General features: G+C 76.3%; 16 protein-coding genes and 1 pseudogene (2 of these 17 running past the window's edge). 14 read left to right on the plus strand and 3 right to left on the minus strand.

Translation table 11 applies throughout. The features are described 5' to 3' along the window. From ACIA6B_RS01410 to ACIA6B_RS01465, 12 genes and pseudogenes are all read left to right on the plus strand, one after another. On the plus strand, nt 1–19,890 hold the 3' portion of the coding sequence (locus tag ACIA6B_RS01410) for a type I polyketide synthase (protein WP_396769806.1). Its footprint begins 9,780 nt before the window's first position; 19,890 of the gene's 29,670 nt are visible here — the last part of the coding sequence; its start codon lies off the left edge, out of view; its stop codon occupies nt 19,888–19,890. A 298-nt stretch (nt 19,891–20,188) separates the two neighbouring features. Beyond that, nucleotides 20,189–30,541 carry a type I polyketide synthase gene (locus ACIA6B_RS01415; protein WP_396769808.1) on the plus strand — a complete coding sequence of 3,451 codons (10,353 nt, stop codon included), beginning with the start codon at nt 20,189–20,191 and terminating at the stop codon, nt 30,539–30,541. Nucleotides 30,542–30,579: 38 nt separating this feature from the next. After that, the gene (locus ACIA6B_RS01420; protein WP_396769810.1) at nt 30,580–45,327 is read left to right on the plus strand and encodes a type I polyketide synthase; all 14,748 of its coding nucleotides are present in this window, start codon (nt 30,580–30,582) and stop codon (nt 45,325–45,327) included. A gap of 34 nt (nt 45,328–45,361) precedes the next feature. Beyond that, nucleotides 45,362–56,692 (plus strand): type I polyketide synthase, encoded by an 11,331-nt coding sequence (locus ACIA6B_RS01425; RefSeq protein ID WP_396769812.1) that lies wholly within the window; start codon nt 45,362–45,364, stop codon nt 56,690–56,692. A gap of 17 nt (nt 56,693–56,709) precedes the next feature. After that, nucleotides 56,710–70,857 carry a type I polyketide synthase gene (locus ACIA6B_RS01430; protein WP_396770205.1) on the plus strand — a complete coding sequence of 4,716 codons (14,148 nt, stop codon included), beginning with the start codon at nt 56,710–56,712 and terminating at the stop codon, nt 70,855–70,857. A gap of 44 nt (nt 70,858–70,901) precedes the next feature. Beyond that, complete coding sequence (locus ACIA6B_RS01435; RefSeq protein WP_396769814.1) at nt 70,902–81,845, plus strand: SDR family NAD(P)-dependent oxidoreductase; 10,944 nt, start codon at nt 70,902–70,904, stop codon at nt 81,843–81,845. Nucleotides 81,846–81,915: 70 nt separating this feature from the next. Beyond that, on the plus strand, nt 81,916–86,850 hold the full coding sequence (locus ACIA6B_RS01440) for a type I polyketide synthase (RefSeq protein ID WP_396770207.1): 4,935 nt from the start codon (nt 81,916–81,918) through the stop codon (nt 86,848–86,850). After that, nucleotides 86,847–96,293 (plus strand): type I polyketide synthase, encoded by a 9,447-nt coding sequence (locus tag ACIA6B_RS01445; protein WP_396770209.1) that lies wholly within the window; start codon nt 86,847–86,849, stop codon nt 96,291–96,293. Before ACIA6B_RS01440 ends, ACIA6B_RS01445 begins: the two co-directional genes overlap by 4 nt. Nucleotides 96,294–96,318: 25 nt before the next feature. Next, a pseudogene (locus tag ACIA6B_RS01450) lies at nt 96,319–102,003 on the plus strand (beta-ketoacyl synthase N-terminal-like domain-containing protein); the annotation flags it as partial. An 84-nt stretch (nt 102,004–102,087) separates the two neighbouring features. Next, nucleotides 102,088–103,113 (plus strand): ABC transporter ATP-binding protein, encoded by a 1,026-nt coding sequence (locus ACIA6B_RS01455; protein ID WP_107156729.1) that lies wholly within the window; start codon nt 102,088–102,090, stop codon nt 103,111–103,113. Beyond that, nucleotides 103,110–103,946, plus strand: a complete 837-nt coding sequence (locus ACIA6B_RS01460; RefSeq protein ID WP_281940986.1) for an ABC transporter permease — start codon at nt 103,110–103,112, stop codon at nt 103,944–103,946. The genes ACIA6B_RS01455 and ACIA6B_RS01460 overlap by 4 nt, the downstream gene beginning before the upstream one ends. 12 nt (nt 103,947–103,958) lie before the next feature. Then, nucleotides 103,959–105,314, plus strand: a complete 1,356-nt coding sequence (locus tag ACIA6B_RS01465) for a glycosyltransferase (protein ID WP_396769817.1) — start codon at nt 103,959–103,961, stop codon at nt 105,312–105,314. Nucleotides 105,315–105,408: 94 nt separating this feature from the next. On the opposite strand, the gene ACIA6B_RS01470 is transcribed toward ACIA6B_RS01465, so the two are convergent. Both ACIA6B_RS01470 and ACIA6B_RS01475 read right to left on the minus strand, forming a co-directional pair. Then, on the minus strand, nt 105,409–108,216 hold the full coding sequence (locus tag ACIA6B_RS01470; protein WP_396769819.1) for an AAA family ATPase: 2,808 nt from the start codon (nt 108,214–108,216) through the stop codon (nt 105,409–105,411). A 493-nt stretch (nt 108,217–108,709) separates the two neighbouring features. Continuing rightward, on the minus strand, nt 108,710–111,466 hold the full coding sequence (locus ACIA6B_RS01475; RefSeq protein WP_396769821.1) for an AAA family ATPase: 2,757 nt from the start codon (nt 111,464–111,466) through the stop codon (nt 108,710–108,712). A 1,288-nt stretch (nt 111,467–112,754) separates the two neighbouring features. On the opposite strand from ACIA6B_RS01475, the gene ACIA6B_RS01480 reads away from it, so the two are divergent. Both ACIA6B_RS01480 and ACIA6B_RS01485 read left to right on the plus strand, forming a co-directional pair. Further along, the gene (locus ACIA6B_RS01480; protein WP_396769823.1) at nt 112,755–114,146 is read left to right on the plus strand and encodes an AMP-binding protein; all 1,392 of its coding nucleotides are present in this window, start codon (nt 112,755–112,757) and stop codon (nt 114,144–114,146) included. Between the two features lie 50 nt (nt 114,147–114,196). Beyond that, nucleotides 114,197–114,862: a 4'-phosphopantetheinyl transferase gene (locus ACIA6B_RS01485; RefSeq protein WP_396769825.1), complete on the plus strand. Its 666-nt coding sequence runs from the start codon at nt 114,197–114,199 to the stop codon at nt 114,860–114,862. On the opposite strand, the gene ACIA6B_RS01490 is transcribed toward ACIA6B_RS01485, so the two are convergent. Then, nucleotides 114,859–115,343, minus strand: partial view of an acyl-CoA synthetase gene (locus ACIA6B_RS01490; protein ID WP_396769827.1) — the end only. The gene runs 919 nt beyond the window's last position; only the last 485 of its 1,404 coding nucleotides appear in the window; the start codon falls outside the window, past its right edge; it ends in the stop codon at nt 114,859–114,861. The genes ACIA6B_RS01485 and ACIA6B_RS01490 overlap by 4 nt on opposite strands.

Here is a 115,343-nt window from a genome sequence, read left to right on the forward strand (position 1 = left end):
TTCGACTACCCGACCCCGGCCGCGCTCGCCGCGCACGTGCACGAGCAACTCACCGGCGCCACCGCCGTGACCCGCGCCGACGCGGCGGCGGTCACCGGCGTGGACGAGCCGATCGCGATCGTCGGCATGGCCTGCCGCTATCCGGGCGGCATCGACAGCCCCGAGGCGCTGTGGGAGCTGCTGGCCGCCGACGGCGACGGCATCGGCGCGTTCCCCACCGACCGGGGCTGGGACCTGGACACGCTGTTCCACGACGACCCCGACCACCCGGGCACCTCGTACGCCCGGGAGGGCGGCTTCCTCGCCGGCGCCGCCGACTTCGACCCGGGCTTCTTCGGCATCAGCCCGCGGGAGGCGCTCGCCATGGACCCGCAGCAGCGGCTGCTGCTGGAGGCGTCCTGGGAGACGTTCGAGTCCGCCGGGGTCGACCCGGCCCGGCTGCGCGGCTCGCGTACCGGCGTGTTCGCCGGCCTGATGTACCACGACTACGCCGCCGGGTTGGGGGAGCTGCCGGAGGGCGTGGAGGGCTACCTCGGCACCGGCAACTCCGGCAGCGTGGTCTCCGGGCGGGTGGCGTACACGTTCGGTCTGGAGGGCCCGGCGGTCACCGTGGACACCGCCTGTTCGTCGTCGCTGGTCGCGCTGCACCTCGCGGTGCAGGCGCTGCGGTCCGGCGAGTGCGACCTGGCGCTGGCCGGCGGCGTGACCGTGATGGCCAACCCGGGCACGTTCATCGAGTTCTCCCGGCAGCGCGGTCTCGCCGCCGACGGCCGCTGCAAGTCGTTCGCCGCGTCGGCGGACGGCACCGGCTGGTCCGAGGGCGTCGGCGTGTTGCTGGTGCAGCGTCTGGCCGACGCCCGCCGCGACGGGCGGCGCATCCTCGCCGTGGTGGCCGGCACCGCGGTCAACCAGGACGGCGCGTCCAACGGCCTGACCGCGCCGAACGGCCCATCGCAGCAACGCGTCATCCGGCAGGCCCTGGCGAACGCGCGGCTGACCACCGCCGACGTGGACGCGGTCGAGGCGCACGGCACCGGCACCACGCTCGGTGACCCGATCGAGGCGCAGGCGCTGCTCGCCACGTACGGGCAGGACCGCGACGGCCGGGACCCGCTCTGGCTGGGCTCGGTCAAGTCGAACCTGGGCCACACCCAGGCCGCGGCCGGCGCGGCCGGCATCATCAAGATGATTATGGCGATGCGGCACGGCGTGCTGCCCCGCACGCTGCACGTGGACGCGCCCTCCCCGCACATCGACTGGGACGCCGGCAACGTCTCCCTGCTCACCGAGGCCCGGCCCTGGCCGCGGTCGCACCGGCCCCGCCGCGCCGCCGTCTCCTCGTTCGGGGTGAGCGGCACCAACGCGCACGTCATCATCGAGGCGCCGCCCGCCGAGCCGGCCCCCGTCCCCGCCGAGCCGCCCCGCCGACCCGCGCCGGTGCTGCTCTCCGCCCGCGACCCGGAGGCGCTCGCCGCGCAGGCCGACCGCTGGGCCCGCCGGTTGGCCGCCGACACCGCCGTCCGGCCGGTCGACGTCGGCTGGTCGTCGGTCACCGGCCGGGCCGCCCTGGACCACCGCGCCGTCGTCGTCGCCACCGACCACGACGAGCTGCTCGCCGGACTGCACGCGCTCGCCGCCGGCACGCCGGCCGGCACCGTGCACACCGGTACGGCGAGCACCCGGGGTCGGCTCGCGATCCTCTTCTCCGGGCAGGGCGCGCAGCGCGCCGGCATGGGCCGGGAGCTGTCCGACGCGTTCGGGGTGTTCGCCGCCGCGCTGGACGAGGTGTGCGCGCAGCTCGATCCGCTGCTGCCGCAGCCGCTGAAGCCGGTGCTGTTCGACGCCGGGGAGCTGCTGGACCAGACGCAGTTCACGCAGGCCGGGCTGTTCGCGGTCGAGGTGGCGTTGTTCCGGCTCGTCGAGTCGTTCGGCGTCACCCCGGACTTCGTCGGCGGGCACTCGATCGGCGAGGTCACCGCCGCGTACGTGGCCGGCGTGTTGTCGCTGCCGGACGCGTGCGCGCTCGTCGCCGCCCGGGGCCGGCTCATGCAGGCGCTGCCGGCCGGCGGTGGGATGCTGGCCGTCGCCGCGCCGGAACGGGACGTCCTGGCGTCCGTCGACGGCAGGCCCGAGCTGGGCGTCGCCGCCGTCAACGGGCCGTCGTCGGTGGTGGTGTCCGGGCCGCTCGACGCGCTGGACGAGATCGAGCGCGGCTGGCGGGAGCGGGGCGTCCGCACCCGCCGGCTGACGGTGTCGCACGCGTTCCACAGTCCGCTGATGGAACCGATGCTCGCCGAGTTCCGGGCCGTGCTCGACCGGTTGAGCTTCTCCGCGCCGCTGCTGCCGGTGGTGTCCAACCTGACCGGCGCGCTCGCCGACCCGGCCGACCTGACCCGCGCCGACTACTGGGTGCGGCACGTCCGCGAGGCGGTCCGCTACGCCGACGGGATCACCGCGCTGCGCGACGCCGGCGCGGACACATTCCTGGAGATCGGCCCGCAGAGCGTGCTCACGGCGCTGACCGGCGACATCCTGCCAGACGCGCTCGCGGTCGCCGGCCAGCGACGGGACCGCGACGAGACCGCCGCTTTGCTGGCCGCGCTTGCCGACCTGCACGTGCACGGCGTCCCGGTCTCCTTCCCGCAGTGGTTCGCCGGCACCGGCGCGACCCGGGTCGACCTGCCCACGTACGCGTTCCGGCACCAGCGTTACTGGCTGCCCACCGGCCGCCCCCGCGGCGGCGACGTCAGCGGCGCCGGGCTCGGCGACGCCGCCCACCCGCTGCTCGGCGCCGCCGTCACCGTGGCCGGCGCGGACCTGGTGGTGCTGACCGGCCGGCTGTCGCCGGCCACCCACCCGTGGCTCGCCGACCACGTGGTGGCCGGCGCCGTCCTGGTGCCCGGCACCGCGCTCACCGAACTGGCCGTCCGGGCCGGCGACGAGGCCGGCACCCCCCGGGTACGCGACCTCACGCTCACCGCGCCGCTGGTGCTGCCGGAGACCGGCGGCGTACGGGTGCAGGTGAGCGTCGGCGCCCCCGACGCCACCGGCGGCCGACCGGTCGCCATCCACTCCCAGCCCGACGGAGACGTCGAGTGGACCGCGCACGCCGACGGCGTGCTGGAACCCGCGTCCGCCGTCGAACCCACCGTCGACACCTGGCCACCCGCCGGGCTCACCGAGGTGGACCTGACCGGCTGGTACCCGGCGCTGGCCGGACACGGCCTCACCTACGGGCCGGTGTTCCAGGGCCTGCGCCGGCTCTGGACCGGCGACGGCGAGGCGTACGCCGAGGTCGCGCTCGGCGACGATGCGGCCGGCGAGGCGTCCCGGTTCGGCGTCCACCCGGCGCTGCTGGACGCCGCGCTGCACCCGGCCGGGCTGCTGCTCGCCGGCGACGGCCCGCGCGTGCCGTTCACCGTCGAGGGCCTCCAGGTGCACGCCACCGGGGCCCGTGCCCTGCGGGTGCGGCTCACCCGCACCGGCGCCGCCGTCCGCCTGGTCGCCGTGGACACCGCCGGTGGGCCCGTGGTGTCGATCGACACGCTGGCGCTGCGGGAGCTGACCGGCACGGTCGTGCCGAACGTCGCGGCCCGGTCCCTGTACGCGCTCCACTGGCAGCCCGAGGACGTCGCGCCGGTCGGCGCGCCGTCCGGCTGGGCCGTGCTCAGCACCGGCGCCGACCCGGCCGGGTCCGCCATCGGATTGCCGGCGTACCCGGGCGTCGCCGCGGCGGTCGGGGCGGACGCGCCGCCCTCGGCCCTGGTGCTGCCGCTGCCCACCACCGGCCTGCCGACTCCGGACGCGGTGCGCGCGGTCACCACCGACGTGCTCGGCACCGTGCGGTCCTGGCTGGCCGCCGACGCGCTCGCCGGCACCCCGCTCGTGGTCCTCACCCGGGGCGCGGTCTCCGTCGGCGACGACGACCCGGTGACCGATCTGGCCGGTGCCGCCGTGTGGGGTCTGCTGCGCTCCGCGCAGTCCGAACACCCCGGCCGGATCGTGCTGGCCGACCTCGACACCGAGCCGGACGACCGGACGCTCGCCGTCCTCGCGCACGTGGTCACCGACCCGACCGGCGGTCAACTCGCGGTACGAGACGGCCGGGTGTTCGTGCCCCGCCTGGTCCGTGCCGCCTCCGCGCCGGGAGTCCCGGCCCCGGCCGACTTGGCGTCGGACGGCGGCGAGCGGGTCGTGCGGGACGGCACGGTGCTGGTGACCGGTGGCACCGGCGCGTTGGGCGCGTTGGTGGCGGAGCGCCTCGTCACCGGGCACGGGGTGCGGTCGCTGGTGTTGGTGTCGCGGCAGGGTCCGGCCGCGCCGGGCGCGGACGCGCTGGTGGAGCGGTTGTCCGGGCTGGGTGCGTCGGTGTCGGTGGTGGCGTGTGACGTGACCGATCGGGATCAGGTGTTCCGGTTGGTCGCGGGGGTGCCGGGCCGGTTGGCCGGGGTGGTGCACACCGCCGGGGTGTTGGACGACGGTGTGGTGTCGTCGATCAGCGCGGAGCGGCTGGCGGCCGTGTTGGCGCCCAAGGCGACGGCGGCGTGGTGGTTGCACGAGGCGACCCGCGACCGGGAGTTGGACCTGTTCGTGTTGTTCTCGTCCGTCGCCGGGGTGCTCGGCTCGCCGGGGCAGGCGGCCTATGCGGCGGGCAACGCGTTCCTGGACGCGCTGGCGGCACGACGCCGGCAGGACGGACTGCCCGGGATCAGCCTCGCGTGGGGCATGTGGGACACCGCCGGGATGGCGGCGTCGTTGTCGGAGGGGGAACGGCAGCGGTCGGCGCGGGCCGGGTTGACGCCGATGAGCGTGGAGACCGGTCTGGACCTGTTCGACGCCGCGCTCGCCGAGGGCCGTCCGATGCTCGTGCCGGCCGTCGTCGACGTACCGGCGCTGCGGTCCGCGCTCGGCAACGGCCCGGTGCCGGCGGTGCTGCGTACCCTGGTCGGTCCGACCGCGACCCGACGGCAGGCCGGCGCGGGCGGCGACTGGGCCGACCGGCTCGCCGGCCTCGACCCGCAGGACGCCCGCGCCGAGGTGGACCTGCTGGTCCGGGGCCTGGTCGCGCAGGTGCTCGGCCACGCCGGGGCCGGCGCGGTGCCGGCCGACCGGGCGTTCCGGGAACTGGGCTTCGACTCGCTGACCGCGGTGGACCTGCGCAACCGGGTCAACGCGGCCACCGGGCTGCGACTGCCGTCCACGCTGGTCTTCGACCACCCCAGCCCGGCGGCGCTCGCCGAGCACCTCTACGAGCAGGTCTCCGGCCGGATCAGCGCCCGCCACGCGGCGGTGCGGGCGGTCGACACCGACGAGCCGATCGCCATCGTCGGCATGGCCTGCCGCTATCCCGGCGGCGTCGACAACCCGGAGCAGCTCTGGCAGCTCCTGTCCTCGGGACGGGACGGCATCGTCGAGTTCCCCGCCGACCGGGGCTGGGACCTCGACACGCTCTACGACCCGGACCCGGACCACGCCGGCACCTCGTACGCCCGGCACGGCGGCTTCCTCGCCGGCGCCGCCGACTTCGACCCCGACTTCTTCGGCATCTCGCCCCGCGAGGCGGTCGCCATGGACCCGCAGCAGCGGCTGCTGCTGGAGGCGTCCTGGGAGAGCTTCGAGTCCGCCGGGGTGGACCCGGTGGCGCTGCGCGGCTCGCGGACCGGCGTGTTCGCCGGGGTCATGTACCACGACTACGCCTCCCGGCTGGCCGACCTGCCGCCGGACGCCGAGGGCTACGTCGGCACCGGCACCTCCGGCAGCGTGCTGTCCGGCCGGGTCGCGTACACGTTCGGACTGGAGGGCCCGGCCGTCACCGTGGACACCGCGTGCTCGTCGTCGCTCGTCGCGCTGCACCTGGCCGGGCAGGCGCTGCGCTCCGGTGAGTGCGACCTGGCGCTCGCCGGTGGCGTGACGGTGATGGCGACGCCGGGCACGTTCATCGAGTTCTCCCGGCAGCGCGGTCTCGCCGCCGACGGCCGCTGCAAGTCGTTCGCCGCGTCGGCGGACGGCACCGGTTGGTCCGAGGGCGTCGGCGTGCTGCTGGTGCAGCGGCTCTCCGACGCGCGCCGTGAGGGTCGGCGGATTCTCGCGGTGGTGCGGGGCACGGCGGTGAACCAGGACGGCGCGTCGAACGGGTTGACCGCGCCGAATGGTCCGTCGCAGCAGCGGGTGATCCGCCAGGCCCTGGCGAACGCGCGACTGAGCACCGCCGACGTGGACGCGGTGGAGGCGCACGGCACCGGCACCACGTTGGGTGATCCGATCGAGGCGCAGGCGTTGCTGGCCACGTACGGGCAGGACCGGGAGACGCCGCTGCTGCTCGGTTCGGTGAAGTCGAACCTGGGTCACACGCAGGCGGCGGCCGGGGTCGCCGGGATCATCAAGATGGTCCTCGCCATGCGGCACGGGATCGTGCCGCCGACGTTGCACGTGGACGAGCCGTCGCCGCACGTCGACTGGACGGCCGGGGCGGTGAGCCTGGCGACGACGCCGACGCCGTGGCCGGCGGTGGACCGGCCGCGTCGGGCGGCGGTGTCGTCGTTCGGGATCTCCGGCACCAACGCGCACGTCATCCTGGAACAGCCCGCCGACGTCGTCGAGCCGGCGGGTGTCGGGGAGTCGACCGGTGGGCCGGTGCCGGTGCTGCTGTCGGCGCGTACCGACGCAGCGCTCGCCGCGCAGGCCGGCCGCTGGGCGGCGTGGTTGGCCGGCGACGAGACGGTTCGACCGGTGGACATGGCCTGGTCGTCGGTGGTCACCCGGGCGGCGCTGGAGCAGCGGGCCGTGGTCGCCGTCGCCGACCGGGACGGCCTGTTGGCGGGGTTGCGGGCGTTGGCGGCCGGTGAGTCGTCCGGTGCGGTGGTCGTCGGTGCTCGGGAGCGGCGGGATCGGCTGGCGGTGCTGTTCTCCGGGCAGGGTGCGCAGCGTGCCGGCATGGGCCGGGAGTTGTCCGGGGCGTTCGGTGTGTTCGCCGCCGCGTTGGACGAGGTGTGCGCGCACCTGGACCCGTTGCTGCCGCAGCCGCTGAAGCCGGTGCTGTTCGGCGACGGCGACCTGGTGGATCAGACGCAGTTCACGCAGGCCGGGTTGTTCGCGGTCGAGGTGGCGTTGTTCCGTCTGGTGGAGTCGTTCGGGGTGATCCCGGACTTCGTGGGTGGGCACTCGATCGGTGAGGTGACCGCCGCGTACGTGGCGGGTGTGTTGTCGCTGCCGGACGCGTGTGCGCTGGTCGCGGCGCGGGGTCGGTTGATGCAGGCGTTGCCGGCCGGTGGTGGGATGCTGGCGGTCGCCGCGCCGGAGGCCGAGGTGGCCGCATCGATCGAGGCGCACCCCGCGCTGGGGATCGCGGCCGTCAACGGCCTCTCGTCGACGGTGGTCTCCGGTGACCTGGACGCGCTCGACGAGGTCGACCGGGCCTGGCGGGACCGGGGGGTGCGGACGCGCCGGCTGACGGTGTCGCACGCGTTCCACAGCCCGCTGATGGAGCCGATGCTCGCCGAGTTCCGTACCGTCCTCGACGGGTTGACGTTCGCCGCGCCGCTGCTGCCGGTCGTGTCCAACGTGACCGGCGCGTTGGCGGCGGGCGACGACCTGCGCACGCCCGACTACTGGATGCGGCACGTGCGGGAGGCGGTGCGATTCGCCGACGGCGTGACCGCGCTGCGCGCCGCCGGAACGGACACGTTCCTGGAGATCGGCCCGCAGAGCGTGCTCACCGCGATGACCGCCGAGATCCTGGCCGACGACGAGACGGTGGTCGCGACCACGGTGCAGCGCCGGGACCGGGACGAGGCGGGCGCGCTGCTGGCCGGGCTGGCCGAGCTGCACGTGCACGGCGTGCGCGTCGACTGGACGCCGTGGTTCGCCGGCACCGGCGCCACCCGCGTCGACCTGCCCACCTACGCGTTCGCGCACCGGCGCTACTGGCCGACGACCGGCCGCCGCCGGGGCGACGTGTCCGGGGCCGGGCTGAGCGACGCCGGGCACCCGCTGCTCGGCGCCACCGTCGACCTGGCCGGCGACGGCGAGGTGGTCCTCACCGGCCAGCTCTCCCTCGCCACCCACCCCTGGCTGGCCGACCACGCGGTGGCCGGCACCACGCTGCTGCCCGGCGCGGCGCTCGTCGAACTCGCCGTCCGGGCCGGCGACGAGGCCGGCGTGTCGCGGCTCCGCGAACTCACCGTCGCCACGCCGCTGGTCCTGCCGGACACCGGCCGCCTGCGCATCCAGGTACGCGTCGACGGCGCCGGCACCCGTCGCGCCGTCACCGTCCACTCCCGCCCCGACGACGACCCCGAGGCGGGCTGGACCCGGCACGCCGACGGCATCCTCGAACCGCCCACCGCCGACGAACCGGCCGTCGGGGCCTGGCCGCCGGTCGACGCGACCGAGGTCGACCTGACCGGCTGGTACGACGCGCTCGCCGCGCACGGCCTGGCGTACGGGCCGGCGTTCCGGGGCCTGCGTCGCGCCTGGACCGGTGACGGCGAGGCGTACGCCGAGATCGCCCTGCCGGACGACATGACCGCCGACGCGGCCCGGTTCGGGCTCCACCCGGCGCTGCTGGACGCCGCCCTGCACCCGATCGGGCTGCTGCCGGAGGGCGGGGCCGGCGGCCCCCGGGTGCCGTTCGCGTTCGAGGGCGTCCAGGTGCACGCCACCGGCGCCACCCTGCTGCGGGTCCGTCTGTCCCGCACCGGAGACGCGGTCCGGCTGGTCGCCGCCGACGAGAGCGGCGCACCTGTCGTGTCGGTGGATTCCCTGGTCCTGCGCGAGATGACCGGCCTGCCCACGTCCGGTGCGGCGGCCCGGTCCCTGTACGAGGTGCGCTGGCAGCCTGCGGAGACGCCGGCCGGTCAGGCGACCGGCTGGGCGGTGCTCGGCGCGTCCGTCGACGGGCTGCCGTCGTTCCCGGATGTGTCGGCGGTGGTCGACGCGGGGGAGGGGGTGCCGCGCACGCTGGTGTTGCCGGTGGTCGGGTCGTTCGACGCGGAGGTGCCTGATTCGGTGCGGGTGACTGCGTCGGATGTGTTGGCGGTGGTGCAGGCGTGGTTGGCGGCCGAATCTTTGGCCGAGTCGCGGTTGGTGGTGGTGACCCGGGGCGCGGTGGTGGCGGCCGGCGACGATCGGGTGACGGATCTGGCGGGTGCGGCGGTGTGGGGGTTGGTGCGGTCGGCGCAGTCGGAGCATCCGGAGCGGATCGTGTTGGCCGATCTGGATCGGGGCGTTGACGGTGGGGTGTTGCCGGTGCTGGCCGGTGTGCTGGGTGACCTGTCGGCGACGGGTGGGCAGGTGGCGGTACGCGACGACGCGGTGCTGACGCCGCGCCTGGTCCGCGCCGCGCCCCCCAGGCATACGCCGGCGGTCGACGGCCTGGCCGCCACCGACGAAGCATCGGTGCCGGACCACGTCGGGCGTGCGATCGGCGCCGGGACGGTGCTGGTGACCGGTGGCACCGGCGCGTTGGGCGCGTTGGTGGCGGAGCGGCTCGTCACCGGGCACGGGGTGCGGTCGCTGGTGTTGGTGTCGCGGCAGGGTCCGGCCGCGCCGGGCGCGGACGCGCTGGTGGAGCGGTTGTCCGGGCTGGGTGCGTCGGTGTCGGTGGTGGCGTGTGACGTGACCGATCGGGATCAGGTCGCGGGTCTGGTGGCGGGGGTGGAGGGTCGGCTCGCCGGGGTGGTGCACACGGCCGGTGTGTTGGACGACGGCGTGGTGTCGTCGATCAGCGCGGAGCGGTTGGCGAACGTGCTCGCGCCGAAGGCGACGGCGGCGTGGTGGTTGCACGAGGCCACCCGGCATCTCGACCTGGACCTGTTCGTGTTGTTCTCGTCCGTCGCCGGGGTGCTCGGCTCACCCGGTCAGGCCGCCTACGCGGCGGGCAACGCGTTCCTGGACGGGTTGGCGGCGTGGCGTCGGCACGAGGGTCTGCCGGCGGTGTCGTTGGCGTGGGGAATGTGGGACACCGCCGGAATGGCGGCGTCGTTGTCGGAGGGGGAACGGCAGCGATCGGCGCGGGCCGGGTTGACGCCGATGAGCGTGGAGACCGGTCTGGACCTGTTCGACGCCGCGCTCGCCACCGGTCGACCGCAACTCGTACCCACCGTGATCGACGTGCCGGCGCTGCGCGCGGCGACCGCCGGCGCACCCGTACCCGCGATGCTGGCCACGCTCGTCGGCCGCCCCGCCGGCCGGCGCCTCGCCGGGGCCGGAGGCTGGGCCGACCGGCTCGCGCGTCTCACCGACGACGAGGCCCGCGCCGAGGTCGACCTGCTGGTCCGGGGCCTGGTCGCGCAGGTGCTCGGCCACGCCGGGGCCGGCGCGGTGCCGGCCGACCGGGCGTTCCAGGAACTGGGCTTCGACTCGCTGACCGCGGTGGACCTGCGCAACCGGGTCAACGCGGCCACCGGGCTGCGGCTGCCGTCCACGTTGGTGTTCGACTACCCGACGCCGGCCGCGCTCGCCGGACAGGTGTGGTCCGAGCTGGCCGGAAGCCGGCCGGCACCGGCAACCGCGCGGGCCGCCGCTCCGACCGGCCTGGACGAGCCGGTGGCGATCGTCGGCATGGCGTGCCGCTACCCCGGTGGGGTGGAGAACCCGGAGCAGCTCTGGGAACTGCTCGCCGCCGGTGGGGACGGCATCTCCGAGTTCCCGGCCGACCGCGGCTGGGACCTCGGGTCGCTGTTCGACAGCGACCCGGACCGCAGCGGCACGTCGTACGCCACGCAGGGCGGCTTCCTCTACGACGCCGCCGACTTCGACCCCGGCTTCTTCGGCATCTCGCCGCGTGAGGCGCTGGCCATGGACCCGCAGCAGCGGCTGCTGCTGGAGACGTCGTGGGAGGCGTTCGAGTCGGCCGGGGTGGACCCGGCCGGGCTGCGCGGCTCGCGGACCGGGGTGTTCGCCGGGGTCATGTACCACGACTACGCCACCCGGCTGGTGGAACTGCCGGCCGAGGTCGAGGGCTACGTGGGCGTCGGCACGTCGGGCAGCGTGTTGTCCGGTCGGGTCGCCTACTCGTTCGGGCTGGAGGGCCCGGCGGTGACCGTGGACACCGCGTGTTCGTCGTCGCTGGTGGCGTTGCACCTGGCGGTGCAGGCGCTGCGGTCCGGGGAGTGCGACCTGGCCCTGGCCGGTGGCGTGACGGTGATGGCGACGCCGGGCACGTTCATCGAGTTCTCCCGGCAGCGGGGTCTGTCCCCGGACGGTCGCTGCAAGTCGTTCGCCGCCGCTGCCGACGGCACCGGCTGGGGCGAAGGTTCCGGCGTGCTGTTGGTGCAGCGGCTCTCCGACGCGCGCCGTGAGGGTCGGCGGATTCTCGCGGTGGTGCGGGGCACGGCGGTGAACCAGGACGGTGCGTCGAACGGGTTGACCGCGCCGAACGGTCCGTCGCAGCAGCGGGTGATCCGGCAGGCCCTGGCGAACGCGCGACTGACGACCGCCGACGTGGACGCGGTGGAGGCGCACGGCACCGGCACCACGTTGGGTGATCCGATCGAGGCGCAGGCGCTGCTGGCCACGTACGGGCAGGACCGGGAGACGCCGCTGCTGCTCGGTTCGGTGAAGTCGAACCTGGGTCACACGCAGGCGGCGGCCGGGGTCGCCGGGATCATCAAGATGGTCCTCGCCATGCGGCACGGGATCGTGCCGCCGACGTTGCACGTGGACGAGCCGTCGCCGCACGTCGACTGGACGGCCGGGGCGGTGAGCCTGGCGACGACGCCGACGCCGTGGCCGGCGGTGGACCGGCCGCGTCGGGCGGCGGTGTCGTCGTTCGGGATCTCCGGCACCAACGCGCACGTCATCCTGGAACAGGCCACTGACGTCGTCGAGCCGGCGGGCGTCGGGGAGTCGACCGGTGGGCCGGTGCCGGTGCTGCTGTCGGCGCGTACCGACGCGGCACTCGCCGCGCAGGCCGGCCGCTGGGCGGCGTGGTTGGCCGGCGACGAGACGGTTCGACCGGTCGACATGGCCTGGTCGTCGGTGGTCACCCGGGCGGCGCTGGAGCAGCGGGCCGTGGTCGCCGCCGCCGACCGGGACGGTTTGCTGGCCGGGCTGCGGGCAATGGCGGCCGGTGAGTCGTCCGGTGCGGTGGTTGTCGGTGCTCGGGAGCGGCGGGATCGGCTGGCGGTGCTGTTCTCCGGGCAGGGTGCGCAGCGTGCCGGCATGGGCCGGGAGTTGTCCGAGGCGTTCGGTGTGTTCGCGTCCGCGCTGGACGAGGTGTGCGCGCACCTGGACCCGTTGCTGCCGCAGCCGCTGAAGCCGGTGCTGTTCGGCGACGGCGACCTGCTGGACCAGACGCAGTTCACGCAGGCCGGGTTGTTCGCGGTCGAGGTGGCGTTGTTCCGGCTGGTGGAGTCGTTCGGGGTGATCCCGGACTTCGTGGGTGGGCACTCGATCGGTGAGGTGACCGCCGCGTACGTGGCGGGTGTGTTGTCGCTGCCGGACGCGTGCGCGCTGGTCGCGGCGCGGGGTCGCCTGATGCAGGCGTTGCCGGCCGGTGGTGGGATGCTGGCGGTCGCCGCCCCCGAGGTCGAGGTGGCCGCGTCGATCGCGGACCACCCGGAGGTCGGGATCGCGGCCGTCAACGGACCGACGGCGGTCGTGGTGTCCGGACCGCTCGACGCGCTCGACGCGCTCACGCGCCACTGGCAGGAGCGCGGCGCACGCACCCGGCGGCTGACCGTCAGCCACGCGTTCCACAGCCCGCTGATGGAACCCATGCTGGCCGAATTCCACTCAGTGCTGGCGGGGCTGACGTTCGCCGCGCCGCTGCTGCCGGTCGTGTCCAACGTGACCGGCGCGTTGGCGGCGGGCGACGACCTGCGCACGCCCGACTACTGGATGCGGCACGTGCGGGAGGCGGTGCGATTCGCCGACGGTGTGACCGCGCTGCGCGCCGCCGGCACGGACACATTCCTGGAGATCGGCCCGCGCAGCGTGCTCACCGCGCTGATCCCCGACCAGACCGACGGCGTACGGGCGGTCGCCGCCCAGCGCCACGACCGCGACGAGCGCCAGGCGCTGCTGGCCGCGCTGGCCGACCTGCACGTGCACGGGGTGCGCGTCGACTGGACGCCGTGGTTCGCCGGCACCGGCGCCACCCGCGTCGACCTGCCCACGTACGCGTTCCAACGGCAGCGGTTCTGGCCCGACACGCCCGCCCGGACCGACGGGCCGGACGCCGAGTTCTGGGCCGCCGTCGAGCACGGCGACCCGGCCGCGCTCGCCGCGCACCTCGGCGACGACACCGCCGCCGACGCGCTCAGCGCCGCGCTGCCGGTGCTGGCCGACTGGCGTCGGGCGCGGACCCGGGGCGCCGGCTCGGCGTACCGGATCGGGTGGGAGCCGGTGCGCCCCGCCGTCGCGTCCGGACTGACCGGCCGGTGGCTGGTCACCACCGTGGGCGGCGGCGCCGACGCGGGCGTCGCGAAGACGCTCGCCACGGCCGGCGCCGAGGTGGACACGCTCACCGTCCCCGCCGGCATCGACCGGTCCGAGCTGGGGGAGCGGCTGCGGCGGCTCGGCGACCAGGGCTGGACCGGCGTGCTCTGCGTCCTGCCCCGCCAGGACCGGCCGCTCGCCGACGCGCCCGCCGTCCCGGCCGGCGCCGCCGCGCTGCTCACGCTCGTCCAGGCGCTCACCGACACCGGCCTGCCCGGCCGGGTGTGGGCGCTCAGCCGGGCCGCGCTGCCCGTGACCTCCGGCGACCGGGGCGGCGACGTCCGCGCCGCAGCCGCCTGGGGCCTCGGCCGGGTCGTGGCGCTGGAACGGCCCGACCGGTGGGGTGGCCTGATCGACCTGCCCGGCCGCGCCGACCGCACCACCCGCGCCGCGCTCGTCGCGGTGCTCGCCGACGGCGGCCACGACCAGGTGGCCGTACGCCGCACCGGCGTCCTCGCCCGACGCCTCCTCCCGGCGACGCCACCGGCCCGCGGCGGCTGGCAGCCGCGCGGCACCGTGCTGGTCACCGGCGGCACCGGCGCGCTCGGCCGGCACGTGGCCCGGTGGCTGCTGGCCAACGGCGCCGACGAGGTGGTGCTGGCCTCCCGGCGCGGCCCGGACGCCCCGGGCGCCGCCGACCTGACCGCCACGCTCGGCGCGGTACGGGTGGTCGCCTGCGACGTCAGCGACCCGGTCGCCGTCACCGACCTGGTCGACGACCTGCCGGCGTTGACCGCGGTCGTGCACACCGCCGGCGTCGCCGGCGACCCCGCCGCCGTGACCGACCTGACCACCGACGCCCTGGCCGGCACCCTGTCCGGCAAGGTGCTCGGCGCGATCCACCTGGACGCCGCCTGCCACGGCCGCGACCTGGACGCGTTCGTGGTGTTCTCCTCCGTCGCCGGCGTGTGGGGCGGCGGCGGGCAGGCCGGCTACGCCGCCGGCAACGCCCTGCTCGACGCGCTGGTCGCGGCCCGCCGCGCCGCCGGCCAACCGGCCACCGCCCTCGCCTACGGGCCGTGGGCCGCCGACGGCATGGCCGCCGGGGAGACCGCGGACGGGCTGCGCCGGCGCGGCCTCGACCCGCTGCCGCCCGCCGCCGCCGTCGCCGCGCTGGGCCGCTGGGTCAACGCCCCCGAGCCGGCCCCGGTGATCGCCGGCGTGGACTGGTCCCGGTTCGTCGCCGCGTACACCGCGGCGCGGCCCAGCCACCTCTTCGACCGGGTCGCCCCGGCCGTCGCCGTCGACCGGACGCCGCCGGAAACCGCCGACGGCGGACTCCGCGCCCGGCTGGCCACGCTGCCGGCCGCCGGGCAGGAGACGCTCCTGCTCGACCTGGTACGCGCCGAAGCCGCCGCGGTGCTCGGGCACACCTCCACCGACCAGGTGCCCGCCGGCCGGGCGTTTCGCGAACTCGGCTTCGACTCGCTGGCCGCCGTGCAACTGCGCGACCGGCTGGGCCGGGCCACCGGCGCCACGCTGCCCTCGACAGTGGTCTTCGACCACCCGTCGGCGGCCGAGCTGGCGCGCTTCCTGCGTACCGAGCTGGTGGCCGGCGCGGACGCCCCGGCCGAGGCCGCCCGGGTGACCCGGCCGGCCGCCGACGAACCGATCGCCATCGTCTCGATGGCCTGCCGCTTCCCCGGCGGGGTGTCCTCCCCGCAGGAACTGTGGCGGCTGCTCGCCGACGGCGGGGACGCGGTCACGCCGATGCCCACCGACCGGGGCTGGGACCTCGACGGCCTGTTCGACAGCGACCCGGAACGCGTCGGCACCAGCTACACCCGCAGCGGCGGCTTCCTGGCCGACGTGGCCGGCTTCGACGCCGCGTTCTTCGGCATCAACCCGCGCGAGGCGCTCGCCATGGACCCGCAGCAGCGGCTGCTGCTGCACACCACCTGGGAGGCGTTCGAGCACGCCGGCCTGGACCCGCAGCGGGTACGTGGCTCCGCCACCGGCGTGTTCATGGGCACCAACGGGCAGGACTACGCCACGTTGCTGCTCGGCGCCCGGTCCGAGGTGGAGGGCTACCAGGCCACCGGCAACGGCGCGTCGGTGGTCTCCGGCCGGCTGGCGTACGCGTTCGGCCTGCACGGACCCGCCGTCACCGTCGACACGGCCTGCTCGTCGTCGCTTGTCGCGCTGCACCTGGCCGCGCAGGCGCTGCGCTCCGGCGAGTGCGACCTGGCCCTGGCCGGCGGCGTCACCGTGATGTCCACGCCCGGCGCGTTCCTGGAGTTCTCCCGGCAGCGCGGGCTCGCCGAGGACGGCCGGGTCAAGGCGTTCGCCGCCGCCGCGGACGGCACCGGCTGGGGCGAGGGCGTCGGCGTGCTGCTGCTGCAACGCCTCTCCGACGCGGAACGCGACGGTCGGCGGATCCTCGCCGTGGTGCGCGGCAGCGCGGTCAACCAGGACGGCGCGTCCAACGGGCTGACCGCCCCGAACGGGCCCGCCCAGCAGCGCGTCATCCGGGCCGCCCTGGCCAACGCCGGCCTGGCCCCGGCCGACATCGACGCGATCGAGGCGCACGGCACCGGCACCACGCTCGGCGACCCGATCGAGGCGCAGGCGCTCGCCGCCGCGTACGGGCCGGACCGGCCGGCCGACCGGCCGCTCTGGCTCGGCTCGGTCAAGTCGAACCTGGGCCACACCCAGGCCGCCGCCGGCGCGGCCAGCCTGATCAAGATGGTGCTGGCGCTGCGCCACGCGACGCTCCCGGCCACGCTGCACGTCGACGCGCCCACCCCGCACGTGGACTGGGCGTCCGGCCCGCTGGCGCTGCTCACCGAGGCCCGCCCGTGGACGCCCGGTGGCGCCCCGCGCCGGGCCGGCGTCTCGTCGTTCGGCATCAGCGGCACCAACGCCCACGTGATCCTGGAGGAGGCGCCGACCACCGCCGGCGATGCCGCCGGGGCGGGACGCGCCCCGGACGTGAGCGACACCGGGCAGGGACGGGCGAACACGGACCCGACCGAAGCGCCGCGCGCCGACGTGGCGCTGCCGTGGCCGGTCAGCGCCGCGACCGCGGCCGGCCTGCGGGACCAGGCCGACCGGCTGGCCCGGCGGCTCACCGACCCGGTCGCTGCCGACCCGGTCGCTGCCGACCCGGTCGCTGCCGACCCGGTCGCTGCCGACCCGGTCGGCGCCGACCCGGCGGAACCGGCCGGTCCGCCGGCTGCTGTCGACCCCGGCGCGGTCGCCTGGGCGCTGGTGGAGGGCCGGGCCCACCTGGCCCACCGGGCCGTCGTGGTCGCCGCCGACCCGGCGACCCGGCTGGCCGCGCTGACCGCGCTCGCCGCCGGCGACACCCACCCGGCGCTCGTCCCGGCCGCGCCCGCACGGACCGGCCGGACCGCGCTCCTCTTTGCCGGGCAGGGCGCGCAACGCGCCGGCACGGGCCGGGAGCTGTACGCGGCGTTCCCGGTGTTCGCCGCCGCGCTGGACGAGGTGTGCGGGCACCTCGACCCGCTGCTGCCGCAGCCGCTCAAGCCGGTGCTGTTCGACGACGGCGACCTGCTGGACCAGACCCGGTTCACGCAGGCCGGACTGTTCGCGGTCGAGGTGGCGCTGTTCCGCCTCGTCGAGTCGTTCGGGATCGTGCCGGACGCCGTCGGCGGCCACTCGGTCGGCGAGATCGTCGCCGCCCACGTGGCGGGTGTGCTGTCCCTGGCCGACGCGTGCGCGCTCGTCGCCGCGCGCGGCCGGCTCATGCAGGCGCTGCCGGCCGGCGGCGGGATGCTGGCGGTCGCTGCCCCCGAGGTCGAGGTGGCCGCGTCGGTCGCCGGGCACCCGGAGGTCGGGATCGCGGCGGTCAACGGCCCGTCGTCGGTGGTGGTGTCCGGCCCGACCGACGCGCTGGACGAGATCGAGCGCGCCTGGCGGGACCGGGGCGTGCGCACCCGCCGGCTCACCGTGAGCCACGCGTTCCACAGTCCGCTGATGGCGCCCATGCTGGCCGAGTTCCGGACCGTGCTCGACGGGTTGACCTTTGCCGCGCCGCTGCTGCCGGTGGTGTCCAACCTGACCGGCGCGCTCGCGTCCGGCGACGACCTGCGGACGCCTGACTACTGGGTGCGGCACGTGCGCGAGACGGTCCGGTACGCCGACGGGGTCGCCGCGCTGCGGGACACCGGCGTGGACACGTTCCTGGAACTCGGGCCCACCGCGGTGCTGACCCCGATGAACGCCGACCTGCTGCCCGACGACACCACCTCGGTCGCCGCGCTGCGTGCCGGCGTACCGGAGGTCACCAGCCTGCTCACCGCGGTCGCCACCGGCTACGCGGCCGGACGGGACCCGCACTGGCCGGCGCTGCTGACGCCGCTCGCCGGCCCCCGCCCCGCCGCCCGGGACCTGCCCGAGCTGCCCACGTACGCGTTCCAGCCGCAGCGGTACTGGCCCACGCTGACCACCCCGGTCGGTGGCGCGGCGGCGGACGACGGCGAGTTCTGGCGGGCGGTCGGCGACGGCGACCTCGACCGGCTCGGCATCGACACCGGACAGCCGCTGCGCGACGTGCTGCCCCAGCTCGACGCGTGGCGACGCCGACGCCGCCAGGACGGCGTGCTGGCCGGCTGGCGCTACCGGGTCACCTGGCACCGGCGCGCGTTGACCGGCGGCGAGCCGGGCCGCTGGCTGCTTGTCGCGCCGCCCCGCGAGACCGCCGACACGGTCGCCGACGCGCTGCGGGCCGGCGGCGCCGACGTACGGCTGCTCACCGTCGACCCGGCCACCGTGGACCGGGACGGCCTCGCCGACGCCCTGGCCCGGGCCGAGGCCGACCACCGGCCCACCGCGCTGCTGTCGCTGCTCGCGCTCGACGAGGCCCCGCACCCCGGGCAGGACGCCCTGCCGGCCGGGCTCGCGGCCAACCTGCTGCTGCTCCAGGCGCACGTCGCCCGCGACGGCGGCGCACCGCTGTGGCTCGCCACCGCCGGGGCCGCCGCCACCGACGACGAACCCGCCACCCGGCCGTGGCAGGCCACCAGTTGGGGTCTCGGCCTGGCCGCCGCGCTGGAACACCCCCGGCACGTCGGCGGACTCGTCGACCTGCCCGGCACGGTGACCGCCGAGGCCGCCGCCGGACTGCTGGCCGCGCTGACCAACCGGGAGGGGGAGGACCAGGTCGCGGTGCACGGGTCCGGTCCGCTCGTCCGCCGGCTGGTCCGGGCCACCGGCCCGGGCACGGGTACGGGCGGCGGCTGGACGCCGCAGGGCAGCGTCCTGCTCACCGGCGGTGCCGGACCGGTCGCCCGGCACACCACCGCCTGGCTCGACCGGGCCGGCGCGTCGGTGGTGCCGCTGGACGAGACGGCCGGCGGCAAGCTGGCCGACCGGATGGCGCAGCTCGCCGCCGACGGGCGGCCGGTGACCGGGCTGGTGCACGTGCCGGCCGACACCGGCACCGCGCCACTTGTCGACCTCACCCTGGCCGACCTCGCCGCCGACCTGACCGCCACCGTCGGTGACCTGCCCCGCTACGCCGACGAGGCGGAACAGCGCGCGCTCGGCGCGCTTGTGGTCTGCTCGTCCACCTCCGGCGTGTGGGGCTCCGGCGGGCGCTACGGGCAGGCGGCCGGCGACGCGCTGCTGCACGTCCTCGCCGCCGGTTGGCAGCACGCCGGGCTGCCGGTGACGTCGGTGGCGTTCGGACCCTGGGCGGACGGCCTCACCGACACCGACCTGGCCCAGCTCGGCCGCAGCGGCCTGCCCGGCATGGACCCGGAGCTGGCCGTCGCCGCGCTCCGGCAGGCGGTCGTCAACGGCGACCGGCTCGTCGTCGCCGACGTGCGGTGGGACCGGTTCGTGCCGGCCGTCGCGGCGGTCCGGGACCGGCCACTCTTCGCCGACCTGCCCGAGGCCGCCGAGGCGCTGCACGGCCTGCACGCCGAGCAGCCCGCGGACGACGCCGCCGCGGCGGCGCTGCGGGACCGGCTCCGCCCGCTCGGCGACGCGGAGCGCGACGCGATCCTGGTCGACCTCGTCGCCGGCCAGGCCGCGGCGGTGCTCGGTCTCCCGGACGCCGCCGACCTCGGCCCCGGCCGGGCCTTCCGCGAGGTCGGATTCGACTCGATGACCGCGGTCGAGCTGCGGAACCGGCTGCGCGCCGCGACCGGGGCCACGCTGCCGGGCAGTGTGGTCTTCGACTACCCGACCCCGCTGGCGCTCGCCCGGCACCTGCGGACGCTGCTGGCGCCCGACGGCGCCGCCGCCACCACCGGCCTGCTCACCGAACTGGAGAAGGTGGACGACCTGTTCACCGCCGGCACGCCGGACCCGCTGACCCGGCAGAAGCTGCTGGTGCAGATGCAGGCGTTCATCGCCCGCTGGGGCGACGAGCGCGCTCCCGCGCCGGAGGCGCCGGTGACCGACACGCTCGACGCCGCCAGCGACGCCGAACTGTTCGATTTCATCCACCGCGAGCTGGGCGGGCCGGGCGGCGAATTCTGAACGAATTCGCGCGCCATTGTGGGCGCCTCGGCCCCGCCGGTCGCGGGGGCTTTGCGGAGGCCGCCGCGACCGGTCCGACCGGGTCGGTCGCGGCGGCGTACCGGCCCAGCCTGCGCACCTCGCGGCGGCGTCCCTGCTAGGGGCGGCCCTAGGGGCGGGCTAGGGGTTGTGACGCGTCTGGCCAGGCAATTACCTTCCTCACCGTAAGTGAGACCTGGTGGGCGCTGGTCAACGCAATTCGTGATCGCGCCGAACGGTATTGGGTCGCCTGTTGTTCCGGCCCGAAAAGGTGGCGCTGATGGCGACTGAGGACACCCTCCGGGAATATCTGAAATGGATGACCGCCGACCTGCACCAGACCCGGCGGAAGCTCGGCGAGCTGGAGGCCGCGAACCGCGAGCCCATCGCCGTCGTCGGCATCGGCTGCCGGTTCCCCGGCGGGGTGCGCTCCCCGGAGGACCTGTGGCGGCTGGTCGACAGCGGCACCGACGCGGTCTCGGCGTTCCCCACCGACCGTGGGTGGGACCTGGAGCGGCTCATCCACCCGGACCCCGACCACCCCGGCACCTCCTACGTCGGTGAGGGCGGCTTCCTGGACTCGGCCACCGAGTTCGACGCCGGCTTCTTCGGCATCTCACCCCGCGAGGCGCTGGGCATGGACCCGCAGCAGCGGCTGCTGCTGGAGACGTCGTGGGAGGCGTTCGAGCACGCCGGCATCGACCCGGCGACGCTGCGCGGTCACCAGGTCGGCGTGTTCGCCAGCACCACCGGTCAGGACTACGCGGCGCTGCTCCAGACGCCCCCGCCGGGCGTCGAGGGGTACGTGCTCACCGGCACCGCCGCCAGCGTCGTCTCCGGCCGCATCTCGTACGTGCTGGGCATCGAGGGACCGGCCGTCTCCGTCGACACCGCGTGCTCGTCGTCGCTCGTCGCGATGCACCTCGCCGGCCAGGCACTGCGGCAGGGCGAGTGCACGCTCGCGCTCGCCGGCGGCGCCACCGTCATGTCCACCCCGGCGGCGTTCGTCGGGTTCAGCCGCCAGCGCGGGCTGGCAGCCGACGGCCGGGTCAAGGCGTTCGCCGCCGCCGCCGACGGGACCGCCTGGGGCGAGGGCGTCGGCGTGCTGCTGCTGGAGCGGCTCTCCGACGCCCGCCGCAACGGCCATCCCGTCCTCGCCGTGATCCGGGGCAGCGCGGTCAACCAGGACGGCGCGTCCAACGGGCTCACCGCCCCCAACGGCCCCTCCCAGCAGCGGGTGGTGCTCCAGGCGCTGGCCAGCGCCCGGCTCGCCCCGGAGCAGGTCGACGCCGTGGAGGCGCACGGCACCGGCACCAACCTCGGTGACCCGATCGAGGCCACCGCGCTGCTCGCCACGTACGGGCAGGGCCGGCCGGCCGACCGGCCGCTGCGACTCGGGTCGGTGAAGTCGAACATCGGCCACACCCAGGCCGCCGCCGGCGTCGCCGGTGTGATCAAGATGGTGATGGCGCTGCGGCACGACCGGCTGCCCGCCACGCTGCACGTGGACGCGCCCACCCCGCACGTCGACTGGTCCGCCGGCGCGGTGTCGCTGCTCAGCGAGCCGCTGCCCTGGCCGCCGGGGGAGCAGCCCCGCCGGGCCGGTGTCTCCTCGTTCGGGATGAGCGGCACCAACGCCCACGTGATCGTCGAGGAGGCCCCACCGCCGCCGGAGCCGGCCACCGCCGCCCCGGCGACCCCGGCCGCCGCCGCTGGCACGTCGGGCGCCGCCGTCACGTCGGGCGCCGCCGCCTCGCAGACGGCCGCTGCCACGCCGGCCGCCGCCGTCGCGTCGACGGCCGCCGCGTCGGTGGCCGGTCCGGCGCCGGTGGTGGCCGCCGGCCTGGCGCCGGTGCTGCTCTCCGCCCGCGACGCCGCCGGGCTGGCCGCCCAGGCCGCCCGCTGGGCCGACTGGCTCGCCACCGACGACGCCCCCGTCACCGACATCGGCTGGTCGTCGGTCACCACCCGGGGCGCGCTCGACCACCGGGCCGTGGTCCTCGCGCCGGACCGCGACGCGCTGCGCGCTTCCCTGCGTGCCCTGGCCGCCGGTGACACCGCGTCCGGCCTGGTCACCGGCGCCGGCCCACGCGGCGGGCAGGTGGCGTTCCTGTTCAGCGGGCAGGGCGCGCAGCGCGCCGGGATGGGTCGGGAACTGGCCGCCGCGTTCCCCGCCTACGCGGACGCGCTCACCGAGGTCTGCCGCGAACTCGACAGGCACCTGCCCCGCCCGCTCGGGCCGATCCTCGCCGCCGAACCCGGCACCGCCGACGCCGCGCTGCTCGACCGGACCGAGTACACCCAGGCCGCGCTCTTCGCCGTCGAGGTGGCGCTGTGCCGGCTGCTGGACTCGTGGGGCGTACGGCCGGACCTGCTCGCCGGCCACTCCGTCGGCGAGGTGGTCGCCGCGCACGTGGCCGGCGTGTTCAGCCTCGCCGACGCCGCCACGCTGGTGGCCGCGCGCGGCCGGCTCATGCAGGAACTGCCGGCCGGCGGCGCGATGCTCTCCGTGGCCGCCGCGCCCGCCGACGTCGAGGCGCTCCTCACCGACGTGGACGGGCCGATCGGCGTCGCCGCCGTCAACGGGCCGGCCGCCGTCGTGGTCTCCGGCGCCGCCGACGCGATCGCCGACGTCGAGCGCCGCGCCGCCACCCAGGGCGTACGCACCAAGCGCCTGACCGTCAGCCACGCGTTCCACAGCCCGCTGATGGAGCCGATGCTCGCCGCGTTCGCCGCCGTGGTCGAACGGCTGGAGCGGCACGCGCCGACGCTGCCGATCGTGTCCAACCTGACCGGCGAGCCGGTCGACCCGGACGAGATCCGCACCCCCGCGTACTGGGTGCGGCACGTCCGGGAGACGGTCCGCTTCGCCGACGGCGTGACCCGGCTGCGCGCGCTCGGCGCCGGCACCTTCCTGGAGGTCGGGCCGAGCGGCGTGCTGACCGCGCTGACCCGGGAGCTGACCGGCCCGGACGCCACCGCCGTGGCGCTGCTGCGCCGCGACCGCCCGGAACCGGAGGCGTTGCTCACCGCGCTCGCCGAACTGCACGTCGCCGGCGTCCCGGTCGGCTGGCGGGAGCTGTTCGCCGGCGCCGACCCGCACCGGGTCCGGCTGCCCGGGTACGCGTTCCACCGCCAGCGGTTCTGGCCCGAGCCGCCGGCCGCCGCGCCCGCCGTCGAGGCAAGCGGCGCGGACGCCGAGTTCTGGGCCGCCGTGGAACGCGCCGACGTCGACGCGCTGCGCGACCAGTTCGGCGCCGACGCCGGCGGTGACCCGGTGGAGACGCTGCGACCCGCGTTGCCGGTGCTCTCCGCCTGGCGTCGCGGCCGGCACGACCGGTCCCTGGTGGACGGCTGGTCGTACCAGGTGCAGTGGCAACCGGTAGCGGTCGCCGAGGGTGACCGGCCGACGGGCCGCTGGCTGGTGCTGCTGCCCGCGGACGCGCGAGAGCGCGAGGAGAGCAGCGCAGCGGAGCCCCGCAGTCGCGACCAGAAGGGCGGCACCGCTCCCGGCTGGGCCGACGACCTGCCCGCGCTCGTCGACGACGCGACAGTGCTGCGCCTCGGCGCCGACGACCTGGACCGTACGGCGCTCGCCGACCGGCTGCGCGCCGCGCTCGGTGACGCGCCGGTGGCCGGCGTGCTGCACCTGGTCGCCGGCCAGGACCGGCTGCTGCCCGAGCACCCCGGCGTCAGCGTCGCCGCCGCCACCACGCTGGTGCTGCTCCAGGCGCTGACCGACCTCGACGTTCCCGCGCCCGTCTGGTGCCTGACCAACGGCGCGGTCAAGGCCGGACCCGCCGACCGGCTCACCGACCCGGTACAGAACCTGGTCTGGGGTCTCGGCCGGGCCGCCGCCGTGGAACAGCCGCACCGGTGGGGCGGCCTGATCGACCTGCCGGCCACGCCCGACGACGCGGTCCGCCGCCGCCTCGCCGCCGTGCTCGCCGGCGGCAGCGGCGAGGACCAGGTCGCGGTCCGCGCCGGCGGCGTCTGGGGCCGGCGGCTCGTCCCCGCCCCCGCGCCGGAGCAGCCGGCCGGCGACCGCTGGACCGACGCGACCGTCCTGGTCACCGGCGGCACCGGCGCGCTCGGCGGACACGTCACCCGCTGGCTGCTGGAGCGCGGCGCCCGGCGGGTCGTGCTGGCCGGCCGGCGCGGCGCCGACACCCCCGGCCTGGCCCCGCTGCTCGCCGAGCACGGCGCCGACGGCCGGGTCACCGCCGCCGCCTGCGACATGACCGACCGTACGGCGGTCGCCGCGCTGCTCGACTCGCTGCCCGACCTGACCGCGGTGGTGCACGCCGCCGGCACCGACCAGCTCACCCCGCTGACCGGCACCACGCTCGACGAGTTCGCGCACGTCGTCGCCGGCAAGGTGCTCGGCGCGCTGCACCTCGACGAGTGCCTCGCCGACCGGCCGCTGGCCGCGTTCCTGCTCTTCTCCTCCGTCTCCGGCACCTGGGGCAGCGCCGGGCAGTGCGCGTACGGCGCGGGCAACTCGCTGCTCGACGCGCTCGCGGTGCACCGTCGCGACCGGGGCCTCACCGCCACCGCCGTCGCGTGGACCGCGTGGGGCGGCGCCGACGGCATGGCCGCGAAGAACACCGCCACCGAGCAACTGCACCGGATGGGTCTGCCCACCATCGACCCGGCGCGGGCCCTGGTGGCGCTGGACCGGGCGCTGGACCGGCCCACCGCCGGCGTCACGGTCGCCGACGTCGACTGGAGCCGCTTCCACCCGGCGTTCACGCTCACCCGGCCCAGCCCGCTGCTGTCCGACCTGCCGCAGGTCCGCGCGTTGGCCGAGGCCGAGGCGGCCCGGGACGCCGCCGCGCCGGCCGGCGTCACCGAGGCGCTGCGCCACCTGGCCGGCCGGCCCGAGGCCGAGCAGGAGCGGGAGCTGCTGCGGCTGGTCGACGAGCAGACCGCCCGGGTCCTCGGCCACGCCACCGCCGACGACCTGCGCGGCCGACCGTTCAAGGATCTCGGCTTCGACTCGCTGACCGCGGTGGACCTGCGGACCCGGCTGAACGAGGCCACCGGCCTGCGGCTGCCGTCCACCCTGGTCTTCGACCACCCCACCCCGGCCGAGCTGGCCCGGCACCTGCGGGTCACCGCGTTCGGCGCGGACACCACCGCGCCGGCCGCGCCGACCGTCACCGCCGGGACGGACGAGCCGATCGCGGTGGTCGGCATGGCCTGCCGTTACCCGGGCGGCGTGGACGGCCCGGAGGAGCTGTGGCGTCTCGTCGCCGACGGCGTCGACGCGATCGGCGGCTTCCCCACCGACCGGGGCTGGGCGGTGCCGGCGCCGGACAGCGGCTACACGCCGGCCGGCGGGTTCCTGCCCGAGGCGACCGGCTTCGACCCGGCGTTCTTCGGCATCTCCCCGCGCGAGGCGCTCGCCATGGACCCGCAGCAGCGGCTCACCCTGGAGGCCGCCTGGGAGGTCCTGGAACGGGCCGGCGTGGACCCGACCGGCCTGTCCGGCAGCCGTACCGGGGTGTTTGTCGGCGCGTCCACCTCCGGCTACGGCACCGGGCTGACCGAGGTGCCGGAGGGCACCGAGGGCTACCTGATGACCGGTGGGGCGCACAGCGTCATCTCCGGGCGGGTCGCGTACACGCTCGGGCTCGAAGGGCCGGCCGTCACCGTGGACACCGCCTGCTCGTCGTCGCTTGTCGCGCTGCACCTGGCCGGGGAGTCGCTGCGCCGGGGCGAGTGCGACCTGGCGCTGGCCGGCGGCGTCGCCGTGATGGCCACCCCGGACACGTTCGCCGAGTTCTCCCGCCAGGGCGGGCTGGCCGGCGACGGGCGGTGCAAGTCGTTCGCCGCCGCCGCCGACGGCACCGGCTGGTCCGAGGGCGTCGGCATGCTGCTCGTGGAACGGCTCTCCGACGCCCGCCGGCACGGCCACCGGGTGCTCGCGTTGGTCCGTGGCTCGGCCGTCAACTCCGACGGCGCGTCGAACGGGCTGACCGCGCCGAACGGTCCGTCGCAGCAACGGGTCATCCGGGCCGCGTTGGCGGACGCGGGGCTGTCCACGTCGGACGTGGACGTGGTGGAGGCGCACGGCACCGGCACCACGCTTGGTGACCCGATCGAGGCGCAGGCGTTGCTGGCCACGTACGGGCAGGAGCGAAAGACGCCGCTGCTGCTCGGCTCGATCAAGTCCAACATGGGCCACGCGCAGGCCGCCGCCGGCGTGGCCGGTGTGATCAAGATGATTCTCGCGATGCGCCACGCGACCGTGCCGGCCACGCTGCACGTGGACGAGCCGTCGCCGCACATCGACTGGTCGGCCGGTGCGGTGGAGTTGGTGACCGAGGCGCGGGAGTGGCCGGCGGTGGACCGGCCGCGTCGGGCGGCGGTGTCGTCGTTCGGCATCTCCGGCACCAACGCCCACGTGGTCATCGAACAGGCCGACGCGCACGTGCTCACCGGGCAGCCCGACGCGCCCGCGTCCGCGCTGGTCCGGACCGACGCGGTGCTCTGGCCGCTGTCCGCCCGCTCGACCGCCGCACTGACCAGCCAGGCGGAACGCCTCGCCCGGCACGTCCGTACGCACCCGGACCAGCCGCCCGCGGCGGTGGCCTGGTCCCTCGCCACCACCCGCGCCATGCTCGACCAGCGTGCCGCGATCGTGGGCGCCGACCGCGACGACCTGCTCGCCGGCCTGGACGCGCTGGCGTCCGGTGCGCCGGCGGCGAATGTCGTGACCGGCGCCAGCGTCGAGCACGGGCCGGGTCCGGTGTTCGTGTTTCCGGGTCAGGGTGGTCAGTCGGTGCGGATGGCGGCTGGTCTGGTGGGTCGGTGTGGGCCGTTCGACGCGCGGTTGGCGGAGTGTCAGCGGGCGTTCGCGCCGTTCCTGGACGTGGATCTGATGTCGGTGTTGACCGGTGACGACGACGCCTGGCTGGACCGGGTCGAGATCTTGCAGCCGGTGTTGTTCGCGGTCGGTGTGTGTTTGGTGGAGGTGTGGCGGGCGGCGGGGGTTGAGCCGTCGTTGGTGATCGGTCATTCGCAGGGTGAGATGGCGGCTGCGTGTGTGGCCGGGGTGCTGTCGCTCGATGATGCGGCGAAGGCGGTGATTCTGCGGGCCCGGTCGCTGGCCGCGTTGGCGGGTTCGGGCGGGATGTTGGCGGTGGATCTGCCTGCCGATGAGGTGCAGGCGCGGATCGAGGGTGTGCCCGGCACGGTGGTGGCGGTGTTCAACGGTCCGGGTCATGTGGTGGTGTCGGGTCCGCCGGACACGTTGGCGGAGTTGCGTCAGCGGTGGGAGGGCGAGGGGGTGCGGGCGAAGCCGGTGCCGTTCAACTACGCCTCGCACAACCCGGTGGTGGAGCGGATCCGGGAGCGGATGCTCGCGGACCTGGCGGGGCTGGACCCGCAGGCGGGTCAGGTTCGGATGGTGTCGACGGTGACGGGGGACTGGGCCGACCCGCAGGGTATGGACGGCGGGTACTGGTTCACGAATCTGCGGCAGCCGGTGCGGTTCGAGCAGGCGGTGCGGACCGCCATCGGGGCCGGGCACCGCACGTTCGTGGAAGTCTCGGCGCATCCGGTACTCGCGATGCCGGTGACGGCGATCCTCGACGACACCGACACCACCGGACACACCCTGTCCACGCTGCGCCGTGGCGACGACGATCCGACCCGGCTGCTGACCAGCCTCGCGGTCGCCCACACAATCGGCCTGCCCGTCGACCTGACCCGCGTCCTCGCCCCCGCGACCACCGTCGACCTGCCCACCTACCCGTTCGCGCGGGACCGCTACTGGCTGGCGCGCGGCGGCTCCGGCCCGGTCGGGCTGCCCGCCGCCGGCCTCGACGCGGTCGACCACCCGCTGCTGCACGCCGTGGCCGACCTGCCCGGCGACGAGGGCCTGCTGTTCACCGGCCGGCTCACCCTGGCCACCCACCCCTGGCTGGCCGACCACGCCGTGCTCGGCACCGTCCTGCTCCCCGGCACCGCACTGGTGGAGCTGGCGTCCTGGAGCGGACGCGCCGTCGACACCGCCCACGTCACCGAACTGGTCCTGGAAGCGCCGCTCGTCGTCCCGCCCACCGGCGGCGTCGACCTGCGGGTCCGCGTCGGCGCCGTCGACGACGACGGCTGCCGGCCGGTCACCATCCACTCCCACCTCGACGACGGCGACACCCCGGGCGCCGGCCGCACCTGGCAGCGCCACGCCACCGGCCTACTCGCCCCCACCCGCCCGGTCACCGTGGCCGCCGGCGGGGCGTGGCCGCCCGCCGACGCCGAACCGATCCCGCTGGACGCGCTCTACCCGCACCTCACCACGCAGGGCTACGGCTACGGCCCGACGTTCCAGGCGCTGCGCGCCGCCTGGCGCAGCGGCGACGACCTCCTCGCCGAGGTGGCGCTCGACACCGACGCCCCCGCCGACCCGTTCACGCTGCACCCGGCGCTGCTCGACGCCGCGCTGCACACCATCGGCGCCGACGCGCTGCACCGCGCCACCACGACCGCGCCGGCCGCAGACGCCGCGACCACGCCGACCACGGCACCCGGGCTGCCGTTCTCCTGGACCGGGCTCGCGATCCAGCCCACCCGGGCCCGGGAACTGCGGGTCCGGCTCACCCCCACCGACGGCGCGGTCGCCGCCACCGTCACCGACACCGGCGGCGTGCCGGTCGCCTCCCTCGACGCGCTCGTGCTGCGCCCGATCAGCACCGACCAGCTCGACACCACCCGCCGCGCCGCCGCCCGGTCCCTGCACCGCCTCGACTGGATCAGCCCCGAACCGGGCGACCGCCGCCCGTCCCGCCTCGCCGTGCTCGGCGACGCCGACGAGTGGCCCGGCGTCGAGGCGTACCCGGACCTGGACGGGCTGGTCGCGGCCGTGACCGGCGGCGCGGCCCGGCCCGACGCGGTCGTCGCCACCGTCACCGGGCAGCGCGCCGACGAACCCGACCCGGCCCGCGCCGCGCACCTGCTCACCCACGAGACGCTGGCGCTGGCGCAGGACTGGCTCACCCGCGATCCGCTCGCCGACATCCCGCTGGTCGTGGTCACCCGCAACGCGGTCCGCGCCGAACCCGGCGACCGCCCCACCGACCTGCCGGCCGCCGCCGCGTGGGGCCTGATCCGCTCCGCGCAGTCGGAGAACCCGGGCCGGTTCGTGCTGCTCGACCTCGACGACGACCCCCGCTCCCCGGTGGCGCTGCCGGCCGCGCTCGGCACCGGCGAACCGCAGCTCGCGCTGCGCGCCGGCCAGCTCCGGGTACCCCGGCTGGTTCGCCTCGGCCCACCGCCGGAGCGGCCCGAACCGGAGCTGTCCGCCGGCACCGTGCTGGTCACCGGCGCCACCGGCGCGCTCGGCCGCCTCGTCGCCCGGCACCTGGTCACCCGGCACGGCGTGCCGCGCCTGCTGCTGGCCAGCCGCAGCGGCCCGGACGCGCCCGGCGCGGCCGACCTGGTCGCCGAGCTGACCGCGCTCGGCGCCGCCGCGCAGGTCGTCGCCGTCGACGTCAGCGACCGGGACGCCCTCGCCGTGCTGCTCGACGAGATTCCCGCCGACCGGCCGCTGGTCGGCGTGGTGCACGCCGCCGGCGTCCTCGACGACGGCGTGCTGCCCGCGCTCACGCCGGCCCGGTTCGACACCGTCCTCACGCCCAAGGTGGACGCCGCCTGGCACCTGCACGAGCTGACCGAGAAGCTGGACCTCGCCGCGTTCGTGCTGTTCTCCTCCTCCGCCGGCCTGTTCGGCGGGCCCGGCCAGGCCAACCACGCCGCCGCGAACGCCTTCCTCGACGGGCTCGCCCACCACCGCCGGGCGCGCGGCCTCGCCGTCACGTCCATGGCCTGGGGGCCGTGGGCCAACCCGGCGGAGCCCGGCGGGCCGCAGGGCCACGTCGACGAGCAGCGGATGAGCCGGGCCGGCTTCCGGCCGCTCGGCCCGGACGAGGGCATGACGCTGTTCAGCGAGGGACTGCGCCACGACGAACCGGCGATCGCCCCGGTCAGCCTGGACCACGCGGTGCTCGGCCGGCTCGGCCCGGCGCTGCCCCGGCTGCTGCACGGCCTGGTCCGTACCACCGCCGGCGCCGGACCGGCCGCGGCCCCGGCCGGCGACGCGGCGGCGGCGCTGCGCGACACGCTCGCCGCCACCGCCGAGGCGGACCGCGACCGGGTGCTCTCCGACCTGGTCCGCACGCACGCGGCGGCGGTGCTCGGCTACGCCTCGATCCGCGACGTGGACGAGGATAAGGGCTTCGTCGAGCTGGGCTTCGACTCGCTGACCGCGGTCGAGTTCCGCAACCGGCTCAGCGCCGCCACCGGGCTGCGCCTGCCGTCCACGCTGATCTACGACCGGCCCACCACCGCCGCGATGGTCACGCACCTGCGCGGCGCGCTGCTCGCCGAGCGGAGCACCTCCGCGCTGACCGTGCTCGGCGAGCTGAACAAGCTGGAGACCGCGATGCGCGCCATCGCCGACGACGACACCGACCGCGCCGCCGTCGCCGTCCGGCTGCGCGAACTGCTGTCGCTCTGGACGTACGCCGACGGCGGCGCCGACGACCCCGCCGCGGGTGACGGCAACCTCAGCTCCGCCAGTGCCGAGGAACTGTTCCACCTCCTCGACGACGAACTCGGAACCGCCTGAGATGCCCCGGACCTCTGATCCCGATACGGAGCGCCCCGATGCCCACTGAGGCAGAGTTCCTCGACTACCTCCGCCGCGCCACCACCGACCTGCGCGAGGCGCGGCGGCGCGTCCGCGAGGTGGAGGCCAAGGACCGCGAGCCGATGGCCATCGTGGGCATGGCGTGCCGCTACCCGGGCGGCGTGCACGGCCCGGACGAGCTGTGGCAGCTCGTCGCCGACGGTCGCGACGGGGTGGGCGACTTCCCGACCGACCGGGGCTGGGACCTGGAGCGGCTCTTCTCCGTCGACCCGGACAACCCGGGCACGTCGTACACCGACAAGGGTGGCTTCCTCTACGAGGCCACCGAGTTCGACCCGGCGTTCTTCGGCATCTCGCCGCGCGAGGCGCTCGCCATGGACCCGCAGCAGCGGCTGCTGCTGGAGAGCACCTGGGAGGCGTTCGAGTCCGCCGGGCTGGACGCGCACCGGCTGCGCGGCAGCCGGACCGGCGTGTTCGCCGGCGTGATGTACCACGACTACGCGTCCCGGGTGCTGGACCTGCCGGAGGGCGTGGAGGGCTACCTCGGCACCGGCAACTCCGGCAGCGTGGTGTCCGGGCGGGTCGCGTACACGTTCGGGCTGGAGGGCCCGGCCGTCACCATCGACACCGCGTGCTCGTCGTCGCTGGTCGCCGTGCACCTCGCCGTGCAGGCGCTGCGCCAGCGCGACTGCGACCTGGCCCTGGCCGGTGGTGTCACCGTGCTCTCCACCCCCGGCGTGTTCGCCGAGTTCTCCCGGCAGCGCGGGCTGGCCGCCGACGGGCGGTGCAAGTCGTTCGCCGCCGCCGCCGACGGCACCGGCTGGGCCGAGGGCGTCGGCATGCTGCTGCTGCAACGCCTCTCCGACGCGCAACGCGACGGCCGCCGCATCCACGGCGTCATCCGGGGCAGCGCGGTCAACCAGGACGGCGCCAGCAGCGGCCTCACCACCCCGAACGGCCCCAGCCAGGAACGCGTCATCCGGCAGGCCCTCGCCAACGCGCGGCTGTCCCCGGCCGACGTGGACGTGGTGGAGGCGCACGGCACCGGCACCACGCTGGGTGACCCGATCGAGGCGCAGGCGCTGCTCGCCACGTACGGGCAGGACCGCGACGGGCGCGACCCGCTCTGGCTGGGCTCGGTCAAGTCGAACCTGGGCCACACCCAGGCCGCGGCCGGCGCCGCCGGCATCATCAAGATGGTCCAGGCGATGCGGCATGGCGTGCTGCCCCGCACGCTGCACGTGGACGAGCCGTCCCCGCACATCGACTGGTCGGCCGGCGCGGTCACCCTGCTCACCGAGGCGCGGCCCTGGCCGGAGTCCGACCGGCCCCGGCGGGCGGCGGTGTCGTCGTTCGGCATCAGCGGCACCAACGCGCACGTCATCGTCGAGCAGCCGCCGGCCGTCGACGAGCCCGAGTCGACGCCCGGCACGCCGCCGCCGCTTTCGCCGGTGCTGCTCTCCGCCCGCGACCCCGAGGCGCTCGCCGCGCAGGCCCGCCGCTGGGCCGACCACGTGGCCGCCGACGCCCGGCCGGTCGACTGGGCCGCCGCCGCCCGCCGCCGCGCCAACCTGGACGCGCGGGCCGTGGTGCTCGCCGCCGACCGCGACGAACTGCTCGCGGGGCTGCGCGCGCTCGCCGACGGCGAACCCACCCCGACCGTGGTCACCGGCGCCGTCGGGCCGCGCGGCCGGGTCGCGTTCCTCTTCTCCGGTCAGGGCGCGCAACGCGCCGGCATGGGCCGCGACCTGTACGACGCGTTCCCGGTGTTCGCCGCCGCGCTGGACGAGGTCTGCGCGCACCTCGACCCGCTGCTGCCGCAACCGCTCAAGCCGGTGCTGTTCGAAGCCGGCGACCTGCTGGACCAGACCCGGTTCACCCAGGCCGGCCTCTTCGCCGTCGAGGTGGCGCTGCACCGGCTGGCCCGCTCGTTCGGGCTGACCCCGGACTACCTCGTCGGCCACTCGATCGGTGAGCTGGCCGCCGCGCACGTCGCCGGCGTGCTGTCGCTGGCGCACGCCGCCCGGCTGGTCGCCGCGCGGGGCCGGCTCATGCAGGCGCTGCCCGCCGGCGGCGCGATGCTCGCCGTGGCCGCCGGTGAGGCCGACGTGACCGCGTCGCTGGCCGACGTGACCGGACGAGTCGGCATCGCCGCCGTCAACGGGCCCGCCGCGGTGGTGGTCTCCGGCGACGCCGAGGCGATCGACGCGCTCGCCGCGCACTGGGCCGACCGGGGTACGCCCACCCACCGGCTGCGGGTCAGCCACGCGTTCCACAGCGCCCTGATGGAACCGATGCTCGCCGAGTTCGCCTCGGTCGCCGCCGGCCTCGACTACGCCCCGCCCACCGTGCCGATCGTGTCGAACCTGACCGGCCGCATCGCCGAAGCCGACGAGATCACCACCGCCGACTACTGGGTGCGGCACGTCCGCGAGGCGGTGCGCTTCGCCGACGCGGTCGACCGGCTCGCCGAGGCGGGCGTCGGCACGTACGTCGAACTCGGGCCCAGCGGCGTGCTCACCGCGATGGCCGAGGGCGCCCTCGCCGACCCGGCGGCCGTGCTGGTGCCGCTGGTGCGCAAGGACCGCCCCGAGCCCCGCGCCGTGCTGGAGGCGCTGGCCCGGCTGCACACCGCCGGCCTGACCGTCGACTGGGACGCCTTACTCGCCGACGCCGGCGCCCGCCCGGTCGACCTGCCCACGTACGCGTTCCACCACGAGCGGTACTGGCTGGAACCGGTCGGCCGGCTCGCCGACGTCTCCGGCGCCGGTCTCGGCGCGGCCGGGCATCCGCTGCTCGGCGCCGCCGTCTCCGTGGCCGGCGAGGACATGGTGCTGCTCACCGGCCGGCTCTCCGCCGGCACCCACCCCTGGCTGGTCGACCACCAGGTCGGCGACGTGGTGGTGCTGCCCGGGGCGGCGCTTGTCGAGTTGGTGGTCCGGGCCGGTGACGAGGTCGGTGTGTCCCGGCTGCGCGAGCTGGCCATCGCCGCGCCGCTGCTGCTGCCCGCCGCCGGTGGCGTGCGGGTGCAGGTGCGGGTCGGCCCGGCCGACGAGGCGGGCGCCCGTGCGGTGACCGTGCACGCCCAGGCCGAGGACGACCCGGAGGCCGGCTGGGTGCGGCACGCCGATGGCGTGCTCGAAGCGGCCGTCGCCGACGAGCCCGGCCTGCCGGCCTGGCCGCCGACCACCGCCACCGAGGTCGACCTGACCGGCTGGTACGACACCCTGGCCGAACACGGCCTGGCGTACGGGCCGGCGTTCCGGGGCCTGCGTCGCGCCTGGACCGGTGACGGCGAGGTGTACGCCGAGGTCGTGCTCCCCGAGGACGTCACCGGCACCGGCTTCGCGGTGCACCCGGCGCTGCTGGACGCCGCGCTGCACCCGATCGGCCTGCTGCTCGCCGCTGACGGCGGGGGTCCCCGGGTGCCGTTCGCGTTCGAGGGCGTGCAGGTGCACGCCGTCGGCGCGACCGCGCTGCGGGTGCGGCTCGCCCGCGACGGCGCTGCGGTGCGCCTGGTCGCCGCCGACGACGCCGGCGCGCCTGTCGTGTCGGTGGACTCCCTGGTCCTGCGCGAGATGACCGGCCTGACCGCGCCCGGTGCGGCGGCCCGGTCCCTGTTCGACGTGTCCTGGCAGCCGGAGCCGGTGCCGGCCGGCGACGACCTCGCCGGTTGGGCGGTGCTCGGCGCGTCCGTCGACGGGCTGCCGTCGTTCCCGGATGTGTCGGCGGTGGTCGACGCGGGGGAGGGGGTGCCGCGCACGCTGGTGTTGCCGGTGGTCGGGTCGTTCGACGTGGAGGTGCCTGACGCGGTGCGGGTGACTGCGTCGGACGTGCTGGCGGTGGTGCAGGGGTGGTTGGCGGCGGAGTCGTTGGCCGAGTCGCGGTTGGTGGTGGTGACCCGGGGTGCGGTGGCGGCGGTGGACGCGGATCGGGTGACGGATCTGGCGGGTGCGGCGGTGTGGGGGTTGGTGCGGTCGGCGCAGTCGGAGCATCCGGAGCGGATCGTGTTGGCCGATCTGGATCGGGACGTCGACGGCGAGGTGCTGTCGGTGTTGGCCGGTGTGCTGGGTGACCTGTCGGCGACGGGTGGGCAGGTGGCGGTACGCGGCGACGCGGTGCTGACGCCGCGCCTGGTCCGGGCCGCGCTCCCGGCGGCGGAGACGACATCCGCCCCGGTGGCCGACGCCGTGGCGGCCGGTGACCCCGACCGAAGCCGGGGCGTCGGTGCCGGGACGGTGTTGGTGACCGGCGGCACCGGCTCGCTCGGCGCCCTGGTGGCGGCACATCTGGTCACCGCGCACGGGGTGCGGTCGCTGGTGTTGGTGTCGCGGCAGGGTCCGGCCGCGCCGGGTGCGGACGCGCTGGTGGAGCGGTTGTCCGGGCTGGGTGCGTCGGTGTCGGTGGTGGCGTGTGACGTGACCGATCGGGATCAGGTCGCGGGTCTGGTGGCGGGGGTGGAGGGTCGGCTCGCCGGGGTGGTGCACACGGCGGGGGTGTTGGACGACGGGGTGGTGTCGTCGATCAGCGCGGAGCGGTTGGCGAACGTGCTCGCGCCGAAGGCGACGGCGGCGTGGTGGTTGCACGAGGCCACCCGGCATCTCGACCTGGACCTGTTCGTGTTGTTCTCGTCCGTCGCCGGGGTGCTCGGCTCACCCGGCCAGGCCGCGTACGCCGCCGCGAACGGTGTGCTCGACGCGCTCGCCGTCCAGCGCCGGCAGGACGGACTGCCGGCGGTCAGCCTGGCCTGGGGCATGTGGGACACCGACGGCATGGCCGCCGCCCAGTCCGACGTCGACCGGGCCCGCTCCACCCGCGCCGGCCTGGGCGCGATGAGCCCCGAGGTCGGCCTGGAACTGTTCGACACCGCACTCGCCGCCGGGCGGGCCACGCTTGTGCCGGCCGTCATCGACGTACCCGCGATGCGGGCCCAGATCGTCGGCGGCCGGGTGCCGTCGCTGCTGCGGGCGCTGCTCGGCCCGGTCACCACCCGCCGCCAGGCCGGCCGGGGCAACTGGGCCGACCGCCTCGCCGGCCTCGACCCGCAGGAGGCCCGCGACCAGATCGACGCGCTGATCCGTGGCCTGGTGGCCCAGGTGCTCGGGCACGGCGGCGCGGACGCGGTGCCGGCCGACCGGGCGTTCCGGGAACTGGGCTTCGACTCGCTGACCGCGGTGGACCTGCGCAACCGGGTCAACGCGGCCACCGGGCTGCGGCTGCCGTCCACGCTGGTGTTCGACTACCCGACGCCGCAGATCCTGGCCGGCCAGGTGTACGCCGAACTGGCCGGCGCCCGCACCGACACCACAGGCGCCCCGGAGGCGGCCACCACGACCGGGCTGGACGAGCCGGTGGCGATCGTCGGCATGGCCTGCCGCTACCCCGGCGGGGTGGAGAACCCGGAGCAACTCTGGGAACTGCTCGCCACCGGCGGGGACGGCATCTCCGAGTTCCCGGCCGACCGCGGCTGGGACCTGGAGTCGCTGTTCGACAGCGACCCGGACCACAGCGGCACCTCGTACACCCGACACGGCGGCTTCCTCTACGGCGCGCCCGAGTTCGACCCCGGCTTCTTCGGCATCTCGCCACGTGAGGCCCTGGCCATGGACCCGCAGCAGCGGCTGCTGCTGGAGACGTCGTGGGAGGCGTTCGAGTCCGCCGGCCTCGACCCGGCCGGGCTGCGCGGCTCGCGGACCGGCGTGTTCGCGGGCGTCATGTACCACGACTACGCGTCCCGCCTGATGGAGCTGCCCGCCGAGGTGGAGGGCTACATCGGCACCGGCACCTCGGCCAGCGTGCTCTCCGGCCGCGTCGCCTACTCGTTCGGCCTGGAAGGCCCGGCCGTCACCGTCGACACGGCCTGCTCGTCGTCGCTCGTCGCGTTGCACCTGGCGGTGCAGGCGCTGCGGTCCGGGGAGTGCGACCTGGCCCTGGCCGGTGGCGTGACGGTGATGGCCACGCCGGGCACGTTCATCGAGTTCTCCCGCCAGCGCGGTCTGTCCCCGGACGGTCGCTGCAAGTCGTTCGCCGCCGCTGCCGACGGCACCGGCTGGGGCGAGGGCACCGGCGTGCTGCTGGTGCAGCGACTCGCCGACGCGCAACGCGAGGGCCGCCGCGTCCTGGCCGTCGTGCGGGGCAGCGCGGTCAACCAGGACGGCGCGTCGAACGGCCTGACCGCGCCGAACGGTCCGTCGCAGCAGCGGGTGATCCGGCAGGCCCTGGCCAACGCGCGACTGACCACGTCGGACGTGGACGCGGTGGAGGCGCACGGCACCGGCACCACGCTCGGTGACCCGATCGAGGCGCAGGCGCTGCTGGCCACGTACGGGCAGGACCGGGAGACGCCGCTGCTGCTCGGGTCGGTGAAGTCGAACATCGGCCACACCCAGGCGGCGGCCGGCGTCGCCGGGATCATCAAGATGGTTCTCGCCATGCGCCACGGCATCGTTCCGCCGACGTTGCACGTGGACGAGCCGTCGCCGCACGTCGACTGGACGGCCGGGGCGATCACTCTCGCCACCGCCGCGACGCCGTGGCCCGACCGGGACCGGCCCCGCCGCGCGGCGGTGTCGTCGTTCGGGATCTCCGGCACCAACGCCCACGTCATCCTGGAACACGCCCCCGCGCCCGCCGCCCCGGCCGAGTTCCGGCCCGGCGCCGCCGTCGACGCCGGCGTGATCCCGTTCGTGCTCTCCGCCGCCGACCGGGCCGCGCTGCCCGACCAGGCGGCCCGGTTGCGCGCCCACCTCGCCGCGTACCCCGAGTTCGCGCCCGCCGAGGTGGCCCACGCGCTGACCAGCAGCCGGGCGGCCTTCCCGTACCGCGCCGTCGTGCTCGGCCGGGACGCCGACGAACTGACCCGCGGCCTCACCGCGCTGGCCGACGGCGAGACCGTGCCCACCGTGGTCACCGGCACCGCGCTGCGCAACCCGGCGCCCGTCTTCGTCTTCTCCGGCCACGGCGGCCACTGGCCCGGCATGGCCGTCGACCTGCTGGACACCTCGCCCGTCTTCGCCGCGTCCATCGCCGAGTGCGAGGCCGTCCTCACGCCCTGGGTCGACTGGTCGCTGACCGACGTGCTGCGCGGCGCCGACGGCGCGCCGCCGCTTGTCGCCTCCGGCGTCGTCCAGCCCGCGCTCTGGGCCGTCATGGTCTCACTGGCCCGGCTCTGGCGCTCCCTCGGCGTCCGGCCCGGCGCCGTGGTCGGGCACTCCCAGGGCGAGATCGCCGCCGCCTGCGTGGCCGGCGCGCTCTCCCTCGAGGACGCCGCCCGGATCGTGGCGCTGCGCAGCCAGGTGCTCGCCGACATCGCCGGCAAGGGCGGCATGGCCTCCGTCGGCCTGCCCGCCGAGCGGGTAGAACGGATGCTCGACCGCTGGCCCGGCCGGCTCTGCCTGGCGGTGGTCAACGGACCCGGCTCGGTGGTGGTCGCCGGCGACCCGGACGCGCTCGCCGAGCTGGTCGCCGCCTGCGCCGCCGACGACGTGCGGGTCCGCCCGCTCGACGTCGACTACGCCTCCCACTCGCCACACGTCGAACCGGTCGCCGACCGGCTCCTGGCCAGCCTGGCCGGGATCACCGCCCGCCCCGCCGAGGTGCCGTTCTACTCCGCGCTCACCGGCCAGCCCACCGACACCACCACGCTCGACGCCGACTACTGGTACCGCAACCTGCGCCAGACGGTGAACTTCGAGCAGGCCGTACGCACCCTGCTCGCCGACGGCCACCAGGTGTTCCTGGAGGTCGGCCCGCACCCGGTGCTCAGCTTCGGCATGCAGGAGACCATCGACGCCGCCGAACACGACGCCGCCGTGGTGAACACGCTGCGCCGCGACGCCGGCGGCTGGCCGCGCGTGCTCACCGCGCTCGCCGAGCTGCACACCCACGGAGTCGGCGTGGACTGGGCCGCGGTCTGCGGCGTCAGCGCCGCCGCGCCCGTGCCGCTGCCCACGTACGCGTTCCACCGGCAGCGCTACTGGCCCGAGTCGCCGGTCCGCACCGGCCCGGTCGCGACCGTCGAGGACCAGGCCGACAGGCAGTTCTGGGACGCCGTCGAACGCGCCGACGCGGACGCGCTCGCCGCCACGCTCGACGTCGACGGCGGCGCCGCCCGGGCGCTCGGCGAGGCGCTGCCGCTGCTCACCGAGTGGCGGCAACGCCGCCGCGACGAGTCCACCGTGGACGCCTGGCGGTACCGGGTGCGCTGGACGCCGCTCACCGCCGCGACATCCGCCCGGCTCACCGGCACCTGGCTGCTCGTCGCCCCCGCCGCGTACGCCGGTGACCCGCTCGTCGGTCAGGTCGTCGCCGCCCTCGGCGAGGCCGGTGCCGGCGTCGTGCCGGTCACCGTCGACGACCCCGACCGGGCGGCCCTCGCCGGGCAGCTCGCCGGCCTCGACACCGACGCGCTCACCGGCGTGCTGTCCCTGCTCGCGCTGGACGAGACCGGCCACCCGGACCGCCCGGTCGTGCCCGCCGGGCTCGCCGGCACGCTCGCGCTCGTCCAGGCGCTCGGCGACGTCGGCTGCGCCGTGCCGCTGTGGTGCGCCACCCGGGGCGCGGTCACCACCGGTCGGGCCGACCCGCTCGACCACCCCGCGCAGGCCCTGGTCTGGGGCCTCGGCCGGGTCGCCGCGCTGGAACACCCGGACCGCTGGGGCGGCCTGGTCGACCTGCCGGCCGTCCTGGACCGCCGCGCCCGGGGCCGGCTCGCCGTCGTGCTGGCCGGCGTCGGACACGAGGACCAGCTCGCGGTCCGCCCCTCCGGGCTGTTCGGCCGCCGGCTCGCCCGCGCCGGCGGCGACACCCCGCCCGAGACCACCGGCTGGCGACCCGCCGGCACGGTCCTGGTCACCGGCGGCCTCGGCTCGCTCGGCGCGCACGTGGCCCGCTGGCTGGCCACCGACGGCGCGGAGCATCTCGTGCTCACCGGTCGGCAGGGCCCGGCCACCCCCGGCGCGGCCGAACTGGAGGCGGAACTGACCGCGCTCGGCGCCCGTGTCACGGTGGCCGCCTGCGACGTCGCCGACCCCGACTCGCTGCGCGACCTGGTCGACCGCCTCGCCGGGCAGGACGTCCGCGTCGACGCGGTCTTCCACGCCGCCGGCGTCGCGCACGCCGGCCCGCTCGACGGCACCGACCTGGCCGCGCTCGCCGACGGCCTGCACGCCAAGGTGGCCGGCGCGGTCAACCTCGACCGGACGTTCGGCGACGACGTCGCCGCGTTCGTGCTCTTCTCCTCCGGCGCGGGCGTCTGGGGCGGCGGCCTCCAGGGCGGCTACGCCGCCGGCAACGCGTTCCTCGACGCGCTCGCCGAGGACCGCCGCCGACGCGGCCGGCCCGCCACGGCCGTCGCCTGGGGCGCCTGGGACGGCGGCGGCATGATGGACACCGAGGGCGCCGCCGACCAGATGTTCCGCTCCGGCGTCCGGCCGATGCGCCCCGACCTGGCCGTCGCCGTGCTGGCCCGGGCGCTCGCCACCGACGAGGTCACGCTCGCCGTCGCGGACATCGCCTGGGACCGGTTCCACCAGACGTACGCGCTGGCCCGCCCGCGCCCGCTGATCGAGGACCTGCCCGAGGTGGCCCGCCTGCTCGCCGCCACCCGCGGCGACGACGAACCGGCCGAGGCGTCGCCGCTGCGCGGCCGGCTCGCCGGCCTGGCCGAGCCGGACCGCCGTCGTGCCCTGCTCGAACTGGTGCGGAGCAACGCCGCCGCCGTGCTCGGCCACGCCTCCGCCGAGGCGGTCGGCGCGGACCGGCCGTTCCGCGACATCGGCTTCGACTCGCTCAGCGCGGTCGAGATGCGCAACCGGATCGCCGAGGCGGTCGGGCTGCGGCTGCCCGCCACGCTGGTCTTCGACCGGCCCACCCCGGCGCTGCTCGCCGGCTGGCTCGCCGACCGGATCCTCGGCGTCACCGACGCGGCGCCCGCGCCCACCCGGGCCGTCGCCGCACTCGACGAACCGATCGCCGTGGTGGCGATGAGCTGCCGCTACCCGGGCGGCGTGGACAGCCCCGAGGAGTTCTGGCGACTGGTCGCCGAGGGACGCGACGCGATCGGCCCGTTCCCCGCCGACCGGGGCTGGGACCTCGACGCCATCTACGACCCCGACCCGGACACGCCCGGCACCTCGTACGCCCGGGAGGGCGGCTTCGTCACCGACGTCGGCGGCTTCGACGCCGGCCTGTTCGGCATCTCGCCCCGCGAGGCGCTGGTGATGGACCCGCAGCAGCGGCTGCTGCTGGAGACCGGCTGGGAGCTGTTCGAACGCGCCGGCCTGGCCCCGGCCGACATGCGGGAGAGCAGCACCGGCGTGTTCGTCGGCACCAACGGGCAGGACTACGCCACGCTGCTGATGGCCGCCCGCGCCGACACCGAGGGCTACCAGGCCACCGGCAACGCCGCCGCCGTGGTCTCCGGCCGGCTGTCCTACACGTTCGGGTTGCAGGGCCCCGCCGTCACCGTGGACACCGCCTGCTCGTCGTCGCTGGTCGCGCTGCACCTCGCGGTGCAGGCGCTGCGCGCCGGCGAGTGCGACCTCGCGATGGCCGGCGGCGTCACCGTGATGGCCACCCCCGGGCCGTTCCTGGAGTTCGCCCGGCAACGCGGCCTCGCCGCCGACGGCCGGTGCAAGTCGTTCGCCGGCTCCGCCGACGGCACCGGCTGGGGCGAGGGCGCCGGCCTGGTGCTGCTGCAACGGCTCTCCGACGCCCGCCGCGACGGCCGCCGGGTGCTGGCCGTGGTGCGCGGCTCCGCCGTCAACCAGGACGGCGCGAGCAACGGCCTGACCGCCCCGAACGGCCCCGCCCAGCAGCGGGTCATCCGGCAGGCCCTGGCGAACGCCGGGCTCACCCCGGCCGACGTGGACGCGGTCGACGGGCACGGCACCGGCACCCGCCTCGGCGACCCGATCGAGGCGCAGGCGCTGCTCGCCACGTACGGGCAGGACCGCCCCGCGGACCGTCCGCTGCTGCTCGGCTCCGTCAAGTCGAACATCGGTCACACCCAGGCCGCCGCCGGTGTCTCCGGCGTGATCAAGATGGTGCTGGCGCTCCAGCACGGCCAGCTCCCGCCCACGCTGCACGTGGACGAGCCCACCCCGCACGTCGACTGGTCCGACGGCGGCGTGGCGCTGCTCACCGAGGCCCGGCCCTGGCCGGAGACGGACCGGCCGCGCCGCGCGGCGGTGTCCGCGTTCGGCGTCAGCGGCACCAACGCCCACGTCGTCCTGGAAGCGGCCCCGCCCGCCGACGACGCCCCGGCCGAGCCGGACCACACCGCGCCCCGAGCGGCGCTGCCGCTGCTGCCCTGGCCGCTCTCCGCCGCCGACGACGAGAGCCTGCGCGCGCAGGCCGCCCGGCTGGCCGCGACGGACCTCGACGACGAGGCCGCCGCGGTCGCGCGGACCCTCGCCACCGCCCGCTCCCACCTGCGGCACCGCGCGGTGCTGCTGGCCGCCGACCCGGACACCCGGCAGGCCGCGCTGCGCGCGCTGGCGGCGGGGGAGAGCCACCCCGCCGTGCGGCGGGGCGTGGCCACGCCCGGCACGCTCGCCATGCTCTTCTCCGGCCAGGGCGCGCAGCACACCGGCATGGGCCGCGAGCTGTACCAGGCGCTGCCCGCGTTCGCCGAGACGCTCGACGAGGTCTGTCAGCACCTCGACGCGTACCTGCCCCGCCCGCTGAAGAGCGTACTGTTCGCGCCCGACGGCAGCGCCGAGGCCGCGCTGCTCGACCAGACCGCGTTCACCCAGGCCGGGCTGTTCGCCGTCGAGGTGGCGCTGCACCGGCAACTCGCCCACTGGGGCGTCCGCCCCGACCTGGTCGCCGGGCACTCCGTCGGCGAGATCACCGCCGCGCACGTCGCCGGCGTGCTCTCGCTGCCGGACGCCTGCACGCTCGTCGGCCAGCGCGGTCGGCTCATGCAGGCGCTGCCGGCCGGCGGCGGGATGCTCGCCGTCGCCGCCGGGGAGGCCGAGGTGACCGACGCGCTCGCCGGGCACGCCGACCGGGCCGCCGTCGCCGCCGTGAACGGACCGGCCGCCGTCGTGGTCGCCGGCGCCGACGAGGCGCTGTCCGCGCTCGCCGACCACTTCACCACCCTCGGCGTACGCACCAAGCGGCTCACCGTCAGCCACGCGTTCCACAGCCCGCTGATGGAGCCGATGCTGGCCGAGTTCGCCTCGGTCGCCGCCGGCCTGCACTACGCCGCGCCGGTCGTGCCGCTGGTGTCCAACCTGACCGGTCGGGTCGCCGACGCCGACCTGATCCGCACCCCCGACTACTGGGTGCGGCACGTCCGGGAGGCGGTGCGTTTCGGCGACACCGTCACCCACCTGCGCGACCTGGGCGTCGGCACGCTGCTGGAGGTGGGCCCGGACACGGTGCTCACCGCGCTCGCCGCCGACCTGTTGCCGGACGGCGGACCGCTTGTCACCGGCGTGCAACGCCCCGGCCGGGACGAGGTCGCCACGCTGCTCGGCGCGCTGGCCCGGCTGCACTGCCACGGCACGCCGGTGGACTGGGCGGCGCTGTTGCCCGACGCCGACCCGGTCGCGCTGCCCACCTACCCGTTCCGCCACCAGCGCTTCTGGCCGGTCGCCGACGGCGAGCTGGTTGGCGTCGCCGCGCCGACCGCCGCCGACCCCGCCGACGACGCGTTCTGGCAGGTCGTCACCGCCGGCGACGGCGACGCCCTGGCGACCCGCTTCGGCGTGGACCCGGACCGGCCGCTGCGCGACCAGCTCCCCACGCTCGCCGACTGGCACCAGCGGCGTCGCGCCGACGCGGTCGCCGACGGCTGGCGCTACCGGATCACCTGGCCGCGACGGCAGCTCACCGCCGGCCCCGCCAGCGGGGACTGGCTGCTCGTGACGCCCGGCGACGCGGCGACCGACCCGGCGGAGCGGATCGCCGAACTGCTCGCCGCCCACGGCGGCACGGTGCGGACGCTCACCGTCGACCCGGCCACCGTCACCCGCGCCGACCTGGCCGGTGACCTGCCGGACGGGCCGGGCCGGATCGTGTCGCTGCTGGCGCTGGACGAGCGCCCGCACCCGGTGTACCCGGGGGTGCCGGCCGGCCTCACCGGCAACCTCGCGCTGGTCCAGGCCGTCACCGACGTCGCGCCGACCGGGCCGCTGTGGCTGCTCACCCGGCAGGCGGTCAGCACCGGCACCGGTGACCCGCTCGCCCGGCCGGAGCAGGCCACCACCTGGGGCCTCGGGCTGGTCACCGCGCTGGAACACCCGGCGCACGCCGGTGGCCTGCTCGACCTGCCGGCCGACCTCGACGCCGCCACCGGGGAGCACCTGCTGCGGGCGCTGACCAACGCCGACGGCGAGGACCAGCTCGCGGTCCGCCCGGCCGGCGTGCACCTGCGCCGACTCGTCCGGGCGCCCCGCCCGGCCCGGCCGGACGCCCCGGCCTGGACGGCCCCGGCCACCGTGCTCATCACCGGTGGCACCGGCGCCATCGGCCGGTACGCCGCCGGCTGGCTCGCCCGGCACGGCGCCCGCACGCTGATCCTGGTCAGCCGGCGCGGCCCGGACGCCCCCGGCGTCGCCGAGACGGTGGCCGAGCTGGCCGACCTCGGCGCGCGGGCCCGGGTGCTCGCCTGCGACCTGGCCGACCGCGCCGCCGTCGCCGCGCTCGTCGACGGGCTGCGCGCCGACGGCGAAACGGTCCGCGCGGTGGTGCACGCCGCCGGCGTCGGCCGCCTCAACCCGGTGCGCGCGGTCACCACCGACGAACTCGCCGACGTGGTCTCCGGCAAGACCGCCGGCGCGCGCCACCTCGACGAACTGCTCGACCCGGCGGCCCTGGAACTGGTCGTCTACTTCTCCTCCATCGCCGCCGCGTGGGGCGTCGGCGACCACGGCGCGTACGCCGCCGCCAACGCGTTCCTGGACGCCTGGGCGCAGTCCCGCCCGGCCGGGCCGGCGCGCGTGGTGTCGGTCAACTGGGGACCGTGGGCCGGCGGCGGCATGGTCGACGCCGACCACGCGACCGCGATGAGCCGGCGCGGCGTCACGCTGCTCGACCGGGAACCGGCGATGGCCGCGCTGCGCGCCGCGATCTCCGGCGACGACCCGGTGCTCACCGTCGCCGACGTGGACTGGGCGCGCTTCGCCCCGGTCTTCGCCGCCGCCCGCCCCCGACCGCTGATCGGCGACCTGCCCGAGGTGGCGGCCCCGCCCGCCGGCGCCGACCCGGCCGACACCGGCGGCGCGGAGACGCTCGCGGAGCTGCGCAAGCGCCTCGCCGACCTGACCGCCGCCGAACAGAACCGGCTGCTGGTCGACCTGATCCGCACTGCCGCCGCCGAGGTGATCGGCCACGACAGCCCGTACGCCCTGGAGGCCGACCGGCCGTTCCGGGACCTCGGGTTCGACTCGCTGACCGCGGTGGAGCTGCGCGGCCGGCTGGCCCGGCTCACCGGCCTCGCGCCGGCCAGCTCGGTGGTGTTCGACTACCCGACCCCGCAGGCCCTCGCCGAGCACCTGCGCGCGCAGCTCGTCGACGAGTCCTCGGAGCGGGAACTGCCCACCGTGGAGGAACTGGACCGGCTGGAGGAGGCGCTCACCCTGCGGGAGCGCGACGACCTCGGCCGGGTGCGGATCACCATGCGGCTGCACCGGCTGCTGGAACGGCTCGGCGCCGACGAGCCGGCGGAACCGGGCGAGGACGTGGCCGACCGGCTGCGGACGGCCAGCAACCAGGAGCTCTTCGACCTTCTCGACCGCGATCTCGGGTTGTCCTGAGGCACGCGTGGCACACCAGGGAGCGGAATCCACCATGGCGGACACGGCAGTGGGCACCACCGGACCGGCCGGGGACGAGGCACGGCTCCGGGAGTATCTGACCCGGGTCGTCACCGAGCTGCACCAGACCCGCCAGCGGCTGCGCGAGGTCACCGCCGAGGAGTCCGAGCCGGTGGCGGTGGTGGCGATGAGCTGCCGCTACCCCGGCGGGATCAGCTCGCCGGAGGAGCTGTGGCGGTTCGTCGCGGACGGCGGCGACGCCATCGGCGACTTCCCCGCCGACCGGGGCTGGAACCTCGACCTGCTGCACCACCCCGACCCGGAGAACGCCGGCACCTCCTACACCGCGGCCGGCGGGTTCCTCGCCGACGCCGGGCAGTTCGACGCCGCGCTGTTCGGCGTCTCGCCCCGCGAGGCGGTCGCCATGGACCCACAGCAGCGGCTGCTGCTGGAGGTCACCTGGGAGCTGTTCGAACGCGCCGGCCTGGCCCCGCTGTCGCTGCGCGGCAGCCGCACCGGCGTCTTCGTCGGCACGTCCGGCCAGGACTACGCCGCCGTGCTGCACCGCGCGCCGAACGCCGAGGGGTACGTGCTCACCGGCACCGCCGCCAGCGTGGTCTCCGGCCGGCTCGCCTACACGTTCGGGCTGGAGGGCCCGGCGATCACCGTGGACACCGCCTGCTCCTCCTCGTCGGTCGCGGTGCACCTCGCCTGTCAGGCGCTGCGGGAACGCGAGTGTGGGCTGGCGGTGGCCGGCGGCGCCACCGTGATGGCCACCCCCGGCCCGTTCGTGGAGTTCTCCCGGCAGCGCGGGCTGGCCGCCGACGGCCGGTGCAAGTCGTTCGCCGCCGCCGCCGACGGCACCGGCTGGGCCGAGGGCGTCGGCGTGCTGCTGCTGGAACGGCTCAGCGACGCCCGCCGCAACGGCCACCCGGTGCTGGCCGTCATCCGCAGCTCGGCGGTCAACCAGGACGGCGCGTCGAACGGCCTGACCGCCCCCAACGGCCCGTCCCAGCAGCGTGTCATCCGGGCCGCGCTGGCCGGCGCGAAGCTCACCCCCGACCTGGTCGACGTGGTGGAGGCACACGGCACCGGCACCACGCTGGGTGACCCGATCGAGGCGCAGGCGCTGCTCGCCACGTACGGGCAGGACCGGCCCGCCGACCGGCCGCTGCTGCTCGGCTCGATCAAGTCGAACCTCGGGCACGCCCAGGCCGCCGCCGGCATCGCCGGGATCATCAAGATGATCCACGCCATGCGGCACGGGATCGTCCCGGCCACGCTGCACGTCGACGAGCCCACCCCGCACGTCGACTGGACCGCCGGCGCGGTCCGGCTGGTCACCGAGCCGACGCCGTGGCCGGCCGTGGACCGGCCCCGCCGGGCCGCCGTCTCCTCGTTCGGCATGAGCGGCACCAACACCCACATCATCCTGGAACAACCCGCCGAGGAACCGGCGGCCCCGGCCACGCCGGCCGACCGGACCGGACCGGTGCTGCTCACCGGCCGCACCCGTACCGCGCTGCGCCAGCAGGCCGAACGCTGGTCCCGGCGGCTCGCCACCGAGCCGGGCCTCGCGCCCGCCGACGTGGCCTGGACGTCGGTGGTGTCCCGGTCGCCGCTGGAGCACCGCGCCGTGGTGCTCGCCGCCGACCGGGACGAGCTGACCGCCGCGCTGGACGCGCTCGCCGACGACCGGTCCGCCCCGCCGCTGGTCACCGGCGCCGCCGCTCAGCCCGGCGAGGTCGCGTTCGTCTTCCCCGGCCAGGGCTCGCAGTGGATCGGCATGGCCGCCGGGCTGCTCGACACCGCGCCGGTGTTCGCGGAGAAGCTCACCGCCTGCGCCGAGGCGCTGCGCCCGTACGTCGACTGGTCGCTGCTCGACGTGCTGCGCGGCGCGCCGGACGCGCCGTCGCTGGACCGGGTGGACGTGGTGCAGCCGGCGCTGTTCGCGGTCGGCGTGTCCCTGGCCGCGCTGTGGCAGTCCTACGGCGTGCAGCCGTCCGCGGTGATCGGCCACTCGCAGGGCGAGATCGCCGCCGCGTACGTCGCCGGCGGCCTGACCCTGGACGACGCCGCCGCCGTGGTGGCGCTGCGCAGCCGGGTCATCGCGGAGCTGGCCGGCGACGGCGGCATGGTGTCCGTGGCGACCACCGCCGACGAGGCGACCGAGACGATCACCCGCTGGGCCGGCCGGATCTCCCTCGCGGCGGTCAACGGCCCGACCGCGGTGGTGGTCTCCGGCGACGTCGCCGCGCTGGACGAGCTGGTCGCCCACTACGAGGCCCGGGACGTCCGGGTACGCCGGGTGCCGGTGGACTACGCCTCGCACTCCGCGCACGTGGAGCCGCTCCGCGACCAGCTCCTGGCCCGGCTCGCCGACGTGACCCCGCGCAGCGGCACGGTCCGGTTCCGCTCCACCGTCACCGGCGACTGGCTGGACACCGCCGGCCTCGACGCCGACTACTGGTACCGCAACCTGCGCCAGACGGTCCAGTTCGACGACGCGGTCCGGTCCCTCGTCGGTGCCGGCTACCGCACGTTTGTCGAGGTCAGCGCGCACCCGGTGCTCACCATGGCGGTGCAGGACAGCGCCGAGGCCGCCGCCGGACCCGGCGCCGCCACGGTCACCGGCAGCCTGCGCCGGGACGAGGGCGGCCTGGACCGGTTCCACCGGTCCGTAGCGGCGCTGCACGTCGCCGGCGCGACGGTGGACTGGCAGCCCGCGTTCGCCGGCCGGCCCGGTCGCCTGGTCGACCTGCCCACCTACCCGTTCCAGCGGCAGCACTACTGGGTGCCCGCCGACGAGCCGGCCGCCCCGGCCGCCGGCGCCGCCCTGCTCGACCACCGGTTCTGGGACGCCGTCGACCGCGCCGACCTGGACGCGCTGCGCGACACCCTGGCCGTCGACGACGCCGAGGCAGCCGAGTCGCTGCGGGCGCTGCTGCCCGTGCTCGCCGGCTGGCGACGCCGGCAGCAGCAGCACGACCAGCTCGACGGCTGGCGCTACCGGATCGAGTGGCAGGCCGCCCCCGAACCGGCCGTCGCCGCGCTCGGCGGCACCTGGCTGCTGGCGGTGCCGACCGGCCTGGACGACGACCCGGCGGTGGCCGCCGTCCGCGACGCGCTCACCGCCGCCGGCGCCGACGTGCGCCCGCTGACCGTGACACCCGACGCCGACCGGCCCGCACTCGCCGCCGCGCTCACCGACGTCACAGGTGCCGGCGTCACGGATGCCGACGTCACGGATGCCGACGTCACCGATGCCGGCGTCACCGAGGCCGGCACCGGCCGCGTCGACGTCGGCGGGGTGGTCTCGCTGCTGTCCTGGGCGCCCGCCACCGACGCGGACCCGCTCCTGCCCGGCCTGGCCGCCACGCTCGCGCTCACCCAGGCGCTCGGCGACACCGGTCTGGCCGCGCCGCTGTGGCTGGTGACCCGCAACGCGGTGGCCGCCACCGCGTACGACCGGGGCACCGACCCGGTCCAGGGCGCGGTCTGGGGGCTGGGCCGGGTGGCCGGTGTGGAGGCCCCGCACCGCTGGGGTGGCCTCATCGACCTGCCCGCCGAGCCCGACGCACGCGCCGCCGGCCGACTCGCCGCGCTGCTCGCCGCGCCGGCCGGCGAGGACGAACTCGCCGTGCGCGGCCCCGGCGTCCTGCGCCGCCGCCTGGTCCGCGCGCCGATCGGCGACCGCCCCCCGGTACGCCACTTCACGCCCACCGGCACCGTGCTGGTCACCGGCGGCACCGGCGGACTCGGGGCGCGGGCCGCCCGCTGGCTCGCCGACGCCGGCGCCGCACACGTGGCGCTGGTCAGCCGGCGCGGCCCCGACGCGCCCGGCGCGGCCGAACTGGCCGCCGAGCTGCGCGAGCGGGGTGCCCGCGTCACGGTCGCCGCCTGCGACCTCGCCGACCGGGCCGCCGTCGCCGCGCTGCTCGACCGGCTGCGCGCCGAGGGGCCGCCGATCCGCGCCGTCCTGCACACCGCCGGCCTGCCGCAGACCACCCCGCTGGACGCCGTCACCGCCGCCGAACTGGCCGAGGTGACCGCCGGCAAGGTGGCCGGCGCGGCCCACCTGCACGACCTGCTCGCCGACGACGAGCTGGACGCGTTCGTCGTCTACTCGTCCATCGCCGCCACCTGGGGCAGCGCCGGACAGGCCGGGTACGCGGCCGGCAACGCCTACCTGGACACGCTGGCCCAGCGGCGACGCGCCGACGGGCTGGCCGGCACCGCCATCGCCTGGGGTTCGTGGGGCGAGGGCGGCATGCACGTGGCCGACTCCGACCGGGCGCTGCGCCGCCGGGGCGTGCCGCCGATGGACGCCGACGTCGCGATGAGCGCGCTGCGGCAGGCCCTCGACCACGACGACGTGACGCTCACGGTCGCCGACGTGGACTGGTCCCGGTTCGCGCCCGCGTACGCGTCCGCCCGGCGTCGGCCGCTGCTGGAGGGCGTACCGGAGGCGAAGGTCGCGCTCGACGGCGGCGCGCCGGCCGACGGCGACGCCGACGACGGACCGGCGGCGACGCTGCGGGCCCGGCTCGCCGGCCTGGATCCGGCCCGCCGCGAGGAGACGCTCGCCGACCTGGTCCGGGAACTCGCCGCCGACGTGCTCGGCCACGCCGACGCCGCCGCGATTCCGGCCACCACCGCGTTCCGGGACCTCGGCTTCGACTCGCTGACCGCGGTGGAGCTGCGCAACCGGCTGGTCACCGCCACCGGCCAGCCGCTGCCGACCACGCTGGTCTTCGACCACCCCACGCCGGTGGCGCTGGCCCGGCTGCTGCGGGACATGCTGCTCGGCGCCGACCCGGCGCCCACCGGGACCCCGGTCACCACCGTCGCCTCCGGCGAGGAGCCGGTGGCCGTGGTGGCGATGGCCTGCCGCTTCCCCGGCGGCGTCAGCGACCCGGACGCGTTGTGGCGGATCGTCGCCGACGGCGTGGACACGGTCGGCGACTTCCCAACCGACCGGGGCTGGGATCCGGACACGCTCGTCGACCCGGCGGCGGCGTCGGCCGGCACCACCTACACCGACCAGGGCGCGTTCGTGCCCGACGCCGGCCACTTCGACCCGGTGTTCTTCGGCATCTCGCCGCGCGAGGCCGCCGCCATGGACCCGCAGCAGCGGCTGCTGCTGGAGGCGTCCTGGGAGGCGATCGAGCGGGCCGGCGTGGTGCCGGAATCGCTGCGCGGCTCCCGGACCGGCGTGTTCGCCGGCACCAACGGGCAGGACTACCGCGCGTTGGTGCTGGTCGCCCCGGACGAGAGCTTCGGCGGCACCGACAACGCGGCAAGCGTGGTGTCCGGCCGGGTGTCGTACGCGCTGGGCCTGGAAGGACCGGCCGTGTCCGTGGACACCGGCTGCTCGTCCTCGCTCGTCGCGTTCCACCTGGCCGTGCAGGCGCTGCGCCGCGGCGAGTGCGACCTGGCGCTCACCGGCGGCGTGACCGTGATGGCGACACCCGGGCTGTTCGTCGAGTTCTCTCGCCAGCGTGGACTGGCCGCCGACGGCCGGATCAAGGCGTTCGCCGCCGCCGCCGACGGCACCGGCTGGGGCGAGGGCGTCGGCGTGCTGCTGCTGGAACGGCTCTCCGAGGCCCGCCGCAACGGTCACCCGGTGCTCGCCGTGGTGCGCGGCAGCGCGATCAACCAGGACGGCGCGTCGAACGGGCTGACCGCGCCGAACGGTCCGTCGCAGCAGCGGGTGATCCGGGCCGCGTTGGCGGACGCGGGGCTGTCCACGTCGGACGTGGACGTGGTGGAGGCGCACGGCACCGGCACCACGCTCGGTGACCCGATCGAGGCCCAGGCGTTGCTGGCCACGTACGGGCAGGAGCGGGAGACGCCGCTGCTGCTCGGCTCGATCAAGTCGAACATCGGCCACACCCAGGCCGCCGCCGGCGTCGCCGGGATCATCAAGATGGTCCTCGCGATGCGGCACGGCGTGGTGCCGCCGACGCTGCACGTGGACGCGCCGTCGCCGCACATCGACTGGTCGGCCGGCGCGGTGGAGTTGGTGACCGAGGCGCGGGAGTGGCCGGCGGTGGACCGGCCGCGTCGGGCGGCGGTGTCGTCGTTCGGCATCTCCGGCACCAACGCCCACGTCGTCATCGAACAGGCCGACGAGCCCGACGCGCGGCCGGTGCCCACCGCCCCGGGCCTGGTGGACGCCGATGTCCGGCTGTGGCCGGTGTCGGCCCGTACCCGGTCCGGCGTCGCCGCGCAGGCCGCCCGGCTCGCCGCCCACCTGCGCGTCGGCGGGCAGCTCGATCCGGCGGCGGTGGCCTGGTCCCTCGCCACCACCCGCTCGACGTTCGAGCACCGCGCCGCAGTGGTCGGCGCCACCGGCGACGAGCTGCTGACGGCGCTGGACGCGCTCGCGTCGGGCGCCCCGACGGGAAACGTGGTGTCGGGTTCGGTCGTCGAGCACGGGCCGGGTCCGGTGTTCGTGTTTCCGGGTCAGGGTGGTCAGTCGGTGCGGATGGCGGCTGGTCTGGTGGGTCGGTGTGGGCCGTTCGATGTGCGTCTTGCGGAGTGTCAGCGGGCGTTTGCGCCGTTGCTGGACGTGGATCTGGTGTCGGTGTTGACCGGGGAGGACGACGCCTGGTTGGACCGGGTGGAGGTGTTGCAGCCGGTGTTGTTCGCGGTGGGTGTGTGTTTGGCCGAGGTGTGGCGGGCCGCCGGGGTGGAGCCGTCGTTGGTGATCGGTCATTCGCAGGGTGAGATGGCGGCTGCGTGTGTGGCCGGGGTGCTGTCGCTCGATGATGCGGCGAAGGCGGTGATTCTGCGGGCGCGGTCGCTGTCCGCGTTGGCGGGTTCGGGCGGGATGTTGGCGGTGGATCTGCCCGCCGATGAGGTGCAGGCGCGGATCGAGGGTGTGCCCGGCACGGTGGTGGCGGTGTTCAACGGTCCGGGTCATGTGGTGGTGTCGGGTCCGCCGGACACGTTGGCGGAGTTGCGTCGGCGGTGGGAGGGCGAGGGGGTGCGGGCGAAGCCGGTGCCGTTCAACTACGCCTCGCACAACCCGGTGGTGGAGCGGATCCGGGAGCGGATGCTCGCGGACCTGGCGGGGCTGGACCCGCGGCCGGGTCAGGTTCGGATGGTGTCGACGGTGACGGGGGACTGGGCCGACCCGCAGGGTATGGACGGCGGGTACTGGTTCACGAATCTGCGGCAGCCGGTGCGGTTCGAGCAGGCGGTGCGGACCGCCATCGGGGCCGGGCACCGCACGTTCGTGGAGGTGTCGGCGCATCCGGTGTTGACGATGCCGGTGACGGCGATCCTCGACGACACCGACACCACCGGACACACCCTGTCCACGCTGCGCCGTGGTGACGACGATCCGACCCGGCTGTTGACCAGCCTCGCGGTCGCGCACACCATCGGCCTGCCCGTCGACCTGACCCGCGTCCTCGCCCCCGCGACCACCGTCGACCTGCCCACGTACGCGTTCGACCGGAAGCGGTACTGGCTCACCACCACCGCCCGGCCCACCCACGACGTCGCCTCCGCCGGCCTCCAGGACGCCGGGCACCCGCTGCTCAGCGCCGCGCTGCCGGTCGCCGACGACCGGACCGTGGTGCTCACCGGGCGGTTGTCCACGCGTACCCACCCGTGGCTCGCCGACCACGTCGTCGGCCGGACCGTCGTCGTCCCCGGCACCGCGCTCGCCGACATGGTGATCCGGGCCGGCGACGAGGTGGACGCCGGCCAGGTCGGCGACCTCACCCTGATCAGCCCGCTCGTGCTGCCCGCCACCGGCGCCGTCCAGGTGCAGGTGCGCGTCGGCGCGCCCGGCGACGCCGGCGAACGGGCCGTCACGCTGCACTCCCGGCCCGCCGACGACGACGCCGACTGGACCCGGCACGCCGAGGGTCTGCTGCTGCCGCAGCTTCCCGAACCCGAACCCGGGCCGGAGGAGTGGCCGCCGGCCGGTGCCGTCGAGGTCGACGCGGACCTCGACGCCTGGTACGCCCGCACCGCCGAGGCAGGCCTCACCTACGGTCCCGCGTTCCGCTGCCTGCACCGCGTCTGGCGTCACGGCGACGAGGTGTACGCCGAGGTGGCGCTGCCCGAGGCGCAGGCCGCCGACGCGTCCCGGTTCGGCCTGCACCCGGCGCTGTTCGACGCGGCCCTGCACGCCACCGGCCCGACCGCGCTGCTCGGCACGCCCGCCGAGGCCGGCAGCGGCTGGCTGCCGTTCACGCTCCGCGCGGTCACGCTGCACGCCCACGGCGCCACCCGGCTGCGGGTGACGATCCGCTCGCTCGGACCGGACACGGTCGCCGTCACGCTCGCCGACCCGGCCGGCCGACCGGTCGCCACCGTCGACTCGCTGACGTTCCGCCCGGTCGCCGCCGGTCAGGACGACGGCACCGCCGCGCTGCGCCGCACCGCCGTGTTCCACCTGGACTGGACGCCGCTGCCGGCCACCGACACCCCGGCCCCGACCCGCTGGGCGCTGCTCACCGGCGACCGCACCGACCCGGCCGACGCCGACCTCGCCGACCCGGTCGCCAAGGACCGGGCCGCCGAGGAACAGACCGGCGGCCGGGCCGGCGGTGACCACGCCGGGCTGACCGCCGCGCTGACCGGAGCCGGGCACCGGGTGACCGTCCACCCCGACCTGGACGCGCTGCTCGCCGCCGTGAACGGCGACGACGTACCGGAGATCGTGGTCGACCTGCGCGGCGGCCCCGGCCCGGACCCGGAGCGGGTGGACACGGACGCCCACCGCGCCGCCCGCGACACGCTCGCGCTGGTGCACCGGTGGCTGACCGAACCTCGCCTGGAGGCCGCCCGCCTGGTGCTCGCCACCCGGGGCGCGGTCGCCGCCGCGCCCGGCGAGGCCCCCCGCGACCCGGCCGGGGCCGCGGTGTGGGGGCTGGTCCGCTCCGCCCAGTCCGAACACCCCGGTCGGTTCACGCTGCTCGACCTGGACGACGCCGTCGCCACGCCCGACGCGGTGCCCGCCGCGCTCGCGTCCGGCGAACCGCAGCTCGCGCTCCGCGACGGCGCCGCGTGGGTGCCCCGACTGGTCCGGGCCCGCGACACCGGCGTGCTGACGCCGCCCGACGACCGGCAGCCGTGGCGGCTCGACGTCACGGAGAAGGGCACGCTGGAGAACCTGGCGCTGCTCCCGGTGCCGGTCGAGGCCGGCGCGGTGCCGGCCGGGCACGTCGCGGTCGAGATGCGCGCCTCCGGCCTCAACTTCCGGGACGTGGTGCTGGCGCTCGGCATGGTCCCCGGCCAGGAGGTGCTCGGCAGCGAGGGCGCCGGCGTGGTCCGCGAGGTCGGCCCCGGCGTCACCGACCTGAAACCCGGTGACCGGGTGATGGGCATCTTCGCCGGCTCGTTCGCCACCGTCGCGGTCACCGACCACCGCATGGTCACCCGCATCCCGGACGGCTGGTCGTACGCGGAGGCGGCCGGCGTGCCGGTGGTCTTCCTGACCGCCTGGTACGGGCTGGTCGAGCTGGGCCGGCTCACCGCCGGCGAGTCGGTGCTGGTGCACGCCGCCACCGGTGGCGTCGGCATGGCCGCCGTGCAGATCGCCCGGCACCTCGGCGCCGAGGTCTACGGCACGGCCAGCCCCGGCAAGTGGCCGGTGCTGCGCGCCACCGGCCTCGACGACGCGCACATCGCCTCCTCCCGCTCCCTGGACTTCGTCGACGAGTTCCGGGCCCGCCGCGCCGGGCGTGGCGTCGACGTGGTGCTCAACTCGCTCGCCGGCGCGTACGTGGACGCGTCGCTGCGGATGCTCGACAGCGGCGGCCGGTTCGTCGAGATGGGCAAGACCGACCCGCGTGATCCGGCCCGGGTCGCCGCCGACCACCCCGGCGTCAGCTACCAGGGCTTCGACCTGATGGCGGCCGGCCCGGCCGTGGTCGGGCGGATGCTGGCGGAGCTGATGGCGTTGTTCGCCGCCGGCACGCTGCGTCCGCTGCCGCGCCGCACCTGGGACGTCCGGCGCGCGCCCGAGGCGTTCCGCTTCCTCAGCCAGGCCCGGCACGTCGGCAAGCTCACGCTGACCATCCCGCCGACGCCCCGGCTCGACGGCACCGTCCTGGTCTCCGGCGCCACCGGCACGCTCGGCGCGCTGCTCTGCCGGCACCTGGTCGCCGCGCACGGCGCCCGGCACCTGCTGCTGGTCAGCCGGCGCGGCCCGGACGCCGAGGGCGCCGACGAGCTGCTCGCCGACCTCAAGGCCGGCGGCGCGGAGGTGCAGCTCGTCGCCGCCGACCTGGCCGATCCGGACGCGGTCGACGACGTGCTGTCCCTGGTGGACAAGCGGCACCCGCTGCGCGCCGTGGTGCACACCGCCGGTGTCGTCGACGACGCCACCGTCGAGAAGCTCACCCCGGAGCGGCTCGCCGCGGTGCTGCGCCCCAAGGTCGACGCGGCCTGGAACCTGCACCGCGCCACCCGCGACCACGAGCTGACCGCGTTCGTGCTCTACTCGGCCGCCGCCGGCCTGATGGGCGGGCCGGGCCAGGGCAACTACGCGGCCGGCAACGCGTTTCTCGACGCCCTCGCCGAGCACCGGCGCGCTTCCGGCCTGCCGGCGGTCTCCCTGGTCTGGGGCCTCTGGGCCACCGCCAGCGGGATCACCGGCCACCTCGGCACGGTCGACCGGCGGCGGCTGGAACGCAGCGGGCTGGTGGCGCTCACCGACCACGAGGCGCTGGCGCTGTTCGACGCCACCTGGCGTTCCGAACGACCCACGCTGATGCCCGCGAAGATCAGCACGCAGGGCGCCGGCGGCCCGGTCCATCCGCTGCTCACCGCGCTGGTCCGCACCGGCACGCGGCGCGGCACGGTCACCGAGGCGGCCGGCGGCCCGGCGTACGCGGAGACGCTGCGCGGCCTGTCCGGCGAGAAACGCGAACGGGCGCTGCGCGACCTGGTGCTGGCGCACGTCGCCGTGGTGCTCGGCGTCGGCGACCCGGCCGGGGTGGAACCGGACCGTGCGTTCCGGGAACTCGGCTTCGACTCGCTCACCGCCGTCGAGCTGCGCAACCGGCTCGGCGCGGCCACCGGGCTGCGACTGCCGGCCACGCTGGTCTTCGACAACCCGACGCCGGCCGCGCTCGCCGCCCACCTCGCCACCCGGATCGCCGTGCCCGACGGCGCGACCGACACCACCGGCGGTGTCGGCCGGGACCTCGACCGGCTGGAGGCGGCGCTGGCCGGGCTCGACCCGGACGACGAGGCGTTCCGCGGCATCACCGAGCGGCTGCACAGCCTGCTGGACCGGCTGACCGCACGGGAGACGACCGCCGACGACGGCGACCTGGAGTCGGCCACCACCGAGAACATCTTCGACCTGATCGACCGCGAGCTGGAGACGTCTTGACCGCCGGCCGCGACGACATCGGTACGCCGAGTGAGGGTAGGACCACGGTGAACAGCGAGGACGAGAAGTACGTCGAGTACCTGAAGCGTACGACCTCGGAGCTGCGGCGCACCCGGCGGCGGCTGCGGGCGTTGGAGGCCCGCGACACCGAGCCGGTCGCGGTGGTGGCGATGACCTGCCGCTACCCGGGCGGCGTCGGCTCGCCCGAGCAGCTCTGGGAGCTGGTGCGCGACGGCCGCGACGGGATCGGCCCGTTCCCCGCCGACCGGGGCTGGGACCTCGACCGGCTGTTCCACAGCGACCCTGACCACCCGGGGACCAGCTACGTGCGGGAGGGCGGCTTCGTCTACGACGCCGGGGACTTTGACGCCGACCTGTTCGGCATCAGCCCCCGCGAGGCGGTCGCCATGGACCCGCAGCAGCGGCTGCTGCTGGAGGCGAGCTGGGAGGCGTTCGAACGCGCCGGGCTGCCGCTGCCGGCGGTGCGGGGCAGCCGCACCGGTGTGTTCGTCGGCGCCGCCGCGCACGGCTACGACGCGATCCTCGCCCAGGCCGGGCAGGACGCCGAGGGCCACTCGCTCACCGGCAACTCGACGAGCATCGTCTCCGGCCGGATCGCGTACACGCTCGGCCTGGAAGGGCCGGCGGTCACCATCGACACCGCCTGCTCCTCGTCGTCGGTGGCGATCCACCTGGCCGTGCAGGGCCTGCGCAACGGCGACTGCGAACTGGCGCTGGCCGGCGGCGTCACCGTGATGCCCACCCCGGCGGTGTTCGTCGGCTTCAGCCGCCAGCGCGGCCTGGCCGCCGACGGCCGGTGCAAGCCGTTCGCCGCCGCCGCCGACGGCACCGGCTGGTCCGAGGGCGTCGGCATGCTGCTGCTGGCCCGGCTCTCCGACGCGCAGAAGCACGGCTACCCGGTGCTCGCGGTGATCCGGGGCAGCGCGGTCAACCAGGACGGCGCGTCCAACGGGCTCAGCGCCCCGCACGGCCCGTCCCAGGTGCGCGTGATCCGGCAGGCGCTGGCCAACGCCCGGCTCACCCCCGAGCAGATCGACGTGGTGGAGGCGCACGGCACCGGCACCACGCTCGGTGACCCGATCGAGGCGCAGGCGCTACTCGCCACGTACGGGCAGGACCGGGACACGCCGCTGCTGCTCGGCTCCGTGAAGTCGAACCTGGGCCACACCCAGGCCGCCGCCGGGGTGGCCGGTGTGATCAAGATGGTGCTGGCGGTCCGGCACGGCGTCGTCCCGCCCACACTGCACGTCGATGCGCCCTCGCCGCACATCGACTGGGCCGCCGGCGCGGTCACGCTCGCCACCGAGGCGACGCCGTGGCCGGCCACCGACCGGCCGCGCCGCGCTGCGGTGTCCTCGTTCGGCGTGTCCGGCACCAACGCGCACACCATCATCGAGCAGGCGCCCGAGCCGGAACCGGCCGAGGACGAGCCGGCCCCGGCCCCGACCGCCCGGCCGGTGGTGCCGGTGCTGCTCTCCGCCCGCTCCGCCGACGCGCTCGCCGCCCAGGCCGGTCGCTGGGCCGCCTGGCTCACCGCCGCGCCGGAGACGCGCCCGCTCGACGTCGCGTACGCCTCGGTGGTGTCCCGGTCCGTGCTCGACCACCGGGCCGTGGTCGCCGCCGCCGGCCCGGACGACCTGCTCGCCGCGTTGCGCGCGCTCGCCGCCGGCGAGCCGGCCGGCACCGTGCACACCGGCGCCGGCACGCCCCGAGGCCAGCTCGCGGTGCTCTTCTCCGGGCAGGGCGCGCAACGCGCCGGCATGGGTCGCGAGCTGTACGCGCAGTTCCCGGTCTTCGCCGCCGCGCTCGACGAGGTGTGCGCCTTTCTGGACCGGGCGCTGCCCCGGCCGCTGAAGGAGGTGCTGTTCGACGACGGTGACCTGCTGGACCAGACCCAGTTCACCCAGGCCGGCCTGTTCGCGGTCGAGGTGGCGCTGTTCCGCCTCGTCGAGTCGTTCGGCCTGACCCCCGACCTGGTCGGCGGCCACTCGATCGGCGAGGTCACCGCCGCGCACGTGGCCGGCGTGCTGACGCTGGAGCACGCCGCCGCGCTGGTCGCCGCGCGGGGCCGGCTCATGCAGGCGCTGCCGGCCGGCGGCGCGATGCTCGCCGTGGCCGCGCCCGAGGCCGACGTCCGCGCCACGCTGACCGACCCGGACGAGCCGGTCGACGTCGCCGCCGTCAACGGCCCGGCCGCCGTGGTGCTCTCCGGCACGGCGGACGCCGTGGACCGGCTGGAGCGGCTCTGGCGGGGCCGGGGCGTCCGCACCCGCCGGCTGACCGTCAGCCACGCGTTCCACAGCCCGCTGATGGAGCCGGTGCTGGCGCGCTTCCGGGCGGTGCTGGAGCGGCTGACGTTCGCCGCGCCGACGCTGCCGGTGGTGTCCAACGTGACCGGCGAGCTGGCCGACCCGGACGAGATCCGCACCGCCGACTACTGGGTGCGGCACGTCCGGGAGGCGGTCCGCCACGCCGACGGCGTGCACGCGCTGCGCGCCGCCGGCGCCGACACGTTCCTGGAACTCGGCCCCCGCGCCGTGCTCACCCCGCTGACCGCCGACATCCTGCCCGGCGAGCCGGTCCGTGCCGTCGCCGCGCAACGCGGCGACCGCCCCGAGGTCGAGGCGCTGCTGGCGGCGCTGGCCGAGCTGCACGTGCACGGCCACCCGGTCACCTGGACCGACTGGTTCGCCGGCACCGGCGCGAACCGGGTCGACCTGCCCACGTACGCGTTCCAGCGCGAGCGCTACTGGGCCGGCGGCGACGGCGTGGCCCGCCCGGCGGTCGGCCTGGACGGCGGTGTCGACGCGGACGGCGGCTTCTGGGCCGCCGTGGAACGCGGCGACCTGCCGGCCGTGGCGTCCGAACTGGCCGTGCAGGACGACCCGGAGGCGGTGGCCGCGCTCGGCCCGGCCGTGCCGGTGCTGTCGTCGTGGCGGCGGGCCCGGCAACGCGACGCGGTGCTCGACGGCTGGTCGTACCGGGTCGAGTGGGAGTCGGTGCGTCCCGCGCCCGCCCCGACGCTGACCGGCCGCTGGCTGGTCGTCGCCGTCGACGATCCGGCGCCCTGGGCGGCCCCGCTCGCGGTGGCCGGCGCCGACGTCGACGTGCTCGCCGTGCCCGCCGACACCGACCGTGGTGACCTCGCCGACCTGCTGCGCGGCCACGACGAGGCGGGCTGGCGGGGCGTGCTCTGCGTGCTGCCCGCCCCGGACGCGCCGCGACCCGACGCGCCCGCCGTGCCGGCCGGGACCGCGCTGCTGCTCACGCTGGTGCAGGCGCTGGCCGACACCGGCCGGGCCGGCCGGCTCTGGTGCCTGACCCGGGGCGCGGTCTCGGTGGGCGGCGGCGAACCGCTCGCCGACCCGTACGCGGCGGCGGCCTGGGGCCTCGGCCGGACGGTCGCGCTGGAACAACCCGACCGCTGGGGCGGCCTCGTCGACCTGCCCGCCGACGCCACGCCCGAGCGGGTCGACGCCGACGCGCTGCGCGCGGTGCTCGCCGACGGCGGCCACGACGAGGTGGCCGTCCGGCCGCACGGCACGTTCGGCCGTCGGCTCGTTCCCGCCGCCGTCCCCGCCGGCCCCGGCTGGCGGCCGACCGGCACGGTGCTGGTCACCGGCGGCACCGGCGCGCTCGGCCGGCAGGTCACCCGGTGGCTGCTCGCCGCCGGCGCGGCCGAGGTGGTGCTCGCGTCCCGGCGCGGCCCCGACGCGCCCGGCGCCGCCGACCTGGCCGCCGAGCTGCCCGGCGCCCGGGTGATGCGCTGCGACGTCACCGACAGCGCCGCCGTCACCGCGCTGGTCGCCGACCTGCCCGCGCTGACCGCCGTGGTGCACACCGCCGGCGTCGTCGACGACGGCATCCTCGACGGCCTCGACCTGCCTCGCCTGGCGGCCGTGCTGGACGGCAAGGTCCGCGCCGCCCGGGTGCTGCACGACGCCACCGCCGACCGCCGGCTCGACGCGTTCGTGTTGTTCTCCTCGCTGGCCGGCGTGATCGGCAGCGCCGGGCAGGGCAACTACGCGGCGGCCAACGCCTACTTGGACGCGTTCGCCGCCTGGCGCCGCGACCGGGGGCTGCCGGCCACCGCGATCGCCTGGGGCGCCTGGTCCGCCGACGGCATGGCCGCCGCCAGCGCCGAGCTGACCGCCCGGCTGACCCGCGGGGGCGTCAACCCGCTGCCGGCCGACCCGGCCGCCGCCGCGCTGGGCCGGATCGTCGGCGCCGCCGCGCCGGCCGTCACCGTCGCCGACGTCGACTGGGGACGTCTCGCCGCCGTACGCGGCCGGCCCGCGCCGCTGCTCGCCGGCCTGCCCGGCGTGCCCACCGGACCCGCCGTGGTCGCCCCGGCGGTGGTGGTCGGCCGGTCCCTGCCGCAGCTCACCGAGCTGGTCCGCACCCAGGCCGCGCTGGTGCTCGGCCACCCGGCCGGCCGGCCGCTGCCCGACCGCACGTTCCGCGACCTGGGCTTCGACTCGCTCACCGCGGTCGAGCTGCGCAACCGGCTCGCCGCCGAGACCGGCATGACGCTGCCCGCCACGCTGGTCTTCGACCACCCCACGGTCGCCGAACTCGCCGCGCACCTGCACGGCCAGGCCGACGACCACACCGGCGGCGCGGTCGTCGCCGCCGACGTCGACAGGCACCGCGAACCCGTCGCCATCGTGGCGATGAGCTGCCGTTTCCCGGGCGGCGTGGCCAGCCCCGAGCAGCTCTGGGACCTGCTCGCCGGCGGCACCGACGCGCTGTCGCCGATGCCCGAGGAACGCGGCTGGAACGTCGCCGAGCTGTACCACCCCGACCCCGAGCACCTCGGCACCAGCTACGTGCGGGAGGGCGGCTTCGTCGACTCCGCCGGCGAGTTCGACCCGGCGTTCTTCGGCATCAGCCCCCGTGAGGCGCTGGCCATGGACCCGCAGCAGCGGCTGCTGCTGGAGGCGAGCTGGGAGGCGTTCGAACGGGCCCGGCTCGACCCGGCCGCGCTGCGGGGCAGCCGCACCGGCGTCTACGTCGGCACCAACGGGCAGGACTACGGCTCGCTGCTGCTGGCCTCCGGGGACGGCGACGAGAACTACCTCGCCACCGGCGTCTCCGCCAGCGTCATCTCCGGCCGGCTCGCGTACACCTTCGGGTTGCACGGCCCGGCCGTCACGGTCGACACCGCCTGCTCGGCGTCGCTCGTCGCGCTGCACCTCGCCGCGCAGGCGTTGCAGGCGGGGGAGTGCGACCTCGCGCTCGCCGGCGGCGCCACGGTGATGGCCACGCCCGGCATCTTCGTCGGTTTCTCCCGGCAGCGCGGCCTGGCCGCCGACGGCCGCTGCAAGCCGTTCGCCGGCGCCGCCGACGGCACCGGCTGGGGTGAGGGCGTCGGCCTGCTGGTGCTCCAGCGGCTCTCCGACGCCCGCCGCGACGGCAACCCGGTCCTGGCCGTGGTGCGGGGCAGCGCGGTCAACTCCGACGGCGCGTCCAACGGGCTCACCGCCCCCAACGGGCCGGCCCAGCAGCGGGTCATCCGACAGGCCCTGGCGAACGCCGGGCTCGCCCCCGACCAGGTCGACGCCGTCGAGGCGCACGGCACCGGCACCACGCTCGGCGACCCGATCGAGGCGCAGGCGCTGATCGCCACGTACGGGCAGGCCCGCGACGCCGACCGGCCGCTCTGGCTCGGCTCGGTCAAGTCGAACCTGGGCCACACCCAGGCCGCCGCCGGTGTGGCCGGCGTGATCAAGATGGTGCTGGCGCTGCGCCACGGCGTGCTGCCGCCCACCCTGCACGTGGACGAGCCCACCCCGCACGTCGACTGGTCCGCCGGCACGGTCGCGCTGCTCACCGAGGCCCGCCCCTGGCCGGCCGGCGACCGGCCCCGCCGCGCCGGCGTCTCCTCGTTCGGCATCAGCGGCACCAACGTGCACACCATCCTGGAGCAGGCGCCGCCGGAGGAGACCGCGCCGGACGACGACGCCGGGCCGGCCGGGGAGCTGCCCTGGGCGCTGTCCGGGCGGACCGCCGCCGCGCTCGCCGCCCGCGCCCGCGACCTGCGGGCGCACCTCGACGCCGTACCGAACGCCGCGCTGCCCGACCTGGCCTGGTCGCTGGCCACCACCCGCAGCGCCCACGAGCACCGCGCGGTGGTGCTCGCCGCCGGCCGCGACGACCTGACCGCCGCGCTGGGCGCGCTCGCCGACGGCCGTCCCGCGCCGGACACCGTCACCCGCGCCCCCGGTACGCCGGGCGACGTGGTCTTCGTCTTCCCCGGCCAGGGTTCGCAGTGGACCGGCATGGCCGCCGAGCTGCTCGACACCGCCCCGGTGTTCGCCGAGACGTTCGCCGCCTGCGCGGCGGCGCTGCGCCCGCACGTCGACTGGTCGCTGACCGACGTGGTGCGCGGCGTGCCCGGCACGCCGTCGCTGGAGCGGGTGGACGTGGTGCAGCCGACGCTGTTCGCGGTCGGCGTGTCCCTCGCCGCGTTGTGGCGCTCCTACGGCGTCCACCCGTCGGCCGTGGTCGGCCACTCCCAGGGCGAGATCGCCGCCGCGTACGTCGCCGGTGGACTCAGCCTGGACGCCGCCGCCGCCGTGGTGGCGCTGCGCAGCCGGATCATCGCCGGCATCGCCGGCGACGGCGGCATGGTCTCGGTCGCCACCACCGCCGACGAGGTCACCGAGGCCATCGCGCGCTGGGACGGCCGGGTCTCGCTCGCCGCGATCAACGGCCCGACCGCCGTGGTGGTCTCCGGCGACTCCGCCGCGCTCGACGAGCTGGTCGCCCACTACCAGGGGCGGGACGTGCGGGTGCGCCGGGTGCCGGTGGACTACGCGTCGCACTCCGCGCACGTCGAACCGCTGCGCGAGCGGCTGCGGGAACTGCTCGCCGGCCTGCGCCCGCGTACCGGGGAGATCCGGTTCCGGTCCACCGTGACCGGCGAGTGGACCGACACCGCCGGCCTGGACGCCGACTACTGGTACCGCAACCTGCGGCAGACGGTCGGCTTCGACGCCGCCGTCCGCGACCTCGCCGCCACCGGCCACCAGACGTTCGTGGAGGTCAGCGCGCACCCGGTGCTCACCATGGCGATGCAGGAGAGCGTCGAGTCGGCCGCCGCCGACCCGGCCGCGGTCACCGTGACCGGCACGCTGCGCCGCGACGAGGGCGGCCTGGCCCGTTTCCACCGCGCGGTCGCCGAGGTGTACGCCGGTGGCGCCGCCGTCGACTGGCGGCCCGCGTTCGCCAGCCGCCCCACCCGCCGGCTCGACCTGCCCACGTACCCGTTCCAGCGGCAGCTCTACTGGCCGCGCCCGGCCGCCGCCGCGACCACCGGCACCACGGCCGGCACGGTCGAGGTGGACGAGGTCGACGCCCGGTTCTGGGCGGCCGTCGAGGCCGAGGACCCGGCCGCGGTCGGCGCCGAGCTGGCCGACGTCGCCGAGGTGTCCGAGGACGCCCTCACCGCGCTGCTGCCCGCGCTCGCCGCCTGGCGTCGCCGCCACCGCGACCAGGCCACCATCGACTCGTGGCGCTACCGCGACGGTTGGCTTCCGGTCGCCCCCGACGGCTCCGCCGCGCCGACCCTCACCGGTGCCTGGTGGCTGGTCACCGCCGCCGGGGCCGACGCGGACGCCCCCGCCGACACCGCGGTCGGCTTCGTGGCGGACGCGTTGCGTCGGCACGGCGCCACCGTCGCCGAGCTCACGCTGACCGGCGCGCCCGACCGGGACGCGCTCACCGACCGGCTGCGCGAGCTGCACCGGGACACGCCGCCCGCCGGCGTGGTGTCGCTCCTGCCGCTCGACGAGACGCCGCTGCCCGGCCACCCGCACGTGCCGGCCGGGTTCGCCGGCACCGTCACGCTCACCCATGCGCTCGGCGACGCCGGCGTCCGCGCGCCGCTGTGGACGCTCACCCGGGGCGCGGTCGCCACCGGCCCCGGCGACCCGCTGACCCACCCGACGCAGCAGCTCGCCTGGGGCTTCGGCCGGATCGCCGCGCTGGAACACCCGGACCGCTGGGGCGGCCTGATCGACCTGCCCGACACCCCGGACGACCGCGCCGCCGTCCGGCTCGCCCGCGTCCTCGCCGGCGCCGACGGGGAGGACCAGGTCGCGCTGCGCCCCACCGGCGCGTACGGGCGGCGGCTGCGGCGCGCCCCGCTCGGCGACACCCCCGCCCCGCGCGACTGGCGACCCACCGGCACCGCGCTGGTCACCGGCGGCACCGGCGCGCTCGGCGGCCACGTGGCCCGCTGGCTCGCCGCCAACGGCGTCGACCACCTGGTGCTGCTGAGCCGGCGCGGCCGGTCCGGCGACGGCGTCGCCGAGCTGGAGGCCGAGCTGACCGCGTCGGGCGCCCGGGTCACGGTGGCGGCCTGCGACGCCGCCGACCGGGACGCGCTCGCCGCCGTACTGGCCGACGTGCCCGCCGAACATCCCCTCCGCGTCGTCGTGCACACCGCCGCCGTGCTCGACGACGCGGTGATCGGCGCGCTCACCCTCGACCAACTCGACCACGCGCTCGCCGCCAAGGTCACCGCCGCGGTCAACCTGCACGAGCTGACCCGCGACCTCGACCTCGACGCGTTCGTGCTGTTCTCCGCGATGGCCGGCACCGTGGGCAGCTCCGGCGTCGGCAACTACGCCCCCGGCAACGCCTACCTCAACGCGCTCGCCGAACACCGCCGCGACCTCGGCCTGCCGGCCACCTCGATCGCCTGGGGCGCCTGGGGCGGCGGCGGCATGGCCGACGGCGAGTTCGGCCGGATGCTGCACCGGCACGGCGCGCCCGAGATGTCGCCCCGGCTCGCGATCGCCGCGCTGCACCAGGCGCTCGCCCACGACGAGACGTTCCTGACCATCTCCAACATCGCCTGGGACCGGTTCCGGGTCGCGCTCACCGCCACCCGCCCGGCCCCGCTGATCGCCGAGATCCCCGAGGTGCGGCGGCTCGCCGCCGAACGGGAACCGGAGGAGACCACCGAGGTCGAGCCGGTCGGCGCGTTCGCCCGGATGGCGTCCGCGCAGCGCCGGCAGGCGCTGCTCGACCTGGTCCGCGACCAGGCGGCCACCGTCCTGAAGTACGACGGCGGCCAGGCCGTCGACCCGCACCACGCGTTCCGGGACCTCGGCTTCGACTCGGTCACCGCGGTCGAGCTGCGCAACCGGCTCGGCACCGCCACCGGGCTGCGGCTGCCGGTCACGCTGGTCTTCGACTACCCGACCGCCACCGTGCTGGCCCGTCACCTCGACGAGGAACTGGGCGGCGGCGCCGAGGCCGAGACGGTCGCCGGCCCCGGGCCGCTGGCCGACGACGAGCCGATCGCGGTGGTCGCCATGTCCTGCCGCTTCCCGGGTGGGGTGACCGACCCGGAGCGGTTCTGGCAGTTGCTGCACGCCGGCCGGGACGCGGTGTCGGACCTGCCCGGCGACCGGGGCTGGGACGTCGACCGGCTCTACGACCCCGACCCCTACTCCGCCGGCACCTCCTACGTCCGCACCGGCGCGTTCCTCTACGACGTGGCCGACTTCGACGCCGGGTTCTTCGGCATCTCACCGCGTGAGGCCGTGGCCATGGACCCGCAGCAGCGCCTGCTGTTGGAGACGTCGTGGGAGGCCATCGAGCGGGCAGGGGTTGACCCGGGTGGTTTGCGGGGTTCACGAACAGGGGTGTTCGTCGGCACGAACGGACAGGACTATGGGGCCCTGTTGATGGTGTCCGCGGACGAGGTCGAAGGGTTCGCGAGCACCGGGAACGCGGCGAGCGTGGTCTCGGGGCGGGTGGCGTACGTGTTGGGGTTGGAAGGACCTGCGGTCTCGGTGGACACGGCGTGTTCGTCGTCGCTGGTCGCGCTGCACCTGGCGGCGGCCGCGCTGCAACGCGGCGAGTGCGACCTGGCGCTCGCCGGTGGCGTGACCGTCATGTCGACCCCGGGGCTGTTCGTCGAGTTCTCCCGCCAGCGCGGCCTCGCCGCCGACGGGCGGTGCAAGGCGTTCGCCGCCGCCGCCGACGGCACCGGATGGGGGGAGGGCGTGGGGATGCTCCTGGTCGAACGGCTCTCCGACGCCCGCCGCAACGGGCATCCGGTGCTCGCCGTGCTGCGGGGCAGCGCGGTCAACCAGGACGGCGCGTCCAACGGGCTGACCGCCCCGAACGGCCCGTCGCAGCAGCGGGTGATCCGGGCGGCGCTGGCCGCCGCGCGGCTGTCCCCGGCCGACGTGGACGTGGTGGAGGCGCACGGCACCGGCACCACGCTGGGTGACCCGATCGAGGCGCAGGCGCTCATCGCCACGTACGGGCAGGGCCGCGCCGACGTCGAACCGCTGCTGCTCGGCTCCGTGAAGTCGAACATCGGCCACACCCAGGCCGCGGCCGGCGTCGCCGGCGTGATCAAGATGATCCTGGCCATGCGGGCCGGGGTGGTCCCGATGACGTTGCACGTGGACGCGCCCTCGCCGCACATCGACTGGTCGGCCGGCGCGGTGGAGCTGGTCACCGAGAACCGGCAGTGGCCGGGCAACGGGTCCGGCCGCCGGGCGGCGGTGTCGTCGTTCGGCATCTCCGGCACCAACGCGCACGTCATCCTCGAACTGCCCGACGAGGCGTCCCCCGAGGCGGACGCCGCCCGGCCCGGCCTGCTCGACGCCGCCGTCACCGCCTGGCCGGTGTCGGCGCGGACCCGCGACGGGCTCGCCCGGCAGGCCCAGCGGCTGTCCCGGCACCTGCGCGCCGACCCGGCCGACCCCGCCGTGGTGGCCTGGTCGCTGGCCACCACCCGGTCGGCGTTCGACCACCGGGCCGTGGTGCTCGGCTCCTCGGCCGAGGAGTTGCTGTCCGGCCTGGACGCGCTCGCGTCCGGCGCGCCCGCCGGCAACCTGGTGGCCGGCGCGGTCGCCGGGCACGGAGCTGGTCCGGTGTTCGTGTTCCCGGGTCAGGGTGCGCAGTCGGCGCGGATGGCTGCCGGCCTGGTCGGTCGGTGTGCGCCGTTCGACGCGGCGTTGGCCGAGTGCCGGGTGGCGCTTTCTCCGTATCTCGATGTCGATCTGGTGTCGGTGTTGACCGGTGATGACGAGTCGTGGTTGGACCGGGTCGAGGTGGTGCAGCCGGTGTTGTGGGCCGTGGGTGTCGCCCTGGCCGCGGTGTGGCGGCACGTGGGGGTCGTGCCGCAGGCCGTGGTCGGCCACTCTCAGGGGGAGATCGGTGCCGCCTGCGTGGCCGGGATCCTGTCGCTTGACGACGCGGCGAAGACGGTGGCGTTGCGGTCGCGGGCGTTGTCGGTGCTGCGCGGTACCGGGACGATGGCGTCGGTGGACCTGTCCGCCGACGACGTCACCGCACGGCTGGCGGGTGCGGCCCCGGGCGACGGCGTCGCGCCGGACGGCGGTCCGTTCCCCGGCGTGGGGATCGCGGCGGTCAACGGTCCGGCGACCGTGGTGGTGTCCGGTCCGCCGCGGGCGGTCGCGGATCTGGTCGAGTCGTGTCAGGCCGACGGTGTCCGGGCCCGGCTGATCCCGGTCGACTACGCGTCGCACTCCGCCGCCGTTCAGGACGTCGCCCAGCGGCTCCGTACCGACCTGGCCGGCGTGACGCCGCAGGCGGGTCACACGCGTCTGGTGTCGACACTCACCGGGGACTGGGTGGATCCGGCGACGATGACGGCGGACTACTGGTACGACAACCTGCGGCAGACCGTGCGCTTCGACACCGCGGTGCGCACGGCGATCGAGGCCGGTCACACGACGTTCGTGGAGATCAGTCCGCATCCGGTGCTGACCATGCCGGTCACCGCGATCCTGGACGACCTCGGCACCACCGGGCACACGCTGTCCACGCTGCGGCGGGGCGAGGACGACCCGACCCGCCTGCTGACCAACCTGGCCACCGCGCACAGCATCGGCCTGCCCGTCGACCTGACCACGGTCCTCGCCGGCACCGGCACCGTCGCGCTGCCCACCTACGCGTTCGACCGGGCCCGCTACTGGCCCCGGGCCAGCCTCGACGCGCCCGCCACCGGGGAGAGCCCGACCGGCGTCGACGCCGCCTTCTGGGCCGCCGTCGACAACGAGGACCTCGCGGCGCTCGCCGACCTCACCGCCGCCGACGCCGCCGAATCCCTCGACCGGCTCGGCGCGGCCCTGCCGCTGCTCGCCGACTGGCGCCGCCGGCAACGCGACCGGTCCACACTCGACGACCTGCGCTACCGCGCCGTCTGGCAGCCGTACGGCGGAGTTCCGGTCGGCTACCTCACCGGCGTCTGGTGGGTCGTCGCCGACGAGGCCGGCACCACCGAGGCGGAGACGGCGGTGGCCGAACTGACCCGGCGCGGCGCGGACGCCCGGCTGGTGCTGCTGCCCGCCGACGACACCGACCGCGCCGCCGTCGCCGCCCGGCTCACCGCCGCCGGCCCCGACCCGGCCGACCGGGTGCTCTCCCTGCTCGCGCTCGCCGACGGCCCGGTCGACGCCACCGAGCCGGTGCCGCCGTTCCTGGCGCGCTCGCTGGCGCTGATCCAGGCGCTCGGGGACCTCGACGTGGCCGCGCCGCTGTGGTGCGTCACCCGGGGCGCCGCCGGCACCACCCGCGACGGCGGCGCCGGCCGGCCCGAACAGGCCCTGCTCTGGGGTCTCGGCCGGGTCGTCGCGCTGGAACACCCGGAACGCTGGGGCGGCCTGGTCGACGTGCCGGCCACGCTCGACGACCACGGCTGGGACCTGCTCTGCGCCGCGCTCACCGGCCCCGACGGGGAGGACCAGCTCGCCGTCGACGGCGTCACGCTGCTGGTCCGCCGGCTCGTCCGGGCGCCCGGCGGCGGCGTCGACGCCGCACCCGACCACGCCGGCACCACGCTTGTCACCGGCGGCACCGGCGCGCTCGGCGGGCAGGTGGCCCGCTGGCTCGCCGACCGGGGCGCGACGCACCTGATGCTGGTCAGCCGACGCGGCGCCGACGCGCCCGGCGTCGCCGACCTGGTCCGGGACCTCACCGACCGGGGCGCCCGGGTCACCGTCGCCGCCTGTGACGTGGCCGACCGGGCCGCGCTCGCCAAACTCCTCGACGAGGTGCCCGCCGACGCGCCGCTGACCGGCGTCGTGCACACCGCCGGCGTTCTCGACGACGGGGTCCTCGACGGCCTCACCGCCGACCGGATCGCCGACGTGCTGCGACCCAAGGTGCTCGGCGCGCTGCACCTGCACGAGCTGACCGCCGAGAAGGACCTGCGCGCCTTCGTGCTCTTCTCCGCGCTGCCCGGCCAGCTCGGTGCCGCCGGGCAGGGCAGCTACGCCGCCGCGAACGCCTACCTGGACGCGTTGGCCGAGCAGCGGCACCGGCGGGGCCTACCGGCCACCTCCGTCGCCTGGGGCCCCTGGGCCACCGGCGGCATGGCCGACGCCGACCCCGCCGTGGCCGAACGCCGGCGGCGCAGCGGCGTCGCCCGGCTCGACAGCGAGCTCGCGCTCGCCGCGCTCGCCGGCTGCCTGGCCCGCCGCGAACCGGTCACCGTGGTCGCCGGCGTCGACTGGGCCCGGTACGTGCCCGGCTTCACCGCGGTGCGGCCCAGCCCGCTGCTCACCGGCATCCCGGAGGCGCTCCGCGCCACCGCCGAGCGCGCCGACGACGCCGGCCCCTCCGCCGAGTCGCTCGCCGCCCTGCTCGCCGGGCAGAGCGAGGCGGAACGCCGCAAGACGCTGCTCGACCTCGTCCGGAGCCAGGCGGCGGCGGTGCTCGGGCACGCCTCGGACACCGCCGTCGAACCCGACCGGGCGTTCCGGGACCTCGGCTTCGACTCGCTGACCGCGGTGGAGCTGCGCAACCGGCTCACCGCCGCCACCGGCGTCCGGCTGCCCGCCACGGTGGTGTTCGACTACCCGACCGCCGCGCTGCTCGCCGACTACGTCCGCGCCGCCGTCGTGGACGGGGGAGTGGCCGCCGCCGCGCCGGTCTTCGGCGAACTGGAGCGGCTGGAGGCGGCGCTGTCCGGCGCCGCCCCCGACCGGGGCGCGCGGCTGCGGATCACCGAACGGCTCCGGACGCTGCTGGCCTCACTCAACGAGGTGGACGCCCCGGCGGACGGCGACGGCGTCGCCGGCAAGCTCCAGGACGCCACCCCGGACGAGGTCTTCGACTTCATCGACCGCGAGCTGGGGGTGTCCTGACGTGACCACCGCCGGCTCGGGGCAACACAGGGAATGGGCGGACCATGGCTGACGAGGCGAAGCTTCTCGACTACCTCAAGCGGGTCACCGCCGACCTGCACCAGGTGCGGCAGCGGCTGCGCGAGGCGGAGGCCGGCGAGCAGGAGCCGGTCGCGATCGTCGGCATGAGCTGCCGTTTCCCCGGCGGCATCCGCACCCCGGAGCAGCTCTGGGACGTGGTGGCGTCCGGCCGGGACGTGATGACCGAGTTCCCCACCGACCGGGGTTGGGACCTCGACGCGCTGCACGCCGGCGACCCCGAGGACGCCGGCACCTCGTACGCGCGCCACGGCGGCTTCGTCACCGACCTGGCCGACTTCGACCCCGGCTTCTTCGCCATCTCGCCGCGCGAGGCGCTCGCCATGGACCCCCAGCAGCGGTGGCTGCTGGAGACCACCTGGGAGGTCTTCGAGCGGGCCGGCATCGACCCGCACACGCTGCGCGGCAGCCGCACCGGCGTGTTCGCCGGCAGCACCGGCCAGGACTACGGCACCGTGCTGATGACCGCCGCCGCGCAGGGCCTGGAAGGGCACCTGATGACCGGCAACGCCGGCAGCGTCGTGTCCGGCCGGATCGCCTACACGTTCGGCCTGGAAGGGCCCGCGGTCACCGTCGACACCGCCTGCTCGTCGTCGCTGGTGGCGATGCACCTGGCCGGGCAGGCGCTGCGGCAGCGGGAGTGCACGCTCGCCGTCGTCGCCGGCGTCACCGCCATGTGTACGCCGGGCGCGTTCGTGGAGTTCTCGCGCCAGCGCGGGCTGGCCGCCGACGGCCGGTGCAAGGCGTTCGCCGCCGCCGCCGACGGCACCGGCTGGTCCGAGGGCGTCGGTGTGCTGCTGCTGGAACGCGTCTCCGACGCCCGCCGCAACGGCCACCCGATCCTCGCCGTGCTGCGCGGCAGCGCGGTCAACTCCGACGGCGCGTCGAACGGGCTGAGCGCCCCGAACGGCCCGTCGCAGCAGCGGGTGATCCAGCAGGCCCTGGCCAACGCCGGGCTCGCCGCCGGCGGCGTGGACGTGGTGGAGGCACACGGCACCGGCACCCGGCTCGGCGACCCGATCGAGGCGCAGGCGCTGTTGGCCACGTACGGGCAGGACCGGGGCGACGCCGCGCCGCTGCTGCTCGGCTCCGTCAAGTCGAACCTGGGGCACACGCAGGCGGCGGCCGGTGTCGCCGGGGTGATCAAGATGGTGCAGGCGATGCGGCACGGGCTCGTCCCGCCCACGCTGCACGTGGACGCGCCGACGCCGCAGGTCGACTGGGACGCCGGCGCGATCGAGCTGGTCACCGAGGCCACCCCGTGGCCGGCGGTGGACCGGCCCCGCCGCTCGGCGATCTCCTCGTTCGGCGTGTCCGGCACCAACGCGCACACCATTCTCGAACAGGCGCCGCCGGACGAGCCCGCCCCGGCCGACGACGCGCCGACACGTAGCCGCCCGGTCGTACCGGTGCTGGTGTCCGCCCGCGACGACGCCGCGCTCGCCGACCAGGCCGGCCGCTGGGCCGCGCGGCTGGCCGCCGACCCGGCGTCGACCGCGCTCGACGTGGCGTTCTCGTCGGCGACCGCCCGCGCGGCGCTGGACCGGCGGGCCGTGCTGGCCGCCACCGACCGCGACGACCTGCTCGCCGGCCTGCGGGCGCTCGCGGCCGGTACGCCGACGGCCACCACGGCGACCGGCGCGGCCACCGACCGGCAGGGCCTGGCGGTGCTGTTCTCCGGGCAGGGCGCGCAGCGTGCCGGCATGGGTCGGGAGTTGTTCGAGGCGTTCGGTGTGTTCGCGTCCGCGTTGGACGAGGTGTGTACGCAGCTTGATCCGCTGCTGCCGCAGCCGCTGAAGCCGGTGCTGTTCGGTGACGGTGATCTGCTGGACCAGACGCAGTTCACGCAGGCCGGGCTGTTCGCGGTCGAGGTGGCCCTGTTCCGGCTCGTCGAGTCGTTCGGGGTCACCCCGGACTATGTGGGTGGGCACTCGATCGGTGAGGTGACCGCCGCGTATGTCGCCGGCGTGCTGTCGCTGGCCGACGCGTGTGCGCTGGTCGCGGCCCGGGGTCGGTTGATGCAGGCGTTGCCGGCCGGTGGTGGGATGCTGGCGGTCGCCGCGCCGGAGTCCGAGGTGGCCGCATCGGTCGCGGACCGCGCGGACGTGGGGATCGCGGCGGTGAACGGGCCGTCGTCGACGGTGGTGTCCGGGCCGGTCGACGCGTTGACCGAGCTGGAGCGCGCCTGGCGGGACCGGGGTGTGCGGGTGCGCCGGTTGACGGTGTCGCACGCGTTCCACAGCCCGCTGATGGAGCCGATGCTGGCCGAGTTCCGGGCTGTGCTCGACGGGCTGACGTTCGCCGCCCCGGCCCTGCCGGTCGTGTCGAACGTGACCGGTGCGTTGGCCGGGGACGAGATCACCACTGCCGACTACTGGGTGCGGCACGTGCGCGAGGCGGTCCGGTACGCCGACGGGGTGACCGCACTGCGGGCGGCCGGGGCGGACACGTTCCTGGAGGTCGGTCCGCAGAGCGTGCTCACCGCGCTGACCGCGGAGATCCTGCCGGACGATGACACGGTGGTCGCGACCGCGGTGCAGCGCCGGGGCCGGGACGAGGCGGGCGCGTTGCTGGCCGGGCTGGCGGAGCTGCACGTGCACGGCGTGCGCGTCGACTGGACGCCGTGGTTCGCCGGCACCGGCGCGACCCGCGTCGACCTGCCCACCTACGCGTTCCAGCGCCAGCGCTACTGGCCGGAGGCCGGCGGTGGCTGGACCGGCGACGTCACCGCGGTCGGCCTGCGCCCCGCCCGGCACCCGCTGCTCGGCGCCGCCGTCGGCGTCGCCCACGCCGAGGGCTTCCTGTTCACCGGCCGGCTGTCGCGGCGTACCCACCCGTGGATCGCCGACCACGTCGTCTTCGACACCGTGCTGCTGCCCGGCACCGGCTTCGTCGAGCTGGCGCTCCAGGCCGGCGCGCACGTCGGCGCCGACCACGTCCGCGAGCTGACCCTCGAAGCGCCGCTGATCCTGCCCGAGACCGGCGGCGTCGACATCCAGCTCTGGATCGGACCGGCCGACGAGACCGGCTGCCGGTCCGTGTCGCTGCACTCCGCGCCCGACCACGACCGGCCCGGCGACGAGCCGACCGACCGGGAGACCACCGACGGCGACCCGCGCGCCTGGACCCGCAACGCCAGCGGCGTCCTCGCCGACCGGCCGGCGCAACCCGGCGTACCCGGCTGGTCCGATCTGGCCGCCTGGCCGCCGCCGGACGCCACCGAGGTGCCCACCGACCAGCTCTATCCGCACCTGGCCGCCCAGGGCTACGACTACGGCCCGTCGTTCATCGCGCTGCGGGCCGCCTGGCGGCGCGGCGACGACCTCTTCGCCGACCTGACGCTGCCCGAGACACCGGCCGCCGAAGCCGGCGGCTACGGCGTGCACCCGGCACTGCTCGACGCCGCGCTGCACACGCTCGGCCTCACCAGCGCCGCCGGTGCCTCGACCGGCCCCGGCCTGCCCCCCGGCCACGGCCGGCTGCCGTTCTCCTGGAACGACATCGCGCTGCACGCCGCCGGGGCCGCCGCCGCCCGGGTCCGGGTCCGGCACACCGGCCCGGACAGCGTCTCGCTGCTCCTCGCCGGCGTCGACGGCGCACCCATCGCCTCGGTCGGCTCACTGGTCCTGCGGCCGGTCACCGCCGACCAGCTCCGCACCGCCGGCGGCGGCGGACCCGAGTCGCTGTACCGGATCGACTGGACCCCGCTCCCGCTGCCCGCCGGCCCGTCGCCGGCCACGTGGGCGGTGCTCGACACCGACGCGGCGCTCGCCGACGCGGTGGCCGCCACCGGGACGGCCGTCACCGCGTACCCCGATCTCGCGGCCCTGACCGGCGCGCTCGCGGACGGTGCCGACGCGCCCGGCGTGCTTGTCGCCTCGTTCCTCGACCCGCGCGGCGAGCGCGACGTGCCCCACTGGGTCGCCGAGGTGACCCACCGGGCGCTCGACGTGCTCCAGCGGTTCCTCGCCGACGACCGTTACGAGGCCACCCGGCTGGTCGTGCTCACCCGCGGCGCGGTCGCCACCGAGCCGGACGCCGACCTCACCGACCTGGCCGGCGCCGCCGTCATCGGCCTGGTGCGCTCCGCCCAGTCGGAGAACCCGGGCCGGTTCGTGCTGGTCGACGTGGACGACCCGGCGACCGCCGCCGCCGCGCTGGTGGCGGCGCTGGACACCGACGAACCGCAGCTCGCCATCCGTGCCGGTGTCGCGGCCGGCGCCCGGCTCGCCCGGGTGCCCGCGCCCGCCGAGCCGGCCGACCCGGCGTTCGACGCCGACGGCACCGTGCTGATCACCGGCGCCACCGGCACGCTCGGCCAGCTCATGAGCCGGCACCTGGTGACCCGGCACGGCGTGCGGCACCTGGTGCTCACCAGCCGCCGCGGCCGGGACGCCGCCGGCATCCCGGAACTCTGCGACGAGCTGACCACGCTCGGCGCGACCGTCACGGTCGCCGCCTGCGACGTCGCCGACCGCGACGCGGTCGCCACGCTGCTCGCCGGCCTCCCCGCCGACCACCCGCTCACCGCCGTGGTCCACGCCGCCGGGGTACGCGACGATGGCGTCATCTCCTCGCTCACCCCCGACCGCGTCGACGGCGTGCTGCGCCCCAAGGTCGACGCCGCCTGGCACCTGCACGAGCTGACCGCCGACCTCGACCTCACCGCGTTCGTCTCGTACTCCTCGCTCGCGGCCACCGCCGGCGGCCCCGGCCAGGGCAACTACGCCGCCGCCAACGCGTTCCTCGACGGGCTGGCCCACCACCGCCGCGCCCGCGGCCTCGCCGCGCTCACCCTCGCGTGGGGCCTCTGGGCCGACCGCAGCGGCATGACCACCGAACTGGACGACGTCCACCTCAACCGCATCTCCCGCTCCGGCGTGTCCGCGATGGAAGCGGAGGAGGGGCTGGCGCTCTTCGACGCCGCCTGCCGCGTCCCGGCCGCCGCGCTGGTGCCGGCCCGCCTCGACCTGGCCGCCATGCGGGCCCAGTTCGCCGGCGTCGTCCCGCCGCTGTACCGGGCGCTGATCCGTGCCGGCCGGGGGGCCGCCGCCGCGCCGGCCACCGGGGCGTCGCTGGTGCAGCAGCTCGCGGCGCTCGCCGACGCCGACCGGCGGGCCGCGCTGCTGGAGATCGTCCGGGGGCAGGCCGCCGCCGTGCTCGGCTACCCCGACCCGGCCGCCGTCGACCCGCGCCGCGCGTTCAGCGACCTCGGCTTCGACTCGCTCACCGCCGTCGAGATGCGCAACCGGCTCGGCAACGCGTTCGGCCTGCGGCTGCCCGCCACGCTTGTCTTCGACTACCCGAGCCCGCAGGAACTCGCCGCCCACCTGGACACCGAGATCGCCGGCGTGCCGGTCCCGGCCCGGCCGGCGACCGCCCCGGTCACCGTCGGCGACGACGAGCCGCTGGCCATCATCGGCATGGCCTGCCGGCTGCCCGGCGGCGTGGCCACCCCGGACGACCTGTGGCGGCTCGTCGCCGACGGCGTCGACGCGATCACCGACCTGCCCGGCGACCGGGGCTGGGATCTGGACACGCTCTACAGCCCCGACCCGGACGCCGCCGGCACGTTCTACGCCCGCGGCGGCGGCTTCCTCGCCGACGTCGACCGCTTCGACCCCGGCTTCTTCGGCATCAGCCCGCGCGAGGCGCTCGCCATGGACCCGCAGCAGCGGCTGCTGCTGGAGACCACCTGGGAGACGTTCGAGTCCGCCGGCATCGACCCGACCGGGGTCCGCGGCAGCAGCACCGGCGTGTTCGTCGGCACCAGCGGCCAGGACTACGGCTCGCTGCTCGCGTTCGCCCCGGAGGAGACCTCCGGGTACGCGCTCACCGGCATGACCAGCAGCGTCATCTCCGGCCGGGTCGCCTACACGTACGGGCTGGAGGGGCCGGCGGTCTCGCTGGACACCGCCTGCTCGTCGTCGCTCGTCGCGCTGCACTGGGCCGGGCAGGCGCTGCGCCGCGGCGAGTGCGACATGGCGCTGGCCGGCGGCGTGATCGTAATGGCCACCCCGACCGCGTTCGTGGAGTTCTCCCGGCAGCGCGGCCTGGCCGCCGACGGCCGGTGCAAGTCGTTCGCCGCGTCCGCCGACGGCACCGGCTGGGCCGAGGGCGTCGGCCTGCTGCTGGTGCAGCGCCTCTCCGACGCCCGCCGACAGGGCCGGCACGTGCTCGCGATCGTGCGTGGCAGCGCGGTCAACTCCGACGGCGCGTCCAACGGGCTGACCGCCCCGAACGGCCCGTCGCAGCAGCGGGTGATCCGGGCGGCGCTGGCCGCCGCGCGGCTGTCCCCGGCCGACGTGGACGTGGTGGAGGCGCACGGCACCGGCACCACGCTGGGTGACCCGATCGAGGCGCAGGCGCTGCTCGCCACGTACGGGCAGGACCGGCCCGCCGACCGGCCGCTGCTGCTCGGCTCGATCAAGTCGAACATCGGCCACGCCCAGGCCGCGGCCGGCGTCGCCGGTGTGATCAAGATGGTGCAGGCCATGCGGCACGGCACCGTGCCCCGCACGCTGCACGTGGACGAGCCGTCCCCGCACATCGACTGGGACGCCGGCGCGGTGGAACTGGCCACCGAGGCGCGGCCCTGGCCGGCGGGCGACCGCCCCCGCCGGGCGGCGGTGTCGTCGTTCGGCATCTCCGGCACCAACGCGCACGTCATCGTGGAACAGGGCGACGAACCGGCCGTCCCGGTCGCCACCGGCGCCGGCCTGCTGGACACCGCCGCGACGGTGTGGGCGGTCTCCGCACGGTCCCGCGCCGCGCTGGCCGGGCAGGCCGCCCGCCTGGCCGGGCACGTCCGCGCGCAGGGCGACGTGGACACCGCGGCGGTGGCCTGGTCGCTGGTCGCCACCCGGTCGGCGTTCGACAACCGGGCCGCCGTGGTCGGCTCGTCGGTCGAGGAGCTGCTGTCCGGCCTGGACGCGCTCGCCGACGGGTCGCCGTCACCGCACCTGGTCACCGGCACGGCCTCCGCCCCCGCCGGTCCGGTGTTCGTGTTCCCGGGTCAGGGTGCGCAGTCGGCGCGGATGGCTTCCGGTCTGGTCGGTCGGTGTGCGCCGTTCGACGCGGCGTTGGCCGAATGCGGGGTGGCGCTCTCTCCGTATCTCGATGTCGATCTGGTGTCGGTGTTGACCGGTGATGACGAGTCGTGGTTGGACCGGGTCGAGGTGGTGCAGCCGGTGCTGTGGGCCGTGGGTGTCGCCCTGGCCGCGGTGTGGCGGCACGTCGGGGTCGTGCCGCAGGCGGTGATTGGTCACTCGCAGGGGGAGATCGGTGCCGCCTGCGTCGCGGGGATCCTGTCGCTTGACGACGCGGCGAAGACGGTGGCGTTGCGGTCACGGGCGCTGTCGGTGCTGCGGGGCACCGGGACGATGGCGTCGGTCGATCTGTCCGCCGACGAGGTCACCGCGCGGCTGGGCGGCTTCGATGGTGTCGGGGTGGCGGCGGTCAACGGTCCGGCGACCGTGGTGGTCTCCGGTCCGCCGCGGGCCGTCGCGGATCTGGTCGAGTCGTGTCAGGCCGACGGTGTCCGGGCCCGGCTGATCCCGGTCGACTACGCGTCGCACTCCGCCGCCGTTCAGGACGTCGCCCAGCGGCTCCGCACCGACCTGGCCGGTGTGACGCCGCAGGCGGGTCACACGCGTCTGGTGTCGACACTCACCGGGGACTGGGTGGACCCGGCGACGATGACGGCGGACTACTGGTACGACAACCTGCGGCAGACCGTGCGCTTCGACACCGCGGTGCGGACCGCGATCGAGGCCGGTCACACGACGTTCGTGGAGATCTCGCCGCATCCGGTGCTGACCATGCCGGTGACGGCGATCCTGGACGACCTCGGCACCGCCGGGCACACGCTGTCGACGTTGCGGCGGGGCGAGGACGACCCGACCCGGCTGCTGACCAACCTGGCCACCGCGCACAGCATCGGCCTGCCGGTCGACCTGACCGCCGTGCTCGCCGAGACGGACACGGTCGCGCTGCCCACCTACGCGTTCGAGCAGCAGCGGTTCTGGCTCGACCCGCCCGCCCACCGGGCCCAGGACGTCGCCTCCGCCGGCCTCCAGGACGCCGGCCACCCGCTGCTCAGCGCCGCCGTCACGTTCCCCGACAGCGAGCGGCTGGTCTTCACCGGCCGACTGTCCGTCCGCACCCACCCGTGGCTCGGCGAGCACCGGGTGATGAATGCGATCCTGCTGCCCGGCACCGCGTTCGTCGAACTGGCCGCGCACGCCGGCGACCAGGCCGGCGCGCCGGTGGTCGAGGAACTCACCCTGCTCGCCCCGCTCGTGCTGCCGGAACTCGGGTCGCTCCAGATCCAGCTCACCGTCGGCGAGCGCGACGAGACCGGCCGCCGCCCGGTGCAGCTGCACTCCCGCCCGTACCGGGACGGCTCCGACGAGATCCTCGCCGACGTGGCCTGGACCTGCCACGCCACCGGCCTGCTCGCCCCGCGCGGCGCCGAACCGCCCGCGTTCGACCTCGGTGTGTGGCCGCCGCCCGGCGCCACCCCGGTCGCCTCCGACTCCTTCTACGCCGGCCTCGAAGCCACCGTCTTCGGCTACGGCCCGGTCTTCCGCGGCCTGCGCGCCGCCTGGACCCGGGGCGACGAGGTCTTCGCCGAGGTGGCGCTCCCCGCCGACCACCACGCCGAGGCCGGCCGGTTCGGGCTCCACCCGGCGCTGCTCGACGGCGCGCTCCAGGCCATGTCCATCGGCGGGTTCCTCGGCCGGATGGGCGACGGCGCCGACGCCAGCGTGCCCCGGCTGCCGTTCGCCTGGACCGGAGTCACACTGCTCGCCGCCGGCGCCACCGCGCTGCGGGTCCGTGTCGCCGCGGCCGGCGACGTCGGCGTCACGTTCCAGGTCGCCGACGCCACCGGCGCCCCGGTCCTGCACGCCGAGTCGCTGATCATGCGCCGGGTCACCGGCGACGCGCTCGGCGCGGCCCGCTCCGGCCGGCACGAGTCGCTGTTCCAGGTGGACTGGCCGGTGCTGCCGGTGACCGCCGGAGCGTCGCCGGCCGCCACCGGATGGGTGGTGCTCGGCGACGACCTCGCGCTCAACACCGCCGCCGAGGCCGCCGGCGCCCGCGTCCGCCCCGACCTCGCCCCGGAATCCTTCGCCGAACTGCTCGCCGGTGGGGAACCCGCCCCCGGGACGCTTGTCGTGCCGGTCGGCGGCGCCGGCCACGGCGCCGGCCCCGAACTGGCCGCGCAGACCCGCGCCACCACCCACCGCCTGCTCGGCACGCTCCAGGCATGGCTCGCCGACGACCGGTTCGCCGACACCCGGCTGGTGCTGGTCACCCGCGGCGCCGTCGCCACCGGCGACCCGGCCGAGGTCGACCTGCGGTCGGCGCCCGCCTGGGGACTCGTCCGCACCGCCCAGCTCGAACACCCCGACCGGATCCAGCTCGTCGACCTGGACGCCGACCCGGCCGGCGCCACGCTGCTCGCCGCCGCGATCGGCACCGGCGAACCGCAGCTCGCCGTGCACGCCGGCCAGGTCCGCGCGCCGCGCCTGGCCCGCGTACCGGCCGGGCTGGAGCCCCGGCCCGGCGGCGTCGATCCGGACGGCACCGTGCTGATCACCGGCGGAACCGGCGTGCTGGGCCGGCTGCTGGCCCGCCACCTCGCCACCACCCACGGCATGCGGCACCTGCTGCTCGCCGGGCGGCGCGGCGCGACCGCCGACGGCATCGACGACCTGGTCACCGAGCTGGCCGAGGCCGGCGCCGAGGTCACGGTCGCCGCCTGCGACGCCGCCGACCCGGACGCGCTCGCCGCGCTGCTCGACGGCATCCCCGCCGCGCATCCGCTCACCGCCGTGGTGCACGCCGCCGGCGTGCTCGACGACGGCGTGCTGGAGTCGCTCACCCCGGACCGGGTCGACGCGGTCAGCATCCCCAAGATCGACGCGGCGTGGCACCTGCACCGGCTCGCCGCCGGCCGGGATCTCGGCGCGTTCGTGCTGTTCTCCTCCGCCGCCGCCACGCTCGGCAGCGCCGGACAGGCCAACTACGGCGCGGCCAACGCGTTCCTCGACGCGCTCGCCGCGCACCGGCGGGCCCAGGGCCTGCCCGGCATCTCGCTCGCCTGGGGGCTCTGGGAGCAGGCCAGCGGCATGACCGGTCACCTCGCCGACGCCGACGTGCGGCGGATGACCGAGCAGGGCGCCGCCGGGCTGGCCACCGAGCAGGCGCTGCACCTGTTCGACGCCGCCTGGCGGCTGGACACCGCTGCCGTCGTACCGATGCGGTTGGACGTGGCGGCGTTGCGCGGCCAGGCCGAGTCCGGCGTGCTCGCCCCGCTGCTGCGCGGCCTGGTCCGGGTGCCGCTGCGCCGTTCGGTCGACGCGGGCGGCGCCGGCACCGGCGGCGTGCCGCTCGCCCAGCGGCTCGCCGGCCTGGCCGACCCGGAGCGGCGCAAGGTGCTGCTCGACGTGGTCCGGGCGAACGTGGCCGCCGTGCTCGGCCACGCCGGGCCGGAAGCCGTCGACCCCGGCCGCCTCTTCACCGACCTGGGCTTCGACTCGCTGACCGCGGTCGACCTGCGCAACCGGCTCAACACGCTGTCCGGGCTGCGGCTGCCCGCCACGCTGGTCTTCGACTACCCGACGCCGCACGCCCTCGCCGAGAAGTTGGCCGGCGAGATCGCCGCCGATGCGGCGCCCTCCACCCAGCCGCTGTTCCAGGGCATCGACGCGGTCGAGTCGCTGCTCACCACGCTGGCGCTCGACCCGGCGACCCGGGACCGGTTCGCCACCCGGATGCGTGACCTGCTCGCCAAGGCCACCGACCTCGCCGGCCCGGCCGAGGAACCGGAGCGGCCCGACCTCGACGCGGCCAGCGACGACGAGATCTTCGACTTCATCAGCAAAGAGTTTGGAATCTCCTGACATGACCACCGCGGATCAAGGCAGGGACGCGATGAGCGACGACGACAAGCTGCGGTACTTCCTCAAGCGGGTGACCGCCGACCTGCACGACACGAAGCGCAAGCTGCAGACCGTCGAGGCGCGGGACACCGAACCGCTCGCCATCGTGTCGATGAGCTGCCGGTTCCCCGGCGGCGTCCGGTCCCCGGAGGAACTGTGGGACCTGGTCGCCGACGGGCGCGACGCGCTCACCGAGTTCCCCGACGACCGGGGCTGGGACCTCGACGGGCTGTACGACCCCGACCCGGACAAGCCCGGCAAGAGCTACACCCGGGTCGGCGGGTTCCTCGACCGCGCCGGTGACTTCGACCCGGCCCTGTTCGGCATCTCGCCCCGCGAGGCGCTCGCCATGGACCCGCAGCAGCGGCTGCTGCTGGAGACGTCCTGGGAGGCGATCGAGCGGGCCGGCATCGACCCGCTGTCGCTGCGCGGCAGCGCCACCGGTGTCTTCGTCGGGCTGAGCACCTCCAACTACGGGATGGGCCTGCCGTACGTGCCGGACGGCGTGGACATGTACCTCGGCACCGGCAACACCACGAGTGTCGCCTCCGGCCGGATCTCGTTCACGCTCGGCCTCAACGGCCCCGCCGTCACCGTCGACACCGCCTGTTCGTCGTCGCTCGTCGCGCTGCACCTGGCCGGTCAGGCGCTGCGCCGCGGCGAGTGCGACCTGGCGGTCGCCGGTGGCGTCACCGTGATGGCCACGCCGGGTGTGTTCATCGTCTTCTCCCGCCAGCGCGGCATGTCCGTCGACGGGCGGTGCCGCGCGTTCGCGGCCGGCGCCGACGGCACCGGCTGGGGCGAGGGCGGCGGCGTCGTCGTGGTGGAACGGCTCGCCGACGCCGAACGCAACGGCCACCCGATCCTCGCCGTGATCCGCGGCAGCGCGCTCAACCAGGACGGCGCGTCCAACGGCCTGACCGCCCCGAACGGCCCCTCCCAGCAGCGGGTCATCCGGGCCGCGCTGGCCGACGCCCGGCTCGGCGCGGCCGACGTCGACCTGGTGGAGGCGCACGGCACCGGCACCACGCTCGGCGACCCGATCGAGGCGCAGGCGCTGCTCGCCACGTACGGGCAGGACCGGCCCGCGGACCGGCCGCTCTGGCTGGGCTCGGTGAAGTCGAACATCGGCCATACGCAGAGCGCCGCCGGCGTGGCCGGGCTGGTCAAGATGGTGATGGCACTGCGGCACGGCACGCTGCCGGCGACGCTGCACGTGGACGAGCCGTCCCCGCACGTCGACTGGGACGCCGGCGCGGTGGAGCTGATCACCGAGAACCGGCCGTGGCCGGAACTGGGCCGGCCCCGCCGTGGCGGCGTCTCCTCGTTCGGGGTCAGCGGCACCAACGCGCACGTCATCGTCGAGGAGTACCGCCCCTCCGCCGCCGAGTCGGCCGAGGCGCCCGCCGACGACGCCCCCGCGTCGCGCCGCGCCGGCCTGCTCGCCGCCGGGCCCACCGCCTGGCCGGTGTCGGCCCGGACCCGGGGCGCGCTCGCCGGGCAGGCCGCCCGACTGGCCGCGCACCTGCGCGCCCACCCCGCCGACCCGGCCTCCGTGGCCTGGTCGCTGGCCACCACCCGGTCCACGCTCGACCAGCGCGCCGTCGTCGTCGGCGCGGACCCCGCCGACCTGCTCGCCGGCCTGGACGCACTGGCCGCCGGCCTGCCGGCCGGCAACCTGGTCACCGGTACGGCGTCCGCCGCCGGGGCCGGCCCGGTCTTCGTCTTCCCCGGCCAGGGCGCCCAGTCCGCTCAGATGGCCGCCGGCCTGGTCGGCCGGTGCGCGCCGTTCGACACCGCGCTGGCCGGGTGCCAGACGGCGCTGGCCCCCCACCTGGACGTCGATCTCGTGTCGGTGCTGACCGGCGACGACGAGTCCTGGCTGGACCGCGTCGAGGTGGTGCAGCCGGTGCTGTGGGCGGTCGGGGTGGCGCTCGCCGCCGTCTGGCGCGCGGCCGGCGTCACGCCCGACGCGGTGATCGGCCACTCCCAGGGCGAGATCGGCGCGGCGTGCGTCGCGGGGATCCTGTCGCTCGACGACGCGGCGAAGACGGTGGCGTTGCGGTCGCGGGCGCTGGCGGTGCTGCGCGGCACCGGAACGATGGCGTCGGTCGACCTGTCCGCCGACGAGGTGACCGCCCGGCTGGGCGGCTTCGACGGTGTCGGGGTGGCGGCGGTGAACGGCCCGGCGACCGTGGTGGTCTCCGGTCCGCCGCAGGCGGTCGCCGATCTGGTGGACGCCTGCCAGGCCGACGGCGTCCGGGCCCGGCTGATCCCGGTGGACTACGCCTCGCACTCCGCGGCCGTGGAGGAGGTCGCCCAGCAGTTGCGTGCCGACCTGGCCGGCGTGACGCCGCAGCCCGGTCACACCCGGCTGGTGTCCACGCTGACCGGGGAGTGGGTGGACCCGGCGACGATGACGGCCGACTACTGGTACGACAACCTGCGCCGCACGGTGCGGTTCGACTCGGCGGTGCGGACGGCGGTCGAGGCGGGACACACCACGTTCGTGGAGATCTCGCCGCACCCGGTGCTGACCATGCCGGTGACCGCGATCCTGGACGACACCGGCACCGCCGGGCACACGCTGTCGACGTTGCGGCGGGGCGAGGACGACCCGACCCGGCTGCTGACCAACCTGGCCACCGCGCACAGCATCGGCCTGCCGGTCGACCTGACCACCGTCCTCGCCGAGACCGACACCGTCGCGCTGCCCACCTACGCGTTCGACCACCAGCGGCTCTGGCTCGACGGCAGCGGCGGCCCCGAGCGGGAGGACCAGGCGGCCGACCACGGCACCCCGGACGACAGCGGCTTCTGGGCCGCCGTCGAACGCGACGACCTGCCCGGCCTCGCCGAGGTGCTCGCCGGCGACGACCTCCCCGCCGGGCAGGCGCTCGACGCGCTCGCCCCGGCGCTGCCGGTGCTGCACCGCTGGCGGCGGCAGCAGCGTCGCCAGTCCGACATCGACAGCTGGCGCTACCAGGACACCTGGAAGCCGCTCACCGGCATCACCAACCGCGGCATGGCCGGCACCTGGCTGGTGGTGCTGCCCACCGGCGACATCGTCGAACCCTGGCAGGAGGCGTGCGTCGACGCGTTCGCCGCCGCCGGCGCCACCGTCGTCCCGTTGCCGGTGAGCACCACCGACGTCGACCGGGACCTGCTCGGCAAGCTGCTGCGCGAGGCGCTCACCACCGGCGCGGACGGCACGCTCACCGAGGTGACCGGCGTGGTGTCGCTGCTCGCGTTCGACGAACTCGTCCACCCGATGCACCCGTCCGTCCCCGGCGGCTTCGCCGCCACCGTCGCGCTGGTCCAGGCGCTCGGCGACATCGGCCTGGCCGCCCCGATGTGGGCGGTCACGTCCGGCGCCGTCTCGGTCGGCCGCGCCGAACTGCTCCGCTCGCCCGGCCAGGCGATGATCTGGGGCTTCGGCCGCGTCGCCGCGCTGGAGCACCCGCAGCGTTGGGGCGGACTCGTCGACCTGCCGGAGGCGGTCGACGAGCGCAGCGCCGGCCTGCTGATCGCGGCGCTCACCGCCGCCGGCGAGGAGGACCAGATCGCGGTACGCCCCGGCGGACTGCTCGGCCGGCGGCTCACCCGCGTCCCGCTCGGCGACAGCCGACCCGCGCACCCGTGGCAGCCCTCCGGCACCGCGCTGGTCACCGGCGGCACCGGCGCGCTCGGCGGGCACGCCGCCCGCTGGCTCGCCCGCAGCGGGGTGGAGAACATCGTCGTGGCCAGCCGGCGCGGCATGGACGCCCCCGGCGCCGCCGAACTCGGCGCCGACCTGACCGCGCTCGGCGCCACCGCCAGCGTGGTCACCTGCGACGCCTCCGACCGGGACGCGCTGGCCGCGCTGATCGACGGCATTCCCGCCGACCGGCCGCTGAAGGCCGTGGTGCACGCCAGCGCGGTGCTCGACGACGCCCTGATCAACGACCTGCGCATCGACCAGATCGAGCGGGTCCTCGCGGCCAAGGTGGACGTCGCGTACCACCTGCACGAGCTGACCCTCGACCTCGACCTCGGCGCGTTCGTGCTGTTCTCCTCGTTCGCCGGTTCGGTGGGCAGCTCCGGCGTCGGCAACTACGCCCCGAGCAACGCGTTCCTCGACGCGCTCGCCCAGCACCGGCGCGGGCTCGGCCTGCCCGGCACGTCCATCGCCTGGGGCGCCTGGGCCGGCGGCGGCATGGCCGACGGGCCGTTCGGTGAGCTGCTGCACCGGCACGGCGTACCCGAGATGCCGCCGGAGGCCGCGATCGCCGCGCTGCACCAGGCCGTCGACCACGGCGAGGCGTTCCTCACCGTCGCCGACATCGCCTGGGAACGGTTCTCCGTCGCGTTCACCGCCACCCGGCCCGGCCCGCTGATCAGCGACCTGCCGGACGTCCGCCGGCTGCGGACGGTCGAGCGGACCACCGGCGGCGAGGTGCCCGACGGCCCGGAGTCGCTGCGCGACCGGCTCGCCGGGCTGCCCGCCGGCGACCGGATGGCGGTGCTGCTCGCGCTGGTCCGCAGCCAGGTCGCGGCCGTGCTCAACTACCCGTCCGGGGAGTCGGTGGACGAGCACCGCGCGTTCCGCGAACTGGGCTTCGACTCGGTCACCGCGGTCGAACTGCGCAACCGGCTCGGCCTGGCGAGCGGGGTGGCGCTGCCGGTGACCCTGGTCTTCGACTACCCGACGCCGACCACGCTTGCCGAGTACCTCTACGCCGAGGTGGCCCAGGACGACGTGGTCACCCCGACCGCGCTGCTGGACGACCTCGACCGGATCGCCGACGGGCTCGACGTGGTGGCCCGCGACGAGGCCGCCCGGGTCCGGGCCACGGTCCGGCTCCAGGCCATGCTCACCCGGCTCGGCCAGGGCAGCGGCGGCGACGACGACCTCGGCCGTCATCTCGGCGATGCCAGCGACGACGAGTTGTTCGCCATGGTGGACCGCGACCTCGGTCTCTCCTGACCCGCACCGGCTCACTCCCGTCCCCTGCGAGGAAGCGGCTACCGATGGCCAATGAAGACAAGCTCCGCGACTACCTCAAGCGGGTCATGGCGGACCTGCACGACACCCGCCGCCGGCTCAGCGAGGCCCAGTCCCAGGAACTGGAGCCGGTGGCGATCGTCGCGATGAGCTGCCGGCTGCCCGGTGGCGTCCGCGACCCGCAGGACCTGTGGGAGTTGCTGACCGAGGGCCGGGACGCGGTCGCCCCGTTCCCCGACGACCGGGGCTGGGACCTCGACCGGCTCTACCATCCCGACCCCGACCACCCCGGCACCTCGTACGCCCGGGAGGGCGGCTTCCTCGACGGGGCCGGGGACTTCGACGCCGCGTTCTTCGGCATCAGCCCCCGCGAGGCGCTCACCATGGACCCGCAGCAGCGGCTGCTGCTGGAGACCGCGTGGGAGGCCGTCGAGTCCGCCGGCATCGACCCCGCGACGCTGCGCGGCAGCCGCACCGGGGTGTTCGTCGGCACCAACGGGCAGGACTACGGCACGCTGCTGATGATGTCGCCCGACGGCGACGAGGGCCACTCGATGACCGGCGGGGCGGCGGCGGTCGCGTCCGGCCGGGTGTCGTACACGCTCGGCCTGGAGGGCCCGGCCGTCTCCATCGACACCGCCTGCTCGTCCTCGCTGGTCGCGCTGCACCTGGCCGCGCAGGCGCTGCGGGCGGGGGAGTGCGAGCTGGCGCTCGCCGGCGGCGTCTCCGTGATGGCCACCCCCGGCCTCTACATCGGGTCGAGCCGGCAACGCGCGCTCTCCCCGGACGGGCGGTGCCGCTCCTTCGCCGCCGCCGCCGACGGCGCCGGGTTCTCCGAGGGCGTCGGCTGGCTGCTGGTGGAACGGCTCTCCGACGCCCGCCGAAACGGGCACCCGGTGCTGGCGGTGCTGCGCGGCAGCGCGGTCAACCAGGACGGCGCGTCGAACGGGCTGACCGCCCCGAACGGGCCCGCCCAGCAGCGCGTGATCAGCCAGGCGCTCACCGCCGCCCGGCTGGCCACCGCCGACGTCGACCTCATCGAGGCGCACGGAACCGGCACCAACCTGGGTGACCCGATCGAGGCGCAGGCGCTGCTGGCCACGTACGGGCAGGACCGGGGCGACGCCGGGCCGGCGCTGCTCGGCTCGGTGAAGTCGAACATCGGGCACGCCCAGGCCGCCGCCGGCGTGGCCGGGGTGATCAAGGTGGTGCTGGCCCTCCGGCACGGACTGGTGCCGGCGACGCTGCACGTCGACGAGCCGTCCCCGCACATCGACTGGTCGTCCGGCGCGCTGGAGCTGGTGACGTCGGCGCGGCCGTGGCCGGAACGCGGCCGGCTCCGCCGGGCGGCGGTCTCGTCGTTCGGCATCTCCGGCACCAACGCGCACGTCATCGTGGAACAGGCGCCGGAGGCCCCCGCGCCGCCCGCCGCCGTCCCCGCCCCGGGGCTGCTCGCCGCCGACGTCACCGCCTGGTCGGTCTCCGCCCGGACCCGGGGCGGCCTCGCCGGGCAGGCCGGTCGGCTGGCCGCGCACCTGCGTGAGCACCCGGCCGACCCGGCGACGGTGGCCTGGTCGCTGGCCACCACCCGGTCGGCGTTCGACCAGCGGGCCGTGGTGCTCGGCTCCTCGGCCGAGGAGTTGCTGTCCGGTCTGGACGCGCTCGTGGCGGGTACGCCGTCGCCGGCGGTCGTGACCGGCACCGCGGAGCGGCCCGCCGGCCCGGTGTTCGTGTTTCCCGGTCAGGGTGCCCAGTCGGCGCGGATGGCTGCCGGTCTGGTCGGTCGGTGTGCGCCGTTCGACGCGGCGTTGGCCGAGTGTCGGGTGGCGCTTTCTCCGTATCTCGATGTTGACCTGGTGTCGGTGTTGACCGGTGATGACGAGTCGTGGTTGGACCGGGTCGAGGTGGTGCAGCCGGTGCTGTGGGCGGTGGGTGTCGCCCTGGCCGCGGTGTGGCGGCATGTCGGGGTCGTGCCGCAGGCGGTGGTCGGGCATTCGCAGGGGGAGATCGGCGCGGCGTGTGTGGCGGGGATCCTGTCGCTTGACGACGCGGCGAAGACGGTGGCGTTGCGGTCACGGGCGTTGTCGGCGCTGCGCGGTACCGGGACGATGGCGTCGGTGGACCTGTCCGTCGACGAGGTGACCGCCCGGCTGGGCGGCTTCGACGGTGTCGGGGTGGCGGCGGTCAACGGCCCGGCGACCGTGGTGGTCTCCGGTCCGCCGCGGGCGGTCGCGGACCTGGTCGAGTGGTGTCAGGCCGACGGTGTCCGGGCCCGGCTGATCCCGGTCGACTACGCGTCGCACTCCGCGGCCGTGGAGGAGGTCGCGCAGCGGCTCCGTACGGAGTTGGCGGGCGTGACGCCGCAGGCGGGTCACACGCGTCTGGTGTCGACGTTGACCGGGGACTGGGTGGATCCGGCGACGATGACGGCGGACTACTGGTACGACAACCTGCGGCAGACCGTGCGCTTCGACACCGCGGTGCGGACCGCGATCGAGGCCGGTCACACGACGTTCGTGGAGATCAGTCCGCATCCGGTGTTGACCATGCCGGTCACCGCGATCCTGGATGACCTCGGCACCACCGGGCACACGCTGTCCACGCTGCGGCGGGGCGAGGACGACCCGACCCGGCTGCTGACCAACCTGGCCACCGCGCACACCATCGGCCTGCCCGTCGACCTCACCACCGTCCTGACCCGGACGGACACCGTCGCGCTGCCCACCTACGCGTTCGACCACCAGCGGTACTGGCCCGCCCCGCCCCGCTTCGTCACCGACAGCGACGGCGAACCCGACCCCGACCGTTGGCACTACCGGGTCACCTGGACCCCGCTGCCCGACCTGCCGCTGACCCGGCTCACCGGCGCCTGGCTGGTCCCGGTCCCCGCCGATCTGGTCGACGACCCGCTCGTCACCGGCGTGCTCGGCGCGCTCGGCAACGTCGGCGCCCACCCCGTACCCGTGCCCGTCGACCCGGCCGACGACCCGGCCGCGCTCGCCGACCGGCTGCGCGCCGTGCTGCCCGCCGACGGGCCCGCCGCCGTGCTCTCCCTGCTCGGCCTCGACGGACGCGCCCACCCCGAGCACCCGGCCACCACGCTCGGCGTCGCCGGCACCGCCCACCTGGTCCAGGCGCTCGGCGTGCTCGGCGTCGAGGCGCCGCTCTGGTGCGCCACCCGCCGCGCCGTCACCATCGGCGACACCGATTCCGCCCCCGACCCGGCCGCCGCCGCCGTCTGGGGCCTCGGCCGGGCCGTCGCGCTGGAACACCCGGCCCGCTGGCGCGGCCTGGTCGACCTGCCCGACCGGCTCGACGCCACCACCGCCGCGCTGCTCGGCGCGGTGCTCGGCGCCGACGGGCCCGAGGACCAGCTCGCCGTCCGCGACAGCGGCGCCCACGCCCGCCGGCTCACCCGGAGCACCGACCTCGCCGACGACACCGTCCGGCTCCGCGACACGGTGCTGATCACCGGCGGCACCGGCGGCCTCGGCGGGCACCTGGCCCGCTGGGCCGCCCGCGCCGGCGCCGCGCACGTGCTGCTGGCCAGCCGCCGCGGCCCCGACGCCCCCGGCGCCGGCGACCTCGCCGCCGAGCTGACCGACCTCGGGGTACGCGTCACCGTGGCCCGCTGCGACGTCACCGACCGCGACCAGCTCGCCGCGCTCCTCGCCGACCTGCCCGACGACGCGCCGCTGCGGGCCGTGCTGCACACCGCCGCCGTGCTCGACGACGGCATCGTGGACACCGTCACCCCGGCCCGCCTGCACACCGTCGCCGCGCCCAAGAGCGCCGCCGCCGACCACCTCGACGCGCTCACCCGCGACCGCGAGCTGGACGCGTTCGTGCTCTTCTCCTCCGTCGCCGGCACCACCGGCAACGCCGGCCAGGGCGCGTACGGCGCGGCCAACGCCCACCTCGACGCGCTCGCGCACCGGCGTCGCGCCGACGGGCTCCCGGCGCTCTCCGTGGCCTGGGGCGCCTGGGCCGGCGCCGGCCTGCCCGCCGACAACGAACGCGCCCAGCAGCGGCTGCGCCGCGGCGGCATGGTCGCCATGGACCCGGAGTTGGCCGTCGCCGCGCTGGCCCGGGCGTTGGGCCGCGACGAACCCACAGTGGTCGTCGCCGACGTCGACTGGGGTCGCTTCGCGCCCGCGTTCGCGCTGGTCCGGCCCAGCCCGCTGCTCGGTGACCTGCCCGAGGTCACCGACGCGCTGCGGCCCCCGGAGACGCCGGTCACGCCCGAACCGGCCGACCAGCCCGGCTCGGCGCTGGCCCGGCAGCTCGCCGGTCGAACCGCCGCCGAACGTACCGAGACGCTGCGCGACCTGGTCCGCCAGTGCGCCGCCACCGCGCTCGGCTACGGCGCCGCCGACGACGTGCCGGTCACCCGCCCGTTCCGCGACCTCGGCCTCGACTCGCTGACCGCGGTGGACCTGCGCAACCTGCTCGCCACCGCCACCGAGCTGCGGCTGCCCGCCACGCTCGCGTTCGACTACCCGAACCCGGCGGTGCTCGCCGGGCACCTCGACGAGTTGCTCACCGGCGCCGGCGCGCCGGTTGACGGGCCGGCCGCCGTGGCCATCCCCGACGAGCCGCTGGCCGTGGTGGCGATGAGCTGCCGCTTCCCCGGCGGCGCGGACGACCCGGAACGGCTGTGGCAACTGCTCGCCGCCGGCGGCGACGCCATCGGCGACTTCCCCACCGACCGGGGCTGGGACCTCGACCGGCTCTTCGACACCGACCCCGCCGTCGAGGGCACCAGCTACGCCCGCCAGGGCGGCTTCCTGCCCGACGTGGCCGACTTCGACCCCGGCTTCTTCGGGATCTCGCCCCGCGAGGCGCTCGCCATGGACCCGCAGCAGCGGCTGCTGCTGGAGACCTCGTGGGAGGCGATCGAACGCGCCGGCATCGACCCCCGGACGCTGCGCGGCACCCCCACCGGCGTTTTCGTCGGCACCAACTACCAGGACTACCGCAACCTCATGCTCACCGCCGAGGGCGCGGAGGGGCACCTGATGACCGGCAACGCCGGCAGCGTGCTCTCCGGCCGGGTGTCGTACACGCTCGGGCTGGAAGGGCCGGCCGTGTCCGTCGACACCGCCTGCTCCTCGTCGCTTGTCGCGCTGCACTGGGCCGGTCAGGCGCTGCGCGCCGCCGAGTGCTCCTTGGCGCTGGTCGCCGGCGTCACCGTGATGTCCACCCCCGGCGTGTTCGTCGGCTTCAGCCGGCAACGCGGACTCTCCCCGGACAGCCGGGTCAAGGCGTTCGCCGCCGGCGCCGACGGCACGAGCTGGGGGGAGGGCGTCGGCGTGCTGCTCGTCGAGCGGCTCAGCGACGCCCGCCGCAACGGCCACCCGGTGCTCGCCGTCGTGCGGGGCAGCGCGGTCAACCAGGACGGCGCGTCCAACGGGCTCACCGCCCCCAACGGGCCGGCCCAGCAGCGGGTCATCCGCGCGGCGCTGGCCAACGCCCGGCTCGACGCGGGCGACGTGGACGCGGTCGAGGCGCACGGCACCGGCACCCGGCTCGGCGACCCGATCGAGGCGCAGGCGCTGCTCGCCACGTACGGGCAGGGCCGCCCGGCGGACCGGCCGCTGCTGCTCGGCTCGATCAAGTCGAACATCGGCCACACCCAGGCCGCCGCCGGTGTCGCCGGCGTGATCAAGATGATCCTCGCGCTGCGCCACGGCTACCTGCCGCCGACGCTGCACGTCGACGCGCCCAGCGACCAGGTGGACTGGACGACCGGCTCGGTGGACCTGCTGACCGAGGGGCGGCCCTGGCCGCTGACCGGCCGGCCGCGCCGCGCCGCCGTCTCCTCGTTCGGCATCAGCGGCACCAACGCCCACACCATCCTGGAACAGGCCCCCGAGCCGCCGGTGCCGACCGGGGAGCCGGCGGAGCCGCCGGTGGTGCCGGTGCTGCTGTCCGCGCGTACCGCCGCCTCGCTGGCCGCGCAGGCCACCCCGTGGGCCGACCGGCTCGCCGGGCCGACCGCGCCCCCGCTGGTCGACGTCGGCTGGTCCTCGGCGGTGTCCCGGGCCGCGCTGGACCACCGCGCGGTGGTGCTCGCCACCGACCGGCGGGCGCTGCGCGCCGGGCTCCGCGCGCTGGCCACCGGTGACGACTCGCCCGCGCTGGTCACCGGCGCGGTGACCGGCCGGCCCCGGGTGGCGTACCTGTTCTCCGGGCAGGGCGCGCAACGCCCCGGGATGGGCCGCGAACTGGCCGCCGCGTACCCGGTGTTCGCCGCCGCGCTGACCGAGGCGTGCGCCGCGCTCGACCCGCACCTGTCCCGGCCGTTGCACCCGCTGCTCGACGCCGACCCCGGCACCGACACCGCGGCGCTGCTGGACCGCACCGAGTTCACCCAGCCGGCGCTGTTCGCCGTCGAGGTGGCGCTGTTCCGGCTGCTCACCGCGTGGGGCCTGCGGCCCGACGCGGTGGCCGGCCACTCCATCGGCGAGTTCGCCGCCGCCCACGCCGCCGGTGTGCTCACCCTCGCCGACGCCGCCGAACTGGTCGCCGCCCGGGGCCGGCTCATGCAGGCGCTGCCCGCCGGTGGCGCGATGCTCGCGGTCGCCGCGAGCGAGGACGACGTCCGCGCCACGCTCGCCGACGGGCTCGCGCTCGCCGCGGTCAACGGCCCCGCCGCCGTCGTGGTCGCCGGCCCCGCCGACGCCGTCGACGCCGCCGCCGCCGACTGGACCGCCCGAGGGGTACGCACCCGACGGCTCACCGTCAGCCACGCGTTCCACAGCCCGCTGATGGAACCGGTGCTCGACGAGTTGGCCGCGCTCGCCGCCCGGCTGCCGCACCACCCGCCGACCGTGCCGCTGATCTCCACCGTCACCGGCGCGCCGGTCGACGTGGCCGGCATCGGCGCGCCCGGCTACTGGGCCCGGCACGCCCGCGACACCGTCCGCTTCGCCGACGCGGTCACCGCGCTGCGCGAGCACGGCTGCACCGCGTACCTCGAGGTCGGCCCGGACGCGGTGCTCACCGCGCCGGCCCAGGGCGTGCTGGCCGTCCACGGGCCGGTCCCGCCGGTGCTGCCCACGCTGCGCCGGGACCGGCCGGAACCGCTCAGCCTGCTGCGCGCGGTCGCCGCGTTGCACGTGCACGGCGTGGGCGTGGACTGGCCCGCGCTCTACGCCGACGCCGACCCGCAGCCGGCCGACCTGCCCACCCACGTGTTCGACAGGCAGCGTTACTGGCCGCAGCCGCCGGCCTGGTTGACCGCGCCGCCCGCCGAGGACACCGCCGTGGAACGCCGGTTCTGGGCGGCCGTCGAGGCCGAGGACCTGGACGGCCTGCTCACCGAGCTGGACGTGGCCCCGGACCAGCCGTTCGACGCGGTGCTGCCGGCGCTGTCGGCGTGGCGGCGACGCGGTCGGGAACGGTCGGTGGTGGACGGCAGCCGCTACCGGGTGCGCTGGGAGCCGGTCGACGCCACCACCGGGCCCGCGCCGGACGGACCGGGCCGCTGGCTGGTGCTGCTGCCCGCCGACCGGGCCGCCGAACCGGACCTGGTCACGCTGGCCGGCGCGTTCGGCGCGGCGACCCCCACCGAACCGGTCGACACCGCCGCCGCCGACGCGCCGGCCATCGTCGAACCGGTCGACACCGCCGCCGACGCCGACACGCTGGCCGCCCGGCTGGCCGACCTGGTCGCCGCCGCCACCGCTGACGGGCCCGTGCACATCCTGTCCCTGCTCGGGCTGGACGAGACGCCGCACGCCGAGCACCCGACGCTGCCGCGCGGCCTGGCCGCCACCGTCGGGCTGCTCCAGGCGCTCACCGACCTGGACGCGCCGGCGCGGCTCTGGTGCGCCACCCGGGGCGCGGTCGGCGTCGGCGACGCCCCGCCCAGCCCCCGGCAGGCCGCGCTGTGGGGCCTCGGCCGGGTCGCCGCGCTGGAACAGCCCGCCCGCTGGGCCGGCCTGGTCGACCTGCCCACCACCGTGGACGACGACACCGCCCGGCGGCTCGCCACGCTGCTCACCACCACCGCCGAGGACCAGCTCGCGGTACGCGGCGACGGGACGTACGCCCGGCGGCTGGCCACCGCGCCCACCGACGGCGACCCGACGCCGTGGCAGCCGCGCGGCACCGTCCTGATCACCGGCGGCACCGGCGCGCTCGGCGGGCACGTGGCCCGCTGGGCGGCCGACGCCGGCGCCGAACGGATCGTGCTGACCAGCCGGCGCGGCGTCGACACGCCGGGCGCGGCCGACCTGCTGGCCGAGCTGACCGCGGCCGGCGTCGACTGCCGGGTCGCCCGCGCCGACGCCGCCGACCGCACCGCCATGACCGCGCTCCTCGCCGACCTGCGCGCCGACGGGCCGCCGCTGCGCGCGGTGGTGCACGCCGCCGGTGTCAGCGAGGTGGTGCCGCTGGCCGAGACCACGCTGGAGGACCTGGCGTACGTCATCGGCCCGAAACTGGCCGGCGCGGAGCTGCTCGACGAACTGCTCGACGGCGTCGAACTGGACGCGTTCGTGCTCTTCTCCTCCATCGCCGCCACCTGGGGCAGCGGCGGGCAGGGCGGATACGCGGCCGGCAACGCCGCGCTGGACGCGTTCGCCGAGCGACGGCGGGCACACGGCCTGCCCGCCACGTCGGTGGCCTGGGGGCCGTGGACCGAGTCCGGCATGTTCGACGACGACGCGCCGGAGCAACTGCGCCGCCGCGGCCTGCGGGTGCTGCCGCCCGAACCGGCGATGGCCGGGCTGCGGCACGCGCTCGCCGCCGACGACACCTGCGTCACCGTCGCCGACGTCGACTGGGCCACGTTCCACCCGCTGTTCACCGCGTTGCGGCCCAGCCCGCTGCTGGCCGATCTGCCGGCCGTGCGGGCACTCGCCACCGCCGCCGCCGAGCCGGTCGCGGCGGCCGGCTCGGAGAGCCGGGACCGGCTCGCCGAGCTGCGCGCGCTGACCGCCGAGGACCGCCGGGACGCGCTGCTGGACCTGGTGCGCACCGACGCGGCGAAGGTGCTCGGCCACCCCTCGGTCGACGCGGTCGAGCCGGAACGCGGCTTCCTCGACCTCGGGTTCGACTCGCTGACCGCGGTGGAGCTGCGCAACCTGCTCACCGCCGCGACCGGGCGGGAGCTGCCCACCACCGTGGTGTTCGACTACCCGACCCCGGCCGGGCTGGCCGCGTACCTCGACGAGGAGCTGTTCCCCGGCGGCGACGAGCCGGCCGGCGGCGCCGACGAGGAGACGGTCCGGCGGGTGCTCGCGGCCATCCCGCTGGACCGGCTGCGCCAGGCCGGCCTGCTCGACCAGTTGCTGCGCCTCGGCCACGACACCGCCGCGCCGGTCGCCGACCCGGCCCCCGAGGTGCCGGCGGCCGAGATCCACGACCTCGACGTCGCCGGACTGGTCCGGATGGCGCTCGAAGGATCCGACTCGTGACCCGGCCGGCCGCAGGGAGGGCCCGATGAGCGTCTCGCTGGACGAGGTGGTCGGCGCGCTGCGCGCGTCGCTGCTGGACAACCAGAAACTCAGGCAGCAGAACCAGCAGCTCGCCGACCGGCTCACCGAACCGGTGGCGATCATCGGGATGAGCTGCCGTTTCCCCGGCGGGGTGCGCTCGCCCGAGCACCTCTGGGAGCTGGTCGACGCCGGCCGCGACGCGATGGCGCCGTTCCCCGCCGACCGGGGCTGGGACCTCGACGCGCTCTACGACACCGACCCGGCCAGCCGGGGCACCTCCTACGTCCGCGACGGCGGTTTCCTGCCCGACGCCGGCGACTTCGACCCGGCGTTCTTCGGCATCAGCCCGCGCGAGGCGCTCGCCATGGACCCGCAGCAGCGGCTGCTGCTGGAAACCGCGTGGGAGGCGTTCGAATCCGCCGGCGTCGACCCCACCGCGCTGCGCGGCGCGCCCACCGGCGTGTACGCGGCCACCAGCAGCCAGGGCGACTACGCGGCGCTGCTCACCGGCGTCGGCGGCGGCGTCGAGGGCTACCTCGGCACCGGCAGCGCGGCGGCGGTGGCCAGCGGCCGGATCGCGTACGCGCTGGGCCTGGAGGGCCCGGCGATCACCGTGGACACCGCCTGCTCGTCGTCGCTCGTCGCGCTGCACCTGGCCTGCCAGGCGCTGCGGCTGGGGGAGTGCACGCTGGCGCTGGCCGGCGGCGTCTCCGTGATGGCCACCCCCACCGTCTTCGTGGAGTTCTCCCGGCAGCGCGGCCTGTCCACCGACGGCCGGTGCAAGTCGTTCGCCGCCGCCGCCGACGGCACCGGCTGGTCCGAGGGCGTCGGCATGCTGCTCGTCGAACGGCTCTCCGACGCCCGCCGGCACGGCCACCCGGTGCTCGCCGTCGTGCGCGGCACCGCGGTCAACCAGGACGGCGCCAGCAGCGGCCTCACCGCGCCCAACGGCCCCGCCCAGCGGAAGGTGATCCGGGCCGCGCTGGCCAACGCCGGGCTCACCGCCGCCGAGGTGGACGTGGTGGAGGCGCACGGCACCGGCACCACGCTCGGTGACCCGATCGAGGCGCAGGCGCTGCTGGCAACCTATGGGCAGGACCGGTCCACGCCGCTGCTGCTCGGCTCCGTCAAGTCGAACATCGGCCACACCCAGGCCGCCGCCGGCGTCGCCGGGATCATCAAGATGGTGCTCGCCATGCGGCACGGCCGGCTCCCCGCCACGCTGCACGTCGACCGGCCCACCCCGCACGTCGACTGGACGGCCGGCGCGGTGGAGCTGCTGACCGACGCGCGGCAGTGGCCGGCGACCGGTCACCCGCGCCGGGCCGGCGTCTCCGCGTTCGGCGTCAGCGGCACCAACGCCCACGCCGTCATCGAACAGGTCGAGGACCCGCCGACCCCGCCGACCGGCCGCCCCGCCCCGCCGGCGCCCTGGGTGGTCTCCGCGCGCTCCGGGCCGGCGCTCGCCGGGCAGGCCCGCCGGCTGCTGGAACACCTCGACGCCCACCCCGACCTGCGCCCGGCCGACGTCGCGTACGCGCTGCTCACCACGCGGGCGGCGCTGCCGCACCGGGCCGCGGTCACCGGCGACGACGCGGCGGCGCTGCGTGCCGGGCTGCGCGCGGTCGCCGAGGAACGGCCCGCGCCCGGTGTGGTCCGCGGCGTGGCCCGGACCGCCGGCAAGCTCGCCGTCCTCTTCCCCGGGCAGGGCGGCCAGCGGCCGGGCGCGGGCGCCGAGCTGCACCGCCGCTTCCCGGTCTTCGCCGCCGCGTTCGACGAGGTGGCCGCCGAACTCGACAGGCACCTGAGCCGCCCGCTGCGCGAGGTGGCGTTCGCCGCGCCGGACACCCCCGAGGCGGCGCTGCTGGACCGCACCGAGTGGACCCAGCCCGCGCTCTTCGCCTACCAGGTGGCCGCGTACCGGCTGGTCACCGCGCTCGGCCTGCGCCCGGCGCACCTGCTCGGCCACTCCGTCGGCGAGCTGGCCGCCGCGCACGTCGCCGGCGTGCTGTCGCTGCCCGACGCGGCCACCCTGGTGGCCGCCCGGGCCCGGCTCATGCAGGCGCTGCCGGCCGGCGGCGCGATGCTCGCGGTCCGCGCGTCCGCCGCCGAGGTGACGCCGCTGCTCGACGCGCGGGTGGCGCTGGCCGCGGTGAACGGCCCCGAGTCGGTGGTGCTCTCCGGCGACGAGGACGCGGTGCTCGCCGCCGGTGAGCGGCTCGCCGCCCAGGGCCGCCGGACCCGCCGGCTGCGGGTCGGCCACGCGTTCCACTCGGCCCGGATGGACGACATGCTTGCCGAGTTCCGGGTGGTCGCCGAGAAACTCACCTGGCAGCCGCCGAGCGTGCCGCTGGTCTCCGACCGCACCGGCGCGCCGCTCACCGACGCGCAGGCCACCGACCCGGGCTACTGGGTCGAGCACGTCCGCGACACGGTGCGGTTCTCGTCGGCGGTGGCCACGCTCGCCGCCGCCGGGACCGGCACCTTCCTGGACCTGGGCCCGGACGCCGCGTTGACCGCGCTGGCCCGCGAGTGCCTGCCCGACGCCGAACCGGCCGCGTTCGTGCCGGTCGCCCGGCGTGAGCTGTCCGAACCGGCCGGCCTGCTCGCCGCGCTCGCCGCCGTGGACCTGCGCGGCGCCGGCGTACGCTGGCCCGCGCTGTTCGCCGGCACCGACGCCACCCGGGTCGACCTGCCCACGTACGCGTTCGCGCACGAGCGGTTCTGGCCCGACCCGATCCGGCTCGACCTGGGCCCGCGCCCCGCCGACCCGGCCGACGGCGAGTTCTGGTCCACCGCCGAGGACGGCGACCCGGCCGCGCTGGCCGCCCTGCTCGGTCTCGACGACGACGCCGCCGGCCCGCTCGGCGACCTGCTGCCGGCGCTGACCGGCTACCGGGACCGTCGCCGCCGGTCGGCCACCCTGGACGGACTGCGCTACCGGACCGGCTGGACCCCGGTCGATCCCCCGGCCGGCGCCGCGCCGACCGGCCCGTGCCTGGTCGTCGGCCCGCCCGGCGACCTGCTCGACGCCGTGACCGACGCGGTACGCGCCGAGGGCCTGGAGCCGGTGCCCGTGCCGGCGCCGCCCGGCGTCGACCCGGTCGCCGCGCTGCGCGACCGCCTCGACACGGTCACCCCGGTCCGGGTGATCTCACTGCTGCCCGCCGTCGCCGCGACCCTCGGCTCGGCGGACCCCGGAGCGCCGGCGGCCGAACCGGGGCCGGGCACCGACGCGGCCGAACCGGGGCCGGGCACTGACGCGGCCGGATCGGGGCCGGGCACTGACGTGGCCGGATCGGCTACCGGCGACGCGGCCGGATCGGAGCCGGGCACCGACGGCGCGCACATCCTCGCCGGGGCCGTCGTGCTGGTGCGGGCGCTCACCGACGCCGGGGTCACCGCGCCGCTGTGGTGCGTCACCCGGGGCGCGGTCGCCGTCGACGCCGACGACCCGACACCCGACCCGGCGGTCGCCACCGTCTGGGGCCTGGGCCGGGTGCTGGCGCTGGAACACCCCCGGCTCTGGGGCGGCCTGCTGGACCTGCCCGCCGAACCGGCCGCCCCGGACGTCGCCCGGCTCGCCCGCGTGGTGGCCGGCGACGGCGTCGAGGACCAGCTCGCGATCCGCGCCGGTGGCCTGCGCGCCCGCCGGCTGGAACGCGCGCCGGCCGGCGTCGACCGGCCGTGGCGGCCGGAGGGCGTGGTGCTGGTGCACGGCGACGCCCCGGTCCGCCGCCCGTACCTGCTGCGCCGGCTCGCCGAGGCGGGCGCGACCCACCTGCTCCTGGCCGGCCCACCGTTGCCGGCCGACACCGACCGGACCGGCCCGGACGGCGTGGAGCGGACCACCGTCGACGGCGTCGAGCGGACCACCGTCGACGGCCCGGAGGGCGTCGAGCGGACCACCGTGCACGGTGTCGAGGTGACCACCGTGGCCGGTCCGGAGGCGCTGTCCGCCGCGTTGGCGCGACTGGCCGCGGCCGGCACGCCGGTGCGTACCGTGCTGCACGTGGCCGACGCCGGCGGGGCCGGCGAGCCGGTCGCGGCGGCCGACCCGGACCGGTTGGCCGGCACCGTCGGCGCGCACCTGGCCGCGGTGGCCCGGCTCGACGCCGTCTGCGCCGACCACCCGGTCGACAAGTTCCTGATCTTCGTCTCCACGGCCGCCACCTGGGGCAGCGGCGGCGCCGCCGTCACCGCCGCGACCGGCGCCGGCCTGGCCGCCCTCGCCACCCGCCGCCGCGCCACCGGTCGACCGGCCACCGTGCTGGCGTGGGCGCCGTGGCACGGCGAGGTCACCGACCCGGAGCAGCTACGCCGCCGGGGCATCCGCCCGCTGGACCCCGGCGTGGCCCTCGACGCGCTGGACCGGGCCGTCGCCGCCGGCGGCGACGAGGTCGCCGTCGCGGACGTCGACTGGCCGGCGTTCGTGCCCGCGTTCACCGCGGTCCGGCCGGCCCCGCTGCTGCGCGGCGTGCCGGACGCGGGGACCGAACCGACCGCCCCGGTCGCCGGGACCGGCTCCGACCCGGCGACCGCGCTGCGGGACCGGCTGGCCGCCGTGCCCGCCGCCGACCGGCACCGGATCCTGCTGGACCTGGTCCGGGCACAGGCCGCCACCGTCCTCGGCCACGCCGGGCCGGGCGCGGTCGAGGAGGACCGGGACTTCCTGGAGCTGGGCTTCGACTCGCTCACCGCGCTGGAGCTGCGCGACGCGCTGCGCCAGGAGACCGGCGCGGAGCTGTCCGCCACCCTGCTCTTCGACCATCCCACCCCGGTCGCGCTGGCCGGGCACCTGCTCGGCGCGATCCTCGGCGGGCCGACCGCCGACGCGCCGGCCGACGCGGCGTCACCGGAGGGCGCGGGCGGCCTGCTCGGCGGGTTGTTCCGGCAGCCCAAGGCGCGCGCCGACGCGGCCGGGTACGCCGAGCTGCTGGTCAAGCTGGCCCAGTTCCGGCCCAGTTTCCGCACCCCGGAGGAGCTGACCCGACCGGCGGCCGTCATGCGGCTGGCCGACGGGCCGGCCACGCCGGTGGTCTGCTGCTGCACCATGTCGCTGCTCTCCGGCGCGCACGAGTACGCCCGCGTCGCCGCCGGGATGCGCGGCCGGCGCGACGTGTGGGCGCTGCCCAACCCCGGCTTCGGCGTCGGCGAGGAGCTGCCCGCCGACCTCGACGCGCTGCTGCGGGTGCACGCGGACACCGTGCTGCGCGCGGTCGGATCCGGCGACTTCGTGCTGGCCGGCCACTCCGGCGGCGCGATGGTGGCCAACCTGCTCGCCGCCGAGTTGGAGCGGCAGGGGCGCACCCCGGCCGCGGTGGTGCTGATGGACACCTACCCGGCCGGCAGCGAGGTCCTCGGCGGCTGGACCTCGCAGCTGCTCGACGGGATGGTCGAGCGGGACAGCGCGTACACCCCGATGGACGACCACCGGGCCACCGCGTGGGCCGGCTACCTGCCGCTGTTCCTGGACTGGAACCCCACGCCGATGGCCGCGCCGACGCTGCTCGTACGCGCCGGCGAGCCGCTGGGGGAGTGGACCGGGGAACCCGACGGGTGGAAGTCGGTGTGGCCGTACCCGCACGAGACGCGGGACGCGGCCGGCGACCACTTCACCATGGTCGGCGAACGCGGCCCGGAACTCGCCGCCACCGTCGACGCGTGGCTCACCGAGCGGGGGCTGTGAGGCCGCCCCTTGGCTGCCCCTAACGCCCCCTATCGCGGTGGCGGACAACTGTCTTACCAGGAACCAGGACGGGAGCATGACGACGTGGACGAGGCAGTGGTGGTCGACGGGCTGGTCAAGAAGTACCGGCCCGACATGCCGCCGGCGGTGGACGGACTGAGTTTCTCGGTCGCCGCGGGCGAGGTCTTCGGTCTGCTCGGGCCGAACGGCGCGGGAAAGACCACGACGATCGGGGTGCTGACGACCCGGGTGCGGGCCACCTCCGGTCGTGCCCTGGTCTGCGGCGCGGACGTGTCCCGCGCGCCGGCCGTGGCCCGGCAACTGCTCGCGGTGGTGCCGCAGCGGGTCAACCTGGACCGGTCGCTCACCGTCCGGCAGAACCTGTTGTTCCACTCCGCGTACCACCGGGTGTCCCGGGCCCGCCGCGTGAAACGCGCCGACGAGCTGCTGGAACAGATGGGCCTGAAGGACTTCGCCAAGGCCCGCACCGACTTCCTCTCCGGCGGCCTGGCCCAACGCACCATGATCGCCCGGGCGTTGATGCACGCCCCCCGGGTGCTCTTCCTCGACGAGCCGTCCGCCGGTCTCGACCCGCAGTCCCGGCTGTTCGTGCACGAGCGGATCGCCGACCTGAAGCGGTCCGGGGTCACCGTCGTGGTGACCACGCACGACATGGAGGAGGCGGAGAAGCTCTGCGACCGGGTCGGCATCGTCGACCACGGCAAGCTGCTCACCCTGGACACGCCGACCGCGCTGACCCGGACGCTGCCCGGCAGCAGCACGCTGACGCTCGTGGTCGCGCCCGGCGCCCCGGCCGAGGCGGTGCAGACCGCGCTGACCGACGTGCCGGACGTGGAACGCGTCGAACGGCTGCGCGCGGGCGGCGCGGCGGAGCTGCCGATGTTCCCCGGCATGCCCATGATGCCGACGCCGGAGGATCCGGACGCGCCGCTGTCGTTCCGGGTCTACACCGCCGGTGCGCCGGCCAACGCCGTGCCGATGGCGTTGAAGGTCCTCACCGACCTCGGCTGCGAGGTCCGTGACCTCAGCGTCGGCCAGCCCAGCCTGGAGGACGTCTTCATCCACCTGACCGGAAGGGACCTTCGGTGACCGTCACCGCCCCCGCCGCGCCGGCGCCGCCGGCCGTCACCGCACCCCCGCCGGTACGCCTGCGCGACCAGCTCACCACGTTCCGGGCGGTGCTGTGGCGCGACGTCTTCGTCACCAGCCGGGAGCTGGGCGGGTTCCTGGCCCAGGTCTTCCTCCAGCCGCTGTTCATGCTGTTGATCTTCGGTAAGGTGCTCAAGGATCTCGGCTACGCCAGCGACGACTTCGCCAACGTGCTGCTGCCCGGCGTCATCGCGCTCAACGCGTTCCTGATCGGGCTGGAGAACACCGCGTTGCCGATGGTGATGGACTTCTCCTTCACCCGGGAGATCGAGGACCGGCTGCTGTCGCCGATGGCGATCCCGCTCGTCGCGTTCGAGAAGATCGTCTTCGGCGCGATCCGGGGCCTGGTCGCCGGGCTGGTGCTCATCCCGGTCGGCATGCTGATCCTCGGCGTCACCTGGCCGCTGTCCACGCTGCTGCCGGTGATCGGCGTGCTGGCCGCCGGCGCGCTGGTCGGCGCCGCGCTGGGCCTGACGTTCGGCACCCTGGTCCCGCCGCACCGCATCCAGATCATGTTCACGGTCACGCTGACGCCGCTGATGTTCACCGGCGCCACCCAGTTCCCGCTGCGCGCGCTGGACTCGCTGCCCTGGTTCCAGGTGGTCTGCGCGATCAACCCGCTCACCTACGTCAGCGAGGCCACCCGGTCGCTCGTCGCGCCGCCCGGTGTCGAGTCGGTGCCGCTCTGGCTGGACCTGGTCGTGCTCGCCGGGGTGTTCGTGGTCTTCACCGCCGTCGGCATCCGCGGCTTCATGCGCCGGGCGATGGACTAGGGGACGGCCGCGATGAACCCCGACGACGCCCCGCTGCTGCTGGTCAGCTCCGGCAGCGCGGGGCTGTTCAACCCGCTGCTCACGCTGGCCGGTGAGCTGAAGCGCCGGGCCGCCCGACCGGTCCGGTTCGCCTGCACCGACGAACGGCGGGCCGAGATCGAGGCGCTGCCCGGCGACGGCGACGTGCGGTTCGTCTCGCTCGGCCCGCCCCGGGTGGAGGTCCGCCCGGAGCACTGGGACGACGAGACGCACCGCCGGATGTCCACCGGCTCCCGGGTGGTGAACTTCGCCAGCTACGTCGACGCGTCCACCGACTTCGACCACCTGCACGACCTGTACGAGCGCTGCCTGGCGGTCATCGACGAGGTGCGGCCGGCGCGGGCGGTGGTGGACTCGTTCGCCTCGTTCGGGCTGGACGCGGCCATCACCCGCGGGGTGCCGTTCGTCATCAGCGTCACGGTGCCGCCGTCGAACTTCCTCCAGGACAGTCTGCCGCCGGCGTACCCGATGTCGTTGTCCGGGCTGCCGCTGGCGATGAACCCCAGCCAGCGGGCGGCGAACGACCGCTACCGGGCCGCGCTGGTGGCCACGCTCACCGAACCGGAACGGCTCGCCCGCAGCACCGCCGCCGCGGCGCGGCGCGCGGACGCCGGCATCAGCAACGTCGAGCTGCGCCCCTCCCAGTACGCCGAGGCGGCGGAGGCGCTGCTCGCCTACACGGTGTTCGGGCTGGAGTACCCGTTCGACACCGCGCCGGCGAACCTGCGCATGGTGGGCTCGATGGTGCCCCGGGAGATCGTGCCGAGCCCGGACGGCGCCGAGCTGCGGGCCTGGCTCGACGCCCACGAGTCGGTGGTCTACGTCGGCTTCGGCACCATCATGCGCCCGACCGCCGCGCAGGTGGCGGCGCTTGTCGAGGTGGCCGCCCGGCTCGGGCCGGAGCACCAGGTGCTGTGGAAGCTGCCCGCCGCCCGGCACGCGTTGCTGCCACCGGCCCACGAACTGCCACCCAACCTGCGCGTCGAGTCGTGGCTGCCGTCGCAGGTGGAGGTGCTGGCGCACCCGCACGTACGGGTGTTCTTCAACCACGCTGCCGCGAACGCGATCCACGAGGCGGCCTGGTTCGGGGTGCCGCAGCTGGTGATGCCGTTCTGGTTCGACTGCTACGACGGGGCGGTGCGGGTGGTCGACGCCGGCGTGGCGCTGGCGGTCGAGCACGAGGACCCGCTCGACGTCGACGACGTCGTCGGGAAGCTGCGCCGGCTGCTGGCCGAGCCGTCCTTCCGCGACCGCGCCGCCCGCTGGCGTGACTGCCTGCGCCGCGCCGGCGGGGTGACCGCCGCCGCCGACCTGGTGCTGAGCGGATAAGGGAGGGCCCCTTCCTAACGCATTCGGTGTAAGGCGGGGCCCCTTGTCAACACCCGGTGTTGACAAGGGGCCCCGCCTTACACCGACGGCCGGGTCAGGACGCGGCGGTCTGGATCTCCTCGCCCAGCGGCTCGGCGAAGGCCACCAGTCGGGCCGGCAGGTCCGAGCGGCGCTTGACGTCGAGCTTGCGGTAGACCCGGGTCAGGTGCTGCTCCACGGTGCTCACCGTGATGAACAGCTTGCTGGAGATCTGCCGGTTGGTGTGGCCCTGCGCGGCGAGCGCCGCGACCCGCCGTTCGGCCTCGCTGAGCCCGTCCTCCGGCTCCGGGGCCTCGGCCGGCGGACCCGCCGGCACGCTGCCCGGCTCGCGCCGGACCAGCCGCTGCGCCAGCACCGAGGCGCCGCAGTCCTGCGCCAGTTGGTACGCCCGACGGACCAGCAGCCGCGCCTGCGCCGAGTCGCCGGCCCGTTGCAGCGTCTGCCCGGTGTCCCCGAGCGCCCGGACCAGTTCCAGCCGGTCGCCGCAGCCCTGCAACAGGTTCACCGCCTCGGAGAGCAGCTTGCGCCGGTGGTCCGGCGCGGTGGTGCCGGCGAGCAGCCGCAGCGCCCGGCCCCGGGTGCGGTCGTCCACCCCGTGCGGCATCCGCAACTGCTCCTGGAGCAACTGGGTGGCGTGTGCCTTGTTGCCCACCGCGAGCTGCACCCGGGCCAACTCCAGCCGCCAGGGCACCAGCCCGGCCACGTCCACGCCCCAGGCGCGCATGAGTTCGCCGCACCGGCGCAGGTCGGTGGTGGCCGCGTGGGCCCGGCCGAGCGCCAGGTGGTGGCGGGCCCGGGCGGCCAGGTAGTGCAGCCCGAGCGGGGTGCGGAACGCGCCGGCCGGCACGCTCTGCGCCAGCCAGCGGTCCGCCTCGGCGTGCCGCCCGGACTCGGTCGCGCAGGCGATCAGCGTGGCCAGCGGGCCGGCCGCGGCGACGCCCCAGGCGGCCACCGGCAGGTCGTCGAGCGCGGCCCGGGCCTGCTGGTCGGCCACGGTCAGGTCACCCAGTCGCAGCGCCGCCTCGGCGCGCAGCGCCCGCAGCACCGCCCGCCAGAGCGGGGCGTGCCGCACGGCCGGACGCTCCAGCAGCGCCGCCGTCCAGGCGGCGACCCGGTCGGCACGCCCGGCCCAGAGCAGCGCCAGCAGCGGCGCGGCCAACGTGGGGAGCATGCCGTCGTCGCAGTGGTGGCGGTGCAGCAGTTGTTCGGCGCCGGCCACCGCGTCGTGGTCGCCGGTCGGCGTCAACGCCGCGCCGACGAGGCCCAGCGCCTGCGCCGGTGAGGAGCCACCGGCCAGCAGCGCGGTCCGCGGCGGACCGGCCGCTTCCCGTACGGCGGCCAGGTGCTCCGGGTGGGAGAGCCCCAGCAGCAGGTGCATCGTCCGGCGCCGGCCCGTCGCGTGGGCCTGCTCGTCGTCTCCGGCGCAGCCGGCGATCGCCTCGTCGGCCTCCTCGACGCGCCCCTGCCACAGCAGGTACGGCGCGGCGGACAGGGCGGCGTCGGCCGGCCAGCCGCCCGCCCGGGCGGCGTCGACCAGTTGGTCGAGTTGCCCGTTGACGGCCAGCGGGTTGATCTGCCAGCGCGCGCTGACCTGCATGGCGGTGATGGCGACCCGCTGTTCGTCGTCCACCTCGGCGCGACCGACCAGGCGCAGGCAGCCGGCGGCCACGTCGGGCCGGCCGGCGGCGAGCGCCTGGGCGGCGGCGTCGTGCAGCACGGGTACGGTCCATCCGGCCTCCGCCCATCCGGCGGCGACCAGGTGCTCGGCCACACCGCCCGGCTCGACGCCGTGTTCGTGCAGCACCTCGGCGGCCCGCTGGTGCAGGTCGCGTCGTTCGTCGACGGACATGTCGGCCAGGATGGACCGTCGGATCCGGGGGTGCCGCAGCCGATCCTGGTCCAGCAGGCCGGTGGTGCGCAGCATGCTGACCATCGGGGTGACCGACTCCGGCACCACGTCGAGCAGGTGGCCGAGCAGGTCCACCGGGCCGCCCGGCCGGTCGAGCACCGCCATCGCCTGTGCCACCCGGCGTACGCCCGGCTCGTGCCGGTACAGGCAGCCGAGCACCGCCTGGTCGAACGCGTCGCCGAGGGCGGCGTCCACGGCCGGTTCCTCGTCCGTCGCCGGCCGGGGTTGTTCCTCGATGAGCGCCCGGGTGAGCAGCGGGTTGCCGCCGGTCATCCGCAGGCAGCGCTCGGCGGCCTCGCGGGCCGCCGGCTCGACGTCGTCGTCGACCAGTCGGGCGATCGCCTCCACGGTCAGCGGCGGCAGGGTGATCCGGGTGAAGTGGGGCTGGCTGAACAGTTCGGCCCGGAAGTGCGGGTGCGACGGGCGCAACGTGCGGGCCTCCGCGAGCACCACCATGATCGGGGTGTGCCGCAGCCGGCGGGCGACGTAGAGCAGGCAGTGCAGCGACGCCGGGTCGGCGTGGTGCACGTCGTCGACGGTCAGCACGAGCGGCGCCGACTCGGCCAGTTCGAGCAGCGTGCTGAACAGGCCGTGCAGCACCGGCGCCCACACCTGGTCGGCGGCGCCGTCGCCGCCGTGCCCGGGCTCCGGCGGGGCGGCGGGGGAGTGCCGCAGCAGGTGTTCCACCCGTACCCCGGTCTCGGGGTCGAGCCGCGCCCCCTGAAGGAGTTGCCCCAGCACCCCCAGGTGCAGTCCGCGCTCGGCGCGCGACGCGGTCGCGCTGAGCACCCGGCCACCGGCGGTGGCCGCCCAGTCCCCGAACGACTCCAGCACGCTCGTCTTGCCGCTGCCCACCGCGCCGGTGACCAGCGAGACGTGTCCCTTCCGCTGCCGTTCGCAGTTCTGGAAGGTCTCGCGCAGCAGGGTGAGCTGTTCCTCTCGCTGTACCAGCACGTGTGTCGTCAGCCCTTCTCGTCGGCGGCGCCGCGACGGGGTCACCGCCGCCGGCAGGCCGCTCCGCCCGGTGTCGTCGACGACCCCTTCACCACACCCGTCGCGGACGCGAAACAGGGGTGAAGCGCACCGGGTCGCCGGCCGGGTGGACCTGGAATCCTCCCCACCGGAGCGTGTCGTCGGGACGACCGTTCCGGCTCCAGGCGAGTCTGGCATCGGCCCTGGCGTGCGACAACGGTCCCGGGACCCCACCGTTTCGGCGGTAAACCTGCGGTGCCGACCGGACGTTAGGGGTTGCGTGGCCGTCCGGAAGGGGGGCGCGGGCCGACCGGATGACGGGCTCGTTTCGCCTCGATGGACAGCAGGTGACGGCCGATCGAGGAGAGGAAACCACAATTCGGCGAGGCCCGCAGGCCGAATGGCCGACCGCGGGCGGACCGTCAGGGGCTACGGGGGGCGGCCGGCCCCAGGGGGACGGGGTGGCCGGTCGGGCTCAGCGGTCGAGTCGCAGCCGGGCGGCCAGTTCGCTGCGGGAGTTGACGTCCAGCTTGCGGTAGATCCGGGTCAGCCGCTGCTCGATGGCGCTGACGGTGAGGAACATCCGCTCGGCGATCTCCCGGTTGGTGTGCCCCTGCGCGGCCAGCGCGGCGACCTTGGACTCCGCGTCGCTGAGGCCGGTGAGCAGGATCCCGGCGTCGGAAGCCGGATCGGGCGCGGCGGCCCGGCCGGCCGCGGTCGGCCGCAGCACCGGGATCCCGCACTCCTCGGCGAGGTCCCGCGCGGCGCGGGTCGTGCTGCGTGCCTGACGCAGGTCGCCGGCCTGCTGCTGGGCCTGGCCGAGGTCGCCGAGGGCACGCGCCAGCTCGACCCGGTCGCCGCACTGGCGCAGCAGCCGCACCGCGCACCGCAGGTGCCGGATCCGCTCCGGTCCCTCCTGGACGGTGCCGAGCACCCGCAGCGCGGCCCCCCGGTAGCGCAGGTCGGTCGGGCGGAGCCGGTCCAGTTCCTCCCGGACCACCCTCTCGGCCTGCTGCCGGCGGCCCATCCGCAGCAGCGCCCGCGCCGACTCGGTCCGCCAGGGGACCAGCGGCGCCTGGTCGAGCCGCCACGACGTCATCAGCTGCCCGCACAACTGGAAGTCGGCCAGGGCCGCCTCGGGGCTGCCCGCGGCGAGGGCGTGCACACCGCGGGCGTGCAGGTAGTGCAGGCCGAACGGGGTCTCGAACAGCGTCGGCGGCACCGGCGTACGCAGGCAGGCCGCCGCCTCGTCCCACTCCTCGAGGCAGGTCAGCGTCCACAGCCGGATGGCCAGCGGCGCGCCGATGACGACGCCCCACCCCTTCGGGGACAGCCGGTTGAGCGCCGACTCGGCGAGTTCACGCGCCCGGCGCAGGTCGCCGCGTCGGCCCGCCACGGTGGCGGCGACGGCGGTGAGCAGGGCCCGCGGCGTCCGGTGCCGGCGGGCGGAGGCGATCCGGTCCAGCCGGTCGCACCACTCGCCGGCCAGGTCGAGCCGGTCGGCGTAGATCATGGCGATCACCGCGCAGACGGCGCTCCACATGTTCGGCTCGTCGTCCAGTCCGAGCGTCCCGAGCGTGCGCTCGGCGTTCTCCAGCGCGCCGAGGTCGCCCCGACCCAGCACGGTGTCGAGCAGGAGCACACCGCGCAGCCGGTGCCGGACCCGGGCGAGTGCGAGCGGGTCCCGGGTGGCGCCGGCCGGTGCGGCGACCGCGTCGAGCGGGACCCCGGGATAGAGCGTGGCCATCCAGCCCTTGATGATCATCAGGTCGCCGGCCGAGCGCGCGTCCGCGCCGTCGGCGCGTTCACCGAGGTGATGGATGAGTTCCATGGCCCGGCCGATCTGGCCGTGCCAGAGCAGGTACTGGATCGGGCCGGCGGCCTGCCGGGTGTCCAGGTGGCCGGCGCGTACGGCGGTGGCGACGCCGAGCAGGTGGGGGACCGCGCCCTGCGGGTCCAGCCGCCACTCGGCGCGGGCCAGGGCGGAGCGGATCCGGGCCCGCAGGCACTCGTCGGCGCAGTCCCGGTTGGCGCGGCGCAGGTAGCGCCGGCCGGTGTCCACGTCGCCGTCGGCGAGCGCCTGTTCGCCGGCGTCGAGCAGGGTCTGCGCCATCCACGGCTCGGCCAGCTCGTCCGCGGTGAGCAGGTGCGGAGCGATCCGTGGCGGCGGGGCGCCGTCGTCGTGCAGCAGTTGGGCGGCGGCGCGGTGCAACCGGGCGCGTTCCTCCCCGGTCATGCCGTCGAGCACGGCCCGGCGTACCGCCGGGTGGCGGAGACCGTCGGCGTCGACGAGACCGGCGCTGGTGGCCGCGTCGACGGCGTGCAGGTTCAGCTCGGAGGGGAGGTCGACCAGGTGGGGCAGGAGCGGGCCGTGCAGCGGCTCCTCGGTCACCGCCAGCGCGCGGGCGGTCTTGAGCACCAGGTGTTCGCAGCGGTAGAGGCAGCTCAGCACCGCCTCCCGGAACGCCTCGCCGGGTGTCGGCGTCTCGGCGCCGGCCGGGTGGTCGTCGGCCAGCGCGTGCACCAGCAGCGGGTTGCCGCCGCTGATCCGGTACGCCTCGTCGGCGATCCGCCGGGCCACCGGCGCGCCCAGCCGGTCGGCCAGGATCTGGTGTGTCCCGTCCGCGGTGAGCAGCGGCAGCCGGACCCGGTGCAGCCGGGCCGGCTGGAGCAGTTCGGCGTAGGCGGTGGGATGCCAGGGCCGGGTGCGCGGCGCCTCGGTCAGCACGATCAGCACCGGCAGGCCGGTGACCCGACGGGTCAGGTGGTCGAGGCACCGCAGCGACGGCGCGTCGGCGTGCTGGACGTCGTCGACCGCGACCACGGCGGGTGCCCGCGCGACGAGTTCCAGCAGTTCCCCGCCGATCGCGGCGGTGAGCGGGGCGAGCGCCTCCTCGTCGGCCGTCTCGCCCCAGCGCAGCACGGCCTGGTCCAGCAGCCGGCCGACGCGGTCGCGGTCGGCGTCGTCCACGGTGGCCCGTCGCACGAGTTGCCGTACCACCTCCAGCGGCACGGTGCGTTCGCTGCGCGACGCGCTGGCGCTGAGGAACGTGACCCCGGCCTCGGCGCACCGCCGGGCGAAGGACTGGAGGAGCGTGGTCTTGCCGGCGCCGACCGGCCCGGTGACCAGCGTGATCGGGCCGGGGGTGGGGGCGGGTCCGCCGGGGTGGAGCAGGCCGGCGAGCCGACCGGTCAGGACGTCGAGATGCCGGTCCCGTTCGGCCATCGTCATCGGGCGGGCCTCCGCCCGGCCGCGGCCCCCGGGCGGGCCGTGCGCCGTGGTCTCCGGTGACACCCGTTACAGTCAGAGACCCACAAATCCTTGACCCATTCCAATTGGCGAATACCGACAACGATGGTACGACGTGGGCGTTTCATCGAACGTCGTGCCTGGTCTCACGCGTCGAAAATCCGCCGTCACCTGCGGTCCCGCAATTTGGGCGGATCGACGCGGTCCGCCTCTATCGATCCCGATTCATGGAGTGGAGTATGTCAGCCCGGCAATTGGGCGGCAAGTCGAAGGATGTAAAGGATGAGCAAACATGGCATCGCCGCGTCGGAGGTCGACGAGGGCGACCCGGGTGGTCCGACAGCGGAAAGTCATCCGGTTCTTCCGGAACGTGACACAGGCGGTCCGACAGGGCGGTTGGTAACGTTTTCCACCCTTGCCGCTAATGCGCGTGGAGAAGGGCCGACCGGCCTCGGGGGTGGACGCGGGCGGCCGGTCGGCCGGCTCCGGCCGTCGGCCCGGCGGCCCGGGTCGCGCGGGCGCTCGCGCCCCGCGACGGGAGAGCGTTCTCGCTGTTCACCTGTTGCCGGGCGGCGAGCGCGTCGGCGGGGCGCGACGAACGGCGGCACGATGCCGGTCGGGCCGCACGCATCCCGCGGGCCGGCGTCGTCACCGATCGCTCCGGCGGGTGCGCCGGGTCCGGGTCGCCGACGCTTCGACCGTTTCTCGTCTCGGCGGCGCCGGCCGATTCCGGCAGCCGTCGCCACACTTTCGACCCTCGCCCAACTTGCCCGTTTCAGTCCGTCTGGAAGCCCTTTGCCGCAACTTGTTGTTAAACAAGAAATTCGCGGCGCATCGACCCACGGAACGGCGGCGGGAAAGAAAGCGGCCCCCTCGGTAACTGCCCCGGAATGAAATAGGAATCGTTATTTCCCGGCCCTGGTGGATGGCGCGGTGGGGCACCGGGCTCGATTCGACGACCCGATTCCGCTCGCACCCGCAGACGCTTCGCGCGGACGACCGATCAACGCGAACGACTTTCATCCGAGGTGCTCCGTCCACCCCCCACCTGCCGGTCCGGGCCGGTGACACCGCGACCGGACGCGTCGTCGGGCATGCGGGGTAGGGGTTGTCCGCCGCCCCTCGGCCGCCTAATTTCGGACTGTCCGCCATGGTCGGCGGATGACAATCCGCCGCACGACGGGGGGATCGGCCACGGGCCGCGCGCCCGGGACGTGAAGGGTTCGCGCGTGATCTGCCAACCACCGCCGAGATACCGGGCTCCGGTTCGATGACGCTCCTGCCCGGGCTGCGGGGGTCCGGGGCGGACCGTTGCGACGCGCTCCGGGTCGCCGGCCGAACGCTCTCCGCCGAGGCGCTGCTGGGCTGCGCGAACGCGGTCACCGGCCGGATCCTGGGCGCCCGGGCGGTCGCGGTCGAGGCCGGCCCGAGCCTGGAGACCATGGTCGGGATCGTCGGCGCCGTCCAGGCCGGCGTGCCGGTGGTGCCGTTGCCGCCCGGCGCAGACGCGGACGAGCGGCACCGCATCCTGCGCGAGTCGCGCGCCGACGTGTTGCTCGGCCCCACCGCCGCTGCCGACACCACCCTGCCGATCGTCCCGGTGGACCTGCGGGAGCGGTCCTGGGCCACGCACCCGGACCCGCTGCCGGCCAGCGACGCGGTGATCCTCTACACCGGCGGCGTCGGCGGGCTCTCCCGCGGCGTCCGCATCTCGCACCGCGCCATCGCGGCCGACCTGGACCTGCTCGCCGCCGCCTGGCGGTGGAGCGCGGAGGACGTGCTCGTCCAGGGCGCGCCGCTGTTCCGGGCGTACGGGCTGGTGGTCGGGTTGCTCGGCGCGCTCCGGGTGGGCAGCCGTTTCGTCCACCTCGACCGGCACGCCACCGCCGGCCCGGCCGGCACCATCTACCTGGCGTTGCCCGGGCAGTGGGCGCGCATCGCCCGGGACGCCCCCCGGGCCCGGACGTTGTCCCGGGCGCGCATGCTGGTCTCCGGCGACGCCCCGCTGGCGCCCGCCGTGGGCGAGCGGCTGCGGCTGCTGACCTCCCATCATCCGGTGCAGGGGTACGGCACCACGGAGACGCTGATCGTGCTCACCGGTCCGGCCGGCGCGCCGGTCACCACGCTGCCCGGCGTGCAGACCCGGGTGCTGGATGACGCCGGCCGGCCGGTGGCCGCCGACGGTGACGCGGTCGGTGAGCTGAGCGTCCGGGGCCCGACGATGTTCAGCGGGTACGTCGACCGGCCCGGGTCGGCGCCACCGGTCGACGGCTGGCACCCCACCGGCGACCTGGCCACCGTGGACCCGGCCGGACGGCACCGCATCCTCGGACCGGAGGGCATCGGCGTGGTGCGCTGCGGCGGCCGGCCGGTGCCGACCCGGCAGGTCGAGGAGGTGCTGCTCACCCACCCCGGCGTGCACGACGCGGCGGTGGTCGGCGCGCCGCACCGCACGCTCGGCGAGCAGGTCGTCGCGTACGTCGTCGCGGCGGCCGGGCTCACCGCCCAGGCGCTCATCGACCACGTCGGCCGGCTGCTCTCGGCGGCGGCCCGGCCCCGCCGGGTGCACTTCGTGGACGAGCTGCCCCGCGGCGCGCAGGGCCGGGTCCGTAAGTCGCTGTTGATCCGGCGGAGCGGGCAGCACCCCGTACGCGACCCCTGACCACCGCCCGCGGTCGGACGGACCGGCGCACACGCCCTACCATCCGGGGCGTGATCGAGCGGATCCTGCCGCCGGCCGTGGTGGTGGAGGAGTGCTTCACCGACCCGGTCGGGCTGCGCCTGCACCCGGCCGAGGAGCACGTCGTCGCGAACTCGGTGGCGAAGCGCCGGCAGGAGTTCACCACCGTTCGGCACTGCGCCCGCCGGGCGCTGGCCCGGCTGGGCCTGCCACCGGCGGCGATCCTGCCCGGCGTGCGGGGCGCGCCCGGCTGGCCGGCCGGCGTCGTCGGCAGCATGACCCACTGCGACGGCTACCGCGGCGCCGCCCTGGCCCGCGCCGGGACGGTCGGCAGCGTCGGCGTGGACGCCGAACCGCACGCGTCGCTGCCCGACGGGGTGCTGGACGCGATCGCGCTGCCGGCCGAACGCGCCCGGACCGCCGCGCTCACCGCCGCCCACCCCGGGACCTGCTGGGACCGGCTGCTGTTCAGCGCGAAGGAGTCGGTCTACAAGACCTGGTTCCCGCTGACCGGCCGCTGGCTGGACTTCGCCGAGGCGGACATCACGGTCGACCCGGCCGGCACGTTCACCGCCCGGCTGCTGGTGCCCGGCCCGCGACTCGGCGGCGTGGAGCTGACCGCGTTCGACGGCCGGTTCCTGGTGGAGCGGGGCCTGGTGCTCACCGCCGTCGCCGTCCCGGCGGCCCCGCGACGCTAGGTCAGCCGGCTCTTCTGCACCTTGCCCATGGCGTTGCGGGGCAGCGCGTCGACCAGCCGCACCTGCCGGGGCCGCTTGTGCACGGAGAGCTGCCGGGCCACGAAGTCGATCAGCTCGGCCTCGCCCAGCCCGTCCCCGACCACGTACGCGGTGACCTGCTGGCCCAGATCCGGGTGCGGGGTGCCGACCACCGCCGCCTCCCGGACCCCGGGATGCGCCAGCAACGCGTCCTCCACCTCACCCGCGCCGATCCGGTACCCGCCGCTCTTGATCAGGTCGGTGGCGGCCCGGCCGACGATCCGGTGGGCGCCGTCCGGGCCGACCGTCGCCACGTCACCGGTGCGGAACCAACCGTCCGCGGTCCGGGCGGCGGCGTCGGCGTCCGGCCGGTTCAGGTAGCCGTCGAAGAGCGTGTCGCCGCGGACCTGGAGTTCGCCCATGGTCTCCCCGTCGGTGGGCAGCGGGGTGCCCCGCTCGTCGA

Source organism: Micromonospora sp. NPDC051141 (genome assembly GCF_044455765.1).
Classification (GTDB): Bacteria; Actinomycetota; Actinomycetes; order Mycobacteriales; family Micromonosporaceae; genus Micromonospora.

What these genes read in the sequence shown, in the direction of transcription:
- ACIA6B_RS01415 (WP_396769808.1), top strand. Translation starts at nt 20,189, where the DNA reads ATGGCGACTGAGGACACCCTCCGGGAATATCTGAAATGGATGACCGCC.
- ACIA6B_RS01420 (WP_396769810.1), top strand. Translation starts at nt 30,580, where the DNA reads ATGCCCACTGAGGCAGAGTTCCTCGACTACCTCCGCCGCGCCACCACC.
- ACIA6B_RS01425 (WP_396769812.1), top strand. Translation starts at nt 45,362, where the DNA reads ATGGCGGACACGGCAGTGGGCACCACCGGACCGGCCGGGGACGAGGCA.
- ACIA6B_RS01435 (WP_396769814.1), top strand. Translation starts at nt 70,902, where the DNA reads ATGGCTGACGAGGCGAAGCTTCTCGACTACCTCAAGCGGGTCACCGCC.
- ACIA6B_RS01465 (WP_396769817.1), top strand. Translation starts at nt 103,959, where the DNA reads ATGAACCCCGACGACGCCCCGCTGCTGCTGGTCAGCTCCGGCAGCGCG.
- ACIA6B_RS01475 (WP_396769821.1), bottom strand. Translation starts at nt 111,466, where the DNA reads ATGACGATGGCCGAACGGGACCGGCATCTCGACGTCCTGACCGGTCGG.
- ACIA6B_RS01480 (WP_396769823.1), top strand. Translation starts at nt 112,755, where the DNA reads ATGACGCTCCTGCCCGGGCTGCGGGGGTCCGGGGCGGACCGTTGCGAC.